At 36.6% G+C, this 115,343-nt stretch carries 77 protein-coding genes (2 of these 77 cut by a window edge); 47 read left to right on the top strand and 30 right to left on the bottom strand.

All coding sequences use genetic code 11. The features are described from left to right. The 13 genes from JOD96_RS05590 to JOD96_RS05530 form a co-directional block, all read left to right on the top strand. Positions 1-1,042: the 3' end of a SusC/RagA family TonB-linked outer membrane protein gene (locus JOD96_RS05590; RefSeq protein WP_209563283.1), read on the top strand. It extends 1,991 nt beyond the left edge of the window; 1,042 of the gene's 3,033 nt are visible here — the last part of the coding sequence; its start codon lies off the left edge, out of view; its stop codon occupies positions 1,040-1,042. 11 nt (positions 1,043-1,053) lie between these two features. Then, complete coding sequence (locus JOD96_RS05585) at positions 1,054-2,655, top strand: RagB/SusD family nutrient uptake outer membrane protein (RefSeq protein WP_209563282.1); 1,602 nt, start codon at positions 1,054-1,056, stop codon at positions 2,653-2,655. 1 nt (position 2,656) lies between these two features. Then, the gene (locus JOD96_RS05580; RefSeq protein WP_209563281.1) at positions 2,657-4,288 is read left to right on the top strand and encodes a glycoside hydrolase; all 1,632 of its coding nucleotides are present in this window, start codon (positions 2,657-2,659) and stop codon (positions 4,286-4,288) included. A gap of 155 nt (positions 4,289-4,443) precedes the next feature. Continuing rightward, complete coding sequence (locus JOD96_RS05575) at positions 4,444-6,030, top strand: glycoside hydrolase (RefSeq protein ID WP_209563280.1); 1,587 nt, start codon at positions 4,444-4,446, stop codon at positions 6,028-6,030. Between the two features lie 126 nt (positions 6,031-6,156). Next, the gene (locus JOD96_RS05570; protein ID WP_209563279.1) at positions 6,157-8,580 is read left to right on the top strand and encodes a sugar-binding domain-containing protein; all 2,424 of its coding nucleotides are present in this window, start codon (positions 6,157-6,159) and stop codon (positions 8,578-8,580) included. Between the two features lie 348 nt (positions 8,581-8,928). Next, on the top strand, positions 8,929-10,299 hold the full coding sequence (locus JOD96_RS05565) for a glycoside hydrolase family 27 protein (protein WP_209563278.1): 1,371 nt from the start codon (positions 8,929-8,931) through the stop codon (positions 10,297-10,299). After that, positions 10,299-12,233, top strand: a complete 1,935-nt coding sequence (locus tag JOD96_RS05560; protein ID WP_209563277.1) for a family 43 glycosylhydrolase — start codon at positions 10,299-10,301, stop codon at positions 12,231-12,233. The genes JOD96_RS05565 and JOD96_RS05560 overlap by 1 nt, the downstream gene beginning before the upstream one ends. 241 nt (positions 12,234-12,474) lie before the next feature. Beyond that, a complete protein-coding gene (locus JOD96_RS05555) occupies positions 12,475-13,071 on the top strand; it encodes a TetR/AcrR family transcriptional regulator (protein WP_209563276.1) in 597 nt (198 codons plus the stop codon). 65 nt (positions 13,072-13,136) lie between these two features. Next, complete coding sequence (locus JOD96_RS05550) at positions 13,137-13,595, top strand: hypothetical protein (protein WP_209563275.1); 459 nt, start codon at positions 13,137-13,139, stop codon at positions 13,593-13,595. 2 nt (positions 13,596-13,597) lie between these two features. Continuing rightward, positions 13,598-13,915: a DUF3817 domain-containing protein gene (locus JOD96_RS05545; protein ID WP_209563274.1), complete on the top strand. Its 318-nt coding sequence runs from the start codon at positions 13,598-13,600 to the stop codon at positions 13,913-13,915. A gap of 31 nt (positions 13,916-13,946) precedes the next feature. After that, positions 13,947-14,126 (top strand): hypothetical protein, encoded by a 180-nt coding sequence (locus tag JOD96_RS05540; protein WP_245188356.1) that lies wholly within the window; start codon positions 13,947-13,949, stop codon positions 14,124-14,126. A 468-nt stretch (positions 14,127-14,594) separates the two neighbouring features. Beyond that, complete coding sequence (locus tag JOD96_RS05535) at positions 14,595-15,008, top strand: hypothetical protein (protein ID WP_209563273.1); 414 nt, start codon at positions 14,595-14,597, stop codon at positions 15,006-15,008. 215 nt (positions 15,009-15,223) lie between these two features. Beyond that, positions 15,224-15,610 carry a helix-turn-helix transcriptional regulator gene (locus JOD96_RS05530; RefSeq protein ID WP_209563272.1) on the top strand — a complete coding sequence of 129 codons (387 nt, stop codon included), beginning with the start codon at positions 15,224-15,226 and terminating at the stop codon, positions 15,608-15,610. 53 nt (positions 15,611-15,663) lie between these two features. Here JOD96_RS05530 and JOD96_RS05525 read toward each other — a convergent pair whose 3' ends face one another. Beyond that, positions 15,664-15,996: a YegP family protein gene (locus tag JOD96_RS05525; RefSeq protein ID WP_209563271.1), complete on the bottom strand. Its 333-nt coding sequence runs from the start codon at positions 15,994-15,996 to the stop codon at positions 15,664-15,666. Between the two features lie 258 nt (positions 15,997-16,254). Between JOD96_RS05525 and JOD96_RS05520 the strand changes: the two genes are divergently transcribed. The 3 genes from JOD96_RS05520 to JOD96_RS05510 are packed head-to-tail and all read left to right on the top strand — an operon-like array spanning position 16,255 to position 18,497. Beyond that, complete coding sequence (locus JOD96_RS05520) at positions 16,255-16,740, top strand: copper resistance protein NlpE N-terminal domain-containing protein (RefSeq protein ID WP_209563270.1); 486 nt, start codon at positions 16,255-16,257, stop codon at positions 16,738-16,740. A 46-nt stretch (positions 16,741-16,786) separates the two neighbouring features. Next, positions 16,787-17,905 carry an XdhC family protein gene (locus JOD96_RS05515; protein ID WP_209563269.1) on the top strand — a complete coding sequence of 373 codons (1,119 nt, stop codon included), beginning with the start codon at positions 16,787-16,789 and terminating at the stop codon, positions 17,903-17,905. A 10-nt stretch (positions 17,906-17,915) separates the two neighbouring features. Next, positions 17,916-18,497, top strand: a complete 582-nt coding sequence (locus JOD96_RS05510; protein ID WP_245188355.1) for an NTP transferase domain-containing protein — start codon at positions 17,916-17,918, stop codon at positions 18,495-18,497. On the opposite strand, the gene JOD96_RS05505 is transcribed toward JOD96_RS05510, so the two are convergent. After that, a complete protein-coding gene (locus JOD96_RS05505; RefSeq protein WP_209563267.1) occupies positions 18,494-19,630 on the bottom strand; it encodes a cysteine desulfurase family protein in 1,137 nt (378 codons plus the stop codon). The two genes, JOD96_RS05510 and JOD96_RS05505, sit on opposite strands and share 4 nt — an antisense overlap. A 235-nt stretch (positions 19,631-19,865) precedes the next feature. Here JOD96_RS05505 and JOD96_RS05500 point away from each other — a divergent pair, with 235 nt between their 5' ends. The 3 genes from JOD96_RS05500 to JOD96_RS05490 are packed head-to-tail and all read left to right on the top strand — an operon-like array spanning position 19,866 to position 23,700. Next, on the top strand, positions 19,866-20,504 hold the full coding sequence (locus JOD96_RS05500; protein ID WP_209563266.1) for a (2Fe-2S)-binding protein: 639 nt from the start codon (positions 19,866-19,868) through the stop codon (positions 20,502-20,504). After that, positions 20,501-21,481, top strand: coding sequence for an FAD binding domain-containing protein (locus tag JOD96_RS05495; protein WP_209563265.1), 981 nt, complete (start codon positions 20,501-20,503; stop codon positions 21,479-21,481). Before JOD96_RS05500 ends, JOD96_RS05495 begins: the two co-directional genes overlap by 4 nt. A gap of 8 nt (positions 21,482-21,489) precedes the next feature. After that, positions 21,490-23,700, top strand: coding sequence for a xanthine dehydrogenase family protein molybdopterin-binding subunit (locus tag JOD96_RS05490; RefSeq protein ID WP_209563264.1), 2,211 nt, complete (start codon positions 21,490-21,492; stop codon positions 23,698-23,700). A 71-nt stretch (positions 23,701-23,771) separates the two neighbouring features. On the opposite strand, the gene JOD96_RS05485 is transcribed toward JOD96_RS05490, so the two are convergent. From JOD96_RS05485 to JOD96_RS05425, 13 genes are all read right to left on the bottom strand, one after another. Beyond that, complete coding sequence (locus JOD96_RS05485) at positions 23,772-25,166, bottom strand: serine hydrolase domain-containing protein (RefSeq protein WP_209563263.1); 1,395 nt, start codon at positions 25,164-25,166, stop codon at positions 23,772-23,774. A gap of 110 nt (positions 25,167-25,276) precedes the next feature. Then, complete coding sequence (locus tag JOD96_RS05480) at positions 25,277-25,837, bottom strand: DUF2911 domain-containing protein (protein ID WP_209563262.1); 561 nt, start codon at positions 25,835-25,837, stop codon at positions 25,277-25,279. 58 nt (positions 25,838-25,895) lie between these two features. After that, a complete protein-coding gene (locus JOD96_RS05475; protein WP_209563261.1) occupies positions 25,896-27,713 on the bottom strand; it encodes a glycoside hydrolase family 2 TIM barrel-domain containing protein in 1,818 nt (605 codons plus the stop codon). Between the two features lie 179 nt (positions 27,714-27,892). Then, the gene (locus JOD96_RS05470; protein ID WP_245188354.1) at positions 27,893-30,226 is read right to left on the bottom strand and encodes a glycoside hydrolase family 2 protein; all 2,334 of its coding nucleotides are present in this window, start codon (positions 30,224-30,226) and stop codon (positions 27,893-27,895) included. 99 nt (positions 30,227-30,325) lie between these two features. Then, on the bottom strand, positions 30,326-31,507 hold the full coding sequence (locus tag JOD96_RS05465; protein ID WP_209563259.1) for a glycoside hydrolase family 88 protein: 1,182 nt from the start codon (positions 31,505-31,507) through the stop codon (positions 30,326-30,328). 128 nt (positions 31,508-31,635) lie between these two features. Further along, positions 31,636-33,153, bottom strand: coding sequence for a RagB/SusD family nutrient uptake outer membrane protein (locus JOD96_RS05460; RefSeq protein WP_209563258.1), 1,518 nt, complete (start codon positions 33,151-33,153; stop codon positions 31,636-31,638). A gap of 16 nt (positions 33,154-33,169) precedes the next feature. Beyond that, the gene (locus tag JOD96_RS05455) at positions 33,170-36,172 is read right to left on the bottom strand and encodes a SusC/RagA family TonB-linked outer membrane protein (RefSeq protein WP_209563257.1); all 3,003 of its coding nucleotides are present in this window, start codon (positions 36,170-36,172) and stop codon (positions 33,170-33,172) included. Between the two features lie 212 nt (positions 36,173-36,384). Next, the gene (locus JOD96_RS05450) at positions 36,385-40,482 is read right to left on the bottom strand and encodes a two-component regulator propeller domain-containing protein (protein WP_209563256.1); all 4,098 of its coding nucleotides are present in this window, start codon (positions 40,480-40,482) and stop codon (positions 36,385-36,387) included. A gap of 126 nt (positions 40,483-40,608) precedes the next feature. After that, a complete protein-coding gene (locus JOD96_RS05445) occupies positions 40,609-42,246 on the bottom strand; it encodes a right-handed parallel beta-helix repeat-containing protein (protein ID WP_209563255.1) in 1,638 nt (545 codons plus the stop codon). 236 nt (positions 42,247-42,482) lie between these two features. Next, a complete protein-coding gene (gene uxuA / locus JOD96_RS05440) occupies positions 42,483-43,667 on the bottom strand; it encodes a mannonate dehydratase (protein ID WP_209563254.1) in 1,185 nt (394 codons plus the stop codon). Between the two features lie 131 nt (positions 43,668-43,798). Next, the gene (locus JOD96_RS05435; RefSeq protein ID WP_209563253.1) at positions 43,799-44,611 is read right to left on the bottom strand and encodes an SDR family oxidoreductase; all 813 of its coding nucleotides are present in this window, start codon (positions 44,609-44,611) and stop codon (positions 43,799-43,801) included. 33 nt (positions 44,612-44,644) lie between these two features. Beyond that, positions 44,645-45,310: a bifunctional 4-hydroxy-2-oxoglutarate aldolase/2-dehydro-3-deoxy-phosphogluconate aldolase gene (locus tag JOD96_RS05430; protein ID WP_209563252.1), complete on the bottom strand. Its 666-nt coding sequence runs from the start codon at positions 45,308-45,310 to the stop codon at positions 44,645-44,647. 3 nt (positions 45,311-45,313) lie between these two features. Further along, a complete protein-coding gene (locus tag JOD96_RS05425; RefSeq protein ID WP_209563251.1) occupies positions 45,314-45,763 on the bottom strand; it encodes a YhcH/YjgK/YiaL family protein in 450 nt (149 codons plus the stop codon). Positions 45,764-45,892: 129 nt separating this feature from the next. Here JOD96_RS05425 and JOD96_RS05420 point away from each other — a divergent pair, with 129 nt between their 5' ends. Beyond that, positions 45,893-46,978 carry a LacI family DNA-binding transcriptional regulator gene (locus JOD96_RS05420; RefSeq protein WP_245188353.1) on the top strand — a complete coding sequence of 362 codons (1,086 nt, stop codon included), beginning with the start codon at positions 45,893-45,895 and terminating at the stop codon, positions 46,976-46,978. A 111-nt stretch (positions 46,979-47,089) separates the two neighbouring features. Here JOD96_RS05420 and JOD96_RS05415 read toward each other — a convergent pair whose 3' ends face one another. Continuing rightward, a complete protein-coding gene (locus JOD96_RS05415; RefSeq protein ID WP_209563250.1) occupies positions 47,090-48,259 on the bottom strand; it encodes a DUF4861 family protein in 1,170 nt (389 codons plus the stop codon). Positions 48,260-48,496: 237 nt separating this feature from the next. Here JOD96_RS05415 and JOD96_RS05410 point away from each other — a divergent pair, with 237 nt between their 5' ends. From JOD96_RS05410 to JOD96_RS22415, 8 genes are all read left to right on the top strand, one after another. Then, on the top strand, positions 48,497-48,961 hold the full coding sequence (locus JOD96_RS05410) for an NUDIX domain-containing protein (protein ID WP_209563249.1): 465 nt from the start codon (positions 48,497-48,499) through the stop codon (positions 48,959-48,961). 80 nt (positions 48,962-49,041) lie between these two features. Next, positions 49,042-49,677: an HAD family hydrolase gene (locus tag JOD96_RS05405; RefSeq protein ID WP_209563248.1), complete on the top strand. Its 636-nt coding sequence runs from the start codon at positions 49,042-49,044 to the stop codon at positions 49,675-49,677. Positions 49,678-50,024: 347 nt separating this feature from the next. After that, complete coding sequence (locus JOD96_RS05400; protein WP_209563247.1) at positions 50,025-52,910, top strand: triple tyrosine motif-containing protein; 2,886 nt, start codon at positions 50,025-50,027, stop codon at positions 52,908-52,910. Between the two features lie 217 nt (positions 52,911-53,127). Continuing rightward, on the top strand, positions 53,128-57,093 hold the full coding sequence (locus JOD96_RS05395; protein WP_209563246.1) for a family 16 glycosylhydrolase: 3,966 nt from the start codon (positions 53,128-53,130) through the stop codon (positions 57,091-57,093). A gap of 181 nt (positions 57,094-57,274) precedes the next feature. Further along, entirely contained in the window at positions 57,275-59,920 is a 2,646-nt protein-coding gene (locus JOD96_RS05390) for a beta-1,3-glucanase family protein (RefSeq protein WP_209563245.1), read from the top strand. A 106-nt stretch (positions 59,921-60,026) separates the two neighbouring features. Continuing rightward, entirely contained in the window at positions 60,027-61,655 is a 1,629-nt protein-coding gene (locus JOD96_RS05385; RefSeq protein ID WP_209563244.1) for a glycosyl hydrolase family 18 protein, read from the top strand. A gap of 6 nt (positions 61,656-61,661) precedes the next feature. Continuing rightward, positions 61,662-63,530, top strand: a complete 1,869-nt coding sequence (locus tag JOD96_RS05380) for a carbohydrate-binding protein (RefSeq protein WP_209563243.1) — start codon at positions 61,662-61,664, stop codon at positions 63,528-63,530. Positions 63,531-63,611: 81 nt separating this feature from the next. Then, positions 63,612-66,476 carry an RICIN domain-containing protein gene (locus JOD96_RS22415; RefSeq protein WP_245188352.1) on the top strand — a complete coding sequence of 955 codons (2,865 nt, stop codon included), beginning with the start codon at positions 63,612-63,614 and terminating at the stop codon, positions 66,474-66,476. A 71-nt stretch (positions 66,477-66,547) separates the two neighbouring features. Here JOD96_RS22415 and JOD96_RS05370 read toward each other — a convergent pair whose 3' ends face one another. The 7 genes from JOD96_RS05370 to JOD96_RS05340 form a co-directional block, all read right to left on the bottom strand. Beyond that, positions 66,548-67,021, bottom strand: a complete 474-nt coding sequence (locus JOD96_RS05370) for a hypothetical protein (protein WP_209563242.1) — start codon at positions 67,019-67,021, stop codon at positions 66,548-66,550. Between the two features lie 33 nt (positions 67,022-67,054). Continuing rightward, a complete protein-coding gene (locus JOD96_RS05365; protein ID WP_209563241.1) occupies positions 67,055-67,672 on the bottom strand; it encodes an outer membrane beta-barrel protein in 618 nt (205 codons plus the stop codon). Positions 67,673-67,977: 305 nt separating this feature from the next. Continuing rightward, positions 67,978-69,327 (bottom strand): DUF3526 domain-containing protein, encoded by a 1,350-nt coding sequence (locus JOD96_RS05360; RefSeq protein ID WP_209563240.1) that lies wholly within the window; start codon positions 69,325-69,327, stop codon positions 67,978-67,980. Between the two features lies 1 nt (position 69,328). Beyond that, the gene (locus tag JOD96_RS05355) at positions 69,329-70,780 is read right to left on the bottom strand and encodes an ABC transporter permease (RefSeq protein WP_209563239.1); all 1,452 of its coding nucleotides are present in this window, start codon (positions 70,778-70,780) and stop codon (positions 69,329-69,331) included. Between the two features lie 5 nt (positions 70,781-70,785). Beyond that, on the bottom strand, positions 70,786-73,239 hold the full coding sequence (locus JOD96_RS05350; protein ID WP_209563238.1) for a TonB-dependent siderophore receptor: 2,454 nt from the start codon (positions 73,237-73,239) through the stop codon (positions 70,786-70,788). A 29-nt stretch (positions 73,240-73,268) separates the two neighbouring features. Continuing rightward, positions 73,269-73,964: an ABC transporter ATP-binding protein gene (locus JOD96_RS05345; RefSeq protein ID WP_209563237.1), complete on the bottom strand. Its 696-nt coding sequence runs from the start codon at positions 73,962-73,964 to the stop codon at positions 73,269-73,271. A 276-nt stretch (positions 73,965-74,240) separates the two neighbouring features. After that, positions 74,241-74,591 carry a hypothetical protein gene (locus JOD96_RS05340; RefSeq protein WP_209563236.1) on the bottom strand — a complete coding sequence of 117 codons (351 nt, stop codon included), beginning with the start codon at positions 74,589-74,591 and terminating at the stop codon, positions 74,241-74,243. A 324-nt stretch (positions 74,592-74,915) separates the two neighbouring features. Here JOD96_RS05340 and JOD96_RS05335 point away from each other — a divergent pair, with 324 nt between their 5' ends. Next, a complete protein-coding gene (locus JOD96_RS05335) occupies positions 74,916-77,321 on the top strand; it encodes a TonB-dependent receptor (RefSeq protein ID WP_209563235.1) in 2,406 nt (801 codons plus the stop codon). Positions 77,322-77,424: 103 nt separating this feature from the next. Here the strand turns inward: JOD96_RS05335 and JOD96_RS05330 are convergent, their stop codons facing one another. Further along, on the bottom strand, positions 77,425-80,343 hold the full coding sequence (locus tag JOD96_RS05330) for a PQQ-dependent sugar dehydrogenase (RefSeq protein WP_209563234.1): 2,919 nt from the start codon (positions 80,341-80,343) through the stop codon (positions 77,425-77,427). 162 nt (positions 80,344-80,505) lie between these two features. Here JOD96_RS05330 and JOD96_RS05325 point away from each other — a divergent pair, with 162 nt between their 5' ends. Further along, positions 80,506-81,318, top strand: a complete 813-nt coding sequence (locus JOD96_RS05325) for a mechanosensitive ion channel family protein (RefSeq protein ID WP_209563233.1) — start codon at positions 80,506-80,508, stop codon at positions 81,316-81,318. Positions 81,319-81,355: 37 nt separating this feature from the next. Here JOD96_RS05325 and JOD96_RS05320 read toward each other — a convergent pair whose 3' ends face one another. Further along, positions 81,356-85,306, bottom strand: a complete 3,951-nt coding sequence (locus JOD96_RS05320; protein ID WP_209563232.1) for a two-component regulator propeller domain-containing protein — start codon at positions 85,304-85,306, stop codon at positions 81,356-81,358. Positions 85,307-85,692: 386 nt separating this feature from the next. On the opposite strand from JOD96_RS05320, the gene JOD96_RS05315 reads away from it, so the two are divergent. The 8 genes from JOD96_RS05315 to JOD96_RS05280 all read left to right on the top strand — a co-directional run bounded on the left by JOD96_RS05315 (position 85,693) and on the right by JOD96_RS05280 (position 99,202). After that, positions 85,693-88,701 (top strand): SusC/RagA family TonB-linked outer membrane protein, encoded by a 3,009-nt coding sequence (locus tag JOD96_RS05315; RefSeq protein ID WP_209563231.1) that lies wholly within the window; start codon positions 85,693-85,695, stop codon positions 88,699-88,701. A gap of 18 nt (positions 88,702-88,719) precedes the next feature. Then, complete coding sequence (locus tag JOD96_RS05310; RefSeq protein WP_209563230.1) at positions 88,720-90,246, top strand: RagB/SusD family nutrient uptake outer membrane protein; 1,527 nt, start codon at positions 88,720-88,722, stop codon at positions 90,244-90,246. A gap of 81 nt (positions 90,247-90,327) precedes the next feature. Continuing rightward, entirely contained in the window at positions 90,328-91,503 is a 1,176-nt protein-coding gene (locus JOD96_RS05305) for a cellulase family glycosylhydrolase (protein ID WP_209563229.1), read from the top strand. Between the two features lie 1,033 nt (positions 91,504-92,536). Next, entirely contained in the window at positions 92,537-93,577 is a 1,041-nt protein-coding gene (locus JOD96_RS05300; RefSeq protein ID WP_209563228.1) for a glycoside hydrolase family 43 protein, read from the top strand. Between the two features lie 245 nt (positions 93,578-93,822). Then, positions 93,823-95,643, top strand: coding sequence for a glycoside hydrolase family 2 protein (locus JOD96_RS05295; RefSeq protein WP_209563227.1), 1,821 nt, complete (start codon positions 93,823-93,825; stop codon positions 95,641-95,643). Positions 95,644-95,794: 151 nt separating this feature from the next. Next, positions 95,795-96,817 (top strand): family 43 glycosylhydrolase, encoded by a 1,023-nt coding sequence (locus tag JOD96_RS05290; RefSeq protein ID WP_209563226.1) that lies wholly within the window; start codon positions 95,795-95,797, stop codon positions 96,815-96,817. Positions 96,818-96,869: 52 nt separating this feature from the next. Next, on the top strand, positions 96,870-98,048 hold the full coding sequence (locus JOD96_RS05285) for an aldose epimerase family protein (protein ID WP_209563225.1): 1,179 nt from the start codon (positions 96,870-96,872) through the stop codon (positions 98,046-98,048). 179 nt (positions 98,049-98,227) lie between these two features. Beyond that, positions 98,228-99,202 carry a glycoside hydrolase family 43 protein gene (locus JOD96_RS05280; protein ID WP_209563224.1) on the top strand — a complete coding sequence of 325 codons (975 nt, stop codon included), beginning with the start codon at positions 98,228-98,230 and terminating at the stop codon, positions 99,200-99,202. 92 nt (positions 99,203-99,294) lie between these two features. Here the strand turns inward: JOD96_RS05280 and JOD96_RS05275 are convergent, their stop codons facing one another. Genes JOD96_RS05275 through JOD96_RS05265 form a run of 3 tightly spaced genes read right to left on the bottom strand, consistent with a single transcriptional unit; the run spans position 99,295 to position 101,378 of the window. Beyond that, positions 99,295-99,588 carry a DUF3861 domain-containing protein gene (locus JOD96_RS05275; RefSeq protein ID WP_209563223.1) on the bottom strand — a complete coding sequence of 98 codons (294 nt, stop codon included), beginning with the start codon at positions 99,586-99,588 and terminating at the stop codon, positions 99,295-99,297. A gap of 12 nt (positions 99,589-99,600) precedes the next feature. Beyond that, positions 99,601-100,332: a LytR/AlgR family response regulator transcription factor gene (locus JOD96_RS05270; RefSeq protein ID WP_209563222.1), complete on the bottom strand. Its 732-nt coding sequence runs from the start codon at positions 100,330-100,332 to the stop codon at positions 99,601-99,603. Beyond that, positions 100,329-101,378 carry a sensor histidine kinase gene (locus JOD96_RS05265; RefSeq protein ID WP_209563221.1) on the bottom strand — a complete coding sequence of 350 codons (1,050 nt, stop codon included), beginning with the start codon at positions 101,376-101,378 and terminating at the stop codon, positions 100,329-100,331. The genes JOD96_RS05270 and JOD96_RS05265 overlap by 4 nt, the downstream gene beginning before the upstream one ends. A 265-nt stretch (positions 101,379-101,643) precedes the next feature. On the opposite strand from JOD96_RS05265, the gene JOD96_RS05260 reads away from it, so the two are divergent. From JOD96_RS05260 to JOD96_RS05240, 5 genes are all read left to right on the top strand, one after another. Beyond that, positions 101,644-102,801: an efflux RND transporter periplasmic adaptor subunit gene (locus JOD96_RS05260; RefSeq protein ID WP_209563220.1), complete on the top strand. Its 1,158-nt coding sequence runs from the start codon at positions 101,644-101,646 to the stop codon at positions 102,799-102,801. A gap of 9 nt (positions 102,802-102,810) precedes the next feature. After that, on the top strand, positions 102,811-105,975 hold the full coding sequence (locus JOD96_RS05255) for an efflux RND transporter permease subunit (RefSeq protein WP_209563219.1): 3,165 nt from the start codon (positions 102,811-102,813) through the stop codon (positions 105,973-105,975). Positions 105,976-105,993: 18 nt separating this feature from the next. After that, the gene (locus JOD96_RS05250) at positions 105,994-107,397 is read left to right on the top strand and encodes an efflux transporter outer membrane subunit (RefSeq protein ID WP_209563218.1); all 1,404 of its coding nucleotides are present in this window, start codon (positions 105,994-105,996) and stop codon (positions 107,395-107,397) included. Positions 107,398-107,532: 135 nt separating this feature from the next. Then, entirely contained in the window at positions 107,533-108,045 is a 513-nt protein-coding gene (locus JOD96_RS05245) for a hypothetical protein (protein ID WP_209563217.1), read from the top strand. A gap of 252 nt (positions 108,046-108,297) precedes the next feature. Then, a complete protein-coding gene (locus tag JOD96_RS05240) occupies positions 108,298-109,902 on the top strand; it encodes a Na+/H+ antiporter (protein ID WP_209563216.1) in 1,605 nt (534 codons plus the stop codon). A gap of 21 nt (positions 109,903-109,923) precedes the next feature. Here the strand turns inward: JOD96_RS05240 and JOD96_RS05235 are convergent, their stop codons facing one another. After that, complete coding sequence (locus JOD96_RS05235) at positions 109,924-110,940, bottom strand: LLM class flavin-dependent oxidoreductase (protein WP_209563318.1); 1,017 nt, start codon at positions 110,938-110,940, stop codon at positions 109,924-109,926. Positions 110,941-111,018: 78 nt separating this feature from the next. After that, positions 111,019-111,363 (bottom strand): winged helix-turn-helix transcriptional regulator, encoded by a 345-nt coding sequence (locus JOD96_RS05230; protein ID WP_209563215.1) that lies wholly within the window; start codon positions 111,361-111,363, stop codon positions 111,019-111,021. A gap of 277 nt (positions 111,364-111,640) precedes the next feature. Between JOD96_RS05230 and JOD96_RS05225 the strand changes: the two genes are divergently transcribed. From JOD96_RS05225 to JOD96_RS05210, 4 genes are all read left to right on the top strand, one after another. Then, a complete protein-coding gene (locus tag JOD96_RS05225) occupies positions 111,641-113,203 on the top strand; it encodes a type I restriction-modification system subunit M (protein WP_209563214.1) in 1,563 nt (520 codons plus the stop codon). Continuing rightward, the gene (locus JOD96_RS05220; RefSeq protein ID WP_209563213.1) at positions 113,203-114,387 is read left to right on the top strand and encodes a restriction endonuclease subunit S; all 1,185 of its coding nucleotides are present in this window, start codon (positions 113,203-113,205) and stop codon (positions 114,385-114,387) included. The genes JOD96_RS05225 and JOD96_RS05220 overlap by 1 nt, the downstream gene beginning before the upstream one ends. Before the next feature lie 226 nt (positions 114,388-114,613). Then, positions 114,614-115,165 carry a transposase gene (locus tag JOD96_RS05215; RefSeq protein ID WP_209563212.1) on the top strand — a complete coding sequence of 184 codons (552 nt, stop codon included), beginning with the start codon at positions 114,614-114,616 and terminating at the stop codon, positions 115,163-115,165. Between the two features lie 4 nt (positions 115,166-115,169). Beyond that, positions 115,170-115,343 carry the start of a type I restriction endonuclease subunit R gene (locus JOD96_RS05210; protein WP_209563211.1) on the top strand. 2,706 nt of this gene lie beyond the right edge of the window, so the window shows 174 of its 2,880 coding nt (coding positions 1-174); the start codon lies at positions 115,170-115,172; its stop codon lies off the right edge, out of view.

The raw sequence follows: 115,343 nt of genomic DNA, 5'->3' as shown, positions 1-115,343 counted from the left end.
ATGGGAAACAGTTGAGGATATGAGTTTTGGAATTGATTTCGGATTATGGAAAAACAAACTTTCAGGATCTTTAGAATATTATAAGAAAAAAACAGAAGATATGCTGTTCTTAAAACAATTTCCAACCTATAGTGGTTTTCCCGCATACTCAACAATGTGGACAAATGTTGGATCCATGCAATCCAGCGGTATCGATTTGCTGGTTTCTTATAAAGATAAAAAAGGGGATTTCTCATACGGTGTTGATGTAACTTTTACGACAGTAGATGTAGAAATGCTTTCTCTTTCTTCTGACAGCGAAAAACTGTACGGATCAGGAAACAGAACATTAACGGTAAAGGGAGAAGAACCTGGATATTTCTACGGATATGTTGCTGATGGATTATTTCAAAACCAAACCGAATTAAATTCTCATACAGATGAACACGGAACAAAAATGCAGCCATATGCACAGGTAGGAGATGTTCGCTTTAAAGATGTAAACGGAGACGGAAAATTAGACGATAAGGACAGAACAAAAATCGGAACTCCATGGGCAGATTATAATGTTGGACTAAACTTAAATTTTGCTTACCAACAATTTGACTTAGTAGCCAACTTTTATTCAGGTATTGGAAATGATATTGTAAATCAAAATATTTCAGATTTATACAATGGTGCAAGTTTAACCAACAAAGTAAGCGGTCTCGATCAAATGGCGTGGCACGGAGAAGGAACTTCTAATTATGTTCCCCGTTTATCCAAAGATGATAACAACGAAAACTTTACAAAATTCTCATCTCTGTACGTAGAAGATGGTTCTTATGTACGATTAAAAAACCTGCAGATAGGGTATTCCTTCTATAATAAGTTTGGCTTAGACAAATTAAGACTGTCATTATCAGGACAGAATTTATGGACATGGACCAACTACACAGGAGTTGATCCCGAAGTTGCAGGAGGAGATCCTGACAAAGGTGACAGAGTTAAAGGTTCAGGATTTGGCGGATGGAACTATCCGGTTCAGCCAACAATACTAATGGGTCTTAATGTTGCATTTTAATAAAAAGAGATATGAAAAAAATACTAGTATCAATAATAGCTTTTTCTCTACTATCCGTTTCGTGTAGTGATTTTATTGAAAAAGAAGAAAGAGGAACTCAAACTTTAGAGAACTACTTTCAGACCGCACAAGAATGCGAAAATTATGTCAATGAGTTAACACGCAGATTATTACTGCCAAACGACTGGTATACCTTGGTAGCACCAAGAGTCACCAACGAAATGGCTACAGATGATGCCTGGATGGGCAACACAGGTCAGGATAATTCAGCACACAGACCTTGTTCCCAATACATCATTACGCCCGACAACATGGGAGATATGAACAGTATGTACACCGCTCATTATTTTACAATCCAGTCAGCAAACATTGGTTTGGAGAAAATGGAAGCATCGCCAATCAGCGAATCTCAAAGAAACCAATATGTAGGAGAATCTTTGTTTGTTCGTGCATATTGTTATTACGAACTGGTAAACAATTACGGAGCTGTACCTTTGTATACAACATCATTGGGAACGGGAGATTTAAAATTAGAACGCAGCCCGGTTCCGGCTGTTTATGCACAAATTGAAGCTGATCTTAAAGAATCTGCGGCAAGGCTTGAAAATATTCCGGTAAACAGAAGCGGAAGAGTAAACAAATGGGCAGCTTATGCCTTACTGGCTCGTGTCTCATTATTTCAGGAAAAATGGGCCGAAGCAAAAACATATTCAAACAAAGTAATTACAGAAGGTCCTTACTCATTGGAAACAGACTTTTTAAACATCTGGAATGTCAACAATCATAATGGGGTAGAATCTATTCTGGAAGCACAATCGTCCTCAGTACAGGATAAGAATTTAGGATCAGCTTTGCCAACCTTAGCAGGAGCCAGAGGTGAGGACAAGAAAAACTTTCCAAGCAATGATGCCGCAGATGTCCTTGACGGATGGGGATGGTGTATGCCTACAAGTGATTTAGAAAATGCTTATCTTTCTGAAAATGATGTTATTCGCCGCAGAAGCACGATTACAAAATGGGGAGAACCTGCTTATGGTGATGAGGTTTTGAATCCAACGCATAAATTCAGTTTAAATGACAATAAATCAGGACGTATTTGTCGCAAATATTATATTCCTATAGCAACACGCCGTTCATTAGACAAACAATACGAACATTTACCATTAAATATTCCGTTGATTCGTTTGGCAGAAATGTATTTAACAAGAGCAGAAGCGAGTTACCACGTTGGCGGAGATGCATTGGCAGATATCAACATTATCAGGGCCCGTGTAAAATTAGACCCAAAAACAGGTTTAGCAGGTCCGGCACTTTTAAAACAAATCTACAAAGAGCGCCGTTTAGAATTAGCTTTTGAAGGATTGCGTCTGTTTGATATTCGCCGTGAAAAAGATCCAAATACAGGAAAACCGGTTATAGAATCATTAATGGGGCCAAACGGAGCATTTGTACAATACAATTTGAATTCTACAGATCCGTATGAAACAACCAATACAAGAGAACCTCAGGATAAAGGCATCAACTTCAATCCGGCAAAGCATTTATTATGGCCAATACCACAAATAGAAATCGATTTGAGTGGAGGTTTAATTTCTCAAAACCCAAATTACTAATATGAAGTTCATCAATAAAAACAAAGTAAGTCTGCTGTGTGCAGGCTTGCTTTTAGCAAACTCTTTTTTAGTAAGCTGTGATTCAGAAGATTCAAATTCAGAAACCTCGGGTCCTACAGAACTAAAAATAAATCTGGATATGAATCTTCAAACGATGGAAAGCTTTGGAGCATCAGACGCCTGGCAGTGTAATTTCATTGGAAAAAACTGGCCGACAGACAAGCGAAATAAAATAGCCGATTTACTATTCAGCAACGAAATGGATGCAGACGGCAACCCAAAAGGAATCGGACTTTCTCTATGGCGTTTTAATCTTGGTGCAGGAAGTGCAGAACAAGGAGAAGCAAGTGATATTACAGACGAATGGAGACGTACCGAATGTTTTACCACAAACGGAGTTACCTACGATATGAGTAAACAAGCCGGGCAGGTTTGGTTCATGAAGGCAGCCAAAGAACGTGGTGTAGACAAATTATTGGCTTTCACGAACAGTGCTCCGGTATACTTAACTCAAAACGGAAAAGCACATGCCTCAATAAAAGAATTTTATAATTTGAAAGACGGAAAAATGCCGGAACTGGCAGATTACTGGACAACATCTTTAGAAAAACTAAAAACAGAACATGGTTTAACAATAGACTACATTAGCCCGTTTAATGAGCCACAATACGAATGGGATGGTTCGGCTCAGGAAGGTTCTCCGGCAACAAATGCTAATATTTACACTTTCGTGAATGTGCTGTCGCCAAAATTACAGGCAAAAGGTTTAGACGCCAAAATTGTAGTTGGAGAAGCCGGATCTTACGAATCATTGTACAGAACAATTTCAGGAAAAGAAAGCAGATCCAATCAAATCGATTATTTCTTTGGAACAAATTCTTCTAAAAACATTGGAAATCTAAGTAACGTAAAGAAAACAATTTCCGGACACAGTTACTGGCAGGCATGGCCATTGGCAACATTAATTTCGTCAAGACAAGACGCAGCCTCAAGAATACAATCAGTTGGCGGTGTTAGTCTTTGGTCATCAGAATATTGTGTTTTAGAAAGCCCGGGAACAGCAAAATTACCTGGTGGTGCAGGCCCTGGAAGAGATCTTGGAATGCCGCTCGCACTTTGGACAGCACGTTTAATCAGTACAGATATTGCAATTGGAGGAGTAACCTCATGGCAATGGTGGACAGCCATAAGCCGTGGAGATTACAAAGATGGTTTAATTCACGTAGACGATGGTGCTAGTAATGGCGCAGGAGATGCCAACTACTGTAAAAACGACGGATACATTAGAGATGCCAAAACACTGTGGGCTTTAGGTAACTTTTCATTCTTCGTAAAACCGGGAATGGTAAGAGTGGTGATTCCCGAACTGGATAATGCTGCAGCCACTACCGATGTTATGCTGACAGCATACAAAGATGCAGCTACTAAAAAACTGGTTATTGTTGCAGTAAACATCACTAAATCGGCAAAAGTATACAAACTAAACCTTTCAGGAGGAGCAATAACAGACAATAAATTAACTCCTTATATCACTTCTGAAACTATGAGTTTGAAAAAAGGAACAGCAGTAGATGCTGCCGGTTTTCAAATTCCTGCCAGATCGGTTGTGACTTATGTTGGAACATACAAGTAAAGATTGCGCTAAAAACTTTGTCAAAGTTTCAAACTTTGACAAAGTTAATACCCTTAAATAGTTTTTAGCATTATGTCATTTGCAGCACTGTCATTTTTCCTTATATCAAAATGGCAAACCGGGCAAAATAGTGACAATAGAAAAAATAGGAATAAATGAGAAAAGTATATATCTCGCTTTTATTGGTAATAAGTTCGCTGTCCTTTGCACAGCGAACCATTACCATCAGCACAGATCATGTAGTACAAACCATGGATGGTTTTGGAGGATCTGATGCCTGGAGAACACAGTTTGTTGGCAAAAACTGGCCAGAAGAGAAAAAGAACGCCATTGCCGATTTATTGTTTAGTAAAGAAATAGATGCACAAGGAAATCCAAAAGGAATTGGTCTCTCGATCTGGCGTTTCAACCTCGGAGCCGGAAGCACAGAACAAGGAGAAAATAGTAAAGTATCAGACGAATGGAGGAGAAGCGAATGTTTCATGAATGCCGACGGAACTTATGATTTTTCAAAGCAGGAAGGTCAAAGATGGTTTTTGCAGGCAGCGAAAAAACGCGGAGTAGAAAAATTCCTGATTTTCACCAATAGCCCGCCTGTTTTTATGACAAACAACGGACTATCTTTTGCTTCTCAAAAGAATAAACTGAATCTAAAAGATGGAGCAATTCCAAAATTTGCCGATTTCTTAGTTCAAAGTATTCAGGGATTAGAAAAAAAAGAAGGAATAAAATTCGATTACATAAGTCCAATAAATGAACCGCAATGGGAATGGATGCCGAAAAGCGGGGATCAAAACAGTCAGGAAGGTACGCCAGCGACCAATCAGGAAATTTATGATTTGACCAAATCGCTTTCAGACAAACTGAGAGCGCATAAAATGAATACAGAAATTGTGATTGCAGAAGCAGCACAGATTAATTATTTGTATGAAAATGTAAATGGCGAAGACCGCGACAACCAAATCGATTACTTCTTCGGAAAAAACAAAACCAATATTTCAAAACTGCCAAATGTAAAAAACGTTATTTTAGGTCACAGTTATTTTACCACCTGGCCAGTTGACAAACAAGTTTTAAGCAGAAAATTAATTACTGCTGAAGTAAAACAAAAACCAGGATTAAAATACTGGCAGTCTGAATACTGCATTTTAGAAAATCCCGGAGAAACAGAAATTCCCGGAGGCTCCGGCGGAGGCAGAGATTTAGGAATGCAGACAGCATTGTTTGTGGCGCGCTTAATTCATAACGATATAGCAATTGCCAATGCCGCATCATGGCAATGGTGGACATCCTTAACCAGAGTAGATTATAAAGATGGATTAATCTATCTGGACGATGGAAAAAGCAATGGAGGAACTGCACCCGATTACGTAAAACATGACGGACAATATCATGATTCAAAACTGCTTTGGGCATTAGGAAATTACTCTTTGTTTGTACGTCCCGGAATGTTAAGAATAGCTGTTCCCGATCAGGATGAAGCCGCTTCCGCAAATGATGTAATGATCACCGCATACAAAGATACAGCCAGTAAAAAACTAATTGTAGTTGCCGTAAACTGCGGAAAAAATGCACAGCAATACAAATTTAATCTAACAAAAGGATTATTAAAAAATAATGAATTAACGCCATATATAACAGCAGAAAATTCAAACCTGAAAAGAAACGAAATTCAAAAAGCAGATCATCTCGAAATCCCTGCAAAGTCAGTAGTGACCTTTGTTGGCGAATTACAGTATTAGTTTAAAGTTTCAGGTTTCAGGTTTCATGTTTAGAACTGTAAAAAACCTGAAACCTGAAACCTGAAACAAAAAACAAAAAAAAGGCTTAGCCCCTCAGCATCTTAGCAACTTAGAACCTTATAAAAAATGTTTACAAAAAAAATCATTCTACCCGTACTACTCTTCTCCTGTATATCTGCATTTAGTCAGATATCATTTGGAGATTCAAAAAAAATCAATGACAATTGGAAATTCAACCTTCAGGACACACCAGAGGCCCAAAACAAAACATTCGATGACACCAAATGGCAGTCTGTAAATGTGCCCCATGACTGGAGCGTAAAAGGGCAATTGAGCCCGACGCTGGCCAGCTGCACAGGATATCTTCCGGGTGGCATCGCCTGGTACAGAAAAACAATCAATATACCACAAAGCAAAATCGGCGAAAAAGTATATTTATATTTTGAAGGCGTTTACAACAGAAGCGAAGTTTTCATCAACGGGCATTCGCTTGGCAAACGTCCGAACGGGTACATTTCATTTGCTTATGATGCCACACAGTTTGTAAAATACGGAGAAGAAAATACCATTTCGGTTCGTGTAGACCACAGCCAGAGTGCAGATTCCAGATGGTACACAGGTTCAGGAATTTACAGAAACGTTTGGTTGGTATATTCAAACCCGGTTCATATCGCACAATGGGGAGTTTACGCTTACCCGGAAGTCAATAAAGGAAACGGAATCTTAAATGTTGAGGTTGATATTGAAAACGGCTCAAAAGCAAAAACAAACCTTACAGTTGTAAACGAACTATTTACAAAAGAAGGAAAATCGGTAGCAAAAACAACAAGCAAAGTTGAAGTTGCCCAAAACCAAAACGGTAAAATCCTGACCAAATTAAATGTTTCAAATCCACAATTATGGGATATAAATAATCCAAATCTATACGAACTTAAAACCATTGTCTTAAAAGACGGAAAAGAAATCGACCGAACCGTTACACAGACAGGTTTCAGAACCTTCACATTTGATCCCAATAATGGTTTTGCCCTTAACGGAAAATGGATGAAAATGAAAGGGGTTTGCCTTCATCATGATGCAGGAGTTTTAGGTTCGGCAGTACCAAGAGAAGTTTGGAAAACACGTCTTAAGACATTAAAAGAAATAGGAGTAAATGCCATTCGTACCAGTCATAACCCACAGGCACCGGACTTTTATGAGCTTTGCGACGAGTTAGGGCTTTTGGTTTTAAACGAAGCTTATGACGAATGGGAATTTCCAAAACGCAAATGGCTGGAAGGCTGGAATTACGGAACCCCGGGATTTGAAGGTTCGTTTGATATTTTTGCCAATTGGGGAGAAAAAGATTTAGAAGACTTCGTACGCCGTGACAGAAATCACCTGTCGGTTTTCGGCTGGAGTATTGGTAATGAAGTTGATTATCCAAACGATCCCTATTCACATCCGGTTTTAGACAAAGGAAAAGAAGGTTTTGGACAAGCAAATTACGGCGGATACAAAAAAGACGCACCAGATGCCATGCGTTTGGGAGCAATTGCAAAACGTTTGGTTGCAGCCGTAAAAAAATATGACAAATCGCGTCCTACAACAGCAGGACTGGCAGGAGTTGCAATGTCTAACGAAACAGAATATCCGGGCGCACTAGACATTACAGGATATAATTATACAGAAAGCAAATACAAGCCTGATCATGAGAAATACCCAAACCGCGTAATTTTTGGTAGTGAAAATGTACACGATATGGAGCCTTGGTTAGCCGTAAAAAACAACAAACACATCTTCGGCCAATTTTTATGGACAGGAATCGATTACCTCGGAGAGTCAGGAAGATGGCCGTCAAGAGGTTTTTATTCCGGTTTGGTAGATTTTGCAGGAGTTATAAAACCAAGAGGTTATTTCCGTCAGTCATTATGGTCAGATAAACCAATGGTATATGTCGGAACTTATCTGCTAAAAAATGAAAAGGAAATCTCTAAAGATGCATGGGCAATCTGGAATTACGATGAAGGACAAAAAATTCGTGTGGTTTGCTACACAAATGCTGCGAAAGCACGTTTGGAATTAAATGGAAAAATAGTAGGCGAAACTAAGCCGTACGACGAAAAAACCGGTATTATTTATTGGGACATTCCATTTGTTTCAGGAAAATTAGAAGCAGTTGGTTTAGATGCAAATGGCAAAGAAGTAAGCCGCTATGCTGTAACTTCAACACAACAGCCAGTTGAATTAACCATTGCAGACAAAAATATCAGCATTGCAAAAGACAAAGGAGTTGCCAAAATAATGGTTCAGGTAAAAGATCAAAACGGCCTTCCGGTTATGCTGTCAGATAACGAAATCACCTGCACAATCTCAGGACCCGGAACTTTATTAGGATTAGAGGCCGGAAATAATAGCGACATGACCGATTATACCGATAATGTCCAACGGGTTTATCATGGACATATTGCAGCTTATATTCAGGCAAACGGAGATTCGGCAGAGCCAATAAAAGCTACATTTACGAGCCAGTGGTTAAAACCGGTTGAGGTTACGATAAATGTGAAATAATTAGTTTTCAACGAAGACCTAACAGGTTTTTAAAACCTGTTAGGTCTAATAATCCATAACAGATTAGAATCACTTAAATCTTTTTAATCTGTGGCAAAAAAAATGAACTGTAAGCATTTTGCTTTCGAAGACCTAACAGGTTTTAAAACCTGTTAGGTCTAATAATCATAACAGATTAAAATCATCTAAATCTTTTTAATCTGTGGCAAAAAAAATGACCTGTAAGCATTTTGTTTTCAAAGACCTAACAGGTTTTTAAAACCTGTTAGGTCTAATTTTACAAGATTATCGGCACAATAATAAATTTCATTATATTTAAAGTGTAAAAACTACACATAACTACACAAAATGAAAATCAAAAACGTACTAACTCTGGCAATAGGAACAATGTTTCTAACTGTCACATCCATAGCTCAGACCAAAAGTTTCAAAAAAGAAGAATTCAAACAATGGGCACAAACCCCGCCAATGGGCTGGAACAGCTGGGACTGCTACGGGCCAACGGTAGAAGAACATGAAGTAAAAGCCAATGCCGATTACATGGCAAAAGAGCTCAAAAAATACGGGTGGGAATATGTTGTAGTCGACATCAGATGGTTTGTAGAAAATGACAAAGCAGGAGGTTACAACCAGACAGATCCGAGATATGTAATAGATCAATATGGGCGGTATTTGCCGGCAGTAAACCGTTTTCCGTCAGCAAAAGATGGACAGGGGTTTAAGCCTTTGGCAGATTATATACATAAAAAAGGATTAAAATTCGGAATCCATATTATGCGCGGTATTCCTAAAAAAGCAGTAGAAGACAAAATGCCAATCAAAGGCGCAAACGGAATCACTGCAGACCAGGTTTATACCACTGCGCTGCAATGCGAATGGCTAAAAGACAATTATACTATTGTAGCAGACAAGCCAGGAGCACAGGAATATTACAATTCGATATTTGATTTGTATGCGCAATGGGGCGTTGATTTTATTAAAATAGATGATTTGTCAAGACCGTACCATGAAGCAGAAATCAACCTCATAAGAAATGCGATTGACAACTGCGGGCGCAAAATTGTATTGAGCACATCACCAGGAGAAACACCAGTTTCTGCCGCAGCACACGTAAGCACTCACGTCAATATGTGGAGAATGGTAGATGATGTATGGGATACATGGCCACACATAACGCACTTAATGGATGTTGCTCAAAAATGGTATCCTCATATTGCGCCGGGAACGTGGCCAGACTGCGATATGATTCCCTTGGGAAGAATTTCGATACGAGGGGAACGCGGAGAAGACCGAATGACGCGCTTAACCAAAGAAGAACAATATACGTTAATCACATTTTTTAATATTTTTAAATCACCTTTGTTTTTTGGCGGTGATCTGCCAAGTAATGATGCCTTTACATTATCATTATTAACAAATAAAGAAGTTGTAAAAATGCATAACGAAAGCACTGCCGTAAAACAGCTTTTTCAAAAAGACGGAAAAATCGCAGTAACGTCAAAAAATGAAAAAGACGGAAGTACCTATCTGGCGTTATTCAATATTTCAGATGCAAATACACAAAAAGTATCAGTTAATACCTCAGATTTAAATCTTTCAGAAAAATTAGAATTAACCAATTTGTGGACAGGCGTTAAAACGACTATTTCGTCAGGTGAAATTGCAGAAGAATTAAAACCTCACAGTTCGGTTTTGTATAAGATTAAAAGTAAAAAATAATGAAAAAAATATTCTTAAACATTGTATTATTTTCAATGTTTTTTAATTGCATACAAGCCCAGAACAAAACAAACGGTATTCCGCCCGGAATTGCAGACAAAGACCTTACAGCCTATCTATTTGTATATTTTACAGGAAACTCTATTGAAGAAGAGGCGGTTCGATACGCAGTCAGTGCAGACGGTTATCATTATTACCATCTTAACGATAACAAACCTGTTATCGACAGCAAAACAATTAGTTCTACAGGAGGCGTTCGGGATCCGCATATTTTGCGTGGCGAAGACGGAAAAACCTTTTATATGGTTCTGACCGATATGACGTCATCCAAAGGCTGGGACAGCAACAGGGCAATAATTTTATTAAAAAGTACCGATTTGGTAAATTGGAAAAGTACCGTTGTAAATATTCAGACCCTGTTTCCCGGAAATGAAAACCTAAAAAGAGTCTGGGCACCGCAAACTATTTACGATGCCAAAGCAGGAAAATACATGATTTACTTTAGCATGCAACATGCCGGAGGTCCTGATAAAATTTATTACGCCTACGCAAATGAAGATTTCACAGCTTTGGAGAGTGCACCAAAATTATTATTTGTTCCAAAATCTGAACGCGCCTGCATCGACGGAGACATTATAGAAAAAGACGGCAATTACCACCTTTTCTATAAAACCGAAACAGAAAAAGCAGGAATAAAAGTAGCTACTACAACCAATTTGACTTCAGGAAAATGGACTGAAAATGATAATTACCTCCAACAGACAAAAGATGGGGTAGAAGGCTCAGGAGTTTTCAGACTAAACAACTCTGACGAGTATATTTTGATGTACGACGTGTATACCAAAGGAAAATATCAGTTTACAAAAACAAAAGATTTAGAAAACTTTACAGTAATAGACAATGATATTTCAATGGATTTTAATCCGCGTCACGGAACAATTTTGCCCATCACCCGTTCTGAATTAAAAAGGATTACAGCCAAATGGGGAATGCCGGCAAAATATCCAAAAGTAAATAACAATCCGGTTTTAGGAGGATATTATGCAGACCCCGAAATTTTATATTCCAACAAAACAAAAAAATACTATATCTATCCAACAAGTGACGGATTTGATGGCTGGTCAGGATATTATTTCAAAACCTTTTCATCAGATAATCTTGTTGACTGGAAAGACGAAGGAATTATAATTGACCTCAAAAAAGACGTATCGTGGGCCAACAGAAATGCATGGGCACCGTGTATCGTAGAAAAAAAGATAAAAGGAAAATATCAGTATTTCTATTATTTTACTGCTGCTCAAAAAATTGGAGTTGCCGTTTCAGACCACCCGACAGGACCTTTTAAAGACAGCGGAAAACCAATCGTAAGCACAAGGCCAGAAGGAATTAAGGACGGTCAGGAAATAGATCCGGATGTTTTTACAGATCCAAAAACCGGAAAAAGTTACTTGTATTGGGGCAATATGTACATGGCAGTAGCCGAATTAAATCCAGATATGACTTCATTAAAAGAAGGAAGCACCAAAACAATTGCCGTAAACGATTCTTTTCGAGAAGGAACTTATGTAATCAGCAGAAACGGGAAATATTATTTCTTTTGGAGTGAAGATGATACCAGAAGTCCAAATTACAAAGTGCGATATGCCATTTCAAATTCACCGACCGGACCGCTTGAAATGCCCGAAAATAATATCATAATTCAGGGAAAACCGGATTTAGGAATCTATGCCACCGGACACAACTCGGTATTGCAAATTCCCAACAAAGACGAATGGTACATTACCTATCACAGATTCTCATACCCAACCGGAATAAAGATGGGCGACGCTGCAGGTTTTCACCGTGAAGTCTGTATCGACAAACTCGAATTTAACCCGGACGGAACCATAAAACAAGTTATTCCTACTCATGAAGGAATAAAAGCGATTAAGTAATTTTAATTTTGGTTTAATGCAAAACTGCTCCGCCTGTATTGGAGCAGTTTTTTAATTTTCAGAAATTTTGATTTTAGAATTTGGAGCTGTTTCCTGCTATCCGCTATATCTTTTCCTGGCTAAAGGAGCCAGAAAAAGGATACCGCTCCTATCAGGGCTAGAGCACTTGTTTCCATTAGATCTTTTGTAAAGTTCCTGTTTTTTGTATTCCTTTGCAAAGAATACTAACTGGTATCTTTTTATGAAAAAAGCACTCTCTACACGACTTTCAATCCTCCAGAAATCATTTGAACTGATTTATACACATGGCTATCAGGCAACAAGTATCGATACTATAATTGCAGCAACAAACGTAACAAAAGGAGCTTTCTTTTATCATTTTAAGAACAAGGAAGAAATGGGACTTGCCGTGATTAATGAAATTATGTATCCGCTGATGCAGGGAGATTTCGTAAAACCCTTACTGAGTTCTGCAGATCCAGTAAACGATATTTATAAGATGATGCATTATTTATTGCTCGAAAATGAATTCCTTCTAAAAAAATACGGCTGTCCTGCAGGAAACCTTACTCAGGAAATGTCTCCGATAAACCAGCATTTTAGTGACGCGCTTGCCAAACTTACCACAGAACTAAAAGACGCCATGCAGACCGCATTAAAAAACGGAAAAAAATCGGGACTTATAAAATCTGAAATAAACGAACAACAAGTCGCTCTCTTTGTATTGTCCGGCTATTGGGGAATCCGAAATTTTGGTAAACTTTCGGATAATAATGATTACTATGATGTTTATTTACAAGAGCTTAAGTCGTATCTAAATAATTTGAAGAAAAACTAGTTTCAAAAAACATACTAAATAGTATGTTTTATTTATATTTGCATTATTATTTTAAACAAATAACAATGTATCCAACACTACTATTTTTGCATTCCATCGTAAGATGGCTTGTTCTCCTGAGTTTATTCTATTCTCTTGTAAGAGCTTATAAAGGTTATACCCAAAAAAAATCGTTCTCCAAAACAGATAATTCAGTTCGTCACTGGACGGCCACAATTGCCCATGTACAACTTATGCTGGGAATTGTGCTGTATTCTCAAAGTCCGATAATTAAGTACCTCTGGAATAATTTTGCAGAAGCATCAAAAGATGTAAACACCATTTTCTTTGGATTAATTCATTTTGTATTAATGCTTATTGCAATTGTTCTTATCACAATTGGTTCTGCGGTCTCCAAACGAAAAGCAGTTGATGAAGATAAATTCAAAACCATGCTTATCTACTTTTCTATTGCTCTGCTAATCATTTTTATTGCCATTCCGTGGCCATTTTCACCTCTTGCAAACAGACCTTATTTTAGATAATTATGACACATTTTTTTAAAACAAACATCGGACGATTAAGAATTCTTGGACTTCTTGAAGGAATTTCATTATTGATTTTAATTTTTATAGCTGTTCCGCTAAAATATATTTTAGGTAATCCATTGGGAACCAAAATGCTCGGACCAATTCATGGCGCCTTGTTTTTGCTTTTTATATTCAATGCGCTGAGTGTAGGAGTAGAGCAAAACTGGAAATTTAAAACCACTACATGGAAAGTGCTTTTGGCCTGTATCATTCCGTTCGGAACTTTTTATATCGATCATAAAATTTTGAGCAAAATAGAAATTGAGAATCAATAGCCGATTTAGTAAACCTATTATTTGTAAAGTCATGATCGAGATTTTCAAAACCAATGTAAATTCAAAAAGACAATCCAACAGAATTTTAAAAATACTTAAAAACATATTTCCTGACGCTTCTTTTATTTTTGATCTGGAAGATTGCGACAAAATCCTGCGGGTTGATGATGTAGAGATAATGCAGATGCAACTATCAAAAACGAAATTATAAATTTGGGTTTTATGTGTGAAATTTTAGAAGAATAACACTCTTGCATTCCTAAATTTTATAAAGCTTAAGCTGCTGATTCTTTTCCCGGATCAGCAGCTTTTTTTTGTATGTTAAGTTTTTTTATAAACAGTTCCGAATTAGAATTACGTCTATTTTTTTTATTAGCTTTCGTCTCTCAATATTACATCAGGACCATATTTTATTGATAAAAAAAATATATAAGTAAAATCGTTATATCAGGAATAAAAGAATAAGTAAAAATTGATATTTGGATTGAATTACAACTTGTAGTTATATTGTATAAGATGCTTTGTAAGAAAAAAAACAGGATTATGCGTAATATTGCGAATACAAAGTTTTGATCAAAACCAACGTATTTGGATGTTTTTGTAAGAATGTTAGCCATTTGATTGCATGCTTTGACAACGTCCCCGAATAAACACTCAATTATATAACTACTAAATTATTATGTTCTTTACTATTACTCATGATCAGGTGCATTTTCACTATGGATCTAAAAGCTGGCAATACAGTTCTAATGAAATTGTTGAGCTCGGATTACTCAAAAAGAAGAAGTCTTATCTTCTTGAAAACGGTATATTTATAGCCATTACAGCCATCGCTTATTATTGTATGGTTTTCTCAGATGTAATGGAATTGTATTATATCGTCCCCACTTTGTTATGTTATACCATTATTATCATCTACAGATTTCACGGAAACATCGATTCCGAATATTATGTAATCGTAAAAGATGTTTACCAAAATGAAATACGGGTTAAAATTAAAAACCTTGACCGGCCTCTAATAGGCAAACAAATTGACCTGTATCTGGACCAGGAATTTGACCGGAATTTACAACTACAAAAATCTAATACTTAAAACAGCCATGTTATCAAACGAAATTTTTGGTTACGATGTAGCTTTTATTGTCGTTGCAATAGTATACGGTTTTATAATTACTACCAGAAAAAAATAAAAAATACCACTTTACCAAACCCCTACTACAAGTGGTATCATAATCATGCATAAGTACAGTTGCTGTACGCAAGTTTAGCAGACAGTTTAGCTGTACTATTCTCCCCCAAATCAAGCTTATGCCCACTTCAATAAAAAATAAAATAAAAAGCATTAGAGAGTTAAAAAATTATACTCAGGAATATATGGCAGATCAACTAGGAGTAACCCAGGCGGGTTACAGTAAAATTGAAAAAGGAAAAACGGTTCTTTCGTTTGTGAAATTAGTTGAAATTGCCCGCATTTTAGAAGTCAGTGTTGAAGACATTCTTAGTTTTGACAGTCAGCGGTATTTTAATAGTTTTAATAAAGTAAAAGGAAATAATAACGGCAGCATAATGATCAATTCTGACAACAGCGTCGCCTTAAAGGAACTTTATGAAGATAAAATCATGCTCCTTGAAAAATTATTAAACAAAACAGAAGAAGAACTAAATAGATACAAAAAGAAATTTGGTCCGCTTTAGAAAACAAAAAACGAGGTTTATGGCCTCGTTTTTTTAGTTTTAAGTCTTATAAATTATGCTGTCTGATCGTCAATTGTGGCATCGGGCGCATTTGTCTTTACTGATTCTATACCATTATCTCTACCGGATGCACTTTCGTACATCTCACTAGAACCAATGGTTTGACCATTACCTGCCTTTAGGCTAAAATAATATTTGCCATTTGTTGATTCCTTTTTTTCATATCTGCTATCATCCTGTGAGTTGGTTTTTACAGATTCAACTCCGTTGCTGCAGGCAGATTTAGAAGAATAACCTTCACTGCTTAAAATAGTCTGACCATTTCCGGCTTTTAAATTGAATTGAAATTCACCATTAGTTCTTTGATTAATTACAAATTTTCCCATATAGTTTTGGTTTAAGGTTGCTGTTTATTTTGCAGAAATAAAAATACAAAACTTAGTCATACAATATAGGTTTCGATAAAAAATAAACAGTTGTATGATAAAAAAATATAACATAAAAAATCAGATTTTATTTACTGGTATTAAGTTTGCTGTGTTTTTGTTATGTTTAAAAAAATGTTATTTGCTATTAAATTTGAGAAAGCATAATTTTATTTTAAATAAGAATATTCTTTATATTTATGACTTAAATACAATATCATGAAAAAAATGTTTTTCTTTATAATGATGATTCAGCTATTGTCCTGCAATTCTGCAAAGAATGACAATGTCGTACCCTCTTCCCTGAGAAGTACAGAATCTGCTATTCTGGAAGATAGCAATAGTTTGCATCAGGCTTTTGTATATCAGGGCGTATTGCCCTGTGCAGATTGTTCAGGAATTGAAACCACTCTCAAAATTTATCAGGGAGATGGTACAATGGAAAGCCATACATTTGAATTGGTTAGTATCTATAAAGGAAAAAAACCTGAGAAGAAATGGATTAAAAAAGGAACTTATAATCTGGAAAGAGGATTAGAAGATGATCCCGACGGAACAATTTATATTTTGAATTGGGACAAACCCGAAACAGAGCAGATTTATTATGGCCATTACAGTAAAAATCCGGATAAAATTTATTTATTGAATAATAAAAGACAAATCATTAAATCAGAATTGAATTATTCTTTAATACTAAGGAAATAGAATTTGAGTAAAAAATCCTTTATTTTTGTTAGAGGACATAATTACAATGAAGGAAATAAACGAAATTCTGCAAGCTTATTCAGAAGCAAAAACAGCACAAAAAAAGGCAGCTTTGGCAACTGTAGTAAAAGTTGAAGGATCTTCTTACCGCCAGCCGGGAGCACGAATGCTTGTTACAGAAGATGGCTTGCTGACAGGTGCTATCAGCGGAGGCTGCCTGGAAGGAGATGCACTAAAGAAAGCACTGCTTTCTATAAACCAGAAGCAAAATAAACTTATTACTTACAACACCAGCAACGAAGATGATTCTGAGGTTGGTTTGCAATTAGGCTGTAACGGAATTGTTCATATTCTGTTTGAATATATTAATGATGACGAACCAAATAATCCCATACATCTTTTAAGACAGTTAAAAACCCAACGAAAAGATGCAGTTGTGGCAACTGTTTTTTCATTAAAAAGAACAGCAGCACAAATCGGGACTATTTTATTTTATCGCGAAAATACAGAACCTTTATACGGCAATCCCATTGCATTGCAAATTTTAAAAGACGTAGAAAAAACACTTCATAATAAGGCTTCAACTATAATAAAATTAGAAGATAATCCTGAAAACGAGGTACTTATAGAATATATAAGCCCGCCGGTTTTGCTAGTTATAGCAGGAGCAGGAAACGATGTCCAGCCACTTGCAAAAGTAGCGTCAATTTTAGGTTGGGAAATCATTGTTGGAGAAGGGCGTGCAACCCATGCTACGAAAAGACGGTTTCCCGAAGCCAAAGAAATAATAGTTGCAGCTCCAGAGCAATTAGTTCAGGAAATCAATATTGATTCGCAAACTTATTTTACTTTAATGACGCATAATTACAAATATGATTTGGAGGTATTAAAACAGCTTTTGAAACGAAATTGTAATTATATCGGAGTATTGGGTCCAAGAACAAAACTAAACAGAATGCTAAACGAACTGGGTGATGAAGGTATAATTCCTAATGAAGAACAGCTTAAAAGTATTCACGGTCCAATAGGACTTGATATTGGCTCTGAAACATCTGAGGAAATTGCATTAGCGATTGTTGCCGAAATTAAAGCTGTAATGAGTGGTGCAAATGGCAGTTCATTAAAATATAAAAAAGAAAAAATACACACTGTAAAGACTGATTGAGATGAACGAAATGACTGCAATAATTATTTTGGCCGCCGGAAATTCCTCCAGATTAGGAACACCTAAGCAATTATTGCGTTATAAAAATAAAACGCTGTTAGAAACTGCAATTGCAGAAGCTTTTCTGGTTCCCAATGCTATTATTTTTGTTGTAACGGGAGCAAATCATGATGTGATTCAAAATGAGGCGTATACACAATCAACAATAATATGCTATAACGGAGATTGGGAAAAAGGTATGTCAAGTTCAATTGCAAAAGGCCTTAAAGAGCTTTTGGCTTTGCATCCTAATATACAGAAATGTATTTTTACAGTATGCGATCAGCCTCATCTTTCAAGTTCTGTATTTAAAGATTTACTAAACACGTATTTTGAAACCGGAAAAGGAATAATTGCATCATCATATTCGCAAACACTGGGTACGCCGGTATTATTTGATAAAAAATACTTTGATGCATTATTAGAATTGAAAGGAAAGGAGGGAGCAAAAAAAATAATTACCAGATTTTCAGACGATACCGCTTCCGTTTTATTCGAAAAAGGAGCCGTAGATATCGATACCATAGAAGATTATCATAATCTGATTAACTAAGATCTTAATTCTTTTACAAGTGTAGTAACTCTTTCAATTGTTTCTTCTATATCTTCAAAAGTGGTAAACTTACCTAAACTAAAACGTACAGAACTCAATGCATTTTCATTCGATAAACCTAAAGCTTTTAAAACATGTGAAGGTTCAGTAATTACAGATGAACAGGCAGAACCGTCAGAAACAGCGATGTTTTGCAAAGCAATAATCAATCTTTGTGCACTTATTCCCGGAAAACAAATATTAGAAGTATTGTAAATCCTTTTTTGAGCATTTCCGTTTATAAAAGATCCTTCAATTTTTAATAAATTTTCTTCGAGGTGGTTTCTTAATGTATTAATTCTTTCTTCATCTGCTTTCATTTCTGCAAGAGCAATTTCGCATGCTTCTCCTAAACCAATAATTGCGGGAACATTCAAAGTTCCGCTGCGCAATTTGCGTTGTTGACCCCCGCCGTGTAACTGTGGACTCAGTTTTATTTTTGCTTTTGATGAAATATACAATGCGCCAATACCTTTAGGGCCATAAAATTTATGTGCAGAAAAAGCTAACAGATCAATACCAAGATCTTCTACCGCTACCGGAATTTTTCCCACCGCCTGAGTAGCATCACATATAAAAAGAACATTTTTTGAATGAGCCAGACGGGCAATCTCCTTGCAATCCTGAATCACACCGGTTTCATTATTAACCATCATCACAACTACCATTATAGTGTTATTGGTGATTGTTTTCGCTAATAAATCCAGATCTAATAACCCATCTGAATTTACAGGGACAAAGGAAACATCAAAACCAATACTTTGCATATACAGACACGTATCCAAAACAGCTTTATGCTCGGTAGCAACGGTAACAATATGTGTACGGTTTTGACCGGCAAAACCTTTAATCGCCAGGTTTATAGATTCGGTTGCGCCGGAAGTGAAAACAATTTCTTTTTCTTTTGCACCAATTAAACCGGCCGTATGCCATGCTGCAAATTCAACAGCTTCATTTACAGAAAGTCCGGCCAGATGTGCGCTGCTGGCATTTGCATAATTTTCTGTAAAGTAAGGAAGCATAGCTTCCAGTACACGTTCATCAAGACGGGTAGTGGCATTATTATCGAGATAAATTGTTTTTTGAGGCTGCATTTTTTTGGCTTAATATGTAAAAATACAATTTTAAAAAATGAATAACTACAGCAATATTAAAATCAAAAATTAATAAAATGATTTAATTTTAATTGAATTCGAACATTTTTTTTTGAAAATGAAAACGCTTATTTAAATTGATTCTGTGCGAATTTTATAATAATTTCTCGCATAGTATTGTTAAATTTGTTAGGATTACCACAGACAATATTGTTAATTCCTAAAAACTGTACGTATGGCTTCTAAAAAAAATAGTAAAAATGAAGTTGACAATGCGTCAAATACATCCCGACGAGATTTTATAAAAAAGTCAGGATTACTTACTGCCCTTGCATTGTCGCCGCCTTCATTAATAATAGCTTCTGAAAATAAATGGGACGAAAAAATAGCAGAATATCTGGAGACAGTTCCGCTGACTATTGAGGTCAATGGCAAAAAACACAATCTCAATGTGGAGCCAAGAACGACACTTTTAGACTTATTAAGAGAGCAATTGCAATTGACAGGAACTAAAAAAGGATGCGATCACGGTCAGTGTGGAGCTTGCACAGTTCATGTAAACGGCACAAGAATATTGTCTTGTTTATCACTAGCCTCCATGCAGCAAAATGCTCAGGTGACTACAATCGAAGGACTTTCAAAAGGAAAAAAACTTCATCCAATGCAGGAAGCTTTCATCAAAAATGATGGTTTTCAATGCGGATATTGCACGCCGGGACAAATCATGTCGGGAATTGCATGCATCAAAGAAGGTCACGCCAACAGCAGAGAAGAAATCAGCGAATACATGAGCGGAAATATCTGCAGATGTGGTGCTTATCATAATATTGTAGATGCTATTACAGAAGTTAAGGAAGGAGGGATGCTGTCATGAAAAATTTTCAAATAATAAGAGCATTATCATCAGGATCTGCTGTTTCGAGCATTGCAAAAGAAAGTTCGGCCATGTTTATTGCCGGAGGTACCAATCTGGTCGATTTAATGAAAAAAGGAGTAACCGAGCCGGACAAACTTATTGATATCAACGGACTGGACTTAAAGAAAATAGAATTCCTAACCGGAAAAGTTTCTATTGGGGCATTGGCAAAAAACAGTCAGGTCGCAGAAGACAAAACAATTAAGGAAAATTATCCTTTGCTGGCTTTGGCACTAGCTGCCGGAGCTTCACAACAAATCAGGCATATGGCGACCGTAGGGGGAAATATGCTGCAACGCACACGCTGTGCTTACTTTTACAACACAGACATGCCCTGCAACAAGCGAAAACCTAAAAGTGGTTGTGGTGCAATTGGAGGAGCAAACAGAATGCATGCTATTTTTGGAACTTCAGACAGCTGTATTGCCGTTCACCCTAGTGATATGTGTGTGGCACTAGCAGCGCTTGACGCGAAAGTATTGGTCGAAGGCCCAAAAGGCAAAAGAGAACTTAAATTTACAGATTTTCATCGTCTTCCGGGAAATACCCCTGAAAAAGACAACAATCTGGATGCCAAAGAAATTATAACTTCTGTTGAAATTCCGGATAATAATTTTACAAAACATGTTCATTATTTAAAAGTACGCGACCGCAGCAGTTATGCATTTGCATTGATATCTGTAGCAGTAGGTCTTGATATAAAAAATAATGTTATAAATGAGGCACGACTGGCTATGGGCGGTGTAGCTCATAAACCCTGGAGACTTACTGAAACAGAACAATACCTGAAAGGCAAATCCGTTTCTGCAGAGACTTTCAGACATGCAGCAGATCTGGCCATGAAAGGGGCAAAAAGTTATGGTGAAAATGATTTTAAATTGACATTAGGACCAAACGCAATTATCGAAGCACTTACTATCGCAGCATCTAAATAATTTGAATTATGAGTAAAACAAGCAACATAAACAGAGTAGATGGATTTGCAAAAGTAACCGGAACAGCAACTTATTCTGCAGAGTATAAAACTGCAGGAGTTGTATATGCCTGTTTGGTAGGAAGTACGATTGCAAAAGGAAGAATAAAAAGCATAGACACCAAAAAAGCAGAATGGGCACCGGGAGTTCTAAGCGTAATCACACACTTAAACGTAGATAAACCTGTTGGGTATAAAGAAGCTAAAAATCCGCATAATTTTGGACAGCCGCTGCAGATTTTTAAAGATGATACAATCCTGTATTATGATCAGCCAATTGCACTTGTGATTGCAGATACATTTGAGCGAATGCAGTATGCCGCAAGTTTAATCAAGGCAGAATATATAAAAGAAGAACATACAACAGATCTTAATAAAGCAAAAGACAAAGAAAGAAAAGTCGAAACCGCTAAAGGTAACGATTACCATAGAGGTACGGAAGACGGATATAAAAATGCAGCAGTAATTTTAGAAGCAGATTATACAATTCCGACAGAAGTGCACAACCCGATGGAACTCGCAAATATTATTGCTAAATGGGATGGGGATAAACCTACACTTTATACCAAAAGTCAGGGGGTTGAAGGGACCAGAAAAAGCGTTGGAACCGTATTTGGAATTCCGCCGACAGATGTTTCTGTAAATTCAGAATATGTTGGAGGAGCTTTTGGTATGGGATTACATACCTGGCCGTATGAAATTGCCGCGCTTATTGGAGCAAAAAAACTGGGAAAACCTGTAAAACTAGTCCTTCATCGTGAACAAATGTTTACCAATGTAGGACATCGCCCTTATACTATCCAGAAAATCGGTATGGGAGCCACAAAAGATGGAAAACTATTAGGATTAACACACGAAGCTGTAGCTCAGACTTCTTCATATGAAGATTTTATGGAAGGCACAGTTAACATGTCACGTTTTCTGTATAATTGCGAAAATGTTACTACCCGATACCGTATTGTTCCCGTTGATACCTGCACGCCAATCTGGATGCGCGGTCCGGGAGAAGCTACAGGTTCTTTTGCATTAGAAAGTGCCATGGATGAATTGGCATATAAACTAAATATGGATCCGATCGAATTTCGCAAACTAAACCATGCCGACAAAGATCTGGAACAAAATAAACCCTGGAGCAGTAAATATCTTATGGATTGCTACGAGGCCGGAATGGAAAAAATTGGCTGGAAAAACCGTAAAAATACCCCGGGAAGTGTTCGCGAAGGCGAGTGGCTCGTGGGTTATGGAATGGGAACCGGAACTTTTGGTTCGTATAGAAATACAACTTCGGTAAAAGCAAAATTTTTGGCCGACGGAAATCTGGTACTTCAATGCAGTGTGAATGATATGGGGCCGGGAACGGCAACGATGATGACTGCAATTGGAGCAGAAATTACCGGTTTGCCTGTAGAAAATGTTATAATCGAAATGGGGAAAAGCGGACTTCCTAAAGGCCCGACTCAAGGAGGATCGGCAACAACATCATCTGTTGGTTCTGCTGTTCATGATGCCTGTAATTTATTGGTAAGCAAAGCGATTGGTCTTGCAGCAGAAAATCCTGTTTTCAAAAATATAACTGCTGATGATCTTACTCTGGCAAATGGATTGGTAACATCTAAAAAAGACAGTTCAAAAAAAGTTTCTGTAGTTTCATTGCTTGGTGCCAACAAGTTAGAAGAATTATCGGCAGAAAAAGAATCAAAAGGAAGTGAAGAAGCAAAGAAATACTCTATCTATTCGTATTCGGTACATTTTGTAAAAGTACTGGTAAACCCAAATATTGGAAAAATAAGACTTGCCCACGTGGTTTCCTGTGCTGATATTGGAACTGTAATAAGCCAAAAAACTTCTGCAGGGCAAATGTACGGAGGAGCTGTTGGCGGAATTGGAATGGGATTGATGGAAGCGCTGGAAATCGATCATCGATTTGGTCGTCCGATCAATAATAATTTTGCAGATTATCATGTTCCGGTAAATGCCGATATAGAAAAACAGGAAGTATTTTTTGTAAATAAAAAAGACCCTATTAGCAACCCTATGGGAACCAAAGGTCTTGGCGAAACAGCTTTGGTTGGTATGGCACCCGCAATTGCCAATGCTGTTTTTAATGCTACAGGAATACGTGTCAGAGATTTGCCAATTACGTTAGATAAGATATTAGAAGCGTCTGTTGTAACTGCGTAATTGACTATTATACTTCAAATAAAATCCCTTTAAGAAATAAATCTTAAAGGGATTTTTTATATAAGTGAAAATTACTTTTTATTAAAGGCAGGCAAAATATATTTCTGAATAATCTCGTCACTAGGGGATTGCGAATTATAATTTCCGCCGGTAATAATGGTTACCATATTTTGTTCTTCCCAGATATAAATTTTCTGACCGCCGTTTCCTTGTGCAGCTTTTCCGTTATAGCGTGTGCCATTTGCATCCAGATATTTGAGCCACCATAAATAGCCATAATTCACGCCCTGCATTACTGTTTGTTTGGTAAGCGATTCTTTAATCCAGTCTTTTGAAATCACCTGTTTTCCATTCCAAAGGCCCTGATTCAGATAAAGTAAACCTAGTTTTCCCATATCTCTCGGACTTAAGTAGAGCTGACAAAAAGTTTCTGCACTGGAAGTATCGGGTTTAAAATTCCAAACAAAATTTTTAATTCCTATATCCTTAAAAAGAGTTTGTTTTGCAAATTCTGGCAAAGGCATTTTTGTTGCTTTTTCAATGATTCGGCCTAGTATTATTGGATTTCCAGAACAATACATTCCTTTTCCTCCGGGTACATCAATCATTGGTAAATCAAGAGTATATTGTATCCAGTCAGGAGAATTGTTCATTGTTGTTTCGTTTCCTTCAGATCTCGGGTTGCTTATATCACAATCGAGACCGCTTTGATTGGTTAGAAGATTTTTAATAGAAATTACCCTTTTATCTTCATTAAGATTTTTAAATGTATATTCAGGAAAATAAGACAGAACAGTTTCATCTTTGCTTTTAATCAAACCTTTATCTATAGCAATTCCTGTCAGGGCCGAGACAAAGCTTTTTGTTGCAGATCGCAATTCATGCAATTTAGTTTTGTTGTATTCATAAAAATACTCTTCAAATACCAATTTACCGTCTTTTATAATCAAAACACTATGAACGTTTGGAAGTGTTCCGTCGACAATCTTTGACATCATTTCATTCAATAATGTTTTATCTAAACCCGATTTATCAAGATTTGCTGTCAGTATGCCATCAGGTTCCTGTTTTGGCTGTACATACACATATTTGTAGTCTTTTGGAGTATTTAGTCTAGCGTACCACATTTCCTTTGGGAAAACTACTTTTTTATTAATCAGATTATAAGTATTTTCTTCAGAAGTATACCCGCTGACAATACCTGCTTTTCTATTAAAAGTGACCTTTTCGTTAGACATATTTTCAAAAATGTCCTTATCGATCGCTTTTAATTTGTATTTACTTTCATTTATAATAGCATAAAGTGTAGTATCTTTTGGAGAAGCAGCTATCTTGAGAGTAGTTTTATTTACATACTCATATATACCTTCATACTCTTTTAGTTGTTCATAAGTCGCCTTAAATTGCTGCGAATAACCAGTGAAAATTGTCAATAAAAATAAAAGCAGTATGTGGTTTCTTTTCATCTTTTGGTTTTAAAAGGTTGTTGGTTAGTTAATTGATGAAAGTTATAAAAAAAAGAGACACTTAATTAAAAAATTTAAGTGTCTCCTTTTTATAAAAAGTTTAAAATCAATTATTTGATTGTAATCGGAACTTCAACCATTGTTTTATCCCAGCCTATAACCAGGTTAGTTACAGCCCCCTGAGTGGTAAAGGCGATAGATAAAGATTCAACAGGAGTAGAAATTGGTTTAACCGGAACTACGATTTTTACTAAATCTTTGCTTTCATCATAAGCATATCCGCCCCATAAGTCAAGCTCTTTGTTTATGATGATCGTCCATTTGTCTTTTTCAGGAATTGCAAAAAGGCTATAAGTTCCTGCAGGAACTGCAACACCATTTATAGTAACAGGTTTGTAGAATTTGATTTCCGTACTTTCGTTTGCACCAACGCGCCATACTTCACCAAACTTAATTAAATCACCAAAAATCACTCTTCCTTTTGCAGAAGGTCTTGAATAGGTAACTTTAATTATAGCAGAAGGAGAATCGGTTTTTTTGAATTTTACTGCTTTGTTTGGAAAATAAGCAATATCGGCCGGACTTGCATCCAGAGGAGGAAATTTGACCTCTTGGGCATTCACAGAAAAAACAAATAATAAAAGAATTGTCAACAGACTAAAATTTTTCATAATGTAGTATTTTTTAATAGGATTCATACAAAAATAGAGATTTAAAGGATTCAAAAACTTATTCCTTTTTCTTTTTTTCGTACCAATCGTGCATAATGTAAAAAGCTTTCTTTTTCTGACCGTCATTAGAAATAAGTCCTTTTCTGTTGTATTCATCCTGGATTCCCGGAAGCAATCTTCTTGGTGATCTGAAATCTACCAGAATCCACGGACTTAAACCGCTTAAATGAGGGATTTTCTCAATCATTTTTAAGTTTTGAATATAAAGATATTCCTGATATTCTTCTGTCCAGCGTTCATTTTTTTCTCCGTGCAACCCGGCTTTTGCGTCGCCTCCAAATTCAGAAACGATTACCGGTTTATTGTATTTTGTTTTCCATAAAATCTTCTCGGCATCTTCCAAATTACCTCCGTACCAGCCCAAATATTGGTTGAATGCAATGATATCCAGATATTCGCCAATAGGATCATTTATGGTTCCAAAACCATCCGAACCGCTTTGTGTGAGTAACGCAGCACTGATTAATCTTGTGTTATCTAGTGACTTTGTATGGTCTGCCAGATTTTTTATGAATTCATTTCTCGCGTCAGAAATCGGAGTTTCATTGGCCATTGACCAGATAATAATACAGGCTCTGTTTTTGTCTCGTGTTATTGCCGATGTCAGCTGGTTTTCAGCGTTTTGATAAGTCTCTTTTCGGGTAAACTCAACAGTCCAGTAAACCGGAATTTCTTCCCAGACCATCAGGCCTAATTTATCGGCCATTCTGATAATGTTTTCGTTATGCGGATAATGTGCCAGACGTACATAATTGCAGCCCAGTTCCTGCGCCCAGTTTAATAAGCGCAAAGCATCTTCTTCAGAGTTTGCACGTCCCCCTTTTGCATTTTCTTCATGAATCGAAATTCCGCGCAAGAAGATTTGTTTTCCGTTTAATAAAATTTTGTCACCCTGAGTTTCAATCGTTCTGAAACCAATATTGTCTTTTAATTTTTCACCGTTAAAATCAATCGTTACGTCATATAATTTGGGGTTTTCGGGAGACCAGTAAGAAACTTTTTTCACCGGAATTTCAAATTTCAAAATACCATCAGCAGGCACTTTCCCCTTATAATTAATTTTTAGTTCGGGTATAGTGACCGAGGCCTGATTTTGAGCCGGATTTAAATTATTGATTTTGATGAAACCTGAAATTTTGTTTTTATCATTTTTGTTTAACTGAATAGTATAGTCTTCTATAAATGATTCTGATTCTTCAATCAGTGTCACATCACGAGTGATTCCGCCATAATTCCACCAATCGGTATTAAGCGTTGGCACATCTTCTTTATGGCGTGTATTGTCTACTTTTATAACCAGATAATTGTCTTTTGGTTTTACAATAGCAGTAACTTCATAATTAAATGGTGTAAAACCTCCTTCGTGTGTGCCCAGTTTTTTTCCGTTCAAATAAACATCTGCTTTGTAATTTATAGCTCCGAGATAGACAAAAAGACGTTTTTTTGCTTTTAAATCATAATCAAAAGATTTCTTGAACCAGACAGTTCCCTCATAATATTTAAGCTCCGGAACCTGAGAAGTCCAATCGCCCGGAATGTTTATTTTTGGAGATTTATCAAAATCATATTCGACCAGTTCCTGTTTGTTTACAGCGTGATAATTATTAAAATAAGCAGCATTACTTGGTTTTTTCTGCTGATCATAAACATCATGGTGAAAACTGTAATAACCCGTTTCATAAGGATCTACAATGTAATTCCAAACGCCGTTCAAAGAAGTTGTATTTCTGTTCTGAACGTTTGAGATTAGACTTTGATTTTGTGCAAACCCAAAAACAAAAGAGGTTAGGAGTAATGTGGTTAATAGTTTTTTCATTTTTTTTCTTTTTATTGTGTGTATTGGTTTTTGTCATCCTGATCCCGAGGCTTCGGAGAAGGATCACAGCAGAAGCTCGACAAAGATTGGCGATTTACTTCATAGAATTTCTTGTGTGATTTCTCTCCCGAAGCCTCGGGATCGAAATGACAAATTCTGTCGTACTTTGCCTTTAAACTTTAATTTACCGGAATCTTCAGATATTCCCCTTTAAAATTCTGGTTCAGCACTGTCATTTCAACAGGAATATTTAATCCATCGGGAATAACTTCAATAGAAGCTTTTCCGTTTGCCATTTTGATTGATTCACTTCCTGTTGGTGTTCCCTGGTTTTTTAAAGTTTTCCCACCTTTAAGACATTGGAAATATACGCTTTCTTCATAATCTAAACAACGTAAATTGTTATTATCTACGGCAATAGCTGTAACAAGATAGTTTCCGTTTTTTAGTTTTTCTGAAGATAATTGCAATGATACAGCTGCTTCATTTTTGTTAAAACGATAATTTACTTTCAAAGTATCCGAAACTGTTTTCCCCTCTTTATTTTTTCCTGTTGCAATTAAGATGTTTTCTCCTTTTTTAAAATTAATGTCCCACGTCAGACCACAAGCAGGGTAGCTGGCGGTATTTCGTTGTTTTTCACCAAGATTTTTTCCTTCGTGATATAACGTTACTTTTTCGCAATTGCTAAAAACGTTTATAGTTCTGGGTGTATTTTCAGGACCCTGACGTTCTGTCCATGTATGTGATTCGATATAAGTGAATGGTTCGCTGCTCCAGTAACTTTTAAAAACATAATAAGCATCTTTTGGAATTCCGTTTCTGTCCACCAATCCTTTTTGGTTCATGTACGGAATATCATCTTCGGGGCGTAATGGCGTTGCAAAATCCTTAAATGCCCACTGAATATTACCCACAAACGTTGGATCATTCTCGGATATATGCAAGTGCCAGTCGAATAAATCGACAATATAATTTTCGCTCCAGTCACCAATTTGTGCAATATTTGCGACTTTGGTCTGTACAATTGCTTCTTCCCAGCCTTCGGCTTTTATAATATTTTCTCCGGTAATTGGGTTTTCGCTGTGACGCCCGACATGACTGTCGCCGCCATATTCAGCATGAATAAAATGTTTGTATTCTTTTTTGTAAACATCTATTGCTTTTTGATAGCTTTTATAACTGCCGGAATACCAGCCAGACCAGATAGAAGGAGAGAAGACATCTACAATATGTGAACCCTCATAATATTTTCTGATTGCTGTTTTTCTGCCCGGGTCCAATTGGTGCGCAATATCATTTAGTTCCGTTAAGAAAGTATTTGTTTTTTCGGTATTATCTCCATCGGGAAAATCAGGAAGCCAGTTCATTTCATTTCCTAAAGACCAAATAATAATACTTGGATGATTATAATTTTGACTGATGATTTCTGCCAGCATATTTTTGGTATTCATTTTCCAAAGTTCGTCTCCAATTCCGCCACGGCACCAAGGCAATTCATCCCAAACCAAAAGGCCAAGTTCATCACAGGCTTTATAGACTTCCGGATCTTGTGGATAATGGGCCAGACGAACAAAATTGGCTCCCATCTTTTTTATCGATTCCATATCGGCACGATGCTGGGCATTGCTCATCGCAGCACCAACCCCGGCTTGTTCTTCATGTCGGTGTGTACCACGAATCAAAAGTCTTTTTCCGTTAAGGTAAAAAGGGCCATGGTCTTTAAACTCATACCATCTCAAACCTATTTTATCATTAATGCTGTCCTGAACCTGTTTTTTTTCTGATAAAACAGCGGTTACCGTATATAAATTAGGATTTTGTGTATCCCATAATTCCGGATTTTTAATGTTTTCGAAAATTATACTCGATTTTTTATCCGTAACCGAAACGGTTTTACTCGCTACTTTTTTTCCTTTCGGGTTTTTGAGAACCACAGTTAATGAAAGTTCTTTAGAATCAGGATTTACAGTTGATGCAATAACATGTAACGAAGCTTTTTTTGCCGATACTTCGGGAGTTGTAATTTTCAGTTTATCAATATGATTTTTGTATTTGGACAGAAACCAGACATCACGTGTAATTCCTCCATAAATAAAAAAATCACTTTTTTGTGACGGAATTATTTCGATATCATAACTATTGTCAACACGAACAAAAATGTCATTGTTTCCTGTTTTGATGTAATTGGTAACATCTATCGTAAAGCCGATATAACCACCGATATGACCACCGGCCTCTGTTCCGTTTACATATACTTTGGTAGTCACATTAGCTCCTTCAAAATATAAAAAATAACGCTGGTTCTTATCAATTTCAGAAATGTTTAGTTTTTTCTGATACCAGCTTGCATCACGTCTGTAACCGGGATTTAAGTCGGTAGCATCTTCGCTGTTCCAGCTGTGTGGTAAATTTATGGCGCTCCAGCTGGCTGCTTTTTGAGCGTCTTTTAGATTTGGAGTATTATTTTCTAAATAAAGCCAACTGTCATTGATATTAATTTTTGTTCGCATTATAGTTTTTGTCTGGGCAAAAACGCTGCCCAGACAAAACTGAAAAACAAAAACTAACGCAAAAAAAGGCTTATAGTGGTAAGGTTGTTTTCTCATATGTTATAAGTCTTTTTTTCGTAGTAATGCTTCCAGAAAATAATAATCGGCATATACAATAGGTTCATCGATTTCATCATGTTTTGGCCAGTTACCCGTACTATGATCGAGAATAAAAGGCGCATTGATTTCTTTGTTTAAAATATACTTTTCAGAATGTAAAGTCCTGATTATTTTATCCGCGAAAGCGAGATAACTTTCATTTTTGGTATAACCGTAAAGTTCATATAACGCAGACGCCATAATAGTTGCGGCAGATACGTCACGTGCTGAATTTGGAATTCCCGGATCCTTAAAATCCCAATACGGAATCCCGTCTTCGGGCAGGTTTTGATGTGTCATAAAAAACTTTGCAGTTGCTTCTGCCTGATCGATATACGCTTTATCTTTTGTATATCGGTAAGACATCGTAAATCCGTAAACCGCCCAGGACTGACCGCGTGCCCAAACAGAATCATCATTGTAACCCTGCAGGGTTGTTTTCTTTCTGACAGCACCTGTATTTGGATCATAATCAATAACGTGATAACAGCTGTTGTCTGTTCTAAACTGATTTTTTAGTGTAGTATTGGCATGTTTTACAGCAATATCGTGGTATTTTTTGTTACCTGATAATTTAGATGCTTCAAAGAGCAATTCAAGATTCATCATATTATCAATGATCACCGGATAATCCCAGATTTCTTTGTTGAAGTCCCAGGAACGAATAGCACCCACTTTTTCGTTAAAACGGGTACATAAGGTTTCGGCACCTTTGATGATTGTTTTCTCGTAATCGCTGTTTTTTTCGACTTTCAGGCCTTCGCCAAAAGCACAGAAAACTTTGAATCCAACGTCATGCGAACCTCTGTTTACACTTTCTTTTTTACTAAAAGGAGTCCACTTCTCGGCCTGTTTTTTATAATCAGGATTACCTGTTAATCGGTACAATTGCCATAAGTTTCCGGCAAAAAAACCACTTGTCCAATCTCGCGAAGGTACTTTCTTTATGAGATTGGATTTTATGGTCATGCTGCGTGGCATTGACAGAGAATCTACAGGATATTCCATCATCATTCTGTAACGGGTTTCAAGAAGATGTTCAGCGCTTGCCGAAGTTTTTATCTGAGAATTAATTCCGGATTTGCACGCTGTTGTCAGCAGTGCAAACCCTAGAATTAAAGAAAAGTAACTAACTCTATTCATATGTCTGTTTTTAGTTTTGTCATCCTGACGAAGGAAGGATCACACTTGAGAATCGACAAAGATTAGCGATTTTGCATGCATAGTTCCTCGTGTGATCCTTCCTTCGTCAGGATGACAACATGAGTTTTTTAATACCCGGGATTATTCGGTTTTAAATTAGGATTGATCGCTAATTCAGTTCCTGGTAACGGCCACAAATAATCTTTGTTTACATCAAAAGTGTGAGGTTCTAAACCGTTTGGACCAAATACTTCAGGGCCATTCTGAAGCCTTTTGATGTCGTACCATCTGATATATTCAAACGCCAGTTCTAATCTTCTTTCATCAATAACCATTTTTCTAAAATCGGCCTGAGATAAACCAGGTATTACATTTGCAGGAAAAGAAACTTGCTTGCCCGCTTTATTTCTTGCTCTTGCACGCACTCTGTTTACATAACCGTCGGCTTCTGCAGTTCCCGGTGTGATTTCGTTTAAGGCTTCAGCAGCTGTCAGTAATATCTCGGCGTAACGCATTGTGATATAGTTGTGTTGTGAAGTTCTTCCGTTGGCACCTGCTTTTCCGGGAAAACGATAATATTTGGCAATATGCGGGCGAGGTGCTTTTTCGTTATCACTTGAAGGATAAATTTGTAAGGAACCACCTGGCCCCGTTTTCTTTCTGATGATGGTGTCAAAACTTACCGCTCTCCTGTAATCTCTCTGATCCCAGGTGTTAAAAACTTTCAGAGATGGCACCGCTACAGAAAATCCCTGACCGTAGCTGTAGCTGTCGTCTTTTAGTGAACCTGTAAAAAATGCGGTATAATCCTGACCATAGTTACCCGATGTCAGGTTGTTGAAGTCAATGGTAAACAATGGCTCTTTTAATGATGCGGCTTTTGTAGCATTAAATAAATCCTGAAAATCTGCATCTAATCCTAAACCAAATTTTGCCTCATTTGTAATTACGTATTTAGCTTCATCATATGCTTTTTGATAATTATGAAGCGTTAAATAAACAGAAGCCAGATATCCCGCAGCAGTACCTTTGCCGGGAACTGCTTTTACTTTTGGTTTGTCATCAAGCCATTGTTTGGCAAATTCCAAATCGGCAATGATTTTTGGATACACATCCTCTGCTTTAGTTCTTTTTAAAGAATTTACCTGAGACACATCATTTACAACAAAATCAATATACGGAATATCTCCAAAAAGGCGTACCAGATGATAATACGTAAAAGCTCTCGCAAAATAAGCCTGAGCCACAATGGCGTTTACTTTTGCAGGATCTCCGGGTGTTTTTTTAGCACCTTCAATTGCTTGATTTGCTGCTGTAATGATCACATAAGACTGAGGCCAGAAGTTTGCTACAAGCGCATTGGTGTCGTTCATATTCATGTCATTCACATCAATACGCGCTGCCTGCGTTGTTCGGTCACCGATATCGGCCATATCATCTCTAAGCATTAAGGCAATCGTAAATTCGCGTCCCCAATAGTTATTATGGGCAATATTGGCAAAACTTCCGTTTACAGCTGCCTGCAAATCGTCTGTATTGTTAAAAAAGTTTTCTGGACGAATAATTCCTACCGGATGTTCTTCCAGATCAGAACAGCTAAAGAAAGCGAGTGTCCCGAAGAAAAGAAAAGCTATATATTTTTTCATGATATTTTTTATTAGACTAAAATTTTACATTAAATCCTGCTGTAAACGTCTTCACGTTTGGATATCCTCCATAATCCAATCCTAAATTGGTATTACTTCTTGAGTTGGTATCATTTAAGTAATTGGTTTCAGGATCTGAACCCGGATAATCTGTAATCGTCCAAAGGTTTTGTGCACTGATGTAAAAACGAACTTTGGTTAATCCTATTTTCGAAACAATTCTTTCGCTTAAGCTATATCCCAATGAGATGTTTTTTAAACGGATATAACTTGCATCGTAAACAAATCTTGATGTAATTCTTTTTGTTCTTGCGGCATTTGCAGGAACATTAGTATCGGTATTGGCCGGAGTCCATGCATCGAGTACTTCTGTTGTAGCATTGTTGTTTCCGGAAGCCAGTTCCATCAAAGTATAGTTTAAGATCTCATTGCCTTGTGAGCCCTGGAAAAAGATATTTAAATCCAGATTTTTATAAGTGAAATCATTATTTAAACCGAAAATAAAATCCGGATTAGGATTCCCGATAATGGTTTTGTCCTGTGAATCTAATTTTCCGTCACCGTTTACATCCCTGAATTTTTCTCCACCCGGCGCAGTTTCAAAATTTCCTGGTAAAACAGTTTCTCCCTGCTGGATTACACCGTCATAAACAAACCCGAAAAAAGAACCTACCGGCTGTCCCACTCTTAAAATTTGCGATTCTGTCGCCAGGAAGTGACCAGGAGCAGAGTTAATCAAAAGATCTTTATTATCGGCCAATTTTAATACTTTATTTTTGTTTGAAGAAATATTAAAGTTTGTCGACCATGTAAAATCTGCACCAATAAAGTTTTTGGTATTGATACCTAATTCCCATCCTTTATTTTCTAATTCACCAACGTTTTGAAGCTGGGAAGCAATTCCCGAAACTCCCGGAAGCGGTCTGTTGAATAATAAATCTTTGGTAATCGTTTTATAATAATCTGCTGTAAGGCTGATTCTGTTATCAAACAAACCCAAATCGATTCCGTAATCCTGCTGGTATGAAGTTTCCCATTTTAAGTTAGGATTATCCAATGAAGTTAACTGAACAGCATTTACAATCACGTCACCGCTCACATCATAAATTTCAGAGAATCTTGAAAGCGTAGAGTACGCGCCAATCGACGGGTTACCAGTTGCTCCGTAACTTGCTCTCAATTTAAGATTTGAAACTGTTTTGCTGTCTTTTAAGAAATTTTCCTTACTAATATTCCATCCAATTGCTCCAGAAGGAAAAGTTCCGTATTTGTAATTTTTACTAAAGCTCGAAGAACCATCTCGTCTGGCAGTAAAAGTTAGTAAGTATTTATCATCGTAATCAAAATTCAGCCTTCCGAAAGCAGAAATTAATTCGGTTTCAGATAAATTAGAATCCGGTTTTAAGAATACAGTTCCGGCTCCCAAATTGCGGTAAGAGTTTGTATTGGTCAAAAATCCTCTCGAAGCAGCATACGAACTTTCGTTTTTGTTTTTTTGATATGAATAACCTCCCAATACAGTCAGAACTCCTTTGTTAATAATTTCACGTTTAAAAGTCAGATAATTTTCTGTCAGGAAAGAAGAAAATCTTGTATTGTTTACAGAAGCTTCTCCTTTGATGTTTCTTCCGGCAATTAAAGTTGAAGGGGTAAATCTCCCGGTTTGCGAGTTATTATCTGTTAAACCTAAAGTAGTCTTAAAGTTAAGATCTTTTGTGATTTGATAAGAAGCAAAGAAATTATTCCTGTTTACAATAGAAACTGTCTCCAGAATATTTTCCATCGCCGTTGCATACGGATTATCTATATCATCTCCGATTGGCGCTGTAGAAGTAAAAGTGCCATCTGCATTATAAATTCCTTTGTCAGGCATAAATCGGTATGCAGAAGCAATTACACCCGCTGCACCTGTACCACCGGCACCTGTCTGGCTGATAATTCCTTCTTTGTTTTGTTTGCTTTGAAAAGTATTTAAACCCACTTTAAATTTATCGGTCAAATCAGCTTCAAGATTACTCACAATAGTGTATTTGTCAATTCCTGAATTGATTACAACTCCGTCCTGGTTAAAATAAGTTCCCGACACATAATATCTTATTTTATCAGAACCACCCGAAAAAGATAATTGTGTATTCGAAATCATTCCGTCACGATAAATAACATCCTGCCAGTCTGTGTTTTCGCCGGCTGCAGTATGTGTGGTAAAACTTTTTCTGTACGCCACAAACTGATCTGCGTTTAATAAATGCAGTTTGTTATTAACCGTTTGTATAGAAGTCGAATTACTGAATTCGATTACCGGTTTTCCGGGCTTCCCTTTTTTGGTTGTCACCATAATAACCCCATTTGATCCTCTTGATCCGTATATTGCAGTTGCAGAAGCATCTTTAAGAACCTCAATAGAAGCAATATCCTGAGGTGCCGGCATAGAAACACCTGCAAAACCATCTACAACAATAAGGGCATCTCCACTCGCATTGATAGACGTTCCGCCACGAACCCTGATTTTTACCGGAGCACCCGGCTCACCGCCATTATTAGACTGTACAGCAACACCCGCTGCACGTCCCTGCAAAGCCTGTTCGGCATTTAGCAGAGGATAAGCCGTAAGTTCTTTTGCCGTTACCGAAGAAACTGAACCTGTTATATCGCTCTTTTTACGTGTACCGTAACCCACTACAATCACTTCTTCAAGGTTTTTGGTGTCTGGTTTTAAACTGACATTTACCACAGTTTTGTTGCCTATCGGAATTTCAACTGACTGATATCCGACAAAATTGAAAACCAGAACGGCATTTTTTTCTGAAACAAAAACAGAATAATTTCCGTCCATATCTGCAGTTCCTCCCACAGAAGAACCTTTGACATATACATTGGCACCAGGAAGCCCGAGTAAGTCTTCACTGGAAGTAACTTTTCCGGTGACTTTTCTGTCCTGTGCATTCATAACGATGTTTCCAAGTAATAAGACTACCAGAAAGCACCATTTAAGCGACTTAATTTTTTGGTTTGTAAACATTCATTTTTGGTTTAAGGTTAATGTTAGATAAAATAAAAAAGCAATAAACTCATTCCTATTATTAACATCATGAATAGAATTTGTAGTAATATGAATTTTGTTTTTTTGAATTTCATATGACAAATGTATAAGCCGAAAAGGATATAGAAATACAAAAAAGGGTATCTAAAAATACAGATACCCTTTTTTAAAGCCTTGAAAACACTGGATTTTTAAAATACAGATAATGGTTTTGAAAATTTGTCAGCAAATTGTGACGGAGTTTCTCCATATCTTTTCTGGAAGCATTTACTGAAGTATTTCGGATTGTTAAAACCGACTTTATAACTTACTTCAGAAACGTTTAATTTGTTTAATTCCAATAATTGGGCAGCACGTTTTAATCGTACTTCATGAATAAATTCGTTTGGCGTAAAATTCGTCCAAGCTTTTATTTTCAAAAATAACATTGTACGGCTTACCCCTAATTCTGAACAGAAAAACGGAATATCAAACTGCTCGTTCGAAATATTTTCTTCTACAATTTTAAAGGCCTTTTTTAATAATTCCTCGTCAAGCGAAGAAACCGTTATTTCTGATGGGACAAAATTGTCTTCACTGGAAAACTTCGCTTTTAGTCTTTCTGTTGAATTCAGCAGGTTTTTTACCCTTAGTTTAAATTCAATTAAATTAAAAGGTTTACTGATATAATCATCAGCACCGCTTTCGAGGCCTTCAAATTTATAGACCAGAGAAGATCTCGATGTCAGTAATATTACGGGAATATGGCTGGTTTTCAGGTTTTGTTTTATTTGGGAACAAAGCTCTGTACCCACCATTTCGGGCATAATTACGTCGCTGATAATTAAATTCGGAACATATTGCAACGCTTTTTCCAAAGCCGTTTTTCCGTTGTCTGCTACAATTATATTGTACTCTTTTTTGAGCAGGTTTTTTATGAAGTTTCGCAGTACTTTGTGATCTTCAACAATCAGGATAGTTTGTTTTTCTCCATTTACAATAAAATCTTCAATATCCTCATGTTCCGCTATTTCTGCAGTTTCAAGCTGTGCCGTATATTGTTCGATATCATCACTTATTTTAAAATCTTTGATGATCTCACTTTCCTGAAGATGTGCACTGCCAAGCGGAAGCGTTACCGTAAAAATTACACCTTCGGATGATTTTTTATTGACAACCTCAATGTTTCCTTTATGAAGTTTTACAATGTTTTTTACAATTGACAAACCAATTCCTGTTCCTTTATTGTAATTTTTCTGAACGTTGTTGTGCATCGGAATTTCAAAAAATAAATCAAAAATTTTATCAATATGCTCTTCTGCTATTCCAACGCCGGAATCTTCTACGTTAATGAATAAATTTGCATCATCATGACTAATTTTGATATGGATATTTCCGCCTTTTGGAGTGTATCTAAAAGCGTTTGAAATCAAATTATAAAAAACACGCTCTAGTTTATATCGGTCAAAATAGACCAGAATTTCCTCTTCTTCAGCCTCAAAAGTATAGTTGTAGCCGCCATCTTTGGCATATTCAATAAAAGAAAGAAAAATTTCACGCGTAAATTTCACGATATTTCCGTTGGCAGATTCAAGCCTGACCTGATGATTTTCGAGTTTTCTGAAGTCCATCAGTCTGTTAATCAGATTTAGAAGATGATTGGCACTTCCTTCTATAACCAACAGTTTTTTGTACATTTCATTAGTACCATTATAATCGGCTAATATTTGCTGTAATGGCCCAAGTATCAAGGTTAAAGGTGTTCTGAACTCGTGTGAAATATTTGTAAAGAAATCCAGTTTTGCCCGATTATTTTCTTCTATACGTTTGGTTTCCAGATATTCGAGTTCTAATTTTTGTTTTAATATGGCTTTAGATTTAATAATCCACATTAAACCATACAAAGCCAGTCCGATTAAAATTCCGTACAGCAAAAACGCCCACACGCTTCGCCACGGTGCTGGATTTACAGTCACAGTGAGTGTAGTAGGAGCGCTGTTCCAGACGCCGTCATTGTTGGCACCTTTTACTTCAAAAACATAAGTTCCGGGATTCTGAATGGCAAAAATTGCTTCACTGTTTTTGGTTGTGGTCCAGTTATTTTCCAGGCCAATTAAGCGGTAACTGTATTGATTATTTTTGGATCGGATGTAATTTGGAATTGCAAAACTTATCGAGAAATTAGCCTTGTCATAATCGAGCGTTATGTTTTGCGTATAACCAATGCTTTTCTCTAAAATTTCGGCAGTATCATTTGGATTAATAGTCTGATTTTTAATTTTCAGGTTTGTAATCAATACCTGCGGGGCATAGGTGTTTATCGAGATTTTTTTGGCGTCAAAATATGTAGCACCGGAAGGACTTCCGAAATAAAATTTATTTGAATCCAGTTTTAATGCAGAATTATCGTTGAATTCATTGCTTGCCAAACCGTCTTTCTGATCATACAGAACAACGGTTTTATTTGTTGTACTATATTTTATAATTCCCTGATTACTGCTGATCCAAAGGTTTTTATCGTCATCTTCTAAAATCGAGTGTACCGAAGTTATGATGGTATTGCCGATTCTCAAATTAATTTTTTTGAATTTTTTTCCATCAAAATAGTGCAGTCCTTTTGCTTTTGTGCCCACCCAGATTTTATTCTGACTGTCCTGAAACAAAGTCAGGATATCATCTCCCGATAAAGAAGCACTGTCGTAAAAGTAATGTTGAATAGAATAATGATTTGGATTAAAATTATTTAGCGAAATGTAATTAAGCCCGTTTTGACTGCCAACCCAAAGGTTGTTCTTTTTATCAACCAAGAGGGTTCTGATGATATTATTGGTCAGGAAATTGGGTTTTGTATTATCATTTGTAATTATTTCAAAAGTCTTATTAACAGTATTATAGCGAATGAGACCTTTACCAAAAGTTCCAATCCAGACAATCCCGTTTGCATCTGTTTTAATGGAATAAACACCGGTTTCTTTTAAAAACTCACTTAATTCAGGGGAAATCCGATTGTTGTCCATTCTTTTAGAAATGGTATTATAAACCGAAATTCCTTTGGAGAAAGTACCAATCCATAGCATATTATCCTGAGAAAGGCACATTGATTTGATATCATTTTTATTCGTTTGTCCGGTTTTACTGTTGATATAACTCGTAACAGAAGTATTTGGATTATAAATAGTTATTCCGCCTCCTTCGGTACCAAAATAGATGTTTTTGTTTTTGTCTGAGATGATTGAACTCACTACATCAAAACTCATCGGAATCTTTTTTGAATTCTGATTGTAATTCGAGAAGTTAACATTAGAAGCATCCCAAATATTCACGCCTTTGTAATAACAGCCAATCCATACAGAACCTTTTTTGTCAACAAACACAGATTTTACCTTATCAATCCCGTTATTGTTATTGCTATTATTTATTTTTTCAAGACTCTTGTCTTTACCGTAAATGTAAATTCCGTCGTAAGCCCCAATCCATAAAGAACCCTCTTTGTCAAAAACTAAAGAGCGGATATCAGGATTTATTTCTATGTGTTTTTCGGCCGGTAAAAAAGAGACAAATTTGTTTGTAGACCCGTCAAATTTTAAAAGTCCTTTGTTTTTTGTTCCAATCCATAAGTTGCCTTGTGCATCTTCTGCAATCGCCTGCACATTAAGAAGATCTGTAGTATTTAAAGGATAATTTCTAAAAGTCAGTTTACCATTTTTTCGGTTTACAAGCTTACATAAACCTTTTGTTGTCCCAATCCATATTTCACCTTTTTTAGTTTTTGCAATACTTAGAATATTGTTGCTTGGCAAAGTAAAAACATCTGTATCTGAGTGAAAAACAGATGTAAAAAGATTTGTTTTTTTGTTCAGAATACTCAATCCTTTCGAAGTTCCAAACCAGAGTTCATTGCCAATTTCCTTGATGCACCAAACGGCATTACTGCTTATGGTATGATTGGTATTATTATGTAAATATCTTTTAAAAGTATTCGATACAGGATCGTAGCAATTAAGACCGTTATAAGTTCCCACCCATAATTTTCCAGAATTGTCTTCCTCAATAGCCAGAATATCATTATTGCTGATCGTGGTTTTGTCAAAAGCATCATTCCTGAAAATGGTAAATTTGCTGCCATCATATTTATTGAGTCCGTCGCGGGTTCCAAACCACATTTGTCCAAATTTATCCTGATGTATGGCAATGACAGAACTCTGTGAAAGTCCGTCGGTTGTTGAAATATTTTTAAGACGGTATTTATTTTGGGAAAATGCATTTCCGAAAATAAATACGATTACGAGAAAAGCTATTTTGTATTTCATAGCATTGAGGTTTTGGCCACAAAGTCACAAAGTCACAAAGAATTTAAACTTTGAGGCTTTGCGACTTTGCGCGATTAAATCTAATCTGAAAAAAAACTTTGCGCCTTTGTGCCTTCGTGGCATAAATTATTTCAAACGTCTTTGCAATTGATACTCATACAAAGAAGGAATTCTTTCCATTGATGTATTTACAAACTCGATATAAGGCTCAGGTTCATATTTTACTTCGAATTTGGCATTGCCGTTCACACCAATAATTCTTGCAAACGGGCCGTCTTTCATTCCGTACAATAATACAGGTTTTGTTATTTCTTCAGGATTAGACACCTGAATATTTAAATTCCAGAAAGTACTGTAAGGCCCGTGTGAAGGTTTCCAGTAATCAGCACCGCCACCGCCAAATAAGGCATAACTATTTTTTTGGTCTGCAGAAAAATGCACCGTAATATGATCAAACAAATTTTGATGATTGGCACCCGAATGCTGATCGAGAATAGGGTCAGCAAAAACTTCACAATCCTTATACACATTTTTGGTAGAAAACGTATTGAAACTCAACGGATGGACTGCTTTATTGTACACTTTAAGATTTTTAACCAAAACATTGTGTACCCCACCCAAGGTTACTGTATAATGAGCCATATGGTTTCCGTCGGTTACAATATTCTCAATAGTAACATTGGCAATTTCTTCAGCCAAAATTCCGCTGTCAGCATTGGTTATTACGACATTTTTTACCCAGCTGTTAAAAACACGCGTTAAAAAAATGCCATTATTTCCCGGCTCAACATGATGGGCCACTCTTGGAATATCAGGAAAAGTAAAACGAAGATCCTCAATTCCGACTTCATTTAAATGTTTCCATTCTGTCAATTGTGCCTGGTAACCCGGTTTTATCGAAATGGTTAATGGGGCTTTTAGTGTTATTTTAGAACCAGATATTTTCGTGATTTCAACCTGTTGCCTTACGATCGGCAATTTTGGAAATTGCCAGTGATGCGATCCCGGTTTGACATTGGCACCTTTGTATAAATCTTTAATGATTTCGCCATTTTCGCCGTCTTTGTTAAACAATTGCAGTTCTGCTACATCACCAACTTTTAATCCGTTTACATCAGAAACGGTTATGATATGTTCGCCCATAGTACCATTGCTGACTTTTGCCAGTACAACAGGGGTTGGTTCGTATTTATCAAGATATGATTTTACACGCTCATTCGGAACTTGCGTCCAGATAAAGCCACCCGACCATGCATATTGCGAAAATGGCAAATCGATATTGTTTTCTTTCTCCCGTTGTCTTTTATCAAAAGTGGTAAGATATTCTCTTAGCTCAGCCAGAGCTTCAGGATCTTTAAGATACATCATCGGTCTCGGACAGTAAATTTCTGTTCCTTTTTCTCCGGAACCTGTGCCGCGAAACACAAAATTGCTTCTTTCGATATACAATATATCACTTAGTATGATTCTTCCGGCCGGTAATAGCAGTATCACATTTCCTTCAACAGCATTTGCCGCTTTTATAGCTTTTAAAAGCGCTTTGGAGTCGTCTAAATCGTCATTGGCCTTTACGCCGTAATCTGTTGCATTTACAATTGTACCCTGAAAATCGGGAATGTTTTTTTCGCCAAAATGATATCCGGCATAACTAAAATCAGGTAAATAATTCGTTTTTGTATCAGTAAGTATTTTAGGCACTTGCTGACTAAATACAATACTATTGACAAAAAGACTGCAGCAAATGGCAATGGTTTGACGATTCATGGTTTTGTGGTTTTTGGTGGTAGTTAGTTTAGTTTGCCACGAAAGCACTAAGGCACTAAGTTTTTATCATAATCTTGTCATTTCGACGGAGGAGAAATCACACTAGAATATCCGCAATCAAAATCGCCAATCTTGTAGAGCCCCGTGTGTGATTTCTCCTCCGTCGAAATGATAAAAATGAGAGCAAATCTGCGTGAAACAAAAAAATGCGTCTTAGCGCCTTCGTGGCAAAACTTTTATAAAGATCGTTTAATCCCCATTTCAAGACCTCTTAATTCGGCTAACCCTCTTAATCGGCCAATTCCTGAATAGCCAGGATTTGTCTTTTTCTTTAAATCATCCAGCATCTGATGTCCATGATCGGGACGCATAGGCAAATTTCTTCCGTTTCTTTTTTCAACTTCAATAATCGCTTTTACAACTTCGTACATATCAACATCACCTTCTAAGTGATTGGCTTCGTAAAAACTGCCTTCTTCATCTCTTTCAGTACTTCTTAAGTGAATAAAATTCATTTTATCACCATGGCGTCTTACTATTCCCGGTAAATCATTATCTGCCCTTACACCATACGAACCGGTACACATTGTAAATCCGTTTGATTTGGAGTCAATTGCTCCCATAAGTTCAATCAAATCTTCCTCGGTGCTTACCACTCTTGGCAGTCCTAAAATAGGGTAGGGAGGATCGTCTGGGTGTATGGCCATTAATACGCCTGCTTTTTCTGCCACAGGAATAATTTCTCTTAAAAAGTAAAAAAGATTGTCTTTTAATTTTTGTCTGTCAATGTGGTTGTAGCCACTTAGGGTAATCAGAAAATCTTCGACAGTATAGGCTTCTTCTGCGCCCGGAAGTCCGGCAAGAATGTTTTGCTGAAGTTTTACTTTATCAGCATTAGACATTGCATCAAAATAATTTCTTGCTTTCTGAATCTGTTCCAGCGAATATTCTTTTTCTGCTCCCGGTCTTTTAAGAATAAACAATTCAAAAGCAGCAAAAGCATTGATATCAAATCGTAACGCTTTTGATCCGTCCGGAACTTCATAAGACAGATCAGTTCTTGACCAGTCTAAAACGGGCATAAAATTATAGCAAATGCATTTTATACCGCACAAAGCCAGATTTCTGATGCTTTCTTTATAATTTTCAATGTATTGAAGATAATTTCCTGTTTGTTTTTTTATGTCTTCGTGAACCGGGATACTTTCAACAACTGACCAAATCAGGCCCGAAGCGCCATTTTTGGGATCACCATCCTTATGTTCGATTTCAACTTTTCTTTTTATAATTTCCTCAATTTGCCATACTTGCCCATTCGGTATATGGTGTAATGCCGTTACAATTCCGGTTGCTCCGGTTTGCAGAATGTCTTGTAAAGAAACCGGATCGTTTGGGCCGAACCATCTTAGCGTTTGTTCCATTTTTGATTGTTTATTTTTTGATTCCTGCAAGGTTTATAAAACCTTGTAGGTCTGATTTTAAAGTTTTTATTTATAAAAAGCCTGAATTTAAACCTACAAGGTTGTGAAAACCTTGCAGGAAGTTGGTCGGTTTAAATACTTGTCGCAGCAAATCCGCCATCGACTTTCAGGATTGTTCCGGTTACAAATTTTGACATATCACTGCATAAGAATAAAAGTGCACCATCAATATCTTCCGGAGTTCCAAATCTTCCCATTGGGGTATGTTCTATAATTTTTTGACCTCTTGGCGTTAATTTTCCATCTGGTTCCAATAATAAAGCGCGGTTTTGTTCTCCGATAAAAAAGCCCGGCGAAATAGCGTTTACACGAATTCCTTCACCGTATTTTGAAGCCAGTTCAACAGCCATCCATTGGGTAAAATTATCTATCGCAGCTTTAGATGCCGAATACCCTACAACTCTTGTTAAAGGTCTTTGTGCCGATGCCGATGAAATATTAATAATATTTCCCTGTTTCTGTTTTGCAAAAAGTTCTGAGAAAACCTGCGAAGGAAGCATCGTTCCGATAATATTCAAATCCACCACTTTTTGTAAATCCTCTGTTTGCAAATCATAAATTGCCTGATCAGGTCTGATTGTTGCGCCCGGCATATTTCCTCCGGCAGCATTAATCAAAATATCGAGGCGGCCGTATTTTTCAACAATAAAATCTTTTGCCTTTTCTAATTCTTCTTTGTTCAATACATTGGCTTGTATTGCAAAAGCTTCTCCGCCATTTTTTTGTATGGCTGCAACAGTACTATTTGCTTTTTCAATTGATTGGGAAACGATTCCTGTGATTACGCCCTGTTTGGCCAAAACGTTTGCAAAATTGCTTCCTAATACTCCGGCACCACCTGTAATAAGGGCAATTTTTCCTTTAAGATTAAATATTGAATTCATTTAAATTATATGATTTATTGGGTACTTACTATTTTACTTTTTTCTTACTGTCTCTATCAAATCCAAAACTTTTAAAGTTTCTTTTTCTATTGTATCATAAGCATCATAATCCATTAGTTTTTTACTGATGAGTTTGCTTCCCATACCCACTGCCGAAACTCCTGCAGAGAACCAACTCTCGATACTTTGTAATGTCGTATCAACACCGCCTGTAGGCATAAAAATTAAGTTCGGAAAAATATCTTTTATGCCACTAAGGAAATCCGGGCCTAAAATATTTCCCGGAAAAAGTTTAATGAATTTAACTCCGGCATTTTCAGCCGTAATAATTTCTGTAGGCGTCATACAGCCCGGAGCATACAATACTTCTTTGCTTCGGAGGAAATCCGAAACTTCGGCAACAAAACCCGGACTTATAAAAAAGTCGGCTCCAATTTTGTAGAATTCTTCTGCCTGCTCAATATTTTTGATTGTACCAATTCCCAAAAGCATTCCCGGTAATTCGGCATCCCGAACTTCGACCATTTTTCTAAAATTCGATACCGCTTCAGGACCGCGGTTAGTATATTCGACCGCCTTGATTCCGGCTTTATACAATACTTTTAGAATTTCGACACTTTTATTTTCATCCGTATTGAAATACAATGGCAGAACGCCTTGTTTTACAATAACATCTATTGAATTTTGAATAGTATTCATAGCTTAAATTTTTACTTTAAAAACGACTTTTTTTAATAATCCTTCGCCAATCATCGCAGCATGCACATCGTCTGGAAATAAAATAGCAAACTGATTTTCCTGCAATTGAAAAAACATATCCGGTGCATCATAAAAGAAACGTACATCTCGCTCGTCATTATAATCTCCGTTTGGACTTACGCATTTCTCCCTTGGTTTCCATGCAAAAGTTTCGGGTCCTTGTATAGAAATCTGAATGTCAATGTTTTTGTCATGGCATTCAAAACCTTTTATGCTTTCTTCTCTTGTTGTTCCTTCGCCGGCAATTACAATTATTTTTAAACCTTCTGTTATTTCAAAAACTCCTTCTTCTAATTTTGAAATGTCATTTTGACTGACATAATCAAAAGCGTTTTTAAAATTCGGATGCAAAGCATAATATTTTGCGGCGTTTTGTAATGAATCGATTATCATTTTATAGTGTGTTGAATATGTTGTATTTGAGATTAAAATATCTCTTTTAAAATAAAGAAAATATTTTTTTCGTGTACGCACACGGATATTTACAAATGTATAGAAAAAGTTAACTAAAACAATTTATCTTTGATAAAAAAAATTAATTTTACGCGTTTACAGAATCATTTTAACTTAAAGACAAAGTATATCATAACGATAAAAAAAATAGCAGAATTAGCCAATGTTTCAACAGGAACAGTCGACAGGATTATTCATAATCGCGGGCAGGTTGCGCAGGAAAATGTAGATAAGGTAAATGCTATTATCGAAAAATACGGTTATAAGCGAAACATTCTGGCAAGTAATCTGGCCTTAAACAAAAAATTTCGTTTTGCTGTCTTTTTGCCTAAGTATGAAAATCTTGAATATTGGAAAAGTCAAATTGCCGGAATTGAAAGGGCGGCTTTGGAGTTTGTAAAATTTGGAGTGGCACTGGACTATTTTTTCTATGATTTTAATACAGCTTCCTTTAAAGAATCGGTAGCAAAAGTTTTAGATTTTGAATGTGACGGTTTACTATTTGCTCCTATATTTTATGAAGAATCGGTTCGGTTTTTAAACGAATATGAAAAAAAGAACATTCCGGTGGTTATGATAGATTCTAATTTAAAAATCAATCAGAAACATGCTTATGTGGGACAGGATGCTTTTCAGAGCGGTTATCTTGCCGGAAGGCTAATTAGTTTTGCAGTCAAAAACGAAAGACAGGTTTTGATTTTTAAAATAGCAAGAGAAATAGAAAGTACTTCTGTTTACCTGCAGCGAATCGACGGATTTTATTCTTTTTTTAAAGATCACGATGAACTCACCAATTTTAAGTTTTCTGAAGTAACCATAAAAGATTCGGGAATTGATCAATTGAGTATGGATACATTTTCGGGAATCAATAGTGTTTTTGTGCCAAATTCCAGAGCGTATATTGTTGCCCGGTTTTTAGAAAAAAACAATATAAAAGGTGTTCGGATTATCGGCTACGATTTATTAAAAGAAAATATAGAATATCTGAACAAAGGAATCATCGATTTCTTAATCAATCAAAGACCCGAAGAGCAAGGGTATATGGGAATCAGTCATTTGTATAAAAAACTGGTTTTGCAGGAAGCAATAGAAAGCACGCATTATATTCCTTTGGAAATCATTTTAAAAGAAAATTATTTTCCTTCGGGAAAGTGATTTTTGATTCTCATTTATGTCATTTGTGAGAAACGAAACAACTTAATGAGACACAAAAAGTTTGATTCAGCAAAAGAAATTGCTTCGTTCCCCGCAATGACAATATTGTGGTTACTTCTTCAGTTTTACTGTAAGCGGATTATTTATTTTTTTAGCAAAAGAACTCAAGTAGGCTTCCCAGTCTTTTTTGTTCTGATAGGGACTTCCTTTTTTCCATCCAAAACCAACATAATAAACTGCTTTATTATTTTTTACTTTTAAATTTCCATAAAGATTGCTTAAATCTTTTTCATCTGTAACATGGTTGTCAAAACTTATTAAAGTTCCTTTTGGAGCAACCAAACCGGTTCCAATTTCAGAATCATCTATGGGTTCCCAATGACTTAACCAGCCTTCTTTGAGATTTGTTCCAATCGTGCCTTTCTTATTATGCAGCGTGATTCCGGCTGCAATGTTTTTTGTACCTTTAATAGAGATTTCAAAACGCGAAAGGTAACTTCCATAATCGAGGCTGATCAATTTAGATTCAGTTATTTTATTGCCCTTAGCATCCCAATCGGCATACGTCAGAATAAAACTTGTTCTGATTGGTCCCGTAGTAATGGTTTTCCAGCTTACAAAGTTTTTTGAGAAATAGTATTTTCCGTTCACATTTACTGCAATTCCGCCAATTCCGCGGCTGTCACCTACGTGAAAATTATCCAGTCCTTCGCCGGTATCCTTATGATAAGTTCCCGTTCCGTTAGTTGCTTTTTCGTACCATTTATTAATGATCGGATAATCAACTCTCTTTAGCCAGGCATCAATTCCGCTTGTCAGGGTTCCGCCCGGAATATTATCTTCCACCATTTTTTGGGCCACGGGACCATAAGTTCTAAACGCTACTTTATTGTTTTCCCATGCATAATCGTCGGTGCGTTCTGGAACAAATCTGGAATAACAATTTAGATTTTTTGATTCTGGTGATGAATCAGACATACTAATTTCAAATTCTTTTTGGGAAGAAGCACTTATTTTGGGCTGAAATAATAAAACATCCATAACACCGTCTCCATCATTATCAACAGTTTGGCTTTCTAATGCTAAACCTGAATTGGTTTCCTTAACAGCATAATTTTCCAGTTTTGCAGAAGACGGCAGACCAAGTATTTTTTTTGTAAGTTCAATTGTTTCAAACTCCCGATCTACAGAAAGAGAATTGGTAATTGTAACGATTTTGTTCTGAGAATGGATGGCGAAATTTCCAGCCAGAATTGCGATTAATAAAATATGCTTTTTCAAAATATTAGATTTTAATTAATGAAGCCTTGATAGTACTTTATAAATGTACAAATCAAAAACTAATTAAGAATACGTAATAGGAGTAAATATGTACAAAAGGTATTTTAAGAAAAGGAATAGATTATTTTTTAAAATTAATAATCAGATGTTTATAAGGATCAAAAAAGCTTTTTCTTAATTTCAAAAACATCAAATTTAATCACGATTAATTATCTTTATAAAAACAAATATTCTCTTATGAAAAAAAGCGCCGGCATATTACTCTACAAATTTATAGATGCAACAATTTATTTTTTATTGGTGCATCCCGGAGGACCGTTTTGGAAAAATAAGGATTTGGAGAGCTGGTCAATTCCAAAAGGAGAATTTACAGATGATGAAGACGCTCTAACAGCCGCAAAGAGAGAATTTCTGGAAGAAACCGGTTTTAATTTAGAAGGTGAATTTACAGCACTTAAACCTGTAAAACTCAAATCCGGCAAAACTGTTTTTGCCTGGGCGATAGAATTTGATATTGATGTTGCTTTAATAAAAAGTAACGATTTTGAAATAGAATGGCCGCCAAAGTCGGGAATCCTTAAAAAATTTCCTGAAATAGATAAAGCCGAATGGTTTCAGACTGGAGAAGCCTTAAAAAAAATAAACCCTGCACAAGCTGATTTTATTGTTCAGATTGTTTCCAGAATTTCGACTTCACTTTAAGTTCAGTTTACTTTTTAAAAAATTATTTTGTAATTTACATTCTTGCCAAATCTGGCAGATAAAATTGTAAATATTAATATATGAATACAAAATGCATAATTTTTGATTGTGATGGCGTTCTTGTTGATACCGAAAAGATTGGTAACGGAATTTTGCTTTCTATGGCAGCAGAACATGGTTTTGAAATGAAAATCGAAGACGCTTATCGCAATTTTAACGGACGTAATCTAAAAGAATGTTTTGAGCATATAGAAACCTCGATTGCCAAAAAACTTCCGGAAAGCTTTGAAAATGAATATCGTGCAAAAAGTTTTGAAGCTTTTAAAACGCAGGTCAAACCAATGGAAGGCGTTGTTGAATTTATAAATAAATTAGAAATCCCTTATTGTGTTGCATCTAGTGGTCCGGTAGACAAAATCAGGCTGAACCTTGAGGTTGCGGGACTATTGGATAAATTCGAAAACAGGATGTTTAGTTCTTACCAAATTAACAGCTGGAAACCAGAACCCGGAATTTTTCTGCATGCTGCAAAACAAATGGGCTTTGATGCAAAAGACTGCGTCGTAATTGAAGATAGCAAAGCTGGAGTTATGTCTGCAAAAAGTGGCGGTTTTAGAGTGTATGGTTTTGCTAATGGATTTAATAATGAAGATTTAGAAAATGAGGGCGCAATTCTCTTTCATTCGTATGAAGAGTTGGAAATTCTTTTAAAATAGTTTAGATTTTTTGTTTCGGTTTTTCTTTGTTCAGTTTTTCCCTAAAATGACAATACCAATAAAACGTTTTAGTTTGCTTTGTCAAAGTTCAAAACTTTGACAAAGCTTGTTTAAAAAAATATCTCAATTGTCTAATTATCAAATTTTAATGTAATTTGTTACAATAAAATAAAATTTTATATATTTGAGATAGGACATTCTTTTTTTTACTTGTGTATTAATGTTAAATTATTAATGACACGGGCGTAAGAAAGGTCTTTTTACCTAAAAATAGCTTTTCCCAAAGAGGCGTTTTTAAGATTGTGATTTTCAAAATTACAACGAAGTAACCTACAGACCTAAATGACATGACGAAATATATAATCAGAATTTTAGTTTTATCGATATTCTCTTTGCCTCAGCTTTTTAATGCTCAAATTAAAAAAATAGGCGTTCCCTTTATCACAAATTATAGTCCTAAAAATTACAAAGCTGCTTCAGAAAACTGGGATGTTTTGCAGGATTCTAAAGGCATGATGTTTTTTGCCAATCATTTTGGAATCATGCAGTTTGACGGCGTGCGATGGCATATCGTAACACAACCGGAAAATAAAAGTATGGTTCGTTCTCTTGCAATCGACAAAAAAGACAAAATGTATGTGGGCGCCCAGGGCGATTTTGGTTATGTGGTGCAGCTGCCAAACGGACAATATAAGTATACATCGCTGGTAAAATTACTGCCAGCCTGGGCAAAGAATTTTGGTGATGTACTGCATACGGTTATTCGTAAAAACGAAGTTATCTTTTTTTCTAATGAAGGAATTTTTATTTATAAGAATAATAAAATCAAAGTATTAAAATCTGCAGCAAAATTTGATGAGTTTTTTGAAGTCAATAATGATATTTATGTTTCTGATAATGCCAAAGGTTTACTGAAACTGCAAGAAGGTGTTTTATCGACAATTCCGAATAGCGAAAAGTTTATCGGATTAAAGATCCGAAAGATTTTTGCTACTCCAAAAGGACTAGTACTTCTTACGCAAAAAAACGGACTTTTTGTTTATAGTAACAATCTGCTAAAGCCATTTGTTACCGAAGCAGATTATTTATTAAAGCAAAATCAGATTTCGACAGGGATTTTATTTCCTGACGGATATTTCGGAATTGGGACACGTCAAACCGGGTTGGTAGTTCTGGATGGTGACGGACGCTTGATTCAGCATATCAACAAACAAATGGGGCTGCAAAATGAGTATGTAACAAATCTCAAAACAGATAAAGAAGGAAATTTGTGGGTAACACTCAAAGAAGGGATTTCTCTGATTCAGATTTCTTCGCCTTTGTCTAAAATTCTGGACGCATCAAATTCTGAAACCAAAATATATTGCAGCCAGATTTATCAAAACAAACTTTATATCGCAACCGACAATGGTTTATTTTGGCTGGATTGGGAGGCGTATAAAAACGGAAAAAGAGAAAATGTGCATTTTCAGCATATTAGCGGAATGTCTGAAAATGTCTGGAATATTGGTGTTTTTGGCACTTCGCTTTTGGCTTTTGAAAAAAACGGAGTATTCGAAATAAATGGTACTTCATCCAAATTAATTGCCAAAATTGATGGTGCATGGCAGGGCGTTATTATTCCAAATCACCCTGATTTATTGCTTGTTGGCGGTTACACCGGAATGTATATGCTAAAAAAAATAAATAATTCGTGGATATATCAAAATAAAATAAAGGGTTTTGAGGAAAGCAGCAGAATTATTGTACCTCATAATGATGAGATTTGGATTGCGCACGGTTATAAAGGAATCTTTAAGATAAAATTAAACAAAACATTTGATGCCGTTTCGGATGTTCAGTTTTACAATCAGAAAGATGGTTTTCCGTCGAGTTTGTTTTTAAATACTTTTAAAATAAACAATCAGATACTTTTTGGGACTACAAAAGGTGTTTATGAACAGGATAAGAATTCAAAAAAAATGGCTCCAAATGCTGTTTTCAAAAAATCTCTCGGAATGAACAATCATATTCGTTTACTAAAAGCGGATAACCAGAATAATATTTGGTATGTATCGGGAGAAAATACAGGTAAACTGAGTCGCAGCAAAAAAGGTTTTGATAAGGAAGAATTGCCTTTTAGAAAACTGATGTACTTATATATTCCGGGTTTTGAGAACATTCAGACGACTGTTGCAGGAGATGTTTTTTTTGGAACTCAGGATGGGTTAATTCATTATAATAGTACAAAAGGAAAAAAATATACAACCAGATACAAGGCGGTTATTTCTGAAGTAAAATCGATTTTTCCAAAAGATAGTTTGCTGTTTTCCAGCAGATATGATGTACTCCCGTCAGATGCATCGGCAGAAAAACTGTGTCAGGTTTTGCCGTATTCGCATAATGCTTTGCATTTTTCCTTTGCCTCATTATTTTATGATGAAGGCGATGCAACCAAATACGAATACTGGCTCGAAGGATTTGAGCCAAAATGGTCAGATTTGAGTCTGCAGACCGAAAAAGAATATACCAATCTTCCTGAAAACGAATATATTTTTCACGTAAGGGCAAAAAACATTTATGATGTTGTAAGTGATGAAGCCGTCTTTAAATTCGAGATTCTGCCGCCCTGGTACAGAACAAGCTGGGCTTATATATTGTATTTTGTACTTTTTGGTGTTTTGATTTATACCATTATCAGGTATCAAAAAATTCAGGCAGAACGCAAACGTTCACAGCTTATTATTAATCAGGAAAAGGAACTTTTGTTTACGAGGGCAGAATTTAACGAGCAGAAATTGTTGCTTGAAAAAGAAAATCTGGAAGCAACTATTAATCTTAAAAATGCTAAGGTAGCATCGAACACGGTCAACCTAATTCATCTGAATGAAATTCTGCTTTCTATAAAAGAATTAATTATCCAGATTAAAAAGGATAATGATTTGAGTTTGCTGACCAAAATAAACCGAATTATAGATCACGAACTGCAAGGTGATCAGCATTGGAATGAGTTTGAAGAAATCTTCAATCAGCTTCATGATAATTTTATGCAGCGTTTAAAAACCAAATTTCCTGAACTGACTCCACGCGATATGCGTTTATGTGCCTATTTGCGAATGAATTTCAATACAAAAGAAATTGCCCCGCTTTTGGGAATTTCCGTTAGAGGTGTTGAAGATACCCGATACCGTATCCGAAAAAAACTCCAGCTTCCTTCTGATGCAAACATTACTGAATTTATCCTTAATTTTTAAGTTTAATTATTAAGTATAATCTTAGGTGTATTTACGGGCTTTGACGCCTATTTACTACATTTATTTTGCCTGTACCGTAGTCAAACCGTATCCCTGAATTGGCTTTTTGCGTAGTTTATTTCTTAATATTGTTCATTATTAGCAAAAAATAATAGTCTGATTTTTACAAATCGGCTGTTTTTTAACTAATAAGCTTTACTAACAAAAAACTAAAAAAATGAAACAAAAAGACTTTTTTTCCGGCCGACCACCGGAAGACAATTACCGTTATTTGAAAAGGTTTATTATTCTTATAATGATCTTATTTTTACCTTTTCTCAAAGTGCATTCGCAATGTAACACACTGGTCTGGGCAGATGAGTTTGACGGAACTACAGTTGATGCTACAAAATGGCAAAGTATCTCCGGAAACGGATGTCCTTCGCTTTGCGGATTTGGAAATGCAGAAGCGCAGCGTTATGATCCGAATCAGGCAACAATTGTAAAAGAAGGAACAAACAGCTATTTAAATATCCAGGCTAAATACGAGCCAAATGCAGCTTTTCCGCAACAGCCTTATTCTTCTGCAAAATTAACCACAGAAGGAAAGTATGCACTGAAATACGGAAGAGTAGAAGCGCGTATGAAATTATCCAGCGGCATGGGAGCTTGGCCGGCATTCTGGATGCTGCCTGCAGGGGTTGCAAACTGGCCGTACACCGGTGAGATTGATATCATGGAAGCCAAACACAGAAACCCACAATCTATAGACGGGACAATTCATTATGACGGTGGAGGTTATCATTATACCGGAAGAAGTTATGCTTCTCCAACAGATTTATCCACAGAATTTCATGTCTATGCCGTAGAGTGGGGGCCGAATATCATTAAGTGGTTTATTGATGGAAATTTATTTCATACAGCAACACCAAACACTACAGTAAATGGTGGCTGGCCTTTTAATGATCAACAGTTTTATATTATTTTAAATTTGGCCGTTGGAAGCGCAGGAACACCATATACAAGTGTAAATGGTGTAGGAGTTGCGCCAGTTCCCGGTGACTTTCCTGCAAAACTGCAGGTAGATTACGTTCGTGTTTATGACGGAAGTTTTACACACGGCGTAACCGGAGATGCAAAAGTTTATAATAATGAAACGGGCAAAACTTATAGCTTAAACCCAATTGCAGGCGCAAGTTATAATTGGTCAGTTCCGTCTGGGGCAACCATAACTTCAGGACAGGGAACCAATACTATTACAGTAAACTGGGGAAGTACAGGCGGAGATGTTTCTGCTGTGGCAACAGTTTCGGGTTGCACTACCACAACCTATAAACTGGCTGTAACAACAGAAGTTCCGCTCCCGGTTGAAAAAATTCACGAAGATTTTCAAAGTAACAGAAATGTACTGTATCCGTTAAAAACAGGAGTTTTAACAGAAGCTGTTGCCAATCCTTCAGCAACCGGAATAAATACTTCGGCAGCGGTTGGAAGATACGTTCGTAACTCATCGGAGTTATATGATGTTCTGAACATTAAAAACGTAACCATTACCAATGCCAATGATTATGTATACGGAAGAAAAAAACTCTCATTTGATATTTATACTTCTGCTCCGGTGGGAACAAAAATATCCATGCAGCTGGAGAATAGTTTAGTTACCACAGCAACAAATTATCCTTCGGGAAGACATAGTGGTTTTAAAGCGGCAACAACCGTACAGAACAAATGGGAAACGATAGAATTTGAGTTTGAAAAAATAATCGACCCAAATACAAGTGCTTTGTCTATCAATAATGTAGTTGTTCTGTTTGAATCAAATTCAAATTCCGGAGCTACCTATTATTTTGATAATCTGCTGACCAAAGCAGCTCCTGAAAAGCCAATTATTGCTACAGATGTTCTGCAAAATTATGATGGGATTAATAAAATTATAAAAGGGACAACTACAGGAACGTACAGCGTAGTAGCAAATCCTGGTTCTAATTCTGTTAACGCTTCTGCGAATGTAGCGAGGTACGTTAGAAACGTAACCGAGCAATACGATGTATTATTTTTTAATACACAAAGTACAATTGAAGATGCAGGTTTACTGAAAAATCAGACTAATAAAATTATGATCGACGTTTATACTTCGGCACCGATTGGGACGGTGGTGAGTATGAACTTAGAAAATAGTGCGACTTCCCTTCCGGCCAATTTCCCGACAGGAAGAAATAGTAATTATGTAGCGATCACAACCAAACAAAATCAATGGGAAACGCTGACTTTCTATTATAACTCAAGTCCGGATTTAGGAACTTCAAATCTGGCGATAAATCAAATGGTTTTGCTGTTTAATTCAGGATCTTACACTAGTGATACCTATTATTTTGATAATATCAGAATCGGAACGACCAAACTACCGGATACTTATACGCCTGGTGTAGTTTACGAAGATTATCAAACCATTCATAATATCACATTTAGAGATGCGATTGGGACTTATACAGCAAATGCGCCAAACCCGAACGCAAGCGGAATTAATACTTCGTCTAATGTTGGTAAATACGTTAGAAAATCAACAGAATTATATGATAACTTCTCTTTTAATTCAACGATAAACAATATCGGAGATTTCAAAAGCGGAACTAAAAAATTCGCTATGGATGTGTATACGTCTGCACCGGTTGGATCTGTAATTTCATGGCAGGCAGAAAGCAGTGCTTCGATTCCGTCAAACTATCCGGTAGGAAGACACAGTATTTATCAGGCCGTTGTAAAACAAACCAATACATGGCATACACTTACTTTTACATACGCAAGTGCGCCGGACGCATCAACGGTAGACAGCGAAGTAAATCGTTTTGTTTTCTTATTTGAACCGGGAACAAATTCAGGAAACACGTATTATTTTGATAATATCAGAAGTGTCAATTTAGTTTCTACAGAAAATCCTCCGTTAACTTTACCAGCACCGTGGGTTAGCACAGATTTAGGTGCCGTAACTCCTGCGGGAGAAGCAACACACAGCAATGGAACTTTTACTATTAAAGGTTCAGGAACAGATATTTGGGAATCAAGCGATCAGTTTCAATATGTGTATCAGCCTATTACAGGCGATGCCGAAATTATTGCCAGAGTAACTTCATTGACCAATACCAATACATATGCAAAAGCGGGTGTGATGTTTAGAGAAACGCTTACGCCGACTTCTAAACATGCTATGACCACAATTACGGCTGCGGCAGGTGTTGAGTTTTTATCAAGAGATGCGGTTTCGGTACCAACGATTCAGCAGGGAGCAGCAGGAACTTTTCCTAAATGGCTTCGTACTGTCAGAACAGGAAACGTGTTTACGTCTTACACATCTGATAACGGAACAACATGGACACAAATTGGTACGGCAAGAACGATTGCAATGGCCAATACTATTTATGTGGGAATGGCGGTAACATCACATGCTAATGGAACTTTAACAACGGGAGTTTTCAGCGATGTTATTGTTAGAAATATTACGCCAAATCCTAATGTCAACTTGGCTTTAGCAAAAACAGCAACAGCTTCTACAGAAGAAAATGCAACACTTTCTGCATCAAAAGCTACAGATGGTGACGGAACAGTAAGCAGATGGGCAAGTTCTTTTGCCAATGCAACCGAATGGATTTATGTGGATTTGGGAAGTAACTACAACTTAAACCGTGTGGTTTTGAAATGGGAAGCAGCTTTTGCAACGCAATACAAAATACAGCTTTCTGCAGACAACACTTTTACAGAAAGCGAAACTATAAATACACAAACTGCCAGCGATGGCGGCACAGATGACTTAGCAGTTAGCGGATCAGGAAGATATTTGAGAATCTTATGTACTGCAAAAGCTTTGGCTCCGTATGGCTATTCATTGTATGAAATAGAAGCTTACGGATCTGCATCGGCAGCCAAAACAGGATTAGCAGCCAAAGAAGCAGGTACCGAAGAAGAATTAACAGATGTTACGATTTATCCAAATCCGGCCAATGATTACATTCAGATTTCTGTACCGGGAGAACTGGCTAATAAAGAAGTAACTATTTATGATTTATCTGGCACTCTTGTTTTGAGAAGCAAAATCGATACTTCGGCCAATGAAAGTTTTCTGGATATCAACCGACTTCCAAGAGGGATTTATATCCTGAATTTTAAATCTGATCAAAAGAATGTTACCAGGAAACTGATTAAGAAATAGATAAAAATCCGTTGGGTGTGATTCAGATTAAAAATAATATACCGGTTTTTAATAGTCCGGAGATTAAATTTAAGGATAGCACCATACGATTACACCTGACGGATAAATAAAGTCATTTCATTCAAACAAATGATTTTTTATGGTTTGAAAATTAATTTATAACCCCAAAAAAACTTTAAATATGAAACAAATTAGACTTACAAGAATTTCTTTTTTGACAACACTGTTTCTGGTGTTTTCAAATTTGATGCACGGTCAGGGACCAGTTCCCTTTACCATAAGCAATAACTCAACTTTTAATGACAACGAGCTTTATGTAGCCATCGTTGGTATTGATTATACTACCGGAAACCACGTTTGGGTAAATGCCAAAACAAGTCAGATATTGCCAATGAGCGCCTCTTACAATACCGTTACAGGACCAACGTATGGCGGAAATACAGGGCCGGGACAAAACTCAAAATATGCCGCTTGTTTTACAAAACTGAGCGAAATTCCAAACAAAACCTTTACACTGCCTTTAATCGCAGGCTGCAGGGTTTTTATTTCAAAAGGTTCACAACTGTATTTTTACTTTTTTGGTGCCAATGGAGCACCTTCCGGATATGCATCGCCAAATCCGCAAAATTCGACAGATCCAAATCAGGGCATTTTGTATGAAATGATCGAATTAACAAACAATCAGTACGGTTTCTTTGGAAATCCAACCAGAGTAGATTCGTATAAATACCCAATGGGACTTGAATTGTTCGGAGCAAACGGTTACCAGAAAAAAGTTGGGGATTTAAAAAAACATGCTGACATCGTTGCCGCTTTTAAGGCGAATGTTCCGGCAGAATTTCAAGGCTGTGTTAATGACGCAACGGGTGAAATTACAGCTCCTTCTAAAACACCGGCTTTCGCCGAAGGATCAGGACCATATGCAAACTACTTAAAATCGTATATCGATGCCATCTGGAATAAATACAAAAATGAAGATTTAATTTTTTATGCCGGAGACGCAGGAGTTTTTAAAGGAAGAGTTATCGGAGAACAATTAGAAATGGTTGGACAATCTGGCGGATTCACAGGCCGTACAGGCCGCGTTCAAAACAGACCAAGCACGCAGGAAGCACTTGAAGGAAAAGGTGTTCTGGACAGAAGACTGGTAGACGGAGATTTGGACCTGGTGATTCAGGCACAATTAACAGCAGCCATTAACAGACATGTTGTAAATGTGACAACTCCAAATCCGGGTCAGCAAAACTGGTACGATGCATCAAAATATTATCAGGTAAACCCAACCAATCATTATTCTAAATTCTGGCATTTACCGGGAATTAATATTGATAATCTGGCCTACGGGTTTGCTTATGATGATGTTGCAGATCAGTCGCCATCACTTCATACACCACAGCCAACCAAAGTTATTGCTGTTTTTGGAGGATATGCAGGAACAGTACCTTCTGTACCGGCAACTACAGATGTCGTTACTGTTTATAAAGATTGCAACTACACCGGATTTTCTGGCGGATTAACTATTGGAGATTATAATTTGGCCCGTCTAAATACTTTAGGCGTTTCAAACGATGATATTTCTTCACTTAAAGTTGCAAAAGGATTTCAGGCAATTTTGTATCAGGATGATAATTTTACAGGAACTTCAACCGTAATCAATTCTGATAATACGTGTCTGAACACTACCTGGAATGATAAAGTAACCTCTATTCGTATTCTCGCAAACGGAGTTACCACTTTAGGAAATCAAACTTTCTTTTTACAAAACAGAAACAGTAATTTAAATATGGATGTTTGGAGTGCAAGTACTTCCAACGGAGCAAATGTGGCACAGGGAACTCCAAACTCGGCAAACAACCAAAAATTTACTTTCACACATTTAGGTGATGGTTTGTATAAGATTATTGCAAATCACAGCGGACAATCTTTGGATATCAATAATTTCAATAAGGATAATGGTGCCAATGTTGAGCAATATCCATACAATGCTACACCAAACCAGCAATTTGTATTGGTTGCTACAGGCGACGGATTTTATAAAATCGTAGCCAGACACAGTGGTAAACTAATAGAAGTTGCAGGTGCAAGTACTGCAAATGGTGCCAATGTACAGCAATGGCAGGATAACGGACAAACTTGTGCACAATGGAAACTGGTTCCGGCTACAAGTTCTCAGACTTCTGTATTAATTCAGGCAGAAGATTATTCTGCAATGAGCGGAATTCAGATTGAAGCTACCACAGATACCGGAGGAGGTTCTAATGTTGGTTACACAGAAACAGGTGACTGGATGGCATACAACAGTATTATTTTCCCTACTACAGGTTCTTATTTAATTGAATACCGCGTGGCAAGTGCTGTGGCAGGAGGTAGATTATCTTCTGACTTAAACGGAGGAACAATTCTGTTAGGAAATGTAGATATACCAAATACTGGCGGATGGCAAAACTGGCAAACCGTTTCTCAAAGTGTGAATGTAAATGCAGGGACTTATAATTTCGGAATTTATATTCAGAATACAGGAATGAACATCAACTGGATTAAAATTACAAAAGTGGGTGCAGCTGCAAAAACGGCTTCTGTAAAAACGGTAGAAGAAGAACCTGCTGCTGAGCTTAGTATTTATCCAAGCCCGGCAGAAAACACTCTTTTTGTAACTACATCTGTAAGCGGAGAAAAAGTAAGCATTGTTGATCAGACAGGAACTGTTGTTTCTGAACAGAAAATCAATAATAACAGTATCGATGTTTCACGTCTTAGAACCGGAATTTATTTTGTGGTTTTCGAAAAAGACGGTGCAAAAACGGTAAAACGTTTTATCAAAAAATAATTTCAGAATAAGTAAAAGCCCTGAAAATTTTCAGTTGAACCTCTTCAGGGCTTCACTTTAAAAGCAATAATTAACCCCTACTATTAACTATTGAAAATTGAACATTATGAAAAACAATTACAAAAGAATGCCGCTAAAATGGATTATCATTTTAGTGCTTGGAGTTTTCAACCTGTCGATTGCCCAGAAAAAAGTAATCGCTTATATTCCCAACTGGATTGATTTGAACGCCTTTTCAGGCACTATCCAGTACAGTAAATTAACGCATATAAATATTGCGTTTGAGAATCCTGATGCAAACGGATATCTGTCTTTTAACTCAGGAAGTAATACTATAATAAATGCAGCCCATGCCCAGAATGTAAAAGTTTTTGTTTCTCTTGGTGGAGGGGCTATTTCAGAAGGAGGAGCCATTCGTGACAATTATTTTAATTTGATTACGCCAGCCAACAGAACAGCTTTTATTCAGAAAATTTACGATTATGTTGTAGCGCATAATTTTGACGGAGTTGATGTTGATTTAGAAGGCCCGGCCATAAATAGTGATTACGGAGGTTTTGTAATTGCTTTGGCCAATAAGCTTCATGCCAATGGAAAATTAATTACAGCAGCGCTTTCAGAAGGATATGGTGGTGCCAATGTACCTTCATCTACTTTTGCAGCGTATGACTGGATCAATATCATGGCGTATGATGCAACAGGTCCGTGGGCTCCGGGAAACCCGGGTCAGCATTCTCCTTACAGCATGGCAGTTAACCAGTTTAATTACTGGACAGGAAGAGGTTTACCGGCAAGTAAAGCGGTTATCGGACTTCCATTTTACGGATATGGCTTTGGAGCATCAGCAAATCAGGGAATTTCATTTGCCAATATCGTAAACCAATATCCGGGAGCCGAAAATGTAGATCAGGTAGGAAATACTATTTATTATAACGGAATCCCGACAATTAAGGCAAAAACGACTTTTGCGATTCAAAATGCAGCTGGTGTCATGATTTGGGAATTATCTCAGGATGCAACAGGTTCAAAATCATTACTTACAGCAATTGATCAGGTGGTTAAAGGAAGCAACCCTCCGGTAACGGGAACTTTGATTCAGGCAGAAAATTATTCCTCAATGAGCGGTGTTCAGACAGAAGCGACAACCGATACAGGCGGAGGATTGAATGTTGGTTATGCTGATACAGGAGACTGGATGGCTTATTTTAATATCAATTTTCCAACATCGGGAGCTTATGTAATTGAATACAGGGTAGCGAGTGCGGTAAACGGAGCAAAATTATCATCTGATTTAACAGCAGGAGCTATTCAGCTGGGAGCTGTAAATGTACCAAATACAGGAGGATGGCAAAATTGGCAGACCATAACCCAAACGGTAAATGTAAATGCAGGAACATATAATTTCGGTATCTATATCCAAAGCTCCGGAGTAAATTTAAACTGGTTCCGTATCACCAAATCAGGTTCAGCTTTGGCAGCAAAATCAGCACCTGCAGTTACAGACAAAGTAGAAAGCTTAACCATTTATCCAAACCCGACAGAAGAAACACTTTTCTTTTCTGCAGAAGTTTCAGGAGCAAGTGTGAGTGTTATTGATTCTCAAAGTGGTGCAGCGGTTTCTCAGCAAACAGCCAATAACAACAGTATTAATGTTGCAGGCTTAAAAAGCGGAATCTATTTGATTTTGGTAGAAAAAGACGGAATCAAAACAGTAAGACGTTTTATAAAGAAATAAGCTAACATGAAGAAATATATAATAGCCTTAATTAATTTAAGGCTACTCTTATTGGTATTTATTTTCTTTGGTTTAAGCTGCCATGCCCAGGTTATAATGTTTGATGATTTTAATTATTCGGGCAATAATGATCCGCAATTGACATCATTCAATAAATGGCAAATTGTTAATGGAGTAAGTGGACCACCGGAAGGAGCCACATATAGCAGAAATAATGTAGCTTTTATTACAGACCCTGATAATGCTGCTAATAAATTAATGACATTAAAAACAACTGTTAATGGTCAGACAAAAGGGGTAACACATTCCAGAATCGAAAGTTCTTACGAATATTTTGAAGGAACTTATGCGTCGAGAGTGTATTTATCAGATGAATCTTTTGCAAGTAAAGACGCCAATATACAAACCTTTTTTACGATTGTAAGTTCGGCTCTTGCGCAGGATGGTTCAAAGTATAGCGAGATGGATATCATAGAGTATATGGCTGCAGATAAGTGGGGCGTTTCTCCAGACAACAGAGTGGGGTATACCACTTCTTATCACAAATATATTGCAAATCCATGGACACCCTGGAAAACCTATTCTACCCAGCAAAAATCATTAGCCGGGTGGCATACTTTTATTGCTACCTGCACAGATGGTGTGAATATCAGATATTATATGGATAATATCCTCATTGCTACTCACTCTGTTACCGATAGCGAAACTCAGGCAGGCCTTTCGGTTTATCCGAGAAGTACCATGCAGGTGGCATTCGCAAACTGGATTTGGAATAATGTATTAGGAACCAGCACCAGTAACAGAGAGAATACTTTCATGGCAGACTGGGTTTTATATTATAAAAATACAGCATTAGACCTGACACAGATTAATACTTTGGTTACCAATTACAGAGCACAAGGATTGAAAAGAAGAAATCTGGCAGGGCAAACATTTTATGAAACACCACAAAATGGCGTTGCCACAGTTTATAAGGATTGTAATTATACCGGATATGCTGTTAGTTTGCCAGTCGGCAACTATACTTTAGCCGATTTGCAGGCAAAAGGAATTTTAGATAATGATATTTCTTCACTAAAAGTGCAAAATGGTTATGAGGCAGTGCTTTATGCAAACGATAATTTTTCGGGTGCTTCTACAATTATTAGCGCAGATGATACTTGTTTGGTAGACAATAGTTTTAATGATCTGGCTACTTCAGTAAGAGTTCGTGCCATAACAAATTCTTCGTCAGTATTGATCGAAGCAGAGAGTTATGCCAACATGAGCGGAATCCAAACCGAAGCAACCACAGATACCGGCGGCGGATTAAATGTCGGTTATGCAGATACGGGTGACTGGATGTCTTATAATACGATTAATTTTCCAACATCTGGTTCTTACCTCATTGAGTACAGAGTTGCCAGTGGTGTTAGCGGGGCAGTTATTTCTTCAGATTTAAGTGCAGGAGCGATTCAGCTTGGTTCTGTTAACATACCCAATACAGGCGGATGGCAAAACTGGCAAACAGTATCTCAAACCGTAAATGTCAATGCCGGAACTTATAATTTCGGAATCTATATTCAGAATACGGGTGTGAATCTAAACTGGTTTAGAATTACGAAAACAGCTTCTGCCTTGGCTGCAAAAACAGCTTCAACAGACAAAATCGAAAGTCTGACTGTTTATCCAAACCCAACAGAGCAGACACTTTTCTTTTCTGCAGAAGTTTCCGGAGCAAACATAAGAATTATTGATTCTCAAAGTGGTGCAACGGTTTCTCAGCAAACTGCCAATACTAACAGTATTGATGTTGCCGGCTTAAAAAGCGGAATCTATTTGATTTTGGTAGAAAAAGACGGAATTAAAACCGTAAGACGTTTTATTAAAAAATAATTTTTTCAGAAATCACTATTTCTTCTCACAGAAGAGATAGTGATTTCTTTATACATCGTAACCCCAAATCTTAGATAAATTATGAAAAACAATTACAGATTACGATTAAGCTTATTGGTGTTTATTGCCTTTAGCAGTTTTGCAATTGCGCAGACTTCTTTAGGCACGAGCAAAACTTTTATGAACAATCTAAAGAAAGAACTTGTTGTTTCAGCAACTTCAAAAAGTGCAGAAAAAACAGTCTTGCTTGAGGTTTCCAATTCCAAAAAATTTAATGGAAAAATCAATTTTAAAGAATCGAATGCTTCAAGTGAATTTTTAATCGGAGAAATTAAAAATATACCAGAATCTTCTTTTTTCATTAAAGTAAAAGACAAATTACTTGAAGGCCATATTCTTTTAAAGAAAACAAGAGAAGCCTACAAATATTATTCTGATGCTGCAGGAAATGCTTTTGTAGAAAAAGTAGATATCAATACTTTGGTTTGTATTGATTACAAAAACGTTCCTTCAAAAGCAGCAAACAAAACCGCAGCTGTTGCAGCTCAAATTGCTCCGGCTCTGCTGGACCTGCAAAGTTTACCGGGCGCTGCAGGTTGTGTTATGCTGGATTTTGACGGCTATTATATGCCGGCAGGAAACCTTTGGAATAATGGTAATGCAATCAATGCTGCTGCATCCGGAATGAGCGATGCAGCCGTACAACAGCACTGGGAAGTAGTTTCTGAGGATTACAGAGCTTTTAATGTAAATGTAACAACCAACGAAGCTGTTTTTAATTCGTATCCAAGAAACAGAAGAATGCGTGTTGTAGTAACACCAACCAATACAGCAGCTCCGGGCGCAGGAGGTGTTGCTTACATTGGTTCTTTTAACTGGGATAACGATGTACCTTGTTGGGTATTCATCACTTCAGGAAAATCCGGAGGAGATGCTTCTTCTCATGAAGTCGGGCATACTTTTGACTTAGGCCATGACGGACGTACCAGCCCTGCAGAAGATTATTTTGTAGGTCTGGACGGAACAGCATGGGCACCAATCATGGGTGCAGGATATTACAGACCTGTTGTACAGTGGAGTAAAGGAGAATATAATAATGCCAACAACAAACAAGACGATGTGGCTATTATTGCCAGCACAAAATTTGGTGTAGGATTCAGAGGAGATGATTATGGTAATAATACGGCTTCTGCAGCTAATTTGGATTATAACGGAAGCGGGGGAATTAATCAGAAAAACGGAATTATTTCCAACGAAGCCGATTATGACTTTTTTACGTTTACAACCGGAGGCGGAAATGTTTCTATTAATGCCAATACAGTTTCAAGAGATGGAAATCTGCACTTGCTGATACGATTATACAACTCAGCAGGAGCAGAAATGGGAACCTATTGGAATTCTGATCCGTTTGCTTTGAATGCTTCTATGAATGTAAACTTACCAGCCGGAAAATATTTCATAGGCGTTGATGGCAACGGGGCAGGAAACACAGGAGTCGGAGGTTATTCTGCTTATGGCTCTATCGGAAGTTATTCTATTACAGGAACAATTCCGCCGGGAGGAAATATCAGCCCTTCAACAGACGTAATTACAGTTTATAAAGATTGTAATTATACCGGTTTTTCGGGCGGTTTGACAATTGGGGATTATAATTTGGCAAGACTGAATTCGCTGGGAGTTTTAAATGATGATATTTCGTCACTAAGAGTTACTCAGGGATTTCAGGCGATTTTATATCAGGATGATAATTTTGCAGGAACTTCAACCGTAATCAATTCTGATAATTCATGTTTAAATACAACCTGGAATGATAAAGTAAGTTCTATTCGTATTATTGCAAACGGAGTTACCACTTTAGGAAATCAGACTTTCTTTCTCCAAAACAGAAACAGCGGTCTCAACATGGATGTCTGGAATGCCAGTTTGTCTAACGGTGCAAATGTAGCGCAGGGAACTGTAAATACAGCAAACAACCAGAAATTTACTTTTACGCATTTGGGCGACGGTTTGTATAAGATTATTGCAAACCACAGCGGACAATCTTTGGATGTCAATAATTTTAATAAAGCAAACGGTGCCAATGTAGAGCAATATCCGTATAACGGAACTACAAACCAACAATTTATTTTGGTAGCTGCAGCCGACGGATTTTATAAACTTGTGGCCCGTCACAGCGGAAGAATTGTTGAGGTAGCCGGAGCAAGTACAGCAAACGGTGCCAATGTACAACAATGGGACGATAATGGTCAGACTTGCGGACAATGGAAATTGATTGCAACAACGACATCACAAACTTCTACATTAATTCAGGCTGAAGATTACTCAGCAATGAGTGGTATTCAGGTTGAAGCCACGACAGACACTGGTGGAGGTTCAAACGTGGGTTACACTGAAACCGGTGACTGGATGGCGTATAATAATATTAATTTCCCAACCACAGGATCTTATTTAATCGAATATCGTGTTGCAAGTGGAGTAGCAGGAGGAAGGTTGTCTTCTGACCTAAACGGCGGAACAACCATTTTAGGAAACGTAGATATTCCAAATACAGGAGGCTGGCAAAACTGGCAGACTGTAACACAAACGGTTAGCGTAACTGCAGGCACTTATAATTTTGGTATCTATATCCAGAATACCGGAATGAACATTAACTGGATCAGAATTACCAAAGTGGGCGCAGGAGCTCCTGCCGCTACAATTGTCGAAGAAGAAACAGAAGCTGTTGCCTTAAATGTTTACCCAAACCCAACGTCAGACGTATTATTTTTTACAACTGATGTTACTGGCGGTACTGTCAGCGTAGTTGATTCTCAAACCGGAAGTTTGGTTGCCGCACAAAAAATAAATGACAATAGTCTGAATGTTTCAGCATTAAGACAGGGAATTTATTTTATTGTTTTTGATAAAGACGGAAAACGTACCGTGAAACGCTTTATTAAGAAATAGGTTTTTTTTTGAATAGTGAAAAGGCTGCCGTGATTGGCAGCCTTTTTTTATAAAAAGAATTCAAAAGTATTTTACTTTTTAATTTTATCAAGTTCTCCAATAAACGGAATTTCATCCTGAACAGAAGATCTTACTGTGGTTTGAAAATATTGTTCTAACTGAATGAATTTTGCAGCGTTTATAGAGCCTATTGCTTTTTTTGCTTTGCCATAAGCTTTTGATAAAAGTTTTTCGAAATCGACATTATTTTTCAGATTGTTTTTTGCGAGCTCATCTGCTTTTTCATCTGTAATGTTGTCATAATTGGTAGCGTAGTCGCTTATGATCTGCATTTTTTTCTGTCCCAAAGCTTTGCGTTCTGCTTCATAATTATCATAAACAGCCTGAAATGCGGCTGCCTGAGGTTCGGGTAAATTGAGGTAATCCCTAATGATATCACCTTTTGATTTGCCGTAAAGACTTTGAACAAGTGCGACATCATCTGCAGATTGAGCAAATGAACTAACTGAAATGATAATGGCTAGTGATAAAAATAATTTTTTCATAGTTGCTGGTTTTATTTAGTTGAAAACATGTATTTATTTAGTAAAATCATAACTTAAAGTTGCCCCTAACCCAAATTGAAAGGTTGAAACATAATCAGTTACACCAATAACGCCATAATACGTCCAGTAATAACTATTACCGACTGCAGCAGCCATCGATTGTAAATAAGCATTTAAATTGATAGACAAAGGCGAAGCAGTTTTGATTTTTACGCCTCCTTTAACCTCCCAGGCAAAGTAAGTTCCACTTCCGCTTTGAGGTGTTTCCAAAATGGCAATACCTGCACCTGCACCCAAATAGGGCAGCACTTGCGAACCCACATCAAAATAGCGTGTATAATCAAGAAGAATGTAATTTACTGCGCCTTTGTCGTCTCCGGCATTAAGCTGGTTTCTCATAGGTCCGTACAATGGCAATTTGGTATCCAGCCTGTTGTATTTTAACTCTACAGAAGTATTGTTAATAAAAAAATATTCCAAACCGGCTCCATATTCAAAACCATCTTCGACATATCCGTACGAATTGTTGTATTCTACCTTATCTGAAAAGGTGTAGCCACCGTATAAATTAAGCAGAAATGAATTTGAATTTTGGGCCTGCACCGCAAGGGAAAATAAAGAAAGACTGAGTAAAAAATGATACTTTTTCATGATTTTAGTTTTTAATTTGATTTGTAATTAGCTCATGTAAAATGACTTAATAGGGAATTCTGAAATTATAAATCAAAATTAATTTTACTTTCAAAAAAAAAATAATTAAACGCGTCAAGTTGGTTTCACTTTACAAAATGAAACAAGATTGTAGTGAAATCAGTCAATTTTGAGAAAAAATAGCCGTTTATAATATATGTTATACCGAAAGCAGTTTTATTAAAACAAAAAGTTCGCAAAGCATATTAAACTTTGCGAACTTTTGCGTAAGCCTTTGCGCTCTTTTACGGTAAAAAACTTTGCAGTTAAGAAAAAACGTTGCGTTTAAAATTTCTCCATCCAAAACCAATTAGCAATAAATTGAAAATGAATAAAGGAAGAAAAGCTTTTGCAAAACTTATTTCTGATTTGTCGCTAAAAGTTTCTACCTTGAATTTTGACCAGTTTTCCTGATCTACAGGAGCATTATCAAATATCTTGGGATAGAAATACAAACGCAGTTTTTCGTGAAAATCTTTTGTTTCTTTCAAAAACAGAAGCTGGTTTCCTAAATCAGATTTAGCAATTTCATTCAGTTGGATTTGTGTATGCAAAGTCGGAATAAAGAGTGCTATAAACTGACTTGCCTCGTTTCTTTGTACCAGTTTTGCCGCCAGTTCATTTGATTGTTTAGCCGAATCATCATCACCGGCCTGTTGCATCGCATAATACCAAAGCCAGCTAAATTCAGCCTCAGGCAAAGAATAGCTTTTAAACTGCGGATAATGGGCATAAAACTTATCCATGGTTATTTTTTTATCCATGTCCCATTTTTCATGATAAGCGTTTCTTTGTTTCACCGTTAATTCCAAAGCTTCGGGAACCGGATATTTATTGACAATATACGTGTTGATTGCTGCCGGTAAAATGATGATAAAAAACAACCAGATTGTTAGTAAGATAACAGCATTAAAATTGGAATTCTTTTGCAGAGAAACGATAAAAAAACAAACGGCAAACCAAAAAAGGATATATAAAATTCCCAATCCGAAAAAAGCAAAAAAAGCGCCGTCCAGCGGAATATTCAAAACCAAAACTGCTGTAAAAAGTAAAAGGCTGAAAAGTGCCATTAAACTTAAAATTCGGATATAGAACAATTTTACGATATAGAAAAAGGTATTCCCAGTCTGGGTCGCTACAATTTTCCAGGTTCCGCTTTCCTTTTCTTCTGAAATTATATTATATGTAAAAGCGATAATTAAGAGTGGAAAAAGATATATCAGCACAAAACTGAAATCGATATTTCCCGACAAAAGATTATTCGGATTATTGAGTTCTGCATCATATTTCTGCGCTTCAAGACCACGAATAGTAACACTCTGAATCGATGGGTTTACATCTCGCTGACCAATTGCCAGACTGTTTACAGGAAAAGTTTTATTGACCAAGGAAAACTTTACATAGTAGAGCAGAAGTCCAACCTCGTCCTTATGAAACGCCGCATTTCTCGCAATATGTTCTTTTTGATAAACGGCTGCTTCGGTTATATTCTGATTTTGTTTTTCCTGAAACTGTTTTCCGGTCAAGAGGCTTATAAAACCTATTAGCAAGAGAAAAATCAAACCAATTTTGGTTCCTTTTGATCGTATGAAATTTTTAAATAATAATACTAACATATTAAATTGCTTTAAGGTTTTTGGCCGCGATTCTAATGGCTGTAAACAAAAGGATGATCCAGAGAATGATTGAGATAATGGAGATAATTTCGCTTTTTAAAACTTCCCGGATTCCTTTTGGTTTATAATGAAATTCTTCTACATCTGCCCAATGTTCCTTGTTGATTGTTTGTGGTTTATCTTTTTCGCCGGGTTTTTTGTTACTGATGTATTTAATCTGCAAACCATTCATTTTTTGAGCCATCATATAACGATAATCCTCTGCTTGTTTCTGAAAATCGATATAAGAATCATAATCGGTATTGGATAATCCCATAGACAGGTTTTTCATCGCTACATACGGATTGAAAAAGGCAACTGCTTTTGAAAAACTATTTTGTTTATCATAAATCTTCAACAACTCTTCAAGATGTTTTTTATAAATCTGAGAACTGATTTTTTCTCCCTCAGTCATGATAAACCCGGAATAATTAAAAGGTAGTTTCTGAACCGAATCGACTTTGTAGACCGTTAATAAAGAATCTTTGATTGCTTTGTAATGCGGATCGTTTGGGTTATGATTGTCACCTTGTTTGAGGATATCTTTCTCAATGTCGCTGTTAAACTGAATTTTTGAAGGAGCTTCATACAAATACGCGCCAATTGCCTGTGTTGTTCTCGGTAAAATAATCGTAAAGATCAGCCAGATCCCGATTAGGGAAATCAAGGCTTTCTTTGAAGTTTTGCTTGAAGCTGAAATCAAAACAGCAATAACGCAAAAGAATATCAGATAGATAAAATGGAATACGATAAAGAACAGCATCTTTAGGGTTTCATCAGCAGAAATACTAAAGTTTTGTAGTAATAACCAAATCAAGATGAGGATAACAATTGTAGGAATAAAAAGCAGCATTATAACAGAAGCAACCCCCAGAATTTTACCAAACAACAGCTGTTTCCAATTGATTCCCTGGCTCAAAAGCAGTTTTAAAGTTCCATTTTCACGTTCGTAAGCAATTGAATTAAAACCCAGGAAAAAGATTAACAGCGGAAGCAAAATCTGCAAAACCATCGCAATACTTATTTCTCCAAAACGGAGCATACTGTTTGAAAAACCTGCTTCAGAAAAATTGGCGGTATTTTGTTTGTGTGCCTCAAGAAAAATGGCATTCCCAAAAAAAGGTTCCATTCCGAATTCAAAAACACTCAAAGAAGTGCTTTTACGAAACGCAAAGTTTCCGTAATGCGCCATTCTGTGCGGGTTTTTATCCGGATTATTCAGCCAGTCTTCTCGTGATTCATGTTGGTATTTTTCGCTGGTTTCATTTTGATTAGTATAATTTTCCCAACCCGAAAATGCGGCATAAAGCAATAAAACTCCAATAAATAAGGTAATAATAAATACAGCAGGATTTTTAAAAACAGATTTTTTGAAATGCCTGCTTATAAGGATTTCAATATGTAAAAATTTCATATAAACTAAAATTTATAAGTTATGGTCAGTGTAAAATTTCTCGGTGCCCCCGGAAATAATCTCAAATAATTCTGAGCACCCAGCCAATACGTTTTGTTTAATAAATTACCTGCATTCAAAGCAATCTGTATGTTGCTGTTATTTGGTTTGTAATATACAGCGGCATCAAAAACTGTAAAATCAGGAAGCGTAAAATCCCTTGTAAACCAAGGTACTTTACTGCTTTGATACTGCATTCCCAGCCCAACTCCAAAATCTTTCAGAGCAGAATCAGCACCAAAATTGTAACGTGTCCATAAATTGGCGCTGTTTTTTGGTGTATTTTGCTTTCTTGCACCGATCAAAGAAGTATTCTGATCGTTGGTAATTTTGGCATCGATATAACTGTACGAAGCATTTATTTGCCAGTCCGAAGTAATATAGCCCGCCAAATCACATTCAAAACCACGACTGCGTTCTGCACCTCTTGTTACCAATAAATCCGGATTTTCGGGGTCGTTGGCATTCATCAGAATATTGCGCTGATTAATTTCATAAACAGCCGCATTAAAACTCATGGAGTTATTCAGAAAAGTCGTTTTCAGACCAAATTCTTTCAGATTACTTTCAAGGGGATCAAACAAACTTCCGGCAGGCAAAGTTCCCGTTTGTGGCATTAAAGTCACAGTATTTGATTGTGGCTGATAGCCTTCCAGATATGTTGTATAAACATTTATGGCACTATTTACAGCATAAGTTACACCAACACGGGGCAGCAGCGCCGATTTCTCAACAATCAGTTCATTGTTAGTTTTATAATTGGTGATGTCTTCAAACCATTCGTTTCTTAATCCCAATAAGAAGGTGAATTTTTCCCACTGAATCTGATCCTGAATATAAATCGCATTTGTAGTGGTCAAAGCCGATGGCAACGCAGTCCTGACATTCAAAATATAATCTTCCGGCGTTCTCATAGCATACGACGGATTATTTAAATCAAAGAAATTTACGTTTGGCTTTGGTACAATTACACCGTTAATAGTGGTTGTCTGATAATTATCGGCATTGGCCAAAACAAACGAACTGGCTACAGAACCGTCTTTGAGCAGATAACCTCTCGCGGCATTCTGCCCACCGCCTTTATTTTTGTTCCAACTGCTTAAATCATACCCTGTCAATAATTTATGATTGAGTTTTCCGGTTTTGAAATCAAAATTAAAATAAGCACTCAAATTATCAATATCCCAATATTGCTTACGCTGTACAAACTGCATCATGGCCAGGCTCGTTACCGGCTGGTTATTCATGTCGACAGCAAAACCATTTGTAGTTCTGTGTTCCTGAAGGTCTTCTGTCCAGGTTTGTTTCATATAAGTCGCATTAAATCCAATTTTAGAGTTGAATTTATGGGCAAAATTGGTCGTGAGGATCATTTCTTTCGATTTAAAATAATCTCCTGAGGCACCTAAGTTTAAGCTTATTGGTGTCTGATGCAAATTGGTGACTCCCGCAATAGCCCCGAAAATCGGCTGGCCACGATCCAGAACTCCGGTCATGTCACTCAGGATCAATTCGGTATTAATTGCTGTTTTTTCATTTGGAATATAACTGAAGGAAGGAGAAATCAGAAAAGATTTATTTCCCGCTAAGTCACGAAATGATTTTGCATCCTGATAAGCAGCATTTATACGATAAAGAAGTGTTTTGGATTCATTTGCAGGTCCTGTAAAATCTAATGCGCCGCGCAAAGTACTAAAACTGCCCACACTTAAACTCACTTCTTTTCGGTCTGCAGCCAAAGGTTTTTTTGTAACCAGATTGATACTCCCACCGGGGTCTACAGACGAAAAAGTTGCGCTGGACGGGCCTTTGATTACTTCTACACGCTCAATATTAGTGGTTAAAGGCTGGAGGAAATAATACTGACGTGTTCGCATCCCGTTAATAATCTGGCCTTCTTCATTCTGGCTGATTCCGCGAATAGTATATTGATTATAGTAACTTGCCGGAATTACCCCGCTGGACATTTTTACGGCATCTGCCAAATAAAATGCGCCTTTGTCGGCAATTAATTCTTTTGTTACTGTTGAGATTGATTGCGGAATATCTTTGTTTAAAGAAGCTGTTTTTGTTGCGGCAAAAGAATAATCACTGTTATATTTTTTTGTAGAACGGCCCACAATTTCAACTGTTTGCAGCTCATTCAGATTAGTCTCCATTTTTATAGTAAGAAATCCGGAATCCGCATTAATTTGCTGTGTTTTATATCCTGTAAAACTTATTTCCAGCAATCCGTCACCTTCAATGCTAAAATTTCCGTCGCGGTCTGTGGTTGTATTTTTGCCGGAATTAAGTACTTTTATATTTGCACCGACAACAGCCTCCTGCGTATTCTGATCTATGATTTTCCCGGTTATGGTTTGAGACTGGGCATAGTTTACGCTAAATATTAAAAAGAATAATGAAAATAAGTGTTTCATTTTTATGTTGATGGAAATCATTATTTCCTTTATACGGTTTGTAAGTACAAGTTTTCCAGTTCGTTTGCCGAGATTTTATCTGCCTCTATAATCGTTACAAGATTTCCTTGTTTCATGATTCCGATATGTGTGGCCACTTCCCTCGCTCTAAAAATATCGTGTGTCGCCATTAAAATAGCCGTTCCGTCTGCCGATAATTCTTTTAGGATTTGAGAGAATTCATTAGATGCTTTTGGATCAAGCCCACTTGTAGGTTCATCTAATAATAAAACTTTGGCTTGTTTTGCGATTGCAATTGCAATTCCCACTTTCTGGCGCATTCCTTTTGAGTAACCGCCAAGATTCTGGTCGTGCGCATTTGCTTGCAAAACTGCTTTGTTGAGGAAATAAGTCAATTCTCCGTCAGAATATTTAAAACCTGCCAGTGACGAGAAAAATTTCAGGTTTTCTATACCGCTCAGGTTTGGATATAACATGACTGTTTCTGGAATATACGCCACATGTTTTTTGGTTTCCTGCCCATTTTCGGTAACCGAAATATCGTTTATTTTTAAGGTTCCGTTACTAGGTTCAATAAAGCCTAAGAAAAGATTTATGGTAGTGGTTTTTCCTGCTCCGTTTTGACCTAAAAGAGCAAAGATTTCTCCTTTTTTTATTGTTAAGTTTAAGGCATTCAAAGCAATATGATCGCCATATTTCTTTGTAAGGTTTTCAGCTATAAGCATAATATGAATTTGGTTTTGTTTGATTTTAAATAAATTGCAACAAAAATTTTGACGAGGCATAAATACCCCGAACCTGATTTTTGTTTATTCTGGTGAAATGGAAATTGTCTGCTACTGATTTTTTTACTGAAATAAATATTCGGTCCGATTGCGAAATGCTTTTTTTTGCCTTATCCTGAAATTGAAAAGTTCAGATAAAACAGCAAAATAAGAGTGTCTCTTACCTGATATTATAACAGGCAAAAGATAAATTGAGCATTAAAAAAATGTAGTAGATTATACCATAGCAGGAGGCGCCCTAAGGGCAAAAAGACTACCCTTAAAAAAAGTGGAATATGTTTTTGTATAAAAGAATACAAACGAAGCTCCTTTACTTATTTTATTGAAAAATAAAGCCTGAAAATTATTGGGTACAAAGGTGCTGAAAGCAAAATGACAAACATGACAGTTATGCTCTGCTGCATGACTGTGTGTTATTTGTTTTTGATGTGGAGTATATTTATGTTCGCAGTGTTTCTCACTTATCTGTTTAAAAATATGCTCGTAAGAATCTACAGTCTGAAACAGCATTGAAAACAATACGGTAAAAGACATTAAAACATTAATAAGTAGAATTCTTCTCTTCATTATTGATTATAAACAAGTTGCTTTTTTTTTTTAGACTTAATCAAACGCAACTTTGTTGCAAATATATAAATCTAATTGGCAATTCCGTTACGTTTGATTTTTATTTTTTTCGTCATTTCGTATAATGAAAAAAATATACTGAGGATATAGGCTAATACAAAACGAGTTACATATATAACATTTAGCTCGTTTTATGTTTCAAAAGAATTCAAATACCTCAATACAGATAGTTAACTCATTGTTTTTATTTAGAATGGTTAAAAATAATTTGGTTTAAAACATATTTGAGTTTACTTTTGCCACGAATTTAAACAACCATTCAAAATGAATATACCAACCATTCAAAAATTTATATTTAGCTTGTTGTTTCTGAGCTCATTGCAAATGATGGGGCAGGATACAGGCAAAATAACCGGAAAAATTACTTTGAGCGGCAATGTACCGGCAGATAATATTTCTGTAAGCCTTAAAGGGACAAAATATACAGCCGTTACTAATGAGAGCGGTCAATATGAGATTAAAAATGTAAAACCGGCTTCTTATACCATACGGGTAAGGGCAGTAGGGGTAAAAGTGGTAGAGGAAACTATTGTTGTTACTGCTAATCAAACCACAACAAAAAACTTTGCACTTTCTGAAAATCAGGAAGATCTTGACGAGGTTGTGATTACAAAAAACAAATACAAACAAGACAAACCTTCTTTGTCCTTACGTCTTCAGACTCCTGTATTAGAAATTCCGCAAAACATTCAGATTGTAAGCGGTCAGACATTAAAAGATCAGCAAATCATCAGCATGAGCGACGGGGTTATTCGCAACGTGAGTGGTGCTGTGCGTTTAGAACACTGGGGAGATATGTACACAAACATTACCATGCGAGGATCTCAAATTCAGGCATTTCGTAATGGTTTTAATGTAGTTAGTTCTTTCTGGGGACCACTTACAGAAGACATGAGTTTTGTTGACCATATTGAGTTTGTAAAAGGCCCGGCGGGCTTTATGCTTTCGAGCGGTGATCCAAGCGGACTTTATAATGTAGTTACCAAAAAACCAACGGGAATCACAAAAGGCGAAGCTACAGTTATGGCAGGAAGCTATGATTTCTACAGAGCAAGTGTTGACTTTGATGGTAAATTTGACAAAAAAGGTAAGTTCTTGTACAGAGTTAATGGTGCTATTCAAAAGAAAGGTTCTCACAGACCATTTGAACACAATGACCGTTATGTATTTGCTCCTGTACTTTCTTATCAAATAGATGATAAAACAAAAATTACTTTGGAGTATAATCTCCAACACGCAAATATGACTGAGGTGGGTTCATTTTATGTTTTTGGAGCTGATGATGGCGGATATGCTACAATGCCAAGAAATTTTACGATGACGCAACCAGGTTTGCCTGATACAAAAATGAATGATCATAGCGGATATCTTATGTTTGAGCATAAGTTTGATGATAACTGGAAACTTACTGCACAGACATCTTATTTTAAATATTTACAGGAAGGATACAGTTCATGGCCTAGCGTTGTAGGGCCTGAACAAGTAGCGCCTCAAGAACTTGGTTATGGTGAGATTATCCGTAATGTAGGTATATGGGATGTTGATAGTGATATGTTTTTAGGACAGCTTTTTATCAACGGAAAATTCAATACAGGAAATGTTTCTCATAAGGTTTTAGGTGGTGTAGATTCAGGCCAGAAAGAATATTATGCAGACTTTTTTCAATCACATGATTTGGATACTTTCGACAATCCATTTAATGTTTTTAATCCAAATTATGGAACTCCGGCTAACGGATTACCAAATTTTGATCGTGAAACTCCTATTAAACAAAGATCTTTTGGAGGTATGATTTCAAAATATGCAGCAGCTTATATTCAGGACGAATTGGGCTTTTTTGAAAATAAATTAAGATTGACACTTGCAGCCAGATATACCTGGATTAGCCAGACAAGCTGGGGAGATTTACAAGAAGATAATCACATTACACCACGTGTAGGTCTTAGTTATTCTATTACGCCAACTACATCAGTTTATGGATTGTACGATCAGGCTTTTACACCTCAATCTGGTGTTACACAAAATGGTGATGAAGTAAAACCTCTTACTGGAAGTAACATCGAATTTGGAGTTAAAAAAGATTGGTTTGATGGTTCATGGAGTACTACAGTTGCAGCATATAGAATCATCAAGCAAAATGAATTAACTTCTGATCCTACTAATGGTGCAAATGATATATGGAAAGTCATATTAGGAGAGAAGAGATCTCAGGGTGTTGAATTTGATGTAAGAGGTAAAATCCTTGATGGTCTTAATTTAATTGCTAATTATGCTTTCACTGAAGCAATTGTAACCGAATCAAATGTACCTTCTATTATTGAAGGAAGTTCTTTAACAGGATTTTCAAAACATGTTGCAAATGCATGGTTAAATTATACGCTTGTATCTGGTAAACTAAAAGGGTTGGGAGCTTCGATAGGAGGAACTTATCTTGCAGGCAGACAAACAGATACATGGGCGGTAGGATTAGAAAAACTTCCAGATTATTTTAAACTTGACGGAGGTTTGTCATACGAAACAGGAAAAATGAAATTCACGGCAAATGTTTTCAATATTCTTGATGAATACCTTTACAGTGGTTCTTATTACAACTCAGAAACTATAAAAGCTTATAGCTGGCAAACAGAACAGCCAAGAAACTTTAGAGTTGGTGTTACTTATAAATTCTAAGCAAAATATTCCTTTATACGCCTATTGATTAATTTTCATAAAAAAGGCATACGTAATGTATGCCTTTTTTTGTGCTTTTATTTTAAAAGTAAATTTTCAATTATTATTGTTTAATAATGGATATCGATTTACTGTTCAGTTTATTTTTAATGAAATAAATACCGGTTGCCTGATCAGAAATATTGATTACATTTCCTGAACCTTGCTTTATTTTTGTTCCAAGGGAAGAATAAATCGTCCATTCCAGTTCTTTTGATAAATTAAAAATTCCTTTTGACGGATTTGGATAAACACTAATCTTTTTTGATTCTTCATCTGGATTTTCGATACCAAGATTGCAGTTATGAACCATATAGGTAATTTCCTTTTTATTATTTCCTGCTGTATTTGATACCGTCAAAGAGACTGTTTTATCTCCTTCGGTAGCGTAAACTACAGAATGAGGCCCAATTCCTGTTGCGGTTGCCGGTGCTGCACCTTCGCCAAAACTCCAGTTATATGTATCTACTGTCCCTACAGATACAGAAGTAAAAGTTACAGGCGTATTCAGGCATCCCATTTGTGTATTTACTTCAAAATCAGCAACGGGTGCTGCGGTATTTCCTGATAACGTAAACTCAAGTTTATTGACATTGACATCCGCTTCCTCAAAAAATAAGGTAATCACATGAACACCCTGAGTTAGGGGAATATTAGCAATAGTTACAGTCTGCCAATTCTGAAAACCAGTTGTATTTGGAATATTTACGGTATTGGTCAAATTTACACCGTCTACTTCAAGATGAACGGTTTTGTTATTATATGGTGTAGAAATTCGGAGTTTGATATCATAATTTCCGGTAGAATTTACCTTTGCAGTATATTTAAGCCATTCGTTTTTGGCTACATATGCAATATTAAATCCGCCTTCGTTACAAACTTCAGTTCCCACATTATCACCGGGTCTGTATGCAGTGTCTCCGCCGCCATTACTGTCAAAGAAAGCACTTGGGCCAATATCATAATTTTCTGCTTCAATGATACCGGGAATCTGTGCAACTAATCCCTGATAAGGTGCAGTGGCAAGCGTAGTTTCAGTATAAAATGCCGTATAAGTTATTGTTCCGGCTGCAGGTGCCTGAAAAGTCTGGTTTACAGTACCACCCTGGCTCCAGTGATCAAAATCATAACGAATGTTGCCAACATATTGTGGAGTAGGTGCATTTAGTGTCTGCAATTTTGCATTGGCTACCACTTTTTTTGTAGAAGGTGCTGTAACGGTTTTTTGATTAAATTCTAAATTTAATAAAGCAGGAGAACTTGTTGCGGTAACATCAACCAGATTGGGGTGAATATCGACAAAAGAAGACGCTGTCAATCCATCGCTATCAGTAACTTTAACCGTAAATCTGTACCAGACATTTGGTGTTTTTTCACCCTGGTTTGATGCTACAAAAGTTCCTGAACTTACGCCCTGCGGACTTGCTCCTGGATGGGAGTGCCCTGCTCCGGGAACATCTTCGTGAAATAAATCCATGCTCCATGAAAAAGCACTTGCAGGCAGTGTTCCGTCTTCTGTATCTGTGGCAGTAGCAGAAAAATTAACAATATCATCTGCATTCCATTTTAATGTTGGAAGAGGAGAAACTAAAGTGACTGTCGGCGCATTACTAAAAGGAGTTATTGTAAGTGTTGCCGGATTACTTGTAACACTTCCGGCTGTATTGGTTACAACAACTTTGTAGGCTCCTGCATCTGCATTGGTCACATTTGCAATTGTATAACTTGCGGCTGTTGCTCCCGGAATATTCACATTATTAAATTGCCATTGATAACTTAAACCAACGCCGCTTGCAGTTACATTAAAAGTCACAGGATACGTTTCCATTATTGTTTGTGTTACCGGATGATTTACAATCGTCGGCACTTCAGTTTCGATATAATTAAGTCTTATTAAAGAGCCATTATTTCCATAAGCGCAATAATAAAGGTAACCGTCATTTCCTAACATCATACCCAAAACATATTGCTGGGGAGCGGTATAAAATACATCAGAAGCAGGATCTGCTACATTAGGATCAAAAGATCTTATTTCGGTTCTGACATAATCCTTAAAAATAAACTTCCCATCAAGATTTGGGTAACGAGGTGTTGCCGGGTTGTATAAAACTCCGTTAGTAAGGGCATTTCCAATACTTCCGGTCGCGTAGGTAAATATTGGATTTGTAAATAAGTTGGTTTCGGGTTGTTTTCCATCGCCGCCCTGAGGATGTCCCCAGGCATAATTTCGAATAGTCGGATTGCTTATTTCATTTACTTCTTCCCAGGATGTTCCAACATCGAGAACAAATAATTTATTGGCTTTAGGATTGGGAATCAGTCTCCACGGATTTCTAAACCCATAAACCCAGATACTTTGTCTTTGCACCGATCCGCTTCCGTAATATGGATTTCCGGGAGCTGGTTGTCCATCTTCGGTCAGGCGTAATATTTTCCCTTTATAAGTATCCAAATCCTGCGAATTTGTGTTTTGCTGACTGTCTCCAACGGTTACGTACAAAAATCCGTTAAAGAATTTTAAATCGCCGCCATTATGAAATCCGCCGCCAATAGGTTCCAACAGCAGAATTTCCTGTCTGCCCACTACCTGATTTGCATTATCAATCTGTACTCTTTCTATTCGGTGTCTGATCACTCCTCCGTTATCTACACTATAAAATACATAGATATATCCATTTGTCGCAAAATCAGGATGTAGAGTAAGCCCCAGCAATCCTTGTTCGTTATCCGTAACAGTTGTAACCGTAAAAACATTAGTTACGGTGTTGTTTTGGTACACCTTTACAATACCGCCTCTTTCGGCAATAAATATTCGGCCATCAGATGATTGTTCCAAAGAAAGCCCCTCTTTAATAGTTTGAGCAGGAGCAAGGTTTTCTGTAATGTACTGGCAATTGGCCTGCCAGGAAATAAGTAAAAAGGAGACATATAAAAATGTCTTTACTTTTGATAAAACGGGCTTAAAACGTAATTTTTCTTTCATAACTATTTAGTAGATTGTGATTTGGTATCTCAAATTTAACATTTTTTTACGTATTAAACTCTACTCATACATTAAGTTTTTATAATATAAAGATGATATTCTATAATCAGATTTCTGGCCGATTTTTTAATTTTAAAATAATCATATATTAAAAATTTTAGAATGGAAGATTTTTTTAACGACGTTTACAAGCATTTAGAAGGATATTATTATAGTATAGTCGACCTGACACCAAAATTTATATTGGCTGTTGCTATTATTTTGGCCTCCTGGTTTATCGCAACCAGGGTAGGAATACTTGCCGATAAAAAATTGAAAATGAGAATGCACGATCCTTTACTTGCCACTTTTATTGCGCGGTTAATTAAATCTGTTCTCATTATAATTGGGGTTTTTATAATGTTCAGAATCATCGGATTGAGCGGTGTCGCACAAAGTTTGCTTGCAGGTGCGGGAATTTCTGCTTTTATAGTTGGTTTTGCTCTAAAGGATATTGGCGAAAATTTTCTTGCCGGAATCCTTCTTGCTTTCAAAAGGCCTTTTTCTATTGGTGATATTATAGAAAGTAATGGCGTAAAAGGCGAAGTGCTGGCATTAAACCTTCGTGATACCGAAATAAAAAGTGACAGTAAAATAATTTACATTCCAAATGCACTTTTGATAAAAAATACCCTTATTAATTATAACAGCAGCGGTTTTCTGTTGCAGACTTTTACCGTAGGTTTAGAATACGGATCAGATTTTGACCACGCCATTGAGCTGGTAAAACAAGTTCTGGCCAACAATGATGATGTAAGCGATAAAGACCATAACGATTCGGCTTATATTGCAGATATTACGGGCGCAACAGCACAGTTGAATATTCGGTATTGGGTTGTTACAACAGAAACAAAATCAGACAATTCTGAAAGCCGCTCAAAAATAATTACAGAAGTATTAAAAACTTTAAAAGAAAACGGATTTGTTGTCAAATAGCAGCAAATCCGTTTCTTTACTTTAAAGTAATAAGCCTTTATTTATTCATGGAAATATAATCTGATGGTGACATCTCAAAATGTTTGAGAAAACTTCTTCCAAAACTTGTTTGTGACTTATAACCAACCATTTCGGCAATTTCATACATTTTGTAATTTTCGGTTAAAAGCAGTTCAGCAGCTTTTTTTAAACGCACAATATTGATTAATTCATTTGGGCTAAGATTCGAGATGTCTTTTATTTTTCTGTATAAAGTAGAACGGCTCATATTCATGATTTCTGCCAGGGACTCTACACTTAAATCAGAATCGGTTATATTTTTCAGAATTTCTTCATCGAGTTTTTTCAGGAATTTTTCATCCGTTTTATTATGTGCGATGCTTTTGATATGCGAAAGCGGAGAACTTGCATAATATTTCATAATCTGCTTTCTGTTTTCTATAAGGTTATTGGCCTGAACTTTTAAATAATCCATAGAAAAAGGTTTTGCGATATAAGCATCAGCACCAACCTCAAGTCCGTCAATTTGCGATTTAAGCGAATTCTTGGCAGTCAGTAAAATTACCGGAATATGGCTGGTTTCTAAGTTGGTCTTGATTTTTTTGCAAAGCGTGATTCCGTCCATAACAGGCATTTGTATATCACTGATTATTAGTTGAATGTTCTCGTTATGAATAATTTTCAGCGCATTCTCTCCATTATCAGCTTTCAAAACGGTATAAGATGATCCTAATTCTGAAGTAATAAAACTCAGAAGATCTTCATTATCTTCTACAACCAGAATCTGTGTTCGTTCATTTCTGGTCTCAGTTTCCACTTTTTCCGTTTCTTTTGGATTGGTTTCTTTTTCAGAATCAGTATAAAACATAAATTCTTCTTCCTGATGCAAAGGAACTGTAAGCTCAAAAATATTCAGTTTTTGATCTGAGATCAACTGAAGATTTCCATTATGCAATTGCGTGAGCGAATGCGCCAGCGAAAGTCCGATTCCGGTTCCTGATGCCGCATCGGTATTATTGACCCTGAAAAAAGGTTCAAAAATTTTATCCTTCAATTGAAACGGAATCAATTCACCGTCATTTTTCACAGTCAGTGTCAGTTTTTTTTCATCCCTGAAAAGTGTAATCGAAACTTTTTCCTTAGAATATTTGATTGCATTATTGATCAGGTTACTCAGGATTTTCTTGAAAGCTTCCTTATCAACAAAAGCAAAAATATCTTTCTCTCCCAGTTCCAGTTCAAACTCAATTTGCCTTTCTTCAATCAACTGGCTAAATCTCAAGTGTAAATTTCGAACCATCGACGAAATATTGGCTTCAACAAAAGTAAGTTTCAAGCCTCCGATTTCAGATTTTCTAAAGTCCAGTAATTCATTCACCAATTTCAATAATCGTGACGTATTTTTCTTCATTATAGAAAGATTCTGCGGTACTTCCGGAGATTTATGCTCCATAACGAGTAATTTTTCCAAAGGCCCTTTTATAAGCGTAAGAGGCGTTCTGATTTCGTGCGCCACATTTGTAAAAAAGTCAATTTTGGCCTGATAGATTTCTTTTTCCTTTTCATCGTTCAGGTGTTTTATTTTTCGGTTATTTTTAATCTGAGTAAGATTTTGAGAATAACGAATCACATAATAAAACCCGGCACACATCAATAAAAAATAAAAAATATAAGCATAAATACTAGCGTAAAAAGGCGGTAATATTTTGATTTTTAGTTTAATTTCTTTGCTCCAGATTCCAAAACTATTTAATGACTTTACTTTAAAAACATAATCTCCCGGAGCCAGTTCGGTAAAAAAGACCTTATTGTTTCGCTCGAGATAAACCCAGTCATTGTTTACATTTTCAAGTTTATACCAATATTCGGTAAGTTCCGGTGCGGTATAATTTAAAGACGCAAATTCGAGATTAAAAGAAGACTGGTTATTGTCAAGTTCCAGCTCGTCAATATGAGAAATGGATTGTTTTATTGGCGAATCATTTTCATTGGTACCAATATCCTTATTATTGATCTGAAGGTTGGTAATAAAAATAGAAGGCGTATACTTATTCCTGGTAAAATTTTTTGGGTTGAAACTGATCATTCCGTTTAGATTTCCAAAATACATATCACCATTAACATCCCTAAAAGCTGAGCTGTAATTGAACTGGTCGCTTAATAAACCATTTGCCGTTGTATAGATTTTAATGCTCTTGTGATCCGGCCCAAATTTTACAAGACCTTTAGAAGTCGTAAGCCATAAGTTCTTGCTCTCATCTTCTAAAATCGAATAAAAAACATTACTCGGAAATCCATTTTTTGTGTTGAATTTCTTAAAAGTCCTGGTTTTTTTATTGAACAGGTTCAAACCATTTTCGGTAGCAAACCACAAGTTATTTTGGCTGTCTTCAAAAATTGAATTGATAGAATTATTGCTGATGCCATTTGGGTTCTTATAATCGTATATAAAAACTTCTTTTTTTCTGGTTTTTGTATTATAAAAAAACAAACCGTCCCTGTAACTTCCTGCCCAGTAATTGCCATCGCTGTCTTCCTTAAAATTGGTGTAATGCGTATTTTCAGGGAAAATTTTCAGGATATCAAAATTATCGTTTGCTTCATTATAAGTATAAATTCCCAAAGTAGTAACCACAAAAAGTTTCTCATTTTTGTTTTCATAAAAAGAAAATATAAAATTACTGTGCAAACCGCTCGACGGGTCATTTGCGCTGTAATGTTTGATTACAGCACCTGAATTTTTGTCAAGAATATCAAGCCCATGCTCAAAAGTTCCGACCCAGATTTTATCTTTTCGCGGCAGCAAAGCGTGAATGTTATAATAAGAAACACTGTTGCTGTTTCCGTTTGGTGAATACGAAGTAAATTTTTGTGTTTTCGGATTAAATCTGTTCAGACCCGCATCCTCAGTTCCGATCCATAAATCTCCCGAATCGTCTTTATGAATTTCCCGGACCGCACTTCCGTTAATGGAGTTCTGATTGTTTTGGGGAAAATATTTTTTAAACTGTGTGTATTGTTTCTGATGGTAATTGATACCGCCAAAATAAGTCCCGATCCAGATTCCGTTTTCCTTGTCAATTGTAATAGAATAAGCTGCATTGTCTGAAATCGCATAAGGATCATTATAATTTTTGCGAATATTCAGGTTTCTTTTTGTTTTAAGATTATAAACATAAACACCCGATTCGCTCGCAATCCAGAGTTCTTCGTTTCCTTTCTTTTTAAATTGTCGCACAAATACAGGATCCTTTCCGGTAAATTGCAAAGAAGAAGTGATTTTGGTTTTAATGTTATAAACCAATACACCATGATCCTGAGTTCCTATCAGAATGGTGTCTTTGTCCCAGGCATAAATAACTGTAATCCTGAAATTGGTTTTGCCAGGCGGCGGATTTAATGTGATACTTTCAAAAGAGAGGTTCTCTTCAGAATAATGGTATACTTTATTTAAGGAAGAAGCCCAGATTTCGCCTTTCTGATCCCTTGTTATTGATGTTGTTATAAAATATTTACTGGGATTAAAAGTTTTGGTTTCCTTCTTTACAGGAGCATATTTGTAGAGTATATTTCCTGAAATAAACCAGATGTTTCCTTTTTTGTCGTGATTAATATCATTGATCCTGTCATTGATGGCTTCATTAAAAACCGAAAAATGGTCTTCTTTTTTATCATATTGATATAAACCCTTGTCGGTTCCGACCCAAATAGTCCCGTTATATTGATGCAAAGACTGAATATAGTTGCTTCCTAAACTGTTAATCGGGTCATTCTGGCTTCTGTAAGTCTTAAAACGATAACCATCAAACCTGTTTAATCCATCCTTTGTACCAAACCACATAAAACCGTCATCGTCCTGCATTGAGGTCAGAACAGTATTATTTGAGAGTCCTTCTTCAACCTGAAAATGTTTGAAATAATATTCCTGGGCGTGAACAAAATTTTCAGAAAAAATCAGAAAAAATATAAAAAGAAAGAATTTACGCATTGTTATAAAAATTTAATGTAAAAAAGGGCTTCTTCAAATCGTCTCAATATTATTCCAAATGTTGCAAAATGAGATTAATCGTCACAATTTGATACAATTTGAATCATTTGACATAGATATTGACACAAATGAATCATTTTATTTTGAATTAAAATCATCTACTTTGAATAATCAAATAAACGATATTGATAATTTTTGACTTAAAAAAATACACTATCAATAAAATTAAGTTTGAAAAAGTATCTCATCAATAATTGCTAAACCAAATGAACAGATTATTATTAAAGAGCAATATAAATTATTTTGTTCGAATACCCGACGATTAATAGTATTGTATTTGACCAACCAACTCAAAAAAAATGAAAACTATCTAAAATGAAAAATCAATGAAAACAAAGTTCACTCAAATTTTAAAGCAGAGATATTACCTCTTGTTTTTCTTTAGTTTATTATTACAACAAACGTATGCACAACAGCAAATAACCATAACGGGAAAAGTGGCTTCTGCAACAGGAGAACCAATTCCGTTTGCCAACGTTGTGATCAAAGGCACCAAAAACGGAGCAGTTACCGACTTCGATGGGAGATATAAAATTTCAGCCGCTTCCAACCAGACCCTGGTATTTAGTTCGCAAGGATACAAAACGGTCGAAATCGCGATCAACAACCAAACAACAGTAGATGCTTCATTGGGCGAAGATGCAATGAAACTCGATGAAATTGTAGTTGTAGGTTACGGTTCTCAACAGAAAAAGGATTTAACAGGAGCCATTTCGCTTGTAAAAGCAGATGAAATCCAGAAACGTCAGGTGACCACAGTTGCAGATGGTCTGCAAGGTCTTGTAACCGGAGTAAAAGTGCGTGGCGGCGGACGTCCGGGGCAGGAAGCTAATATTGAAATCCGTGGTTTGAAAAACCTGCAAAACACAAACCCATTATATGTAATTGATGGTTTGGTTACTTCTGCAAACAGGGATTTCAACCCAAATGATATTGAAACTATTCAGGTTTTAAAAGATGCATCTGCAGCAGCAATTTATGGCTCAAGAGCTGCAAATGGTGTAATCATCATCACAACCAAAAAAGGAAAAAAAGGCCCTCTAAAAGTAGAAGCTTCTGCCAAAACAAGTTTTACCACAATGCCAAGATATGATTTAATGGGCACAGAAGAATTTGCCAAATTAAACAATCAGGCTTATGATAATGCCGGATTTACAAGACAAAACCTAAACATGGCTGTAAATACAGACTGGCAGGACGTAGTTTTTAAAACAGGAATGATTCAGGATTATAATGCAAGTGTTTCAGGAGGAGGAGATAATTCTTCATTTTTCATGTCCGGAAATTATTTTGGAAATGAAGGAACTGTAGTTTCTACAGATTTTGACAGAATTTCGTTCAGAGTCAATTCGAGCGGATCAAAAGGAATTTTTAGTATTGGAGAAAATTTAGCCATCAGTAATTCCAGAACAGACGAAATGTCCGGAAATCCGATTATTGATGTTTATAGATTAACGCCAACAATTCCGGTTTATGATGAATCGAATCCGGGAGGTTACGGTTACGGAAAAGCAGGTGTTGCAGATACTTTTGGTACAAATCCTCTGGCCATAGCAGATTTTGCAGATACGAACAGAGAAAACTTTAGAATCAGAGGGAATATTTGGTCAGAATTAAAATTTGCTCCTTGGTTAAAATACCGTTTTAATTTTGGATATGAATCTAGTTTTGATTCGTATAAATTCTTAAGAAAAGTAGGGAACTGGTCTTTAAACCAACCACCGGATCAGTCTTATACAGATCAAAATAAAGCAAGATCAGAAACAAAATTGTTTGAAAATACATTGACTTTCAAAAAACAATTTGGCAAACATGATGTAAGTGTTTTAGTAGGTCAGACTTTTCAAAAAGACACCTATAATCAAATTTACGGAACAAAAAGAAATTTGGTAATTAATTCTGCCACAGGCCAATATTATACAGTTTTAAATCAGGGAGATTCTCCGGTAGTTGGAGGTTTTATAAATGAAGCTGCTTTAGCATCTTACTTGGGAAGAATTGAATATAATTATGACAACCGCTATTTGCTTAATGCTGTTTTAAGACGAGACGGATCATCGAGATTCAGTGATGCAAATAAATGGGGGAATTTTCCATCGGTTTCGGCCGGATGGAGAATAAACAACGAACCTTTCTTTAAATCTGAATTCATTAAAGATTTGAAATTAAGAGCAAGTTACGGAGAATTAGGATCTGGTAATATCGGAGAATACGAGTCAAAAAGTTTCGTTAATAATTTCGGACAGATTGTTTTAGGAAGCACACAAGGATTACAGCCTTCCGGAACTCAGGTAAAATTATCAAATTCGGAGTTACGCTGGGAAAAACTGAAACAAACCAATTTTGGATTGGACCTTGGAGTTTTAAACAATGATTTGCGTCTTACAGCAGATTATTTTATTGCCCGTACAGAAGATGTATTATTTGGTTTCCCAATTTTGTTAACTACAGGAAATGACGGAGGAAACCCAATTTCTAATGCAGCAACTGTAGAAAACAAAGGTTTTGAATTGGAATTGGCTTACAGCAAAAAAATCAACGACTTCTCGTTTAATGCTTCTGTAAACTTTACAAAAATAAACAACAAACTGGTTTCATTGGGTAACGGACAAAACGAAAACATTTCCGGAAACACAATCACAAGATCAGGTATGCCTGTTGGAATGTGGTTTGTTTTAGAAACTGACGGATTGTTTCAAAACCAACAGGAGATTGACAATTACAAAACCGCCGATGGAAAAGTAATTATGCCAAATGCCGTTCCGGGAGATATTCGTTTTAAAGATAATAACGGTGACGGACAAATTTCCAGTACCGATAAAGCTATTGTGGGAAGCCCGTGGCCGGAGTTTGAAATGGGTTTAAATGCCGGAGCAGAATACAAAGGTTTTGATTTTTCTATGAACTGGATTGCTTCTCACGGAGCCACTGTTTATAATGGATTTAGAAGCGTTGTAGACCGTTTTGATGATAATAGTAATTACAGAGCCGGAATTCAGCCCTGGACACCCGAAAACCCAAATACTGATTTTCCAAGAATCACAAAAGGTTCAACCTTAAATTCAAGAGGAGATAGTGACCGTTTCTTAGAAAATGGTGATTTTATCAGACTTAAATACATTGGGTTTGGTTATAATTTACCGGATAGTGTTTTGAAAAATTCAGGAATTACAAGAGCAAGATTAACATTGTCAGCACAAAATGTTATTACCATTACAAAATACAAAGGACTTGATCCTGAGTTTACGAACGGTAATATTTTTGAAAGAGGTGTAGATAACGGAGCTTTCCCTAATCTACAGACGTATTCTTTTGGTGTTGAGTTTAGCTTTTAATTTTAAAAAAATAGCACAATGAAAAAAATAATAACAATAACCGTAGTTTTCTTAAGCCTCATTTTTACTTCTTCGTGTGAAAATGAACTTGACTTAAACAGCCCAAATGATGTAACAACAGACCAGTACTGGAAAACGGAAAAGGATGCACAAGCCGGTGTTAATTCTATTTATGCCATGTTTTATAAAGATGGACTATGGGCAAGATGGATTTATTTTCGCTTAGATTTAACTTCAGATGAAGGATATAGCAATAGCCCGTGGACAGAACTGGCAGACTGGACAAGATTCAATTATATCAACTATAATTTCTGGGAAGGAAACTCAGTAACGTGGAGAGATACTTACAAAGCCGTTTTTAGATGTAATCAGGTTTTAGCAAACGTGCCGAATATTGCTTTTCAGAATGAAAATGACAAAAAGCAAATTCTGGCGCAGGCAAAATTCTTCAGAGCATTACACTATTACTATGCAGGAATTCTTTGGGAAAATATTCCGCTTGTTTTAGAGCCGTCTACACCAAGCGATTTGCCGCCACAAAAAAATCTTACAGAGGTTTGGGCCCAAGTAGAAAAAGACCTGAATGAAGCTTACGAAGATTTGCCAACAAGCTGGACCGGTGATAATATCGGCAGACCTGACAAAGGAGCTGCAAAAGCTTTTTTGGCAAAAGTCTATATGCAGCAGCACAAATGGGCTGAGGCAAAAACAGCTTTGGAATATTTAATCTCAGGGCCTGGAGCCAAATACAATCTGGTATCAAATTACAGAGACAATTTTACGGATGTGAATGAAAATAACAGCGAATCTGTATTCGAGATTCAGTTTGGCGATCAAAGAAAAGGAGATACAGGAGAGGGACAGAATGCTGCAGTATCGAGTAATCGTGCACAATTTTTTGCTCCAAGAAGTATCGGATGGTCAGACGGTCAGGCTCGTTTCTGGTTGGTAAATGCCTTTAAGGAAGAAAAAAATAAAGACGGAAATCTTGACATAAGATTAAGATGGAGTTTATATTATCCAGGTTTATTAGCTGATTTTGGAGACAAAACATACGGTAAAAACTGGGAATGGGGCAACGACGAAGCCTGGTTTAGAAAAGGAAGCCGTGACTATTACAGAAACAATGAAGATTACTACAGTCAGGTAAATTACAGATTGGTTCGTTATGCTGATATCTTATTGCGCTATGCCGAAGTTTTAAACGAACTTGGAAATACAGCAGAAGCTTATCAATATGTTGACTTAGTAAGAGCCCGTGTAAACTTAAACACACTTGCTGTGGCACATCCTGAAATCGGTAACGATCAGGATAAATTCTTAGAGAGATTAAAGATGGAGAGAGCTTTAGAACTAGCCGGAGAAAGCGTTCGCTGGGAAGATCTAAAACGCTGGGGAGATTTAGATTCTCAGGCTTCTGTGGATAAAATTGCCCTTCGTGATCCTGATTTCAAAAACTTCGTAGTGGGTAAAAACCATAGATTACCTATACCTCAGGTAGATGTAGATAATAATCCATACTTAGACCAGCACCCCGAATATTAAACTATTTAGTAAGGGAACCAGAGCCCCCGATCTGGTTCCTTTAATCAACAATGAACCTATGTTCTAATTAAGAAAAATGTAATGAGAAAAATAAAATTGTATCTGACACTCGTGTTAGCAGGCACGGTATTGCTTGGTTGCAACAACAAAAAAAGCAATTCTGAAGAAAATAAAAGCGAAACAGCTGTAATCGAAAAAAGAGAAATCTGGACAAAAGACCAGGCCAATAACTGGTACAAAGAGCAGCCCTGGTTGGTTGGGGCCAATTATTATCCAAGTACAGCAATCAATCAGTTAGAAATGTGGCAGGCAGATACTTTTGACCCAAAAAGAATCGATCAGGAATTGGGCTGGGCAGAAGGAATCGGAATGAACGTAATGCGTGTTTACCTGCATGATTTATTGCACCAGCAAGATCCGGAAGGACTGTACAAGAGAATGGACACTTATTTGGGAATTGCCGATAAGCATCATATAAAAACATTATTTGTATTATTTGATTCTTGTTGGGACCCGTTTCCTGCATTAGGAAAACAACGTGCTCCAAAACCTCATACACACAACTCCGGCTGGGTACAAAGCCCGGGGCAGAAAGTACTTCAGGATTCTACACAATACCCTCGTTTAGAGAAATATGTAAAAGAAACTGTCTCTAAATTTAAAGATGACAAACGTATTTTGGGCTGGGATGTATGGAACGAACCGGATAATATGACAGGCCCTTCATACGAAAAAGTAGAAATAAAAAACAAAGTCGATTTGGTTTTGCCTCTTTTAAAAAATGTTTTTGTTTGGGCAAGAGAAAGCAATCCATCACAGCCATTGACTTCCGGAGTGTGGGCAGGAGACTGGAGCGACGAAGCCAAAATGCAGCCAATGCACAAAATGCAGCTGGAACAATCTGACGTTATAACATTTCATAATTACAACACACCTCAGGATTTCGAAAAAGTAATCAAACAATTGCAGCGTTACGGAAAACCAATGATTTGTACAGAATATATGGCCAGACCAAACGGAAGCACTTTTGAGGGTTTTCTGCCAGTTGCCAAAAAATACAATATTGGTATGATAAACTGGGGGTTGGTAGATGGAAAAACACAAACCAAATACGCATGGGACAGCTGGACAAAAACCTATACCGCCGAGCCAAAAATTTGGTTTCACGAAGTATTCCATACAGACGGAACGCCATACATCAAAGCAGAAACTGATTTGATTAAAAAAATGACATCTGAAGCGAATAAGAAGAATTAGATAATGTGTCAATTAGGAAATGTGTCAATTAGATAATTAGATTATAGATAATTTTTGCCACAGATTGCACAGATTTAGATGATTACTCTTTTTAATCCTTTAATCTGTGGCAAAAAATAATTAGTGAAAATTAGTGGAATTCGTGGCAAAAAAAGCATTAGATAATTAGATAATGTGCCAATTAGATTAAGATTGTTTTTTTGCTACAGATTACAGAGATTTAGATAATTAATCTTTTTAATCCTTTAATCTGTGGCAAAAAATAATTAGTGAAAATTAGTGCAATTCGTGGCAAAAAAACATTAGATAATTAGATAATGCGCCAATTAGATTATAGATAAATTTTTGCTACAGATTACAGAGATTTAGATAATTAATCTTTTTAATCCTTTAATCTGTGGTAAAAAATAATTAGTGAAAATTAGTGGAATTCGTGGCAAAAAAACATTAGATAATTAGATACTGCGCCAATTAGATTATAGATAAATTTTTGATACAGATTACAGAGATTTAGATAATTAATCTTTTTAATCCTTTAATCTGTGGCAAAAAATAATTAGTGAAAATTAGTGGAATTCGTGGCAAAAAAACATTAGATAATTAGATAATGCGCCAATTAGATTATAGATAATTTTTTGATACAGATTGCAGAGATTTAGATAATTAATCTTTTTAATCCTTTAATCTGTGGCATAAAATAATTAGTGAAAATTAGTGGAATTCGTGGCAAAAAAAGCATTAGAAAATTAGATAATGCGCCAATTAGATTATAGATAAATTTTTGATACAGATTGCAGAGATTTAGATAATTAATCTTTTTAATCCTTTAATCTGTGGCATAAAATAATTAGTGAAAATTAGTGGAATTCGTGGCAAAAAAACATTAGATAATTAGATAATGCGCCAATTAGATTATAGATAAATTTTTGATACAGATTACAGAGATTTAGATAATTAATCTTTTTAATCCTTTTAATCTGTGGCAAAAATTAGTAAAAATTCGTGGCAAAAAAACATTAAATCTTTTAGCAACATGAAAAAAAACACAATAAAACTGCTCTTTTCTCTAGCAGTAATTCTGGTCGGATTTTCAGCGAAAGCGCAACAGCCAGATCCGCCCGGGCAGGTAAAAGGGAATGAAAAACCCAAAAACGAAGCCTATCTTTTTGCGCACATGACGCACAATGATTATGGCCGATTGTATTATTCTGTTAGTCTAGATGGTTTGCATTGGGAAAACCTGAATAGCAGCAAAAGAGTTTTTGAAGAATACAAAGGACATCCCGATATCTGCAAAGGCCCTGATGGAAAATATTATATCGCAGGCAATACCGGAGATGATGCAAAAAGCATTAATATCTGGGTTTCGGATGATTTGGTTACATGGAAAAAACATGCTGATTATACGCCCGATTTAAAAAGCACACCCGATTATGCCAACGCTTTACAGCGAATTGGTGCTCCAAAATTATATTACGACAAAGATTCAGAGAAATTTATTATGACGTGGCACACGCCGCATCTCGACGGAACAAAAGAAGATCCGGAACGTTATTGGGCAAGCCAGAGAACAATTTATGTTTTGTCCAAAGATTTAAAAACATTTGAAGGAACTCCAAAACGCTTATTCGATTGGGATATGGGAACCATAGATGTCTTTATTCGTAAAGTTGGCGATTCGTACTACGCTGTGATAAAAGACGAAACCTATCCAACCTTATACTGGACAACCGGAAAAACCATCCGAATTGCCAAATCAAAATCCCTTTTAGGACCTTATTCTTTGCCCCAACAATCAATAAGCCCAAATTTTAGAGAAGCACCCATGCTAATCCCGTCTCCGGATGATAAAATCTGGTACATGTATTACGAACAATATCCCGGAGTTTCCTACGGATTATCAATTGCAGATAACCTAAACGGACCTTGGTTTCAGGCCTCAGGATATACCTTTTTCTCCGATTGGGACAAATACAGTTTCCCCGAAAAAGTACGTCACGGCTGTATGATTACAATTTCTAAAAACGAATATAATAGTCTTGTCAAGAAATTTGGCATTACGAAAAAGTTATAGGTTATGGGTTATGAATGATGGTTAAACATTCTAAGTTGTTTTTTGAGTTAATAAACAAATGGATTACGATATCGGAAATTATAATCCTGTTTAACAAACAAATCATAACCCATAAGCTGTAACAAAAGATTTGGTTAGTTAAGTAGTTTGTGATTACCAGGCTTTTGTAGTGGATTGCCTGGTAATTTTTTAAAGTTGAAGTTAACAATTGCTTCTTTGATTTAAAGAGCATAAAATAATATATAATGAATAAAAAAACGACAGTTCTTTTCGCATTATTCCTTAGCTGTATCCTACACGCGCAATGGAAACCACAAGGAGATAAAATCAAGACTAAATGGGCAGCCCAGGTAGATCCAAATAAAACATTGCCCGAATATCCCCGTCCGATTATGGAGCGAAGCCAATGGAAAAATCTGAATGGTCTTTGGAATTACGCCATTCAGGAATCCGGAAAAATAGCACCTTCAAAATATGACGGACAAATTCTGGTTCCGTTTGCGGCAGAATCAAGTTTGTCGGGCGTTATGAAACAGGTTGGAGCAGAAAAAGAGCTTTGGTACGAAACTAATTTTAGTATAGATCCTAATTGGAACGGCCAGAATATTCTATTGCATTTTGGAGCTGTAGACTGGAAAACAGAAGTTTACATAAACGATATAAAAATAGGGTCACATACTGGCGGCTATACGCCGTTTTCGTTTGACATTACACCTTTTATCAAAAATGGAAATACTCAAAAACTAGTGGTAAAAGTTTGGGATCCATCAAACGACGGCACTCAGCCAAGAGGTAAACAAGTCAAAAACCCTGAAGGAATCTGGTACACACCCGTTACAGGAATTTGGCAAACGGTTTGGATTGAGCCTGTAAATGCAAAAAATATTACAGCATTAAAAACAACTCCAAACATCGACCAAAATAGCATCAGCATAAAGGCTGAAGTTGCAGGAGCAGAAACAGGAGATATTATCGAAATTGCTGTTTTGGATGGTGGAAAAGAAATTGCAAAAGAAAAAGCAGTTGCTTCGGAGAATGTAGAAATTATACTGAACAATCCAAAATTATGGTCGCCGGAAAATCCTTTTTTATACCAGACAAAAATCAGTCTGATCAGTAAAGGCAAGGTAGCAGACGAAGTAAAAAGTTATTTTGCCATGCGAAAAATTTCATCAAAAAGAGATGAAAACGGCATTATGAGAATGCAGTTAAATAACAAAGATTATTTCCAGTACGGCCCGCTGGATCAAGGCTGGTGGCCAGACGGATTATATACTGCACCAACAGACGAAGCGCTAAAATATGACATTATTAAAACCAAAGAATTAGGCTTCAATATGATTCGTAAACACGTAAAAGTAGAGCCGCAACGCTGGTACACCCATTGCGACCAGTTGGGAATTTTGGTTTGGCAGGATATGCTTAGCGGAGATGCTCAGCCGATTTGGCAGGACAGAAAATATTTTGACGGAACAGAATTACAACGTTCTCCAAAATCTGAAGAGATCTACAGAAAAGAATGGAGAGAAATTATGGATCATTTGTATTCTTATCCGAGCATTGTGGTTTGGGTTCCGTTTAACGAAGCCTGGGGACAGTTTAAAACAGTAGAAATTACAGAGTGGACCAAAAATCACGATCCAAGCCGATTGATAAATTCTTCAAGCGGTGGAAATCACTTTCAGACTGGTGATATTTTAGATTTGCACAAATATCCGGGGCCTGATTTGTATTTGTACGATGCCAGAAGAGTTACTGTTTTAGGAGAATATGGCGGAATAGGTTTGCCTCTTGAAGGACATTTGTGGAAAACAAATGACAATTGGGGTTATGTCAAATTCAAGAATGAAAATGAAGTTACAAACGAGTATATAAAATATGCGCAAACTCTGAAAAACCTTGTAAAATCAGGATTTTCAGCAGCAGTTTATACGCAAACCACAGATGTGGAAGGTGAGGTAAACGGTTTCATGACGTATGACAGAAAAGTTGACAAAATGGATTTCAAAAAGATTAATAAAATCAACAGAGAGGTTATTGAGACGCTGAATCAGGCTAATAAATAGTTTTTGTTTACGCAGATTTTTGCAGATCTGGCAGATTATTAAAAAGATAATTTAAATCAGCAAAATCAGCAAAATCTGCGTGAAAAAATAATTATTAAGAATTACTGTAAAGTTTGTCTCATTTACTCACAACAATAAAAACATTTTCTAAATGAAAAAATACCTAATTCTTTTTCTGTTCACAACTATAAGTTTTGCACAGCAAAAAACATTTTCAAACCCAATTCTGCCTTCGGGTGCAGATCCCTATTCTACCTATTACAAAGGATATTATTACTACACTAATACACTCGGAAACAGACTGGTATTATGGAAAACCAAAGATTTGTCTGAACTCAAAAATGCAGAAAGCAAAGTAATCTGGGAGGCGCAGAAAGGAACTAATTATGCTGCCGGAATATGGGCACCGGAATTTCATATCATCAACGGAAAATGGTATTGTTATTTTGCAGCAGACAACGGCGAAAATAAGAACCACAGAATGTATGTTTTAGAAAATAAATCTTCAGATCCATTTAAAGGAAAATGGGATTTTAAAGGAAAAATTGCAGCCAAAACAGATAAATGGGCCATTGACGGAAATGTTTTTGAGTATCAAAAACAACTGTACATGATCTGGGCAGGCTGGGCAGGCGACACCAACGGACAGCAAAATATTTACATTGCCAAAATGAAAAATCCACTGGAGATTGAAGGTGACCGCGTTTTGATTTCATCGCCAACTCACGGATGGGAAACACATGGAGCGCTGCATGATGATGTAAATCCGGCGCAGGTAAACGTAAATGAAGGCCCGCAGTTTTTGGCTCATGATGATAAAATTTTTATTGTTTTTTCGGCAAGCGGATGCTGGACAGATTTTTACGCTCTGGGTTTATTGGCTTTTAATGGCGGAAATAATTTACTGGATCCTTCGGCCTGGAAAAAATCAGAAGAACCAATTTTTCAGCAAACAGCAAAAAATGGCGTATATGCTCCGGGACACAATTCGTTTTTTAAATCTCCCAACGGAAAAGAGGACTGGATTTTATACCACGCCAATTCAAATCCCGGAGAAGGATGCGGAAACAAAAGATCACCGAGAATGCAGAAAATCAGTTGGGATACAAACGGGTTTCCGGTTTTGGGCGAACCTGTGAGTGAGCAGACCATTCTGGCCATACCTTCAAAATAGATAAATAAATAACCAGAGGATAAATTATTTTTTCCTCATAATGATATAAAAGATGAAAAACCTACAAATAGCCGGAGTTGTATTGCTGGCACTTTTTCAGTTTAATTGTAAAGACGCAAAAAAAGAAGATGCAATTTCTAAAGAAACAGCACAAGAAACTGCAGCAGATTCAATAAAACCGGTTTTGGAAGCCAAAAATTTTGATACCATAATTGACGGAAAAAAAGTCAATTTGTACTGGATTGAAAATAAAGGAATAAAAGCAGCTTTTACCAATTACGGAGGTAGATTAATCGGACTTTGGGTTGCAGACAAAAACGGAAAACAAACCGATGTTGTAGTCGGAATGAACTCTGCAAAAGGATTTAAAACGTCAACAGAACCTTATTTTGGTGCCACGATAGGAAGAGTAGGAAATCGTATTGCAAACGGAAAATTTACTTTGGAAGGAAAACAATATCAGGTTCCGTTAAACAATGGAAAAAATACCCTGCATGGTGGGAGTAAAGGTTTTCAGGATGTAGTTTGGGATGTGGCGAAAACAAATCAAAACACCTTGATTTTTAGTTATGTTTCTCCAGACGGGGAACAGGGCTTTCCCGGAAATTTAACTGTAAAAGTTACCTACACGCTTACAGCAGATCAATCTGTAAAAATGGAATATGAGGCAACGACAGATAAAACTACAGTTGTTAATCTAACGAATCATGCTTTTTTTAACCTGAACGGAGAAGGAAGCGGCACAATCCTGAATCACAGTCTTGAGATTTATGCAAACGAATTTACACCTGTAGATGAAGGATTGATTCCGTCAGGGGAATTAAAACCGGTAAAGAATACCGTTTTTGATTTTACTACAAAACATACCATCGGAGAACGTATTGAAACAAAAGACGAGCAATTGAAATTCGGAAAAGGATATGACCACAATTATGTCTTAAACGGTACAAAAAAGAACGGCTTAAATCATGCTGCAACAATATCGGGAGATAAGTCAGGTATTACTTTAGCTATTTACACTCAAGAACCTGGTCTGCAGTTTTATAGTGGTAATTTTATGCAATCTAAAAACACTTTTAAATCGGGTGCAAAAGACGATTTCAGAACTGCCTTTGCCTTAGAAACACAACATTTTCCGGATGCTCCAAACCAGCCGAAATTTGCACCGATTGTTTTGAAACCGGGACAAAAATATAAGACAGTTTCTGTTTATCAGTTTTCGGCAAAATAAGTTTTTATTTGTAAAAAGAGGAGTGTTTTGTCATCCTGATCCCGAGGCTTCGGGAGAAGGAACACACTAAAATTCCGTAAAGAGAATCGCTAATCTTTGTCGAGTTTCGTGTGTGGTTCTTCCTTCGTCAGGATGACAAAAAAAAGAAAAAACTTCGGTAAAATTTAAATCCAATAAAAATGAAGAAAATACTAACGCTCATAGCATCACTTTGTGTCTTTGTGGCCTGCTCGCAGGAAAAAGACACCAAACCGCCAAAAACAGTACAATCAAATCCCATTTTACTGGCCGATCCGACGATTTTTTACAATAAAGGGACTTACTATTTGTACGGAACTACAACAGGAAATATTCCGAACGGAGAAGGGTTTCAGGTTTATACTTCTTCTGACCTGAAAAAGTGGAATGGACCATCGGGCGCGCAAAATGGTCTGGCTTTAAAAAAGGGAGATTCTTTTGGAGACAAAGGTTTTTGGGCACCGCAAATTTTAGAATACAATAAGAAGTTTTATATGATTTATACAGCAAACGAAAATATTGCCATTGCTGTAAGTGATAGTCCGCTTGGGCCTTTTAAAAATGAATCTAAAAAGGCAATTATAGAAAGCGGGAACCAGATTGATCCGTTTATTTTTATTGATGAAGATGGAAAAAAATACTTATATCATGTACGGTTAACAAACGGAAACCGAATTTTTGTCGCCGAAATAAATGATGATCTCCAAAGTATAAAACCGGAAACTTTAACCGAATGTATTTCCGGAACTTTACCTTGGGAAAACACAGAAAATAAGAGCTGGCCGGTTACAGAAGGCCCGACAGTTTTAAAACACAATGGATTGTATTATCTGATTTATTCTGCCAATGATTTCAGAAATCCCGATTATGCAGTAGGTTATGCCACAAGCAAAAGTCCGCTTGGGCCTTGGGAAAAATCTGCTGACAGTCCTGTAATTAGCAGGAAAAACACAAACCAAAACGGAATTGGCCACGGTGATGTTTTTTGGGACAAAGACAATAAAATGCATTATGTTCTTCATACACATTATACTAATTCGGCAGTTTCTCCAAGAAAAGCCGGAATCATTGATCTTAGTTTTGAAGGAAATAAAATAAAAGCAGAAAGCAAAAGCTTTGTTTTATTCGAAAAATAAGAGCCTTTCATAATTATAGAAGACCGCATCAAAGTTACCAGTATAAATAAAAAAATTATCCCTGACAATACTGTTTTGGAATGATTTTGCTTTTATAGACTTTTTAGTTTTTTCATAAAGACAGGAAACACTTCATTCAATTCTTCAAACAAAGGATTATTGCGGTATTTTAATTTTATTTCACTAAATAATTTTAGGCCAATTGCAAATTGTGTCGCTTCAGACGGACTATCGAATAGATTTTTGTCTTTCATTTTTTGGATGATTCCGAAGATTTCGTCGTGATTATCAAATTCAATTCCAAGTTCTTTTGCAGGCTGTGTTTCGCCATTTGCATATTCTTTCAGACTAAGAGTAAGATAATATTTGTTTGATCTTTTTTCCATGGTATTTATGTTTTATTTTAACCATTTGTCAACTATGGTTTTAAATGTTTCTTTGTATTGTTCTCCCACCGTAATTTCTGTTTTTCCAATCAAAATTGAATTTTTGGTGATCGCACTTATTTTGTCCAGCGAAACAATAAAAGAACGGTGCACTCTCATAAATTTTGCCGACGGAAGTTTTTCTTCTAAAGCTTTGAGCGATATAAGCGAAAGCACCGATTTCTGGGCATCATCAAGATGTACCTTGACATAATCTTTTAAGCTTTCTATATATAAAATATCTTTGAGCGAAATCCTGACCCATTGATATTCTACCTTTAAAAAGATAAATTCATCATCTGCGGTAACTGTCTGAATATGATTTGCAGCTTCTTCGGTCAATTGTAACACTTTGTTGGCGGCGCGTAAAAATTCTTCATAGCTAAAAGGCTTTAAAAGATAATCAACGGCATTTACCCTGTAACCTTCAATTGCATAATGATTATAAGCCGTGGTAAAAATTATTTTCGGAATCGGCCCCGGCTGATCCTGCAAAAGCCGTGCAAGCTCCATTCCTGTCAGATTAGGCATATTGATGTCCAGAAAAACAATATCAGGCTGTTTTTCACGAATTAAACTCAGGGCTTCGACTGCATTATCACAGCTGCAGTTGAGCTGTAAAAAAGGAGTCTGGTCTATAAAAGTTTCGACCAGTTTTAGCGCCAATGGTTCATCATCTACTGCTATGCATTTTAATACGGTCATTTTTCAAGATTTATTTGCAATTCAACTTCATATTTTCCATCCTTATTTACACCGCAGACTAGTGAGTGTTTATGAGGATAAATAAGCTGTAATCTGCGTTTGGTATTCGTTAAGCCAATTCCGCCAGGTTCAGTATTCGATGTTTTTTCGAAGAAAGTATTCAGAACCTCAAAGGTAAGATTGGTATCATTTTGTTTTATCGCAATTATTATTTCGCTTTTTTCGGTAGCATTTACACCATGTTTAAAAGCATTTTCTACTAAAGGTAGTAATAACATCGGTACGATGGGATAATCATGCAGTTTTTCGGGAATTTGGGTAATGATAGTCAGCTTGCTGTTGGCACGAAGCTTCATCAATGCGATAAAATCTTTTAAGAATTCAACTTCTTTAAGAAAGGTAGTTCTTTCGCCTTCAGTGCTGTAAAGCAAATAACGCATCATTCGGCTCAAGGTATGCAAAGCATTTCTGGAATCTTCAATATTAGAATAAGTAAGGGAATAAATGCTATTTAGGGAATTAAAGAAAAAATGCGGATTGATCTGTGCTTTCAGCATGGCGAGTTCTGCCATTGTTTTGTCCTGTTCCAGTTTTTGTTTGTGCTGTGCCGCCTTTTGCCAGTACTGCAGCATTGACCAGCTTGTACTAATACCTAAAACCAGCAGAGTGAGCATAAAAACATAATTGTCAAAATACGGATTTCTGTATTTTTTAAAACCTAAAACAATGCTTATTTTGGTATGAAGGTCTGTCTGCGATGTAAAAAAATACGCAATAAGCTGCATCGTAAATATGGCCAGAAAAGCCCAGACCAAAAAGGGGCTGGTATTGTCTTTAATAATCGTTTTCGGAACAATGATTTTTGCATTAGAATAAAATAAAATAATCAGCAAAACCAATACAATCATCTGCCAGAGCCAAAAAACCTGGGGCAGCACAACATTCCAGGTTAATGGAATGTAGAACAACATGATAAACCCCAGTAATAACCAGCCCAGAATGTGCAGTCCGGTAAATAAATAAGGTCTGAAAAAATTTGGTGCCATTGTAATTTGATGAATTTATAAGCAATATTACATTTTATTTGAGTACCATTTTAAACCAATCGCCCAATATAGAATTACACTCTTTATAAACCATTTTAGAACCGACGAGCATTAATTAAACAGCTGTTTAACTTTTTGAAAAAAACCATCGGCTGTCAGGTCATCTCTATCGATTGTATTTTGCTCTTCGTCTATTGAAATTTTTTTGTACCTTATATTTTATTTCTTTTGTTAGTATATAATCGATAATTACAACTTTTTCACAATGAATAAGCAATCATTTTTAAGCATACTCGCAGCATCAATTGTTATCGCATCATGTGGTAAGAAAGATGATAAATCGGCTCAGGCCGGAGGAGCCCCTCAAGTTAAGGAATACAAGACATTGATCTTACAGCCGCAATCTGCTACATTAAACACAGATTATCCGGCAAGCATACAAGGTCAGGAAAATATAGAAATCCGCCCAAGAGTTGAAGGTTATATAGAAAAAATATATGTAGATGAAGGTGCGGTTGTAAAAACAGGACAGCCTTTGTTTAAAATTAATGCTCCCGAATACGAGCAGCAGGTACGTACAGCTACTGCAAGCATCAAAAGTGCACAGGCATCGGTAAGTACAGCAAAACTGGCTGTTAACAAAGTTAAACCACTTGTAGATAAAGGAATCATAAGCAAATACGAATTAGAATCTGCTCAATATAATTACGAATCGGCAATGGCGACTCTGGCGCAGGCCAATGCAGCTTTGGTAAATGCAAAAGTTAATTTAGGATACACCACTGTTACAAGTCCGGTGAACGGAGTTGTAGGATCAATCCCGTTTCGTTTAGGAAGTTTAGTTGGATCTAATACAGCAGAACCTCTGACAACCGTTTCAAGTATCGGAAACGTATATGCCTATTTTGCCATGAACGAAAAAGTACTTTTAAGCTTTACTAAAAGTGCCTCAGGATCATTAGCGCAAAAAATCAAGCAATTGCCGGCAGTTTCCCTGTTACTTTCTGATGGAACTGAATATACCGAAAAAGGACGCATCGAAACCGTAAACGGATTGATTAATACCGAAACCGGTACGGTAAACATCAGAGCCCGTTTCCCAAACCCAAGAGGAATTATCAGAAGCGGAAGCAGCACAACAGTTAGGATTCCAAATGAAATCAAAGACGGATTACTTATTCCGCAAAGTGCAACATTCGAACTTCAGGATAAAATCTTTGCTGTTACAGTTGGAAAAGACGGTAAAACCAAAAACGTCAACATTACCGTGATGGAAAATACACCAGGAAACTACTATGTGGTTACCAGCGGTTTAAATTCCGGGGATCAAATCGTTTTAGAAGGTGTTGCCACATTAAAAGACGGTTCTCAAATAAAGGTTCAAAATCAGAGTGCAGAAACGGTATACGCAGACTTAAAATAAGAAAAGAAAATGTTTAAAATATTTATACAACGACCTGTACTTTCTACAGTAATATCTGTTATTATTGTGATTTTAGGAGTCTTAGGTTTGATTGAGCTGCCTATTTCTCAATATCCCGATATCGCTCCGCCAACAGTAAACGTTTCTGCAAGTTATACAGGAGCCAATGCTGACGTAGTTTTAAAAAGTATCGTAATCCCGTTAGAAGAGCAAATTAACGGTGTAGAAAACATGACCTACATGACTTCTACAGCCACCAATGACGGAAATGCTTCTATTAAAATTTTCTTTAAAGTAGGTACTAACCCTGATTTAGCAGCTGTAAACGTTCAGAACAGGGTTTCCAGAGCAACAAGTTTACTGCCCGTAGAGGTAACACAGGCAGGGGTAACGGTAACCAAAAGTCAGAGTAGTAACTTACTGATTTTCTCGTTATACAGTGATGACAAAACCTACGATCAGACCTTCCTTCAAAATTATGCCAAGATCAATCTTGTACCTCAGATCCAGCGTGTAGTCGGAGTAGGAGATGTAACCGTTTTTGGAGCAAAGGATTATTCGATGAGAATCTGGCTTAAGCCGGATGTTATGCAGCAATACAAGCTGATTCCGAGTGATATTTCGGCTGCTTTGGCCGAACAGAATATAGAAGCTGCACCGGGTAAATTTGGTGAGAACGGAAACCAGGCTTTTCAATACGTAATCAAATACAAAGGACGTTTGACAAGCGACACAGAATTTGGGGATATCATCATAAAATCTGTCGGAAACGGACAAATGCTGCGACTAAAAGATGTTGCTAAAGTAGAATTAGGATCACTGAGTTATTCGGCAACCATTAGAACCAACGGTGTAGAATCTGCAGCGATGGCGATAAGCCAGACTCCGGGATCAAACGCCCGCGATGTAATTATTAATTCTAAAAAACTGATTGAAGAAGCGGCAAAAACTTTCCCGAAAGGAGTAAAATATACACTTCTGGTAGATGTTAATGAAAATCTGGATGCTTCTATCGAAAAAGTAATCCATACCCTGATCGAAGCTTTTATTCTGGTTTTTATTGTGGTATTTATTTTCCTTCAGGATTTCAGATCTACATTAATTCCGGCTATTGCAGTTCCGGTTGCGATTGTAGGAACTTTTTTCTTCCTGAATTTATTCGGATTTACAATCAACTTATTAACGCTGTTTGCAATGGTTCTGGCCATTGGTATTGTGGTCGATGATGCTATTGTCGTCGTCGAGGCTGTTCATGCCAAACTGGATCATGGCTACAAATCGGCCAAAAAAGCTACGATAGATGCGATGGACGAAATTTCGGGTGCGATTATTTCGATTACACTTGTAATGGCAGCCGTATTTATTCCCGTAACATTTATTACAGGATCTACAGGAGTTTTCTACAAACAATTTGGTATAACATTAGCAGTAGCGATTATTCTTTCGGCAGTAAATGCATTGACATTGAGCCCGGCATTATGTGCCTTATTGTTAAAGCCTCATGCAGACGATCATAAACACAAAAGTTACCTTCAGCGGTTTTACACAGCGTTTAACGTCGCTTTTGATAATGTAACGGGCAGATACAAACGCTCGGTTCAATTTCTTTCCATAAAAAAATGGATTGTACTGGCGGCTATTCTTATTGCCGGTGCAGGATTATTTTATATGATGAAAACCACGCCGTCAGCTTTCGTTCCGGCAGAAGATCAGGGAACTGTTTTTGCTAACATTAGCTTACCGCCATCTGCTTCTATGGAGCGTTCTGATAAAATTGCCAAACAGGTTGACAGTATTGCCAAAACGATTCCGGGTGTTAAAAATACGCTTCGTATTGTGGGGCAAAACTTTACAGCAGGAGCGGGTAGTGCGTACAGTATGGTTATTGTAAAACTCGAAACATGGGATAAACGTGATTTGAGTGTTAATGATGTAATCGGTCAGCTTTTTGCGAAAACCAGCGGAATTCGTGAAGCCAATATTTTCTTCATATCGCCTCCAACCATTCAGGGATTTGGACAGAGTGGCGGATTCGAGTTTCAGTTACAGGATAAAGGAGGGCATACAACCGCAGAATTCTTTAAAATCAATACAGCATTTTTGGAACAGTTGGCTAAACGTCCAGAAATACAATATGCAACAACACCTTTTAATCCTGGTTTTCCTCAATACATGATGGATGTAAATCTGGCAAAAGCCAAAGATGCAGGGGTGACAATCAACTCAATTTTGTCTACTATGCAAGGGTATTATGGAGGTTTATATGCATCAAATTTTAATAAGTTTGGAAAACAATACCGTGTCATGATTCAGGCTGCACCAGAATTTCGTGCAAATCCGGAAGGGCTTAATAAAATCTTTGTCAGAAACAGTTCGGGAACAATGGCCCCGATTACAGAGTTTGTAAAAATGACCAGGGTTTTTGGCCCGGAATCTATTTCAAGATTTAATCTTTTCTCTTCTATTTCTATTACCGGAGCTCCAAATCCGGGTTATAGTTCAGGAGACGCCATAAAAGCCATTCAGGAAGTTGCGGCAGAGCATCTTCCTGCTGGTTATGGTTATGAATTCTCAGGGTTAACGCGTGAGGAACTGGCTTCGGGAAGTGAAACAATTTTCATTTTTATCTTATGTCTGGTTTTTGTTTACTTCCTTTTGAGTGCACAATACGAAAGTTATATTTTGCCATTTGCCGTATTATTCTCGATTCCGTTTGGATTGGCAGGAGCTTATTTGTTCTCTATTATATTCAAACTAAACAGTAATATTTACCTGCAGATTTCCTTAATCATGCTGATCGGATTGCTGGCGAAAAACGGTATTTTGATTGTAGAATTTGCTCTTGAGCGAAGACGTAAAGGACTGCCAATCGTTCAGGCAGCGATTGAAGGTGCTGTAGCACGTTTACGACCAATTTTGATGACGTCTTTTGCCTTTATTTTAGGACTTGTTCCTTTGATGTTTGCTACTGGGGCCGGTGCGGTTGGTAACAAATCAATTGGTACAGGAGCCGTTGGCGGAATGTTGATCGGTACTATTCTGGGAGTATTTGTTATTCCGGTATTGTTTATCGTTTTCCAGACCTTACAGGAAAAAGTAAGCGGCCCGGCCAAAGAAGGTTATGATGAAGATGATGAAGAAGAAACACCATTATTAGAAGCTCATAAAGAGTAATAATTAAATTAAAAAAAAATGACTCATAGTTCAAATAAATATATTCTTTTGATAATTGCCGCTGCACTTTTGAGTGCGTGTGCAGTTAAAAAATACGAACGCCCCGCAACGGTCTCGACAGACAAGCTGTATCGTGATGAAGTTTCGGCAGATTCTACAACTATTGCCGATATGCCGTGGCAAAGCGTTTTTAAGGATCCAAAACTTACAGCCTTAATTCAGAAAGGACTCGATCAGAATTTAAACCTTAAAAATGCAATTGAAAATATCGTTCAGGCCCGCGCTACTTTGCGTCAAAGCAAATTAGCGTATTATCCAACCTTAAATCTGGATGCCAGCGTAACACGTAACAAACAATCTGAAGCAGGACTTAACTTTCCTCCGGGAATTAATATCAATACCCTGACTACTACTTATAAATTAGGTTTAAGCACATCATGGGAAGCTGATATCTGGGGAAAATTGAGCAGTACCAAAAGATCTGCTTTTGCCTCATACCTGGCAACAGATGCGGCAAAACAAGCCGTACAGACACAATTGATTTCTGATATTGCCAATAATTACTTTTTGCTGATGTCTTATGACAAACAACTAGAAATTACCCAGAAAACATTAGAAAGCCGTATTGAAAATGTTGAAATTATAAAAGCTCTAAAAGAAGGCGCAATTGTAACCGGAGCAGCAGTGGTACAAAGTGAAGCCAATCGTTATGCAGCAGAAGTTTTGATTCCGGATCTAAAACAAAGAATTCGCGAGACAGAAAACACACTGAATATTTTGATGGGACAAGGGCCGGGGCCAATTGACAGAGGACGTTTGGAAGATCAGGCAATACCGGAGAGTGTTGCCATTGGTATGCCGTCTCAATTACTGCATAACCGTCCGGATGTCCGTCAGGCGGAATTTAATTTCAGAGTCGCTTTTGAATCGACAAATTTGGCCAGAACTTATTTTTATCCAAGTTTGACACTTACAGCAAGCGGAGGATTTTCTAATTTGCAATTAAAAGACTTTTTTGACCGTTCGATTTTTTATTCGATCATTGGAGGGTTAACGCAGCCGCTTTTTAATCACGGACAGAATAAAGCACGATTGACAACAGCGCAGTCACAACAATTACAGGCATATAATAATTTTCAGCAAAGCCTTTTAATAGCAGGACAGGAAGTTTCAAATTCCCTGTATGCTTATCAAATGGCAGTTGCAAAACAGGATTCGAGAGCCAAACAAATAGAATCGCTGGAGAAAGCAGTAGATTATACACAGCAATTGTTAGAATATAGTTCTGCTACCAACTATACAGATGTATTAACTTCTGAACAAAATCTTTTGGCAGCACAATTGAGCGGTGTTAATGATAATTTGCAAAAATTACAAGCTTTGGTTGATTTGTACAGAGCTTTAGGCGGAGGATGGAAATAAAAGTAAACTTTAACTGATAAAAATAGACTTTTGGTCGATTGTTTTTAAGATTCTGTCTAAAATAAAGTTAAAACGCTCGTTTTGGTATTATTTTAGATTGATACAAACCAAGTTTAATACTTAACAACAAAAAAGATGAAAAAATTAGGACTGGCTTTAGTGCTTTTAATGGGGATGTTATCTCACGCACAAGTTTCAATAAACGTAAATGTAGGTACCCCTCCAAGCTGGGGACCAGTTGGGTATGACAATAGCAGATATTACTATCTGCCGGATATTGACATCTATTATGATATAAACCAGAGTCAATTTATTTATGATAATAATGGCGCCTGGGTTCGTGTAAACAGATTACCGTCAAGATACAGAAACTATGATCTTTATGGTGGTTACAAAGTAGTGCTTAACGATTACAGAGGCAACACACCATATTCGTATCATTCCAAACACAGGGCAGCTTATCCAAAAGGATACAAAGGTAAGCCACAAAAAAACAGAGGCAATAAGCCGGAAAAATACAACAAGCCGGATAAACAAACACCTCAAAAGAATAGTCCTAAAAAATCAAATGGAAATTCAAACAAAGAAGGTAATAATGGCAATGGTAATAATGGAAATGGCAATAAAGGTAATGGTAAACACCATTAATTAATTTGGTTAAAAACGCCTCAAAAATTTGAGGCGTTTTTTTTTGTTTTAAGAAATAATCTTTCCAAATATCAATTTGCAAATAGGTGATCTTTTAATATTCAAAAAACAGACTTTTTTGCACCTCCGGATTTTCAATAAATTATAAGCAGGTACTATTTTATGTTTGAAGGATATTAGCATAAAATAGTATATTAGCACCCGTCAAAAGACTATAAATACCAAATTTTAAACCAGCCAAAAACAACTGAAATGGAGAATATTACAGTCATTATTATGCTCTTGTTCGGGGTCGCTTTCCTGAGTATCCTAAGTAAAAAATATAATTTTCCCATCCCGATTGTACTGGTTCTTTGCGGAGTTGTGATCAGTATCGTTCCCGGACTTCCTGTAATCGCCTTAAATCCCGATGTTGTTTTTATTATCTTTTTACCACCGCTTTTATATCATGCAGCATGGTATACGAGCTGGTCAGAGTTTAAACAAACCGTTCGTCCGATCACGCTTGCTGCTGTTGGTCTGGTACTTTTTACTACCGTAGCCGTCGCCATTGCGGCACATATGCTTATTGATGATATTTCCTGGCCGTTGGCTTTTTTACTCGGCGCTATAGTTTCTCCTCCCGATGCCGTTTCGGCTACTTCGATTACAAAAGGTTTAGGACTGCATCCCAGGCTTATCGCAATTCTTGAAGGGGAGAGCCTCCTTAACGACGCCAGTGGTCTTGTGGCATATAAGTATGCCTTAACAGCCATAGTAGCAGGTAATTTTGTACTCTGGCAGGCAGGATTAAATTTCTTTATCATGTCTACACTCGGTATAGCCATTGGACTGGGAGTAGGATTTGTAATGAGTTTTGTACACAAGAAATTTGTCTGTGATGAAGTAATCGAAGCAACACTAACCCTGCTGACACCTTTTGCCTCTTACCTGATTGCCGAGCATTATGAATGTTCGGGAGTTTTGGCAGTAGTTACAACCGGTTTATACCTTTCGGCCAGATCGGGAACAATTTTTACCCATGAAAGCCGTATGATGACGGGAACAATCTGGAGCGTTCTTACCAATATCCTAAACGGTCTGATCTTTATCCTGATTGGTTTACAGCTTCGTCAGATTATGGAAGGAATCGGAGATTATTCGGGTATGTCCTTATTTATTTGGGGCGCAGCTGTGAGTATCGTAGTGATCGTGGTTCGTTTTTTATGGGTGGTTCCGGCAACATTGATACCGCGGTTTTTAAGTAAAAAGATTCGTGAAAAAGAAGAATTTGATTACCGAAACATGATTATTTTCGGATGGTCGGGAATGCGCGGTGTTGTATCAATGGCAGCAGCTTTGGCTTTGCCTTTAACCATTAATAATGATACAGAAGCTTTTCCGTTGCGAAACCTGATTATTTTCCTTGTTTTTTGTGTAATCCTTTCGACTCTGGTCATTCAGGGACTGACGCTTCCGTGGGTGATTCGTAAATTAAAAATCGAGCCATATTCGATTTTGGCAGAAGAATACAATGTCCGTAATGTGATTGTTTCGGAAACTATCACGCATATTGAAGATAATTTTTCTTTATTGAATGATGATCTTCTTCATAATATAAAAAGCAAATACGAAGTCAAATTTAACCGTTTGCAGAAAACCGAATTACCCGCCAATTTTTTTGGAAAAGGAAATATGCTCGGGGGCGAAATCTTTAATGATTTTACCAAACTGCAAATTGACCTGCTTAATGTCGAGCGCTCCAAACTCGAAGTAATGCACAAAGCAGGCGCTGTAAACGAAGAAATCTTCCGAAAGATAGAGAAAGAACTCGATCTTGAAGAAAGCCGTTTGTGGATGGAAATTTATGATAACTAACAAAAAAACAAAACCTCTGATTTACTGAATCAGAGGTTTTACTTTTGTTCCTATAAGTTCGATGGCGTTCATCAACTGGCTGTGTGTAAGGCCTGCATTGTCCATTTGGAAAGTAAATCTCGAAATGCCGCCCAGTGCATCGCTGTGACGCAAAATTTTCTCTGCTACTTGTTCCGGATTTCCAAGAACCAAAACTCCTTTTTCGTCTGCCAGATAATCAAATTTCTCTTTTGTTACCGGCGGCCAGCCACGTTCCAGACCCAATTTTGTCCAAAGTTCGGCATAACCCGGATAGTATTCGGCAATAGCACTTTCGTTGGTTGCAGATACATAACCCGGCGAATGCAGACCGACTTTTAGTTCTTCGGGTTTAAAACCGTTTGCCTGTCCGGCTTCTCTGTATAAATCAATCAGTGGACGAAAACGGTGTGTTTGTCCTCCAATTACGGCTACCATTAATGGCAAACCTAACGTTCCGGCTCTCACAAAAGATTCCGGGCTTCCGCCAACGCCAAGCCAAACGGGTAATTTTTCCTGTATAGCTCTCGGGTACACCGGAAGATTATTTAATGGAGCACGGAATTTTCCTGACCAGGTTACAAATTCGTTATCACGAATCTGGAGTAAAAGTTCCAGTTTTTCCTTAAAAAGTTTGTCATAATCATTCAGGTCAAATCCGAAAAGGGGATAAGCTTCAATAGAAGATCCGCGGCCTACTACAATTTCTGCTCTTCCTTTGGAAATTAAATCCAGAGTGGCAAAACTTTGATAGACGCGCACAGGATCTGCTGCGCTTAAAACACTTACGGCACTCGAAAGTCTGATTTTTTTGGTACGCGCTGCGGCCGCACTCAGAATGACTGCTGTAGCTGAATCTAAAAATTCTTTTTTGTGGTGTTCTCCAATTCCGAAAACATCGAGTCCGACCTGATCGGCAAACTCAATTCTCTGAAGCAGCTGCTCCATGGCATCTACGCTGCTAAGCGTGTTGTTTTCGCCGTACATCGCCGACGCAAAACTGTCTATTCCTATTTCGATCATACCGTAAAGATACTAAATTTACCTTTTTTTGCAGTTAGGAAAATGCTATGAAAAGCATAACTTTTAAAAGAAGAATTATGACTTTTCCTGCTGTTTACGGATATATTCCCGATGCGATTTCCCCCAGTTGATCATTTCGGTTATAATAGGCCCAAACGATCGGCAATAATCGGTTGACTCATAAAGAATAACGATTTCCGCATCACGGTCTTCGGTTCTTTTTACGAGATTATTGAGTTCCATATCCTTCAATTCCTTCGAAAGCATACGTGAAGTAATCCCCGGAATACTCTGCTGAATTTCCTTAAAACGATGATTGCCATTACAAATAGAATTAATAATAGGCAGTTTCCATTTTCCTCCTAAGACGTAGATGGTGTCTTGTAAGGCTTGGACTTCTTCTTTTTGGTTTCTTTGCATAAGCCGGGATTTTAAATTGTGACTTAATTGCAAAAGTATTTAAAAGTTGTTGAATACAAACAAAGGTGATGAGAAAGGATTTTTTAGAGAGTTTAGATTATTCAAAAAACAATATGATAGTGCTTTGGACAATTAATTTAGTGTTGTTTTCAAGTGAATGCATTTTTTCTATATTTAAAGAAGCTATATTTTCTTTGCTTTATGGTTTTCCTCTTTCCACTTCGATATATATTCAATACTTTAGCACTCATAATAAATTCAAAATAATAATTGCTTAATGGCAGCCGAACAAAAACAAAAATTAGAACAACAACTCTGGAATATAGCTAACACCCTTCGTGGAAAAATGGATGCTGATGATTTTAGAGATTACATATTAGGTTTTATTTTCTACAAATATTTGAGTACAAAAATGGATTTGTATGCCAATGAAGTATTAAAACCAGACGGTTTGACTTTTCAGGAAATTGAAGGACATCCAAATGAAGCTTTATTAATGCAGGAATTAAAATCATTGGCGATTGATAAACTTGGTTTTTTCTTAGAACCATCTGAATTATTCTCTGAATTGGCAAGAAGAGGAAACGCAGGAGGAAAAAATAATTTTATCTTAGGTGATTTAGCAAAAGTACTTACGCATATTGAGCAAAGTACAATGGGTACTGAAAGTGAAGAAGATTTTGGAAACCTATTCTCTGACTTGGATTTAACTTCTCATAAATTAGGAAAATCAGAATCAGATAAAAATGAATTGATTGTAAAAGTGCTTGTTCATTTGGATGAAATTGATTTTGATTTAGAAAACGTGGATAGCGATGTTCTTGGTGATGCCTACGAATATTTAATTGGAAAATTTGCAAGTGGAGCCGGAAAAAAGGCAGGTGAATTTTATACGCCACAGCAAGTCAGCAGTATTTTGGCACAATTGGTAACAGTTGGCAAAGACAAACTTAAAAGTGTTTATGACCCAACTTGCGGATCTGGATCCTTGTTATTACGTGTTGCCAAAGAAGTAAAAACGGTTAATGCTTTTTATGGTCAAGAAATGAATCCTACGACGTATAATTTATGTCGTATGAACATGATTATGCACGATGTGCATTACAAACGTTTTGATATTAAAAACGAAGATACTCTAGAACGTCCGCAACATTACGATATGCGTTTTGAAGCTATTGTTGCTAATCCTCCTTTTTCTGCCAATTGGAGTGCAAGCCCTTTGTTTATGAATGACGAACGTTTTTCTGCTTATGGAAAACTAGCCCCAAGCAGTAAAGCCGATTTTGCTTTTGTGCAACACATGGTTCACCAACTAGATGATAATGGAACAATGGCTATTGTTCTCCCACACGGTGTTTTGTTTCGTGGCGGTGCCGAAGGACACATACGTGAGTATTTAATAAAAGAGAAAAATTACTTAGACGCTGTAATTGGTTTACCTGCCAATATCTTTTACGGAACCAGTATACCAACTTGTATTTTGGTTTTGAAGAAAAAAAGAACCGATGTCGAAAATATTTTATTTATAGATGCCAGCCAACATTACGAAAAAATAAAAACCCAAAACATATTGCGTAATCAGGATATTGACAAAATTATAAATACCTATAAAAACCGCATTACAGAAGAAAAATACAGCCATCTCGTACAGACGCAATTTATTGCGTCTCAAGATTACAATTTAAACATTCCTCGATATGTAGATACTTTTGAAGAAGAAGATACTGTAGATCTAAAAGCAATAACTGCTGAATTAAGAGAATTAGCAATTCTTGGTAAAGCAATAGATTGTACTATTGCTAATTTTTGCACAGAATTAGGAATTGAAACACCATTTTAATGAGTACAGCAACTTTAGATATAGAAAAGAGAAAAACTTTAGTGCCAGAATTGCGATTCAAAGAATTTGAAGGAGAATTTCATTCAAAAATCTTTGATGAAATAACTGAAATTACTAGACTTGCTGGTTATGAGTATTCTCAATATTGGAAAGAAGATGTCAAAGGGGAAATAATAGCATTACGAGGATATAATATTGGTAAAGGTAAACTTGATTTAATAAAACTTGCCTATATATCAAATGAACTTTCATTACAATTAAAGCGTTCTCGATTGTTTAAAGGAGATATAGTTTATCCGTGTGTAGGTAGTATTGGAAATGCAGTGGTTATTGAAGAAGATGATAAGTTTCATATTCAACAAAACATTGCAAAAATAAGTTGTAAAAAAGGAGTTTCACCATATTTTATTGTGCAATTTCTTGTAAGTGACTTTGGCATGAATGAAGTATATCGCTTTAATGCTTCAGGAGCTCAACCAAACGTCCTAGTAGGAAGTCTAAGAAAATATAAGATAAATCTTCCTACTTTAACAGAACAACAAAAAATAGCTTCTTTTTTAAGTGCAGTCGATGAAAAAATACAGCAACTAACTCGCAAAAAAGAACTATTAGAACAATACAAAAAAGGTGTAATGCAACAATTGTTCTCTGGGAAATTGAGATTTAAAGATGAGAATGGGGAGGATTATCCGGATTGGGAGGAGAAGAAGTTGGGGGAAGTTCTAAAAATTGGAAGTGGTAAAGATTACAAACATTTACAAAATGGAAATGTTCCAGTTTTCGGAACAGGAGGTTATATGTTATCTGTAAATAAATTTCTTCATAGTGGAGAAACTGTTTTTATTGGTCGAAAAGGAACTATTGATAAGCCGTTTTATTTTAAAGGAGATTTTTGGACTGTAGATACTTTATTTTATACGCATACTTTTAAAAATGTGATACCAAAATTTATATATTGTGTGTTTCAACAAATAAATTGGAAATTGCATAACGAAGCTTCAGGAGTACCAAGTTTGTCAAAATCAACAATTGAGAAATTAAAATTTAATTTTCCTTGTGTTTCAGAACAACAAAAAGTCGCCAATTTTTTATCGAGTATCGATGATAAAATAGAAAGTACCAACCAACAAATTACCCAAACACAAACGTTCAAAAAAGGGTTGCTGCAGCAAATGTTTGTGTAGAGACGCGATTTATCGCGTCTATCAATCAGGATGGATGTAGATTATGTTGAGACGCGATAAATCGCGTCTGTACGGATAATTGGAATCGATACACGTGACGCACGTAGAGACGCGATTTATCGCGTCTAACACAACGGATTTCAAATATTTTCCAAATTGGATTGATTCACAGTGCGTAAGACGCGATAAATCGCGTCTGTACTGAAAAATGAAAATGAAAATGAGTATGATAAAATTTCAAAATAAATATCGCATTCCATCTGCCCGATTGCAAAATTGGGATTATGGTGCAAATGGTGCTTATTTTATCACAATATGCACAGATAAAATGCAGCATTATTTTGGGGAAATTTTTGAATGCGAAATGCAATTAAATGAATTGGGGAAATTAGCCCAGGAATTATGGAAAGAGATTACAAATCAATTTTCGTATGTTGAATTGGGTAATTTTGTAATTATGCCCAATCATGTACATGGGATATTAATCATAAACAAATCCGCAACGGTAGAGACACGATTCATCGCGTCTCCAAACAACGAAGAGAAAAAAGGAGGAGTGACAGGAGATAAAAACCCGATGCTGAATGAAAATATATCGCGCATTATTCGATGGTATAAAGGTAGATGTAGCTTTGAAATGCGTAAAACACATGCTGATTTTAGTTGGCATTCCAGATTTCATGATCATATTATCAAAGATTCTACATCGTTTGAAAATATTCAAAATTATATAGAGAATAATCCTTCCAAATGGGAAGAAGATAAATTTTATAAATAAAAAAATGGGACATCAATCTGAAGCCGTATTAGAAAATAACTTAATCAAGCAATTGGTAGGCTTGGATTATACGCCCATTAAAATACAGGATGGAGATGCTTTGGTTTCCAACCTAAAAAATCAATTAGAAGTTTTTAATAAAACTATTTTTTCAGCAAAAGAGTTTGATGCTATATTG

The organism is Flavobacterium sp. 1355, assembly GCF_017833415.1.
Taxonomy (GTDB): Bacteria; Bacteroidota; Bacteroidia; order Flavobacteriales; family Flavobacteriaceae; genus Flavobacterium.
The sequence above is the reverse complement of the archived record's forward strand: the minus strand, read 5'-3'. Positions and strand labels throughout refer to the sequence as shown.

Coding starts and splice junctions, on each gene's coding strand:
- JOD96_RS05585 (WP_209563282.1), top strand. CDS start 1,054: ATGAAAAAAATACTAGTATCAATAATAGCTTTTTCTCTACTATCCGTT.
- JOD96_RS05580 (WP_209563281.1), top strand. CDS start 2,657: ATGAAGTTCATCAATAAAAACAAAGTAAGTCTGCTGTGTGCAGGCTTG.
- JOD96_RS05575 (WP_209563280.1), top strand. CDS start 4,444: ATGAGAAAAGTATATATCTCGCTTTTATTGGTAATAAGTTCGCTGTCC.
- JOD96_RS05570 (WP_209563279.1), top strand. CDS start 6,157: ATGTTTACAAAAAAAATCATTCTACCCGTACTACTCTTCTCCTGTATA.
- JOD96_RS05565 (WP_209563278.1), top strand. CDS start 8,929: ATGAAAATCAAAAACGTACTAACTCTGGCAATAGGAACAATGTTTCTA.
- JOD96_RS05560 (WP_209563277.1), top strand. CDS start 10,299: ATGAAAAAAATATTCTTAAACATTGTATTATTTTCAATGTTTTTTAAT.
- JOD96_RS05555 (WP_209563276.1), top strand. CDS start 12,475: ATGAAAAAAGCACTCTCTACACGACTTTCAATCCTCCAGAAATCATTT.
- JOD96_RS05550 (WP_209563275.1), top strand. CDS start 13,137: ATGTATCCAACACTACTATTTTTGCATTCCATCGTAAGATGGCTTGTT.
- JOD96_RS05545 (WP_209563274.1), top strand. CDS start 13,598: ATGACACATTTTTTTAAAACAAACATCGGACGATTAAGAATTCTTGGA.
- JOD96_RS05540 (WP_245188356.1), top strand. CDS start 13,947: ATGATCGAGATTTTCAAAACCAATGTAAATTCAAAAAGACAATCCAAC.
- JOD96_RS05535 (WP_209563273.1), top strand. CDS start 14,595: ATGTTCTTTACTATTACTCATGATCAGGTGCATTTTCACTATGGATCT.
- JOD96_RS05530 (WP_209563272.1), top strand. CDS start 15,224: ATGCCCACTTCAATAAAAAATAAAATAAAAAGCATTAGAGAGTTAAAA.
- JOD96_RS05525 (WP_209563271.1), bottom strand. CDS start 15,996: ATGGGAAAATTTGTAATTAATCAAAGAACTAATGGTGAATTTCAATTC.
- JOD96_RS05520 (WP_209563270.1), top strand. CDS start 16,255: ATGAAAAAAATGTTTTTCTTTATAATGATGATTCAGCTATTGTCCTGC.
- JOD96_RS05515 (WP_209563269.1), top strand. CDS start 16,787: ATGAAGGAAATAAACGAAATTCTGCAAGCTTATTCAGAAGCAAAAACA.
- JOD96_RS05510 (WP_245188355.1), top strand. CDS start 17,916: ATGACTGCAATAATTATTTTGGCCGCCGGAAATTCCTCCAGATTAGGA.
- JOD96_RS05505 (WP_209563267.1), bottom strand. CDS start 19,630: ATGCAGCCTCAAAAAACAATTTATCTCGATAATAATGCCACTACCCGT.
- JOD96_RS05500 (WP_209563266.1), top strand. CDS start 19,866: ATGGCTTCTAAAAAAAATAGTAAAAATGAAGTTGACAATGCGTCAAAT.
- JOD96_RS05495 (WP_209563265.1), top strand. CDS start 20,501: ATGAAAAATTTTCAAATAATAAGAGCATTATCATCAGGATCTGCTGTT.
- JOD96_RS05490 (WP_209563264.1), top strand. CDS start 21,490: ATGAGTAAAACAAGCAACATAAACAGAGTAGATGGATTTGCAAAAGTA.
- JOD96_RS05485 (WP_209563263.1), bottom strand. CDS start 25,166: ATGAAAAGAAACCACATACTGCTTTTATTTTTATTGACAATTTTCACT.
- JOD96_RS05480 (WP_209563262.1), bottom strand. CDS start 25,837: ATGAAAAATTTTAGTCTGTTGACAATTCTTTTATTATTTGTTTTTTCT.
- JOD96_RS05475 (WP_209563261.1), bottom strand. CDS start 27,713: ATGAAAAAACTATTAACCACATTACTCCTAACCTCTTTTGTTTTTGGG.
- JOD96_RS05470 (WP_245188354.1), bottom strand. CDS start 30,226: ATGCGAACAAAAATTAATATCAATGACAGTTGGCTTTATTTAGAAAAT.
- JOD96_RS05465 (WP_209563259.1), bottom strand. CDS start 31,507: ATGAATAGAGTTAGTTACTTTTCTTTAATTCTAGGGTTTGCACTGCTG.
- JOD96_RS05460 (WP_209563258.1), bottom strand. CDS start 33,153: ATGAAAAAATATATAGCTTTTCTTTTCTTCGGGACACTCGCTTTCTTT.
- JOD96_RS05455 (WP_209563257.1), bottom strand. CDS start 36,172: ATGTTTACAAACCAAAAAATTAAGTCGCTTAAATGGTGCTTTCTGGTA.
- JOD96_RS05450 (WP_209563256.1), bottom strand. CDS start 40,482: ATGAAATACAAAATAGCTTTTCTCGTAATCGTATTTATTTTCGGAAAT.
- JOD96_RS05445 (WP_209563255.1), bottom strand. CDS start 42,246: ATGAATCGTCAAACCATTGCCATTTGCTGCAGTCTTTTTGTCAATAGT.
- uxuA (WP_209563254.1), bottom strand. CDS start 43,667: ATGGAACAAACGCTAAGATGGTTCGGCCCAAACGATCCGGTTTCTTTA.
- JOD96_RS05435 (WP_209563253.1), bottom strand. CDS start 44,611: ATGAATTCAATATTTAATCTTAAAGGAAAAATTGCCCTTATTACAGGT.
- JOD96_RS05430 (WP_209563252.1), bottom strand. CDS start 45,310: ATGAATACTATTCAAAATTCAATAGATGTTATTGTAAAACAAGGCGTT.
- JOD96_RS05425 (WP_209563251.1), bottom strand. CDS start 45,763: ATGATAATCGATTCATTACAAAACGCCGCAAAATATTATGCTTTGCAT.
- JOD96_RS05410 (WP_209563249.1), top strand. CDS start 48,497: ATGAAAAAAAGCGCCGGCATATTACTCTACAAATTTATAGATGCAACA.
- JOD96_RS05405 (WP_209563248.1), top strand. CDS start 49,042: ATGAATACAAAATGCATAATTTTTGATTGTGATGGCGTTCTTGTTGAT.
- JOD96_RS05400 (WP_209563247.1), top strand. CDS start 50,025: ATGACGAAATATATAATCAGAATTTTAGTTTTATCGATATTCTCTTTG.
- JOD96_RS05395 (WP_209563246.1), top strand. CDS start 53,128: ATGAAACAAAAAGACTTTTTTTCCGGCCGACCACCGGAAGACAATTAC.
- JOD96_RS05390 (WP_209563245.1), top strand. CDS start 57,275: ATGAAACAAATTAGACTTACAAGAATTTCTTTTTTGACAACACTGTTT.
- JOD96_RS05385 (WP_209563244.1), top strand. CDS start 60,027: ATGAAAAACAATTACAAAAGAATGCCGCTAAAATGGATTATCATTTTA.
- JOD96_RS05380 (WP_209563243.1), top strand. CDS start 61,662: ATGAAGAAATATATAATAGCCTTAATTAATTTAAGGCTACTCTTATTG.
- JOD96_RS22415 (WP_245188352.1), top strand. CDS start 63,612: ATGAAAAACAATTACAGATTACGATTAAGCTTATTGGTGTTTATTGCC.
- JOD96_RS05370 (WP_209563242.1), bottom strand. CDS start 67,021: ATGAAAAAATTATTTTTATCACTAGCCATTATCATTTCAGTTAGTTCA.
- JOD96_RS05365 (WP_209563241.1), bottom strand. CDS start 67,672: ATGAAAAAGTATCATTTTTTACTCAGTCTTTCTTTATTTTCCCTTGCG.
- JOD96_RS05360 (WP_209563240.1), bottom strand. CDS start 69,327: ATGTTAGTATTATTATTTAAAAATTTCATACGATCAAAAGGAACCAAA.
- JOD96_RS05355 (WP_209563239.1), bottom strand. CDS start 70,780: ATGAAATTTTTACATATTGAAATCCTTATAAGCAGGCATTTCAAAAAA.
- JOD96_RS05350 (WP_209563238.1), bottom strand. CDS start 73,239: ATGAAACACTTATTTTCATTATTCTTTTTAATATTTAGCGTAAACTAT.
- JOD96_RS05345 (WP_209563237.1), bottom strand. CDS start 73,964: ATGCTTATAGCTGAAAACCTTACAAAGAAATATGGCGATCATATTGCT.
- JOD96_RS05340 (WP_209563236.1), bottom strand. CDS start 74,591: ATGAAGAGAAGAATTCTACTTATTAATGTTTTAATGTCTTTTACCGTA.
- JOD96_RS05335 (WP_209563235.1), top strand. CDS start 74,916: ATGAATATACCAACCATTCAAAAATTTATATTTAGCTTGTTGTTTCTG.
- JOD96_RS05330 (WP_209563234.1), bottom strand. CDS start 80,343: ATGAAAGAAAAATTACGTTTTAAGCCCGTTTTATCAAAAGTAAAGACA.
- JOD96_RS05325 (WP_209563233.1), top strand. CDS start 80,506: ATGGAAGATTTTTTTAACGACGTTTACAAGCATTTAGAAGGATATTAT.
- JOD96_RS05320 (WP_209563232.1), bottom strand. CDS start 85,306: ATGCGTAAATTCTTTCTTTTTATATTTTTTCTGATTTTTTCTGAAAAT.
- JOD96_RS05315 (WP_209563231.1), top strand. CDS start 85,693: ATGAAAACAAAGTTCACTCAAATTTTAAAGCAGAGATATTACCTCTTG.
- JOD96_RS05310 (WP_209563230.1), top strand. CDS start 88,720: ATGAAAAAAATAATAACAATAACCGTAGTTTTCTTAAGCCTCATTTTT.
- JOD96_RS05305 (WP_209563229.1), top strand. CDS start 90,328: ATGAGAAAAATAAAATTGTATCTGACACTCGTGTTAGCAGGCACGGTA.
- JOD96_RS05300 (WP_209563228.1), top strand. CDS start 92,537: ATGAAAAAAAACACAATAAAACTGCTCTTTTCTCTAGCAGTAATTCTG.
- JOD96_RS05295 (WP_209563227.1), top strand. CDS start 93,823: ATGAATAAAAAAACGACAGTTCTTTTCGCATTATTCCTTAGCTGTATC.
- JOD96_RS05290 (WP_209563226.1), top strand. CDS start 95,795: ATGAAAAAATACCTAATTCTTTTTCTGTTCACAACTATAAGTTTTGCA.
- JOD96_RS05285 (WP_209563225.1), top strand. CDS start 96,870: ATGAAAAACCTACAAATAGCCGGAGTTGTATTGCTGGCACTTTTTCAG.
- JOD96_RS05280 (WP_209563224.1), top strand. CDS start 98,228: ATGAAGAAAATACTAACGCTCATAGCATCACTTTGTGTCTTTGTGGCC.
- JOD96_RS05275 (WP_209563223.1), bottom strand. CDS start 99,588: ATGGAAAAAAGATCAAACAAATATTATCTTACTCTTAGTCTGAAAGAA.
- JOD96_RS05270 (WP_209563222.1), bottom strand. CDS start 100,332: ATGACCGTATTAAAATGCATAGCAGTAGATGATGAACCATTGGCGCTA.
- JOD96_RS05265 (WP_209563221.1), bottom strand. CDS start 101,378: ATGGCACCAAATTTTTTCAGACCTTATTTATTTACCGGACTGCACATT.
- JOD96_RS05260 (WP_209563220.1), top strand. CDS start 101,644: ATGAATAAGCAATCATTTTTAAGCATACTCGCAGCATCAATTGTTATC.
- JOD96_RS05255 (WP_209563219.1), top strand. CDS start 102,811: ATGTTTAAAATATTTATACAACGACCTGTACTTTCTACAGTAATATCT.
- JOD96_RS05250 (WP_209563218.1), top strand. CDS start 105,994: ATGACTCATAGTTCAAATAAATATATTCTTTTGATAATTGCCGCTGCA.
- JOD96_RS05245 (WP_209563217.1), top strand. CDS start 107,533: ATGAAAAAATTAGGACTGGCTTTAGTGCTTTTAATGGGGATGTTATCT.
- JOD96_RS05240 (WP_209563216.1), top strand. CDS start 108,298: ATGGAGAATATTACAGTCATTATTATGCTCTTGTTCGGGGTCGCTTTC.
- JOD96_RS05230 (WP_209563215.1), bottom strand. CDS start 111,363: ATGCAAAGAAACCAAAAAGAAGAAGTCCAAGCCTTACAAGACACCATC.
- JOD96_RS05225 (WP_209563214.1), top strand. CDS start 111,641: ATGGCAGCCGAACAAAAACAAAAATTAGAACAACAACTCTGGAATATA.
- JOD96_RS05220 (WP_209563213.1), top strand. CDS start 113,203: ATGAGTACAGCAACTTTAGATATAGAAAAGAGAAAAACTTTAGTGCCA.
- JOD96_RS05215 (WP_209563212.1), top strand. CDS start 114,614: ATGATAAAATTTCAAAATAAATATCGCATTCCATCTGCCCGATTGCAA.